The organism is Sinomicrobium endophyticum (assembly GCF_052983315.1).
The window spans coordinates 1-115343 of the sequence record NZ_JBRKIS010000006.1 but is presented as its reverse complement, the minus strand read 5'-3'; the positions used below and the strand labels follow the sequence as shown (position 1 = coordinate 115343).

At 43.3% G+C, this 115343-nt stretch carries 86 protein-coding genes (1 of these 86 running past the window's edge); 32 read left to right on the top strand and 54 right to left on the bottom strand.

Annotated elements, in window-relative coordinates; all coding sequences use genetic code 11:
• Positions 1-251: the 5' portion of a DinB family protein gene (locus ACVBDU_RS02245; RefSeq protein ID WP_447178159.1), read on the bottom strand. It extends 193 nt beyond the left edge of the window; only the first 251 of its 444 coding nucleotides appear in the window; its start codon is at positions 249-251; the stop codon falls past the left edge of the window.
• A 35-nt stretch (positions 252-286) separates the two neighbouring features.
• On the bottom strand, positions 287-3739 hold the full coding sequence (locus tag ACVBDU_RS02240; protein ID WP_447178158.1) for a methylmalonyl-CoA mutase family protein: 3453 nt from the start codon (positions 3737-3739) through the stop codon (positions 287-289).
• Between the two features lie 525 nt (positions 3740-4264).
• Between ACVBDU_RS02240 and purU the strand changes: the two genes are divergently transcribed.
• Positions 4265-5119 carry a formyltetrahydrofolate deformylase gene (gene purU, locus ACVBDU_RS02235; protein ID WP_447178157.1) on the top strand — a complete coding sequence of 285 codons (855 nt, stop codon included), beginning with the start codon at positions 4265-4267 and terminating at the stop codon, positions 5117-5119.
• A gap of 39 nt (positions 5120-5158) precedes the next feature.
• Positions 5159-5863, top strand: coding sequence for a DUF4197 domain-containing protein (locus ACVBDU_RS02230; RefSeq protein WP_447178156.1), 705 nt, complete (start codon positions 5159-5161; stop codon positions 5861-5863).
• Positions 5864-6405: 542 nt separating this feature from the next.
• On the opposite strand, the gene ACVBDU_RS02225 is transcribed toward ACVBDU_RS02230, so the two are convergent.
• From ACVBDU_RS02225 to ACVBDU_RS02205, 5 genes are all read right to left on the bottom strand, one after another.
• Positions 6406-7197, bottom strand: coding sequence for an ABC transporter substrate-binding protein (locus ACVBDU_RS02225; RefSeq protein WP_447178155.1), 792 nt, complete (start codon positions 7195-7197; stop codon positions 6406-6408).
• 21 nt (positions 7198-7218) lie between these two features.
• Positions 7219-8034 (bottom strand): orotidine-5'-phosphate decarboxylase, encoded by an 816-nt coding sequence (pyrF, locus tag ACVBDU_RS02220; protein WP_447178154.1) that lies wholly within the window; start codon positions 8032-8034, stop codon positions 7219-7221.
• Positions 8035-8143: 109 nt separating this feature from the next.
• Positions 8144-9217 carry a peptide chain release factor 1 gene (prfA, locus tag ACVBDU_RS02215; RefSeq protein WP_447178153.1) on the bottom strand — a complete coding sequence of 358 codons (1074 nt, stop codon included), beginning with the start codon at positions 9215-9217 and terminating at the stop codon, positions 8144-8146.
• A 115-nt stretch (positions 9218-9332) separates the two neighbouring features.
• Positions 9333-10511, bottom strand: a complete 1179-nt coding sequence (locus tag ACVBDU_RS02210) for an AIR synthase related protein (protein ID WP_447178152.1) — start codon at positions 10509-10511, stop codon at positions 9333-9335.
• A 144-nt stretch (positions 10512-10655) separates the two neighbouring features.
• The gene (locus ACVBDU_RS02205; protein WP_447178151.1) at positions 10656-12842 is read right to left on the bottom strand and encodes a glutamine synthetase III family protein; all 2187 of its coding nucleotides are present in this window, start codon (positions 12840-12842) and stop codon (positions 10656-10658) included.
• Between the two features lie 580 nt (positions 12843-13422).
• Here ACVBDU_RS02205 and ACVBDU_RS02200 point away from each other — a divergent pair.
• Positions 13423-14454 carry a glutamine synthetase beta-grasp domain-containing protein gene (locus ACVBDU_RS02200; RefSeq protein ID WP_447178150.1) on the top strand — a complete coding sequence of 344 codons (1032 nt, stop codon included), beginning with the start codon at positions 13423-13425 and terminating at the stop codon, positions 14452-14454.
• A gap of 226 nt (positions 14455-14680) precedes the next feature.
• On the opposite strand, the gene ACVBDU_RS02195 is transcribed toward ACVBDU_RS02200, so the two are convergent.
• Positions 14681-15619: a calcium/sodium antiporter gene (locus tag ACVBDU_RS02195; RefSeq protein ID WP_447178149.1), complete on the bottom strand. Its 939-nt coding sequence runs from the start codon at positions 15617-15619 to the stop codon at positions 14681-14683.
• A 238-nt stretch (positions 15620-15857) separates the two neighbouring features.
• Here ACVBDU_RS02195 and ACVBDU_RS02190 point away from each other — a divergent pair, with 238 nt between their 5' ends.
• Entirely contained in the window at positions 15858-16844 is a 987-nt protein-coding gene (locus tag ACVBDU_RS02190) for a bile acid:sodium symporter family protein (RefSeq protein ID WP_447178148.1), read from the top strand.
• Positions 16845-17196: 352 nt separating this feature from the next.
• The gene (locus ACVBDU_RS02185) at positions 17197-18297 is read left to right on the top strand and encodes an OmpA family protein (protein ID WP_447178147.1); all 1101 of its coding nucleotides are present in this window, start codon (positions 17197-17199) and stop codon (positions 18295-18297) included.
• Positions 18298-18564: 267 nt separating this feature from the next.
• Here the strand turns inward: ACVBDU_RS02185 and ACVBDU_RS02180 are convergent, their stop codons facing one another.
• Positions 18565-19692, bottom strand: a complete 1128-nt coding sequence (locus ACVBDU_RS02180; protein ID WP_447178146.1) for a TlpA family protein disulfide reductase — start codon at positions 19690-19692, stop codon at positions 18565-18567.
• A 254-nt stretch (positions 19693-19946) separates the two neighbouring features.
• Between ACVBDU_RS02180 and ACVBDU_RS02175 the strand changes: the two genes are divergently transcribed.
• Together ACVBDU_RS02175 and ACVBDU_RS02170 are read left to right on the top strand one after the other, a co-directional pair.
• Complete coding sequence (locus ACVBDU_RS02175) at positions 19947-21227, top strand: D-alanyl-D-alanine carboxypeptidase (protein ID WP_447178145.1); 1281 nt, start codon at positions 19947-19949, stop codon at positions 21225-21227.
• Between the two features lie 137 nt (positions 21228-21364).
• Positions 21365-22237, top strand: coding sequence for a YjiK family protein (locus ACVBDU_RS02170; protein WP_447178144.1), 873 nt, complete (start codon positions 21365-21367; stop codon positions 22235-22237).
• Here ACVBDU_RS02170 and ACVBDU_RS02165 read toward each other — a convergent pair.
• Entirely contained in the window at positions 22227-25916 is a 3690-nt protein-coding gene (locus ACVBDU_RS02165) for a metallophosphoesterase (protein ID WP_447178143.1), read from the bottom strand. The genes ACVBDU_RS02170 and ACVBDU_RS02165 overlap by 11 nt on opposite strands.
• A gap of 46 nt (positions 25917-25962) precedes the next feature.
• Between ACVBDU_RS02165 and ACVBDU_RS02160 the strand changes: the two genes are divergently transcribed.
• Positions 25963-27165: a Pycsar system effector family protein gene (locus tag ACVBDU_RS02160; protein ID WP_447178142.1), complete on the top strand. Its 1203-nt coding sequence runs from the start codon at positions 25963-25965 to the stop codon at positions 27163-27165.
• Positions 27166-27199: 34 nt separating this feature from the next.
• On the opposite strand, the gene ACVBDU_RS02155 is transcribed toward ACVBDU_RS02160, so the two are convergent.
• Entirely contained in the window at positions 27200-29569 is a 2370-nt protein-coding gene (locus tag ACVBDU_RS02155) for a GAF domain-containing protein (RefSeq protein WP_447178141.1), read from the bottom strand.
• A 210-nt stretch (positions 29570-29779) separates the two neighbouring features.
• Here ACVBDU_RS02155 and ACVBDU_RS02150 point away from each other — a divergent pair, with 210 nt between their 5' ends.
• Positions 29780-30565, top strand: a complete 786-nt coding sequence (locus tag ACVBDU_RS02150) for a DUF3050 domain-containing protein (RefSeq protein WP_447178140.1) — start codon at positions 29780-29782, stop codon at positions 30563-30565.
• Positions 30566-30628: 63 nt separating this feature from the next.
• On the opposite strand, the gene ACVBDU_RS02145 is transcribed toward ACVBDU_RS02150, so the two are convergent.
• The 3 genes from ACVBDU_RS02145 to ACVBDU_RS02135 form a co-directional block, all read right to left on the bottom strand.
• On the bottom strand, positions 30629-30949 hold the full coding sequence (locus tag ACVBDU_RS02145) for a 2Fe-2S iron-sulfur cluster-binding family protein (protein ID WP_447178139.1): 321 nt from the start codon (positions 30947-30949) through the stop codon (positions 30629-30631).
• A 200-nt stretch (positions 30950-31149) separates the two neighbouring features.
• On the bottom strand, positions 31150-32847 hold the full coding sequence (locus tag ACVBDU_RS02140) for a glycoside hydrolase family 28 protein (RefSeq protein ID WP_447178138.1): 1698 nt from the start codon (positions 32845-32847) through the stop codon (positions 31150-31152).
• 22 nt (positions 32848-32869) lie between these two features.
• Entirely contained in the window at positions 32870-33862 is a 993-nt protein-coding gene (locus ACVBDU_RS02135; RefSeq protein WP_447178137.1) for a pectinesterase family protein, read from the bottom strand.
• A 236-nt stretch (positions 33863-34098) separates the two neighbouring features.
• On the opposite strand from ACVBDU_RS02135, the gene ACVBDU_RS02130 reads away from it, so the two are divergent.
• A complete protein-coding gene (locus ACVBDU_RS02130; protein WP_447178136.1) occupies positions 34099-35121 on the top strand; it encodes a LacI family DNA-binding transcriptional regulator in 1023 nt (340 codons plus the stop codon).
• 78 nt (positions 35122-35199) lie between these two features.
• Here the strand turns inward: ACVBDU_RS02130 and ACVBDU_RS02125 are convergent, their stop codons facing one another.
• The 12 genes from ACVBDU_RS02125 to ACVBDU_RS02070 form a co-directional block, all read right to left on the bottom strand.
• Positions 35200-36816 (bottom strand): UxaA family hydrolase, encoded by a 1617-nt coding sequence (locus ACVBDU_RS02125; RefSeq protein WP_447178135.1) that lies wholly within the window; start codon positions 36814-36816, stop codon positions 35200-35202.
• 93 nt (positions 36817-36909) lie between these two features.
• On the bottom strand, positions 36910-38361 hold the full coding sequence (locus tag ACVBDU_RS02120) for a tagaturonate reductase (RefSeq protein WP_447178134.1): 1452 nt from the start codon (positions 38359-38361) through the stop codon (positions 36910-36912).
• 236 nt (positions 38362-38597) lie between these two features.
• Positions 38598-39890, bottom strand: coding sequence for a TRAP transporter large permease (locus ACVBDU_RS02115; protein WP_447178133.1), 1293 nt, complete (start codon positions 39888-39890; stop codon positions 38598-38600).
• The gene (locus ACVBDU_RS02110; RefSeq protein WP_447178132.1) at positions 39887-40354 is read right to left on the bottom strand and encodes a TRAP transporter small permease; all 468 of its coding nucleotides are present in this window, start codon (positions 40352-40354) and stop codon (positions 39887-39889) included. The genes ACVBDU_RS02115 and ACVBDU_RS02110 overlap by 4 nt, the downstream gene beginning before the upstream one ends.
• A 61-nt stretch (positions 40355-40415) precedes the next feature.
• The gene (locus ACVBDU_RS02105; protein WP_447178131.1) at positions 40416-41399 is read right to left on the bottom strand and encodes a TRAP transporter substrate-binding protein; all 984 of its coding nucleotides are present in this window, start codon (positions 41397-41399) and stop codon (positions 40416-40418) included.
• 55 nt (positions 41400-41454) lie between these two features.
• Positions 41455-42126, bottom strand: coding sequence for a bifunctional 4-hydroxy-2-oxoglutarate aldolase/2-dehydro-3-deoxy-phosphogluconate aldolase (locus tag ACVBDU_RS02100; protein WP_447178130.1), 672 nt, complete (start codon positions 42124-42126; stop codon positions 41455-41457).
• A 37-nt stretch (positions 42127-42163) separates the two neighbouring features.
• Positions 42164-43168, bottom strand: coding sequence for a sugar kinase (locus ACVBDU_RS02095; RefSeq protein WP_447178129.1), 1005 nt, complete (start codon positions 43166-43168; stop codon positions 42164-42166).
• A gap of 96 nt (positions 43169-43264) precedes the next feature.
• The gene (gene uxaC / locus ACVBDU_RS02090) at positions 43265-44662 is read right to left on the bottom strand and encodes a glucuronate isomerase (RefSeq protein ID WP_447178128.1); all 1398 of its coding nucleotides are present in this window, start codon (positions 44660-44662) and stop codon (positions 43265-43267) included.
• 75 nt (positions 44663-44737) lie between these two features.
• Positions 44738-45523, bottom strand: a complete 786-nt coding sequence (locus ACVBDU_RS02085) for a gluconate 5-dehydrogenase (protein WP_447178127.1) — start codon at positions 45521-45523, stop codon at positions 44738-44740.
• Between the two features lie 100 nt (positions 45524-45623).
• On the bottom strand, positions 45624-46460 hold the full coding sequence (gene kduI, locus ACVBDU_RS02080; protein ID WP_447178126.1) for a 5-dehydro-4-deoxy-D-glucuronate isomerase: 837 nt from the start codon (positions 46458-46460) through the stop codon (positions 45624-45626).
• 839 nt (positions 46461-47299) lie between these two features.
• Entirely contained in the window at positions 47300-48673 is a 1374-nt protein-coding gene (locus ACVBDU_RS02075) for a M20/M25/M40 family metallo-hydrolase (protein ID WP_447178125.1), read from the bottom strand.
• 134 nt (positions 48674-48807) lie between these two features.
• Positions 48808-49686 carry a PPK2 family polyphosphate kinase gene (locus tag ACVBDU_RS02070; RefSeq protein ID WP_447178124.1) on the bottom strand — a complete coding sequence of 293 codons (879 nt, stop codon included), beginning with the start codon at positions 49684-49686 and terminating at the stop codon, positions 48808-48810.
• A 132-nt stretch (positions 49687-49818) separates the two neighbouring features.
• On the opposite strand from ACVBDU_RS02070, the gene ACVBDU_RS02065 reads away from it, so the two are divergent.
• The 4 genes from ACVBDU_RS02065 to ACVBDU_RS02050 all read left to right on the top strand — a co-directional run bounded on the left by ACVBDU_RS02065 (position 49819) and on the right by ACVBDU_RS02050 (position 52525).
• The gene (locus tag ACVBDU_RS02065) at positions 49819-50247 is read left to right on the top strand and encodes a DoxX family protein (protein WP_447178123.1); all 429 of its coding nucleotides are present in this window, start codon (positions 49819-49821) and stop codon (positions 50245-50247) included.
• Positions 50248-50261: 14 nt separating this feature from the next.
• Positions 50262-50732, top strand: a complete 471-nt coding sequence (locus ACVBDU_RS02060; protein ID WP_447178122.1) for a DinB family protein — start codon at positions 50262-50264, stop codon at positions 50730-50732.
• A gap of 159 nt (positions 50733-50891) precedes the next feature.
• Positions 50892-51710 (top strand): type I methionyl aminopeptidase, encoded by an 819-nt coding sequence (gene map / locus ACVBDU_RS02055; protein WP_447178121.1) that lies wholly within the window; start codon positions 50892-50894, stop codon positions 51708-51710.
• 50 nt (positions 51711-51760) lie between these two features.
• Positions 51761-52525 (top strand): class I SAM-dependent methyltransferase, encoded by a 765-nt coding sequence (locus ACVBDU_RS02050; RefSeq protein WP_447178120.1) that lies wholly within the window; start codon positions 51761-51763, stop codon positions 52523-52525.
• An 89-nt stretch (positions 52526-52614) separates the two neighbouring features.
• Here ACVBDU_RS02050 and ACVBDU_RS02045 read toward each other — a convergent pair whose 3' ends face one another.
• Positions 52615-53652, bottom strand: a complete 1038-nt coding sequence (locus tag ACVBDU_RS02045; protein ID WP_447178119.1) for an FAD:protein FMN transferase — start codon at positions 53650-53652, stop codon at positions 52615-52617.
• Complete coding sequence (locus ACVBDU_RS02040) at positions 53627-53986, bottom strand: DUF8840 domain-containing protein (RefSeq protein ID WP_447178118.1); 360 nt, start codon at positions 53984-53986, stop codon at positions 53627-53629. Before ACVBDU_RS02040 ends, ACVBDU_RS02045 begins: the two co-directional genes overlap by 26 nt.
• An 816-nt stretch (positions 53987-54802) precedes the next feature.
• On the opposite strand from ACVBDU_RS02040, the gene ACVBDU_RS02035 reads away from it, so the two are divergent.
• Complete coding sequence (locus tag ACVBDU_RS02035; protein WP_447178117.1) at positions 54803-55360, top strand: YeeE/YedE family protein; 558 nt, start codon at positions 54803-54805, stop codon at positions 55358-55360.
• A 27-nt stretch (positions 55361-55387) separates the two neighbouring features.
• Positions 55388-55801: a DUF6691 family protein gene (locus ACVBDU_RS02030; RefSeq protein WP_447178116.1), complete on the top strand. Its 414-nt coding sequence runs from the start codon at positions 55388-55390 to the stop codon at positions 55799-55801.
• 85 nt (positions 55802-55886) lie between these two features.
• Here ACVBDU_RS02030 and ACVBDU_RS02025 read toward each other — a convergent pair whose 3' ends face one another.
• The 7 genes from ACVBDU_RS02025 to ACVBDU_RS01995 all read right to left on the bottom strand — a co-directional run bounded on the left by ACVBDU_RS02025 (position 55887) and on the right by ACVBDU_RS01995 (position 64212).
• Positions 55887-57923, bottom strand: coding sequence for a dipeptidyl-peptidase 3 family protein (locus tag ACVBDU_RS02025; RefSeq protein ID WP_447178115.1), 2037 nt, complete (start codon positions 57921-57923; stop codon positions 55887-55889).
• Positions 57924-58295: 372 nt separating this feature from the next.
• Entirely contained in the window at positions 58296-59594 is a 1299-nt protein-coding gene (gene nqrF / locus ACVBDU_RS02020; protein ID WP_447178114.1) for an NADH:ubiquinone reductase (Na(+)-transporting) subunit F, read from the bottom strand.
• Between the two features lie 19 nt (positions 59595-59613).
• Complete coding sequence (nqrE, locus tag ACVBDU_RS02015; protein WP_447178113.1) at positions 59614-60228, bottom strand: NADH:ubiquinone reductase (Na(+)-transporting) subunit E; 615 nt, start codon at positions 60226-60228, stop codon at positions 59614-59616.
• A 33-nt stretch (positions 60229-60261) separates the two neighbouring features.
• Positions 60262-60975, bottom strand: a complete 714-nt coding sequence (locus ACVBDU_RS02010; protein ID WP_447178112.1) for an NADH:ubiquinone reductase (Na(+)-transporting) subunit D — start codon at positions 60973-60975, stop codon at positions 60262-60264.
• A 9-nt stretch (positions 60976-60984) separates the two neighbouring features.
• Entirely contained in the window at positions 60985-61698 is a 714-nt protein-coding gene (gene nqrC, locus ACVBDU_RS02005; protein WP_447178111.1) for an NADH:ubiquinone reductase (Na(+)-transporting) subunit C, read from the bottom strand.
• A gap of 2 nt (positions 61699-61700) precedes the next feature.
• The gene (locus tag ACVBDU_RS02000; RefSeq protein ID WP_447178110.1) at positions 61701-62861 is read right to left on the bottom strand and encodes an NADH:ubiquinone reductase (Na(+)-transporting) subunit B; all 1161 of its coding nucleotides are present in this window, start codon (positions 62859-62861) and stop codon (positions 61701-61703) included.
• Positions 62862-62871: 10 nt separating this feature from the next.
• On the bottom strand, positions 62872-64212 hold the full coding sequence (locus ACVBDU_RS01995; RefSeq protein ID WP_447178109.1) for a Na(+)-translocating NADH-quinone reductase subunit A: 1341 nt from the start codon (positions 64210-64212) through the stop codon (positions 62872-62874).
• Between the two features lie 331 nt (positions 64213-64543).
• On the opposite strand from ACVBDU_RS01995, the gene ACVBDU_RS01990 reads away from it, so the two are divergent.
• Positions 64544-65818 (top strand): type IX secretion system plug protein, encoded by a 1275-nt coding sequence (locus ACVBDU_RS01990; protein WP_447178108.1) that lies wholly within the window; start codon positions 64544-64546, stop codon positions 65816-65818.
• A gap of 183 nt (positions 65819-66001) precedes the next feature.
• Complete coding sequence (apaG, locus tag ACVBDU_RS01985; RefSeq protein WP_123214137.1) at positions 66002-66388, top strand: Co2+/Mg2+ efflux facilitator ApaG/CorD; 387 nt, start codon at positions 66002-66004, stop codon at positions 66386-66388.
• Between the two features lie 14 nt (positions 66389-66402).
• Here the strand turns inward: apaG and ACVBDU_RS01980 are convergent, their stop codons facing one another.
• The 8 genes from ACVBDU_RS01980 to ACVBDU_RS01945 form a co-directional block, all read right to left on the bottom strand.
• Positions 66403-67593 (bottom strand): YyaL domain-containing protein, encoded by a 1191-nt coding sequence (locus ACVBDU_RS01980; RefSeq protein WP_447178107.1) that lies wholly within the window; start codon positions 67591-67593, stop codon positions 66403-66405.
• Between the two features lie 44 nt (positions 67594-67637).
• Complete coding sequence (locus ACVBDU_RS01975; protein WP_447178106.1) at positions 67638-68975, bottom strand: BNR repeat-containing protein; 1338 nt, start codon at positions 68973-68975, stop codon at positions 67638-67640.
• An 81-nt stretch (positions 68976-69056) separates the two neighbouring features.
• Positions 69057-71054 (bottom strand): DUF2264 domain-containing protein, encoded by a 1998-nt coding sequence (locus ACVBDU_RS01970; protein WP_447178105.1) that lies wholly within the window; start codon positions 71052-71054, stop codon positions 69057-69059.
• Between the two features lie 86 nt (positions 71055-71140).
• Positions 71141-72736: a RagB/SusD family nutrient uptake outer membrane protein gene (locus ACVBDU_RS01965; protein ID WP_447178104.1), complete on the bottom strand. Its 1596-nt coding sequence runs from the start codon at positions 72734-72736 to the stop codon at positions 71141-71143.
• A 16-nt stretch (positions 72737-72752) separates the two neighbouring features.
• A complete protein-coding gene (locus tag ACVBDU_RS01960) occupies positions 72753-75767 on the bottom strand; it encodes a SusC/RagA family TonB-linked outer membrane protein (protein WP_447178103.1) in 3015 nt (1004 codons plus the stop codon).
• 416 nt (positions 75768-76183) lie between these two features.
• On the bottom strand, positions 76184-77371 hold the full coding sequence (locus tag ACVBDU_RS01955; protein ID WP_447178102.1) for a BT3233 family polysaccharide utilization protein: 1188 nt from the start codon (positions 77369-77371) through the stop codon (positions 76184-76186).
• A gap of 209 nt (positions 77372-77580) precedes the next feature.
• The gene (locus tag ACVBDU_RS01950; protein ID WP_447178101.1) at positions 77581-79458 is read right to left on the bottom strand and encodes a RagB/SusD family nutrient uptake outer membrane protein; all 1878 of its coding nucleotides are present in this window, start codon (positions 79456-79458) and stop codon (positions 77581-77583) included.
• Positions 79459-79469: 11 nt separating this feature from the next.
• Positions 79470-82712 carry a SusC/RagA family TonB-linked outer membrane protein gene (locus tag ACVBDU_RS01945; RefSeq protein ID WP_447178100.1) on the bottom strand — a complete coding sequence of 1081 codons (3243 nt, stop codon included), beginning with the start codon at positions 82710-82712 and terminating at the stop codon, positions 79470-79472.
• A 462-nt stretch (positions 82713-83174) separates the two neighbouring features.
• On the opposite strand from ACVBDU_RS01945, the gene ACVBDU_RS01940 reads away from it, so the two are divergent.
• From ACVBDU_RS01940 to ACVBDU_RS01895, 10 genes are all read left to right on the top strand, one after another.
• Positions 83175-84362, top strand: a complete 1188-nt coding sequence (locus ACVBDU_RS01940; RefSeq protein WP_447178099.1) for a mechanosensitive ion channel — start codon at positions 83175-83177, stop codon at positions 84360-84362.
• 282 nt (positions 84363-84644) lie between these two features.
• Positions 84645-85223, top strand: coding sequence for an RNA polymerase sigma-70 factor (locus ACVBDU_RS01935; protein WP_447178098.1), 579 nt, complete (start codon positions 84645-84647; stop codon positions 85221-85223).
• A 69-nt stretch (positions 85224-85292) separates the two neighbouring features.
• Positions 85293-86261 carry a FecR family protein gene (locus tag ACVBDU_RS01930; RefSeq protein WP_447178097.1) on the top strand — a complete coding sequence of 323 codons (969 nt, stop codon included), beginning with the start codon at positions 85293-85295 and terminating at the stop codon, positions 86259-86261.
• A 168-nt stretch (positions 86262-86429) separates the two neighbouring features.
• A complete protein-coding gene (locus ACVBDU_RS01925) occupies positions 86430-89744 on the top strand; it encodes a TonB-dependent receptor (RefSeq protein WP_447178096.1) in 3315 nt (1104 codons plus the stop codon).
• Positions 89745-89757: 13 nt separating this feature from the next.
• Positions 89758-91173 (top strand): RagB/SusD family nutrient uptake outer membrane protein, encoded by a 1416-nt coding sequence (locus ACVBDU_RS01920; RefSeq protein WP_447178095.1) that lies wholly within the window; start codon positions 89758-89760, stop codon positions 91171-91173.
• Complete coding sequence (locus ACVBDU_RS01915) at positions 91173-92216, top strand: dipeptide epimerase (protein WP_447178094.1); 1044 nt, start codon at positions 91173-91175, stop codon at positions 92214-92216. The genes ACVBDU_RS01920 and ACVBDU_RS01915 overlap by 1 nt, the downstream gene beginning before the upstream one ends.
• A complete protein-coding gene (locus ACVBDU_RS01910; protein WP_447178093.1) occupies positions 92206-93564 on the top strand; it encodes a serine hydrolase domain-containing protein in 1359 nt (452 codons plus the stop codon). The genes ACVBDU_RS01915 and ACVBDU_RS01910 overlap by 11 nt, the downstream gene beginning before the upstream one ends.
• On the top strand, positions 93557-94813 hold the full coding sequence (locus ACVBDU_RS01905; RefSeq protein WP_447178092.1) for a DUF819 family protein: 1257 nt from the start codon (positions 93557-93559) through the stop codon (positions 94811-94813). Before ACVBDU_RS01910 ends, ACVBDU_RS01905 begins: the two co-directional genes overlap by 8 nt.
• A 228-nt stretch (positions 94814-95041) precedes the next feature.
• Positions 95042-96031, top strand: coding sequence for a hypothetical protein (locus tag ACVBDU_RS01900; protein WP_447178091.1), 990 nt, complete (start codon positions 95042-95044; stop codon positions 96029-96031).
• Positions 96032-96220: 189 nt separating this feature from the next.
• Positions 96221-98728 carry a hypothetical protein gene (locus tag ACVBDU_RS01895; RefSeq protein WP_447178090.1) on the top strand — a complete coding sequence of 836 codons (2508 nt, stop codon included), beginning with the start codon at positions 96221-96223 and terminating at the stop codon, positions 98726-98728.
• Positions 98729-99174: 446 nt separating this feature from the next.
• Here the strand turns inward: ACVBDU_RS01895 and ACVBDU_RS01890 are convergent, their stop codons facing one another.
• Positions 99175-99534, bottom strand: coding sequence for a winged helix-turn-helix transcriptional regulator (locus ACVBDU_RS01890; RefSeq protein WP_447178089.1), 360 nt, complete (start codon positions 99532-99534; stop codon positions 99175-99177).
• Between the two features lie 159 nt (positions 99535-99693).
• On the opposite strand from ACVBDU_RS01890, the gene ACVBDU_RS01885 reads away from it, so the two are divergent.
• Complete coding sequence (locus tag ACVBDU_RS01885; RefSeq protein WP_447178088.1) at positions 99694-100224, top strand: NAD(P)H-dependent oxidoreductase; 531 nt, start codon at positions 99694-99696, stop codon at positions 100222-100224.
• 59 nt (positions 100225-100283) lie between these two features.
• On the opposite strand, the gene ACVBDU_RS01880 is transcribed toward ACVBDU_RS01885, so the two are convergent.
• Both ACVBDU_RS01880 and ACVBDU_RS01875 read right to left on the bottom strand, forming a co-directional pair.
• Positions 100284-100754, bottom strand: coding sequence for a GNAT family N-acetyltransferase (locus ACVBDU_RS01880; RefSeq protein ID WP_447178087.1), 471 nt, complete (start codon positions 100752-100754; stop codon positions 100284-100286).
• Positions 100755-100949: 195 nt separating this feature from the next.
• Positions 100950-101582: a DUF2306 domain-containing protein gene (locus tag ACVBDU_RS01875; protein ID WP_447178086.1), complete on the bottom strand. Its 633-nt coding sequence runs from the start codon at positions 101580-101582 to the stop codon at positions 100950-100952.
• A 449-nt stretch (positions 101583-102031) separates the two neighbouring features.
• Between ACVBDU_RS01875 and ACVBDU_RS01870 the strand changes: the two genes are divergently transcribed.
• On the top strand, positions 102032-102901 hold the full coding sequence (locus ACVBDU_RS01870) for a sigma-70 family RNA polymerase sigma factor (protein WP_447178085.1): 870 nt from the start codon (positions 102032-102034) through the stop codon (positions 102899-102901).
• A 404-nt stretch (positions 102902-103305) separates the two neighbouring features.
• On the opposite strand, the gene ACVBDU_RS01865 is transcribed toward ACVBDU_RS01870, so the two are convergent.
• From ACVBDU_RS01865 to ACVBDU_RS01855, 3 genes are all read right to left on the bottom strand, one after another.
• Positions 103306-103638: a hypothetical protein gene (locus tag ACVBDU_RS01865; RefSeq protein WP_447178084.1), complete on the bottom strand. Its 333-nt coding sequence runs from the start codon at positions 103636-103638 to the stop codon at positions 103306-103308.
• Positions 103639-103671: 33 nt separating this feature from the next.
• Positions 103672-105381 carry a HEPN domain-containing protein gene (locus ACVBDU_RS01860; RefSeq protein ID WP_447178083.1) on the bottom strand — a complete coding sequence of 570 codons (1710 nt, stop codon included), beginning with the start codon at positions 105379-105381 and terminating at the stop codon, positions 103672-103674.
• A gap of 104 nt (positions 105382-105485) precedes the next feature.
• On the bottom strand, positions 105486-105758 hold the full coding sequence (locus tag ACVBDU_RS01855; protein WP_447178082.1) for a hypothetical protein: 273 nt from the start codon (positions 105756-105758) through the stop codon (positions 105486-105488).
• Positions 105759-106251: 493 nt separating this feature from the next.
• Here ACVBDU_RS01855 and ACVBDU_RS01850 point away from each other — a divergent pair, with 493 nt between their 5' ends.
• Positions 106252-106506, top strand: coding sequence for a helix-turn-helix domain-containing protein (locus tag ACVBDU_RS01850; RefSeq protein ID WP_447178081.1), 255 nt, complete (start codon positions 106252-106254; stop codon positions 106504-106506).
• A gap of 72 nt (positions 106507-106578) precedes the next feature.
• Entirely contained in the window at positions 106579-106839 is a 261-nt protein-coding gene (locus tag ACVBDU_RS01845) for a helix-turn-helix domain-containing protein (RefSeq protein WP_447178080.1), read from the top strand.
• Positions 106840-107063: 224 nt separating this feature from the next.
• On the opposite strand, the gene ACVBDU_RS01840 is transcribed toward ACVBDU_RS01845, so the two are convergent.
• The 5 genes from ACVBDU_RS01840 to ACVBDU_RS01820 all read right to left on the bottom strand — a co-directional run bounded on the left by ACVBDU_RS01840 (position 107064) and on the right by ACVBDU_RS01820 (position 115330).
• A complete protein-coding gene (locus tag ACVBDU_RS01840) occupies positions 107064-107954 on the bottom strand; it encodes a RelA/SpoT-related domain-containing protein (protein ID WP_447178079.1) in 891 nt (296 codons plus the stop codon).
• On the bottom strand, positions 107951-110125 hold the full coding sequence (locus ACVBDU_RS01835) for an NACHT domain-containing protein (RefSeq protein WP_447178078.1): 2175 nt from the start codon (positions 110123-110125) through the stop codon (positions 107951-107953). Before ACVBDU_RS01835 ends, ACVBDU_RS01840 begins: the two co-directional genes overlap by 4 nt.
• Positions 110126-110522: 397 nt before the next feature.
• Positions 110523-111077, bottom strand: coding sequence for a GIY-YIG nuclease family protein (locus ACVBDU_RS01830; protein ID WP_447178077.1), 555 nt, complete (start codon positions 111075-111077; stop codon positions 110523-110525).
• A gap of 49 nt (positions 111078-111126) precedes the next feature.
• A complete protein-coding gene (locus ACVBDU_RS01825) occupies positions 111127-114201 on the bottom strand; it encodes a DUF4236 domain-containing protein (RefSeq protein WP_447178076.1) in 3075 nt (1024 codons plus the stop codon).
• Positions 114202-114496: 295 nt separating this feature from the next.
• Positions 114497-115330 carry an IS5 family transposase gene (locus ACVBDU_RS01820; protein ID WP_447177729.1) on the bottom strand — a complete coding sequence of 278 codons (834 nt, stop codon included), beginning with the start codon at positions 115328-115330 and terminating at the stop codon, positions 114497-114499.
• Between the last annotated feature and the right edge of the window lie 13 nt (positions 115331-115343).

Sequence of the window (115343 nt, the reverse complement as noted above, 5' to 3'; positions counted from 1 at the left end):
ATCTTTCCGGTAAGAATATGGTTATCTTCATTTACCTTTTCCACCAGGCTCGCCGGGATAGCTTCCCACACTCCGTAATCCGGGGCTACTCCGCTCAACCGGGCATTCCACACGTGATGTGCCGTTAATATATGGTGAAATAGTTTTTTGCTTTTGTCGGGCACGTTTTCCCCGGCCGAGAGAAAAGCGGTTATCCATCTTTTGTTGCAGTCCAGGTTATACGCAAACAATTCCGAAAATAATGATTCCATGTATTTGTATTGTCGGGGTTATATACATATCAAATTTACATATTTCTCCGGTATTGTCCGCCTACTTCAAACAACGCTTCGGTAATTTTCCCAAGGGAGCACACTTTCGTAGCCTCCATCAACTGTTCGAAGATATTACCGTTTTCTACAGCCGTGTCCTGAACTTTTTCCAGTTCTGCCTTCACTCTTTTTCCTTTGGCCTTTTTCAGGTTCTCCACCGTTTGTATCTGCAACTGTTTTTCCTCTTCGGTAGCCCGTATAACTTCCCCTGGAATTACGGTGGGTGAGCCTTTGGAACTCAAAAAGGTATTCACCCCGATAATCGGAAATTCCCCGGTATGTTTCAGGTTTTCATAATACAGGCTTTCTTCCTGTATCTTACTGCGTTGGTACATGGTTTCCATGGCCCCGAGAACTCCTCCCCGTTCCGTAATACGGTCGAATTCCATAAGTACGGCTTCTTCCACCAGGTTTGTCAGTTCTTCTATGATAAATGCCCCCTGAACAGGGTTTTCGTTCTTTGTCAGTCCAAGTTCTTTATTGATTATGAGCTGTATGGCCATTGCCCGGCGTACACTTTCTTCCGTAGGTGTGGTTATCGCCTCATCGTAAGCATTGGTATGTAACGAATTACAGTTGTCGTAAATAGCGTACAATGCCTGTAACGTGGTACGGATATCGTTAAAATCGATCTCCTGTGCGTGAAGGGAACGTCCGGAGGTCTGAATGTGATATTTGAGCATCTGTGCCCTTTCGTTGGCTTCGTACTTATACTTCAGGGCTTTGGCCCATATTCTTCGTGCAACACGGCCTATAACAGCATATTCCGGATCGATACCGTTGGAAAAGAAAAACGACAGGTTAGGTCCGAATTTGTTGATGTCCATACCCCTGCTCAGGTAGTATTCCACATACGTAAAGCCATTGGCCAGCGTAAAGGCCAGCTGTGTAATGGGATTGGCCCCGGCTTCCGCAATGTGGTATCCCGAGATGGATACGGAGTAAAAATTACGCACGTTGTTTTCAATGAAATATTCCTGTACGTCTCCCATAAGACGCAAAGCGAATTCCGTGGAGAAAATACAGGTATTCTGCGCCTGGTCTTCTTTGAGTATATCGGCCTGTACGGTTCCTCTTACCTGGGATAGTGTTCGTTGTTTTATTTCATTATATACTCCTGCGGGAAGCACCTGGTCTCCCGTAATTCCCAGCAATAAAAGGCCCAGGCCGTCATTGCCTTCGGGCAGTTCTTTTTTTCCTCCGGCAGCGTTGTATTGCGGTCTTGGCAATCCTTTATCGTCATAAACTTCCCGAAGTTTTTTCTCCACTTCCGCTTCAAGACCGTTCTCCCTGATATATATCTCACATTGCTGATCTATTGCGGCATTCATAAAGAAACCGAGCAGCATGGGTGCCGGGCCGTTGATGGTCATACTTACCGAAGTTTTGGGATCGGCCAGGTTAAACCCGGAATACAGTTTTTTAGCATCGTCCAGGCAACAGATAGAAACCCCTGCATTGCCTATTTTACCGTAAATATCCGGGCGGTGCCCGGGATCATTCCCATATAGGGTCACCGAATCAAATGCCGTGGAAAGCCTCTTGGCATCCATCCCCAGGCTTACATAGTGAAAACGCCGGTTGGTACGTTCCGGCCCGCCTTCCCCGGCAAACATCCGGGTAGGGTCTTCTCCTTCTCTTTTAAACGGATACAACCCCGAAGTATATGGAAATTCCCCTGGTACGTTTTCCTGAAGCACCCAGCGAAGTATATCGCCCCACGCCCTGTATTTGGGCAGCGCTACCTTGGGTATCTGCGTATGTGACAGCGATGGTGTATGGGTCTTAATGCGTATTTCCCTGTCCCGTACTTTAAATATATATTCCGGTTTTTTATAGCGATCCGTTTTGTTTTCCCAGTTACATATGGTCTCCCAGTAATACGGGTCCAGTTCCATTTTCACCCGGTCAAATTCGGCCAGTAACAGTTTCAGGAATGACTTTCTTTCCGCTTCTCCTACCCTTTGCATCAATTCATCTTCGTCCAAACCGGATTTAGTAATCAGGGAAAACGGATCGGTTTCCTCCACAACACTGCAAACCGCCATACATATACCGTAAATCTTTTGCGCTATTGCAGCCTGTTTTTCCACAATTTGGTCGTAATTCCTGTTGTTATCTGCTATTTCAGACAGGTAACGAATACGTTTAGGTGGAATTACGAATATCTTCTCGCTCATTTCGTCGTGCCGCTCAAAGGAAGATTTCAGGTCTGCCCCGGTTTTCTCCGCTATCTTATCCATTACATTTTTGTAGAGCATGTTCATACCGGGATCGTTGAACTGTGAAGCAATAGTACCGTAAACAGGTAATGTTTCCGGATCGGCATGCCACAACTGGTGGTTCCGCTGGTATTGTTTCTTCACATCGCGAAGGGCATCCAGGGCACCGCGTTTATCGAATTTATTGATAGCCACCAGGTCGGCGAAATCGAGCATATCTATTTTTTCGAGTTGTGTCGCCGCTCCGAATTCAGGTGTCATCACATAGAGGGAAACGTCGGAATGATCGAGGATCTCCGTATCGGACTGCCCGATCCCGGAAGTTTCCAGTATCACCAGATCATACCCGGCTGCTTTGAGTACATCTGCGGCTTCGGCAATATGCCTGGACAGGGCCAGGTTGGACTGCCTAGTGGCCAGCGAACGCATGTATACCCTAGGATTATTAATGGCGTTCATGCGAATACGATCGCCCAGCAGTGCTCCTCCTGTCTTTCGTTTGGAAGGGTCAACGGAAAGTATACCGATGGTCTTGTCCGGAAAATCTGCCAGGAAACGGCGTACCAGTTCATCTACAAGACTCGATTTTCCGGCACCCCCGGTTCCGGTAATCCCCAGTACCGGCACCATCTTACTCCCTTTTCCGGGAGTAAATCTTTTTTCGAACTCTTTATGGTTATTTTCCGCAAGGGAAATAAGGCGTGCTATGGTATTTATATTTTTATCTTTCAGCGTTGGTGCCACTTCCTGCCCGTTCTGAAAAGCGGGAGAACGAAAATCGGCTTTTTCCACCAGGTCGTTGATCATTCCCTGCAGTCCCATCTCACGGCCATCATCCGGAGAATAGATACGTGTTATCCCATATTCGTGCAGTTCCCGGATCTCTTCCGGCAGGATGACACCGCCCCCGCCACCGAATATTTTTATATGACCCGCCCCTTTTTCCTGAAGAAGGTCGTACATATATTTAAAATATTCATTGTGCCCTCCCTGGTAGGAGGTCATGGCTATGGCGTTGGCATCTTCCTGTATGGCTGTATTCACCACTTCCTCCACGCTGCGATCGTGTCCGAGATGAATAACCTCTACCCCGGTTGCCTGGATAATGCGCCGCATGATATTGATAGCCGCATCATGCCCGTCAAACAGGGAAGCTGCAGTAACTATCCTTACTTTATTCTTTGGCTTGTATGTTCCTGTGTTCACTTTTCTATGATTTAAAATCCGTTAGTCCCGACGAGTAACGGAATGTTATGCACAAAACCGGTACAGGCAGGTGTATTTTTCGGCAACTTCTGTTTCATTTGCAACAAAAGCTCCCATTTAGTTGTGCAATTTACGGATTTATTAAAAAAAATACTGTTTTTAAGAAGATTTGTAATTTAAAAGCAATGTTAAAAATCCTTGTCATTTTTGACTTAATTTAGACTTCACATAAGAGCTTGTTTAGAGCATGTTTAAAAAGGATTGATTGTAGCGAGCCTGCTTGCCGGCAGGCAGGAAATGATGATTTTTGCTCCATATGAAGGCTTTTTTGCTCCCGATGATTATCGGGAGCATAGCCGTAGCTATGGGGCGAGAAAAAGACAGGACCGAACGTTAAGAAAACAGCCAGTGGCTGTTTTTAGTGGAGGGGCCAGGTGGCGCGTCGGCAACAAAAAGGGCATTTTTTTAGCCAATTGAATTCTTTTTAAACATGCTCTTAAACTGGTTCTAAAGCTCCGAAAAGGTATGAACAAAATTACATTACTTATTTCCTGCAGGGATACACAGGGTATTATAGCTGCGGTAACACGTTTTATTTATAAGAAAAACGGGAATATCATTTATATTGACCAGCATGTGGATATGGACCACGGCGTATTTTTCATGCGTCTGGAAAGCCAGTTTGACGAGTTTTCGGGTATGCTTGAGGACCTCAGAAAGGAATTCGGGCATCAGATAGCACAACAATACGGTATGGCGTGGGAAATATACACCGATGACCATAAACCTAAAATGGCCATATTTGTTTCCAAATACGATCACTGTCTGTATGACCTGCTGGGAAGGTATAATTCCGGGGAACTTTACGTGGATATTCCTTTTATTATAAGCAATCACAAAGATCTGAAACCTGTGGCAGACAGTTTTGGCATTCCCTTTTACCATATACCGGTTGGGGCGGATAATAAAGAAGAAGCGGAAAAAGAACAATTACACTTGTTGCGGGAAGCCGGTGTGGATTTTATAGTATTAGCCAGATATATGCAGATCGTGTCGGAAAAACTGCTAAATCATTATCCGTATAAGATCATCAATATCCACCATTCTTTCCTTCCGGCATTTCCGGGAGCAAAGCCTTATCATTCGGCCTTTAAACGGGGGGTTAAGATCATCGGGGCCACCAGTCACTATGTCACGGAAGAACTGGATGCCGGGCCCATCATAGAACAGGATATTGCCAGGGTAACCCATGCTCATTCTATTGAAGACATGGTAATGAAAGGCCGGGATCTGGAAAAAATAGTACTGGCTCGTGCGGTTAAGCTCCACATCTCCCGAAAAGTAATGGCTCACAATAACAAGACTATTGTTTTTTCATAGTACATTTGTTTTTATTCTCTTTTATAAAACAAATACTACATGAAAAAAGCAATCTACGTACTAGGTATTTTTTTAATTTTTTCCTGTGCGGAACTACAACAGGTGGTAAACCAATTGCCTGGGGCATCTACACTCGGAAATGAAGAAATTGCTTCCGGACTTCGGCAGGCCCTCAATTTTGGCATTGAAAAACAGGTTACCAAGCTTACAGCCCAGGACGGCTTCTTTAAAAACCAGATGGTAAAGATTCTGCTGCCCGCCGAATTACAGAAAGTAGACAAAACCCTGAGGGACGTCGGTTTGGGCAACCTTGCGGACGAAGGACTGAAAGTGCTTAACCGGGCTGCGGAAGATGCGGTTAAGGAAGCTACCCCCATATTTGTGAATGCCGTAAAAAACATCACTTTCAGCGATGCCAAAAATATTCTTCTGGGGGCAGATAATGCTGCCACCGCTTACCTTCAGAATAACACGGAAAAAGAACTTTACAGTAAATTTTCCCCGGTTATCCATACCTCACTTTCCCGGGTTGGCGCTACTGAGGTATGGGGTAACATCATTAATAAATACAACACTCTTCCCCTGACCACTAACGTAAACCCCGACCTTACGGATTACGTTACCCAGGAAGCACTTAAAGGAGTATTTACCATGATCTCCGTGGAGGAAAAAGAAATCCGAAATAAAACCACTGCCAGGACAACCGACCTATTAAAACGTGTTTTTGCTCTTCAAGATCGTTAAAAAAGACCTACCCCCTCAACAAACAAGGGGGTATTTTATTTTTTTAATATCCCGCGCACTATATCACCTATTATTTTTATTATCTACACACTAAAACCCCTTAAAAAATACACATATCACAAATACGTGTTGCAAAAAATACTTTTTCTTTGCAAAAATGTTCAAAAACCTAACAATAACTAATTTAACACCATTTAAAATGTTAATTATATATTAATTAGATACTTTACATCTATTTAATTTAATAAATTGCTAATATAAAATTAACGCGAATGGAAATTTAAATCCTGAATTTTGTAGTGTTCGTGTGAACTTTTATTAATGATTATTTGAGTTAGTTAGTTTAGAAAAAGGGGCTTATCAGTCCCTTTTTTTTATTTCATGCGGTTTTGCAGTAACCAACCGGGTGGTTTTAGTCGGTGGTTTCGATATAATTGCCTATCGGCAATCACTCAAGCAGAGGTGGCTGAGTGCCCCAGCGAAGCGGAGGGTGTATCGAAACAACCGGCATGAAACCCGCCCTTCTCCAGGAGCGAATATTGTTACAACCTCTCTCTCAGCATTTTGAAGTAATCGAAAGCTTTTACAAGACGGGACCCGTACCAGCTAAACATCTCTCCGTCTACAAAGACTGTCTTGGCATGGTGGGTAAAACGTCCGACTTCAAATGCGTGTTCTTCTTTGAAAGGGTAAGGTTCCGATGAGAGAAAAACCAGGTCCGGGTCTCCTTCCAACCGCATTTTCTTTAATTCCACCACGGGGTAACGCTCTTTATTTCCGTATATATTCTCAAAGCCGTTCAGGGTGAGCAGGTGGTCTATAAAAGTATTTGCCCCTGCGACCATCCAGGGTTCGCGCCAGATAAAATAAGCTACTTTCAGTACAGGTTTATCCGCTATGTATTCCCTGAAATCCCGGAGCCTGTATTCTATTTTATGGATTATACGGGATGCATCCGTCCGGCAGGAGAATATTTCCCCATACTGCCGGATCAGCTCCAGGGAATCTTCTATAGTGAAAATATCCGAAACGTGTACAGGGGCAATTTTTTCGAGTTCCTCCACCATCTCCCGGGTGTTTTCCTCCTTATTGCAGAGGATAATGTCCGGTTGCAGTTCCCGGATGCGGTCAAATTTTACCTTTTTGGTTCCCCCGACTATAGTTTTTACGGATTTGAAATGATACGGATGTACACAGAACTTCGTAATGCCTGCAACTTTATCTTCCAGTCCGAGATCGAACAGCAATTCCGTCTGGGAAGGCACCAGGGATACAATGCGCTCCGGCGCTTTTTCCAGAATAACTTCCCGCTGTAACTGATCTTTAACCGTCAATGAAATCCGATTTGAATTTATTTATCCAGGCATAACAGCAGCCATTACTGCCTGCATCTTCTCTGCTTCTGCTTTTGCGGCTTCGGCAAAATTCATTCCGCCAGAGGCGTATATAATACCTCTGGCCGAATTAACCAGCAAACCTATATTATCGGTCATACCGTATTTGCAAACTTCTTCCAGGCTCCCTCCTTGTGCGCCAACACCGGGCACCAGCAAAAAACTGTCCGGCACAATACGCCGGATATCTTCCAGGTATTCCGCTTTGGTAGCTCCTACCACATACATCAGGTTATGGCTGTTTTTCCACTTACCGGAAGTTTCCAGTACCCGTTTATACAACTCCTTACCCTCCACATCTTTTGTCTGAAAGTCAAAAGCTCCCTGATTGGAAGTCAGGGCCAGCAAAATGGTGTGTTTGTCTTCAAATTCCAGGTATGGTTCCACGGAATCTTTCCCCATATACGGGGCTACGGTAACCGAATCGAACCCGAGATCTTCAAAAAAAGCTTGGGCATACATGGCAGAAGTATTGCCGATATCCCCTCTTTTGGCATCGGCTATGGTAAACACCTCCGGATGGTTTTCATTCAGGTAATCTATTGTCTTCCGCAGGGCTTCCCATCCCTTAATCCCGTAGGCTTCATAAAAAGCAATGTTGGGTTTGTAGGCTACGGTTACATGACTGGTAGCATCGATAATTGCCTTATTAAATGCAAATATGGGATCTTCTTCTTCCAGCAGGTGTGCGGGAATCTTTTGCAAATCTACATCGAGTCCCACACAGAGAAAGGATCTTTTTTGACGTATCTGTTGTATCAGTTCTTGTGTTGTCATGCCGTATCGTATGATTAATAAAATGCCGCACTTCAAAATACTTGCGGTGCGGCATCACTGTTTTATATATTCTTATATTTTCGCTTGTTCAACGGAATTTATGCTTTGCTTAAAATACGTCGCCTTCTTTCAGTTTTTCGGTGTTTTCGGCGAGTTTTAATTCTTCGATGATCTTGCCGATGTCCCCGTTTATAATATTCTGAAGGTCGTAGAGTGTAAGTCCTATCCTGTGATCGGTAACCCTTCCCTGCGGATAGTTATACGTCCGTATTTTGGCGCTCCTGTCCCCACTGGAAACCATACTCTTCCGCTTCATTGCATCGGCTTCCTGTTTCTTGGCAAGTTCTCTTTCGTACAACCGGGAACGCAAAACCTTAATCGCTTTTTCGAGGTTTTTATGTTGGGATTTTTCATCCTGGCAACGCACTTCTATCCCTGTGGGAATGTGCTGTAACTGGATTGCGGAATAAGTTGTGTTTACAGATTGCCCTCCCGGTCCGGTGGATGTCGTACGGATGATCTTCACATCGCCCATATCCAGTTCCACATCAAATTCTTCTGCTTCGGGAAGCACCATCACGGTTGCCGCAGAGGTATGTACCCGTCCCTGTGTCTCGGTTTGCGGCACACGCTGTACGCGGTGTACCCCTGCTTCGAATTTCAGGTTTCCGTAAACATCCTCGCCGTTAACTTCAAATATAACCTCTTTAAATCCTCCGGAAGTCCCTTCGTTAAAGTCCACTACATTTACCTTCCATCCGCGGCTCTCGCAATACTTGGTATACATGCGGTACAGGTCGCCTGCAAAAATGGACGCTTCGTCACCACCGGTACCCGCACGGATCTCCATCATGCCGTTTTTAACATCTTCCGGATCTTTGGGGATAAGCATGTATTTTATTTCCTCCTCCATCCCGGGGAGTTGCTCCCTGGCCTCTTCGAGCTGCATTTTTGCCATTTCCACCATTTCGGCATCGCTACCGTCGGCAATGATCTCTTCGGCTTCGGCGATATTATCCAGTACGGCCTTATACTCTTCCCTTTTATCCACGATACCCTTCAGGTCCTTGTACTCCTTGTTCAGTTGCACATAACGCTTCTGGTCGGCTATGATATCGGGTTGTATGATAAGGTCCGAAACCTCATCAAAACGCTGTTTTACTATGTTTAACCTGTCTAACATTTGGATTTACGATTTTAGATTGACGGTCGGCAAACTTCCGGCATTTGGTTCCCGTGCCCATCGTCAATAAACCTGTGGTTCATTCGGTTGGCAAAATTACGATATTTTTATCAGACTAATATTCGAACGTCCCGAATTCACTTTCTATAGTAAGTTTTTTATGGTCCGCGGCTTCTACTCTTCCAACGACCTGTGCATCTACACCGAAAGACTTTGAAACGGCAATGATATCTTCTGCTATTTCCTCATCTACATAGAGTTCCATCCGGTGGCCACAATTAAACACCTGGTACATTTCTTTCCAGTCCGTCCCGGATTGCTGCTGTATAAGCCGGAACAGCGGAGGAACTTTAAAAAGGTTGTCTTTTACGATATGCAGATTTTCTACAAAATGGAGAATCTTGGTCTGCGCCCCACCACTGCAATGTACCATGCCGTGAATGTCCCGGGGAGTGTATTTTTCCAATATTTTTTTAATGACAGGCGCGTAGGTCCTTGTGGGAGACAATACCAGTTTTCCAGCATCCAACGGTGATCCTTCCACCGGGTCGGTAAGTTTTACCCCGCCGGAATATACCAGGTCGGACGGAACGGACGGATCGAAACTTTCGGGATACTTTTCCGCAAGGTACTTGGCAAACACATCATGCCTGGCCGAAGTAAGGCCATTGCTCCCCATACCACCGTTATACGCTTTCTCGTACTTTGCCTGACCGAAAGAAGCCAGTCCCACGATGACATTGCCGGCTTTTATATTTGCATTGTCTATAACATTTTTTCTCGGCATCCTGGCGGTTACCGTGGAATCCACGATAATAGTCCGCACCAGGTCGCCTACGTCGGCGGTTTCTCCTCCCGTCGCATGTATTTTAACTCCGAACCCGGCGAGTTCGGCTATGAGTTCTTCCGTACCGTTTATGATCGCAGAGATCACTTCACCTGGTACCAGGTTTTTATTCCTTCCTATAGTGGAAGACAGCAATATATTATCTGTAGCACCTACGCACAACAGATCGTCTATGTTCATAATGAGTGCGTCCTGGGCAATCCCTTTCCACACGGAAATGTCTCCGGTTTCTTTCCAGTACAGGTATGCCAGGGACGATTTGGTCCCTGCCCCGTCCGCATGCATGATCAGGCAGCTTTCTTCATCGTTGGTGAGGTAATCGGGAACTATCTTGCAAAAGGCTTTGGGAAAAAGTCCTTTATCGATATTTTTTATAGCATTGTGCACGTCTTCTTTAGAGGCCGAAACGCCCCTTTGGGAATATCTCTTACTTACCGAAGAACTCATAAATAATGTTGTTTGGCGCAAAAATACATAATTTCAGGCTGATCACGATCGATTTATTGCGGATTTCATCTGCGGATTTTCACAAAAAAACGGGGAGAACCTGCTTTCGCAAAATCTCCCCGTAAGGCAAAGTTTAAGATAAGATTATTTGATAAACAGGAGTTCCCTGTATTTGGTAAGGGTCCATAACTCGTCATCTACGAGCAGTTCCAGTTTATCGCAGTGATATCGTATTTCATCAAAGTACGGCTTCACTTTTTCGCAGTATGCTTCCGCTTTAAGTTCGGCACTGGTAATAACGTTGGCTTTTTTACGCTCTTCAGTCATGGCTGTAACCTTGGAATTGATCTCGGCAATGTGCTCGGAAATCTCTTCGATAAGATCCAATTGCTCAGACGCCACTTTCTTGAAGTCGGTACCGAAAACATCCTTGAGCCCCTTAACGTTGTCAATGAGGATGTTCTGGTAACGGATGGCTGTAGGAATAACGTGGTTTCGTGCAATATCGCCAAGTACACGGCCTTCTATCTGCACTTTCATGGTGTATTCTTCCAGTTCTATTTCGTGTCTCGCTTTTACTTCCACCTTGCTCATTACCTTCATTTCTTCGAACAGGGAAATAGCTTTTTTGGATACCATGGCTTTAAGTGCCGGCGGTGTTGTCTTATTATTACTAAGCCCGCGGCGTGCAGCTTCTTTTTCCCAGGAAGCACTATATCCGTCTCCTTCGAAACGTATTCTTCTCGATGATTTGATATACTCGCGAAGTACATTGAATATAGCCTCGTCTTTCTTCAGTTTCTTCTTGGCGATGAGGGCATCTACCTCCTTCTTGAATTCGATAAGCTGTTTCGCTACAATAGTATTGAGGACTGTCATCGGCTTACCACAGTTCGCTTTGGACCCTACGGCACGAAGCTCGAACTTATTTCCTGTGAAAGCAAAGGGAGAAGTCCTGTTACGATCGGTATTATCCAGTAATATTTCCGGAATTTTCCCTACGACATTCAGTTTAAGGTCGGTTTTTTCCTCGGGAGACAGTTTACCGGTAGACACATCTTCCAGTTCGTCCAGAACCCTGGTAAGCTGTTCTCCGATAAATACCGATATAATAGCAGGGGGCGCTTCATTTGCACCAAGCCTGTGATCGTTAGTTGCCGAAGCTACAGAGGCGCGGATCAGCTCTTCATATTCGTTTACCGCTTTTATAGTGTTGATAAAAAAGGTAAGGAATTGCAGGTTTTTCATCGGGGTACTTCCGGGCCCCAACAGGTTTACACCGGTATTGGTTGCCAGTGACCAGTTGTTGTGTTTTCCGGAACCGTTAATGCCAGAAAATGGCTTTTCATGGAAAAGTACTTTAAAGTAATGCCTGTCCGCTGTTTTGTCCATCACATCCATTAACAGGGAATTGTGGTCCACAGCCAAACTTGCTTCTTCAAAAATAGGCGCAAGTTCAAACTGGTTCGGCGCCACCTCATTGTGACGTGTTTTTACCGGAATCCCCAGTTTCATGCATTCGATCTCCAGGTCGCGCATAAAGTTCACCACCCTGTTAGGGATAGATCCGAAATAGTGGTCATCCAGCTGCTGTCCTTTTGCTGCGGAATGCCCTAACAGCATTCTTCCGGCCTGAATAAGATCCGGTCTTGTATATGCCAGAGCCTTGTCCACAAGAAAATATTCCTGCTCCCAGCCGAGGGTTGCGGTAACTTTGGTTACGCTCTTATCAAAGTATTTCGCAACGTCGGTGGCTGCGTTGTCTATGGCCTGTAATGCTCTTAAAAGCGGCGCTTTGTTATCGAGGGCCTCTCCCGTATAAGCCACGAATACCGTAGGAATGCAAAGTGTCCCTCCGTAAATGAATGCCGGAGAAGTAGGGTCCCATGCCGTATATCCCCGTGCTTCGAAAGTATTACGGATACCTCCGTTGGGAAAGCTGGATGCATCGGGTTCCTGTTGTACCAGCTGACTTCCGTCGAATTTCTCCATCGCCATTCCTCCCCCTATGGTTTCAAAGAAAGCATCGTGCTTTTCCGCAGTAGCTCCGGTAAGGGGCTGGAACCAGTGCGTGTAGTGTGTGGCATTTTTGGAAAGCGCCCAGTCTTTCATCCCCGCAGCAACCTGGTTTGCAATTTTCCGGTTTATTTTTTCTCCAAATTCAATGGCGTTCATGACGCTGACAAAAGCTTCTTTCGTCATAAATTGCCGCATCGCCGTTTCGTTGAAAACATTTTCTCCGAACAACTCCGAGCGTTTTACTGTTTCCTGCACCGGAATCGCCGTTCTGCCAAAAGTTTCCTGTATAGCCTTAAATCTGATTGTTGCCATATTACTTTGTTGGTTATTGTTTCTGTTCTGTTTCTTTTTTCGTAGCTATTATTATATTTCCCTTTTTCACAGTGTACCATCTGCATCTGTACAAAAAGGAGTTTTACTTACACCTTATTATATATACAAAATTATTCCCTCCTTACATTTTCCGGATTTTAATCTCCGAAACCACTATCTCCCACTTTTACGTAAAAATCATCCGGCGTTCATTCTCTCCATTTTTGGATTTGCACCCAAATATATAAAAATACCGCAACAAAAATGCCTTTTTTCTGAATACCCCCTGCAACAAATACCGGTTTGAACAAAAAAAACTCAATCCGTTATATTTAAACCCCTCGATACCACAATCGAACACTTTTTTGTTTTAAAATTAAACAACTTTAAAGATTAATTAAAAAGACATGTTTTAAAGTAAATTATACTCAATAACCCCCTGTAAAAAATAGGGTATAATCAAAAATTAATTGTTACAAACTCTAGACCCCCTTCTAAAATCGTATAGTATTAAAAAAATTATTAATTTTACACCACTATACCGACGTAGATTAGTGTTCAATTTAAATTATGAAATGATATGAGCAGAGCTAAACTTGAGTACATTTGGTTAGATGGTTATGTACCGACGCAGAGCTTGAGGAGCAAGACAAAAATCGTAAGTGATTTTTCCGGGAAACTGGAAGATTGTGAAATATGGTCTTTTGACGGTTCTTCAACAGAACAGGCAGAAGGTAACTCTTCTGACTGCTTGCTAAAGCCCGTTTTTATTTGCCCCGATCCACAGAGAAAAAATGCCTATCTGGTAATGTGTGAAGTGTTGAATCCTGACGGAACTCCGCACGTCTCTAACGGAAGAGCTATTATAGATGATGATGATAATGACTTCTGGTTTGGTTTTGAGCAGGAATATTTCCTGTGGAATCCCGAAACTAACAAACCTCTCGGTTTCCCAGCCAATGGTTATCCTGCACCACAAGGACAATACTATTGTTCCGTTGGCGCCAACAACGCTTATGGAAGAGAGATCGTAGAAGAGCACCTGGACGTATGCCTGGAAGCCGGACTCAATGTTGAAGGTATAAATGCAGAGGTTGCTGCCGGACAATGGGAGTTCCAAATATTTGCCAAAGGCGCTGCCGAAGCCGGTGACCAAATATGGGTAGCCCGCTATTTCCTCGAAAGAATTTGTGAAAAATACGGTATTTCAGTAAACTGGCATCCGAAACCGCTCGGTCAGCTCGACTGGAACGGAAGTGGTATGCATGCCAACTTCTCTAACTCTATATTGAGAACTTGTGGTGATAAAAGCGCTTACGAAAGCATCTGTGAAGCATTCCGCTCTGTAGTAACGGAGCACATAGAGGTTTACGGAGCTTATAACGACCAACGACTTACCGGTAAACACGAAACTGCTTCTATCACCGATTTCAGCTACGGAGTGTCTGACCGCGGTGCTTCTATCCGTATTCCTATAGGAACCGTAGAACGCGGGTGGAAAGGATGGCTGGAAGACAGGAGACCGGCATCTAATGGTGACCCCTATAAAATTGCAGCAAGAATCATTAAAACGGTAAAATCCGTTGAAGTAAATAACGCTGTTGCCGTATAAATTGCAATAGTGAATAATTCTGTTTTTTGTGTATAATTAAAAACGCCGGCTAACTTTCTTTGATTGCCGGCGTTTTTTACATTTTATCAATGCCTTCTTTTGCGGTACAACTACAAATCTGCAAATGAATTACCACAAAAAAACACATTACATTGGCATCTGCTACACTCCGGTGTAAAACCTAAAGCTAAGCCGTCCAACACCTGTTAAACTTTTTTTAGGAAGATTATAACGTCATATAAACAAAGGCTATATAAAAGCCCAGCAGGATAATTCCTTCCAGTATTCCCAATCGCATTTTCTTAGGTATAAATACCATAGGCAATATTATCAATGCATACCCAAGCATCCAGTAGAGATCGCTGTTTATCAGCCTTTCATCTTTTGCCTGTATAGGAGTTATCATCGCGGTTATACCGAGTACCGCAAGTATATTAAAAATATTAGACCCTAAAAGGTTTCCGAGCGATATGGCTTTTTCTTTTCGCAATACCGCCATTATAGAAGCTGCAAGTTCGGGAATACTGGTACCTATGGAAACCACGGTAACCGCAATTACCCGCTCACTTACCCCATAATGCCCGGCCATACCCACAGCCCCGCGAATCAATAACTCCGAACCTCCCCACAATGCCGTTCCCCCGATCAGCAGGAAAAGAAATATTCTTCCTGTTCCGGGAATTTTATCCGCCATCTCGGATACCTCATCAGACACCTCATCTTTACCTTTACTGCGGAACATCACCAGGATAAATAATATCAATAACCCAAATAATACCATCCCTTCCCATCGTTGTATGATACCATCGAAGAAGATAAAACCGTAAAGCACGAGAGACGCCAGCATCATAAAAGGCCAGTCCATTTTATAAAAACTCTTCTGAACGGTGATTGCGGAAAGTATAACCGTTATTCCGAGTACCAGCCCGAGATTGGCTATATTGGATCCCACTACATTACCCAACGCTATATCCGGAAATCCGTCGAGTGCGGACTTAACACTTACAATTAATTCAGGGGCCGAAGTAGCAAAGGATACTACAGTCATTCCTATTACCATCCGGGGAATATGAAGCCGTAGCGACATACCAACAGCAGCACGAAGCAGCCAGTCCCCACCAAATACCAGTAAAACTAACCCTATAATTATAAATGCAATATTCATATCTGCTTTTTTAACCAATTGCGAATATAAGGTTTTTGTCTCTAGGGTAAAACAGGAAGGAGGTATTTGCCAGGACAAGCGCATCTTAAAATCCGAGCATTTTCCTGGTGTTTTTTAGTTTTGGAATTGGAGGTATTATTTCTTTGTTACAAGTTGCAGGTTTGGGCATTAGGTTCCTTCTAAAGTATTTGCCCGGAACACTGTCATTTATCTATATTTACATCGTCAAAAAAATGCTATGAGATTCAAAACGGACCCTTTTGTACTTGCTCTTATATTAAGTGTTGTTACTGCTTACTTTTTTCCCGGGGCGGGAATTGAAGGAAGCGGTTTTCCTATAAAAACCATAAGCAGTATAGGTATTTCTCTCATTTTCTTTTTTTACGGATTAAAACTCAGTCCGGACAAAATAAAAAAAGGACTGAACAACTGGAAGCTTCACCTGGTAGTACAATTGTCTACCTTTGTCCTCTTCCCCCTGCTTGTTCTGCCTTTTTATGCCTTAATGCAAAATACCGAACAGCACACCTTATGGCTTGCTGTTTTCTTCCTGGCTGCACTTCCTTCCACCGTTTCTTCGTCCGTAGTTATGGTATCTATGGCCAAAGGCAATATTCCGGCGGCAATATTCAATGCCAGCCTTTCCGGGATTATCGGTATACTTATCACCCCTCTGTGGATAACCCCTTTCCTGGAACAAGCGAATACCGATATAGATTTCGGGCATATATACACGCAGCTGGCTATTGAAGTGATTATTCCGGTAATCCTGGGAATCTTACTCCAACCCCTGGGCGGGAAGATCGCTAACCGGTACAGCAAACAACTCAGTTTTTTTGATAAGAGTATAATTCTGCTTATCGTTTATAAAAGTTTTGCAGGATCTTTCCATTCCGGGATCTTCAGCCAGATACAGTGGTACGACATACTGCTCCTGATCGGCATAGCTCTGTCCCTTTTCTTTGCGGCTTACGGACTTATTTATGTTCTCTCCGGGATACTCGGTTTCAACCGTGAAGATCGTATTACGGCACTTTTTTGTGGCTCCAAAAAATCCCTTGTTCACGGTACTGTAATGTCCAAGGTCCTGTTTTCCAAATTGAGCACTGCCGGAATCATACTACTCCCTCTTATGCTCTATCACGGATTGCAAATACTCATCATAAGTATTATTGCTTCCAAACTTGCGGGAAAAGCTTTAGCCGAAGAACAAAAAGATCGATAGCAAACAGTAAAAGACCTTCCGCTAAAATCCGGAATAGAAACCTTCTTCCCTGTCTTTTCAGACCCATTGGGCACACTTTTCAGATCACAATACAATATTTACTAATTTTCTTTCATTAAAATTGCGTTATTTTCCGGTTAATTTTTTAACAATGATCTTCATGTAAAACACCTAAATGCGCCTATAAAACAGCTAAATACATTCATTATGTGTATTTAATCGCGTAAACAAAACACTTAATCGATAAAATCTCGCATTTGCGACAATCAAAAAAAAGTGTTAATTTTAACAAGTACTTTTGTGAGAAGGTGACAATTATAGGTCAAAAAACAAATCCATTAAAAGATTAAACATGAAAAAAAAATTCCTCCTGTTATCCATTTTTTTCGCAGCTACTTTTGGCGTAGCCGCACAGGGCCTGCCTGAAAACCCGGACCCAGGTAAATGCTATGTAAAGTGTATTACCAAAGATGAGTTTGAAGAAGTGGAAGAAACTGTAGAAATCCACCCTGCTTATTCCAAACTCGAAGTGGTCCCTGCCACATACAAAACCGTTGAAGAACGCGTATTAGTCAAAGAGGCCAGTAAGAAACTGGTGTATGTTCCGGCCGTATATGAAACCGTGGAGGTGCCGTATACTAAAAAAGAAGGAAGGACAGACCTGGAAATTGTACCTGCTTCCTTTGGAGATGACACCAAGACCTTTGAAGTGTATCCCAAGACTTCCGGATGGGAATACCAAACCCTTGAAGATTGCCCTTCATCCAACAAAGAAGACTGTATTACCGCATGTTTTGTGGAATATCCTTCTCAAAGCCAGGATGTAGCCATTACTACACTGGTAAAGGATGCAGGAACAAACAATATTCCTGTTTCAGAAGAAAACACCGTGTATACCAAAGAAGTGATCAAGGAACCGGCACGAATGGATGAAGTCGAAATACCTGCGGAATACACCACTATAACCAGGCAGGTTGTAGAAACACCTGCAACCACTACAAAAGTGACTGTTCCGGCGGAATATACTACGGTTACCAAAACCGTACTCAAGAAAAAAGGTGGCATTACCACCTGGGAAGAAATTGACTGTAAACTGCTTAATCCTACTATACTCCCCATATTCTACGAATATAACAGCGCCAGGCTCACCCCCGACTCCAAAACGATCATTGACGAAAGATTGCTCCCTATCCTGAAAGAAAAGAATGTGAGCATAGAATTGATGTCCCATACCGATTCCAGGGGTAATGACGATTACAATATGGCTCTGTCCCAGCAACGCGCCGAGTCCGTGGTAAACTACCTCGTTACCAAAGGTATTTCCAGAAGCAGACTTATCGCCAGGGGATATGGTGAAACAAGATTGGTTAATCGTTGTTCTAATGGTGTGGAATGTTCGGAAGCCGAACATCAGAAAAACCGAAGAACAGAATTCCGTATATTAGGTAACTAATAACAAAGAATATCCATAACATTATTATAAAGAAGACTGTCTGAAAAGGCAGTCTTTTTTAGTATTATATGGCCGGAGGAAATACGGGTAAATATCATTTCCGGGATATTTTATTCCGGTCATTTTGTAACAGGAAACAAAACCAAAGGACGAGTGGAAAATCGTCAAAGAGTGGATGAAGAACCTTCACCCGCCCTGTAATTTAGCATCTGATGAGAAGAAGGAAAGGGTCAGGCATTTAAAATACATAAAAAAAAGACCTTACCCTTACCGGAGTATAATCACTTTGTAAACCGCAGTATCTTTTATCACATTTATGCCGTAGGTATCTTTTAACTGATCTTTCATAAGATCAAAAAAGCGGTATTGCAATTTCCAGTCGCGAAGTACATTGTCTTCATAAGAACTCACCACAGGAATCCCCAAGGTACTACCGAGTTTGGTGAGAAAGGTGCCGAAAGTAACGTTATCTGCCTGGATCTGCATATCATCTACCAGGAACTTCGGTGAATCCCTTCCCCAATTCAGTTGATCCGCATCCCATAAGCCCGAAGGATCGCTTACCTCCAATCTATATACCTCCCCCTCTTTATTGAGTACATGCTCGGAAATTCCGGCTTTGTCATAAACGTGCTCCAATATTTGTCCCGGATCGTTTTTCCATATCCCGGTCAGGGCATAAACTTCAATAAAGTTATTTTTATCTTCACGGACTTCCACCTGAACAGCAGAAACCTTTTTCAGTAAAGCTACCAGTTCGTCCGTTTTCCCTTTGTAGTAGGTGTATTCCCCTTTTTCATACATCAAGTCCTGACCGGATTTTTCCGCAGAAATAAAAACTTCCACCGGATTTTCAGGACGGTACATCACCGAAGGTGTTCCTTCCTGTATCGTTTCCCCGGAAACATCCACTATATCCGAAAAACGCTTCCTCCCCTTATGACGGTTCCGTTTTATAAAAGAACGCAACCTGTTTTCGGTGAGGTCTGCCGGATGTCCTTTCCACACAATCTCTCCCCTGCCATCATATAAAACGCCGTAAGGCAATGTGGTAATACCGTGTTTCAGGAAAGTCTCACCATCCCTGTCCAGAGCGATGGCCAGACGGGAAGGATGCTTTGGCATAAAACGTGTTACCACGTCTTTGGACTCTTTAGTCAGGGAAACGGCGTAAAAATCATTCGGAAATTGTGCCTGTAATGTTTCTATATACTTACTTACGTGAATACAAGGTTTACACCAGGTAGCCCAGAAATCTATAAACACCAGTTTTCCGTCTTCGGGCTCCGCAAGCCGGGAAACCTGTATGAATTCGCTAACTTTTACCTGGCCGTACATATGACCTGCCAGGCAAAGAAAAAGGTATAAAAAAATGTACTTCGCTTTCTTTTTCATAGGAGTTTCGGATACAAATCCCGTGCCGTAAAACAAATATAAGCTTTAAGAAGGTTTATCCTTCTTAAATTATTAACTCTTTAACTTTTAAAGTTCTGCCGGTTTTATTCCATTGTGTCAAACATCTTTGCATAAAACGGTAGATCGATCAGAAATATTACAGTGTTCCGTTAAAATTAGCCCTTATGTCGCGCGGAAAAACAAAAAATTACATAACTTTCCATACAAATCATTGTTAAGATAACCTGCTGACCATGTTTCGTAAAATACTTCTGCTACTCTCTGTCTTCGCTTTCATTCTCTCCGGGTGCGGAGCCTCCAAAGGTATCCGTGTCAAAAAATATTTCAATGACAATTTTTTTGACCGGCAGTTTACGGGTTTTGCGCTTTACGATCCGGCTAAAGACAAAATGATATATACCTACCAGGCCGACAAGTATTTTACACCGGCTTCCAACACCAAAATATTTACGCTCTATACCGGCCTGCAACTCCTCCCCGATTCCATACCGGCTCTTCACTATGCTGCAATAGGTGACACCTTATATATAGAAGGTACAGGAAACCCTGTTTTCCTCCATTCGTACTTTAAAGACCGCTCGGTTCTTGATTTTCTGGAAGAACGTGAAGAACCGATGGCTTTATACTCCGGTAATTTTTACGACGACCGGTTTGGTCCCGGATGGTCCTGGGGCGATTACCCATATTACTATTCTCCGGAAAAGGGCGCATTCCCCGTTTACGGCAATGTGCTGACAGTTCACAAAAACCGGGGAGAAATTAAAGCCGTTCCGGAATATTTTCAAAATACCCTGAAAGGTCTGGCAGGTTCGCAACGTCCACGGGAATGGCGCCAAAACACCTTTCATATACCGCAAAACCTCAGGGACACCCTGGAAATACCTTTTATACTAAGCCCGGACCTCACACGCCAATTATTATCGGATACCCTGAAAAAGAAAATTTACCCTACACATACCGCACTTCCGGATATTAAAAAGACTCTTTACAGCGGTATGGCTTCCGATAGCCTTTATCAAAGAATGATGTATGTCAGCGATAATTTTCTGGCCGAACAAATACTGCTTATGTCGGCCGCTGCCGTGTCTGACAGTCTGAACAGTAAAAAGGCAATAGATCATGTCCTGGAAAGGTTTCTGCCGGATATTCCGCAAAAACCCCGATGGGTAGACGGTTCCGGATTGTCCAGGTACAACCTGTTCACTCCCGAATCCATTGTTTATGTACTGAACAGGCTATACCATGAACAACCACGTGAAAAGCTGTTCCGCCTTTTTGCGGCCGGGGGACAATCGGGGACACTGAAGGGGTTTTACAAAAGTGAAAACAACACCCCTTACCTCTATGCCAAATCCGGTACACTCAGTAACAATCACAACCTAAGCGGGTATTTACGGACCAAATCCGGAAGAGTATTGATTTTCAGCTACATGAATAATCACTATATGCAACCCACCGGAGAGGTAAAAAAACGGATGGAAATCCTGCTACGACATATACGGGACCATTATTAAAGCTCGATTTGCGACCGGATTTAACCTTACGGCACAATCCTGCACTATTCTGTTTCAAACTTCTTTTGGGTAATGGGAAGATATGGTTAAACTCAAAAATCGCGTAAATAACTACTTAAATTTAGTAATTTTATTTCATGAAAAAGCTCATCTTCCCTTTGTTATATGCCTTTATCGTAAGTTGCAATCCGAATTACGGACAGCTCACACATCTGACCAGGTTGCCGAAAGAACTGAAAGAAAACTCGGGAATAGAAATTACAGAACGGGACAGTACGGTATGGGTCATCAACGATTCCGGCAATAAAAACCGTATTTACCGGGTGGGATTTGACGGAAAAATACAAAGGGAATTAAGGGTTAAAAATGCGAAAAACAAGGATTGGGAAGATCTTACCAAAGACAAGGACAATAACCTGTATATCGGTGATTTCGGTAACAACAGCAATAAACGAAAGGACCTTACTATTTATAAAATTGCAACCCCCGGCACTGTAAAGGAAAAGAATATCAAAGCAGAAAAAATATCTTTCTATTACCCGGAACAAAAAAGTTTCCCTCCCAGGGCAAAGCACAGATATTATGACGCCGAAGCTTTCTTCTTTCTGAACGGGTATTTTTACCTGTTCACAAAAAACAGGTCCAAACCTTTTGACGGGATTTCTTTTCTTTACAAAATCCCTGCGCGAAAAGGACACCACAAAGCAGAACTTATGGGTGAATATGTATTTTGCAAGAATGAAAAACACTGCATGATAACTGCAGCAGCCATTTCCCCGGACGAAAAGACCGTAGCCCTGCTCGGGCACGACAAGGTATGGTTATTTTCCGGCTTTGCGGATGACAACTTCTTAAACCCGGACGTTAAAGAAATCGTGGAACTCGGCCATTCCTCCCAGAAAGAAGGACTGTGCTTTACGGACAACCATACCCTGCTCATCAGCGATGAGGCTAAAGGTAGCTCGGGAAGGAACCTTTATGAACTAAAACTGGACGGTATCAGAAATTAAATCCTAACCCAAAGACAAAACGGTTACTGTCTTTGGAATTAAAATACGAAAAATTAGCTGTAAACATATTAATGGCATTCAGGTACAGTCCCCCTCCTACGGAGTTATGCCATTTACCCGAATTGTCATCTGCTACCCACACTCTACCGTAATCAAAACCCCCGTAGGTACCCAAAGTCATAGGGAAAAGCCCGGTGCGGAACTGGGCCACAGTAAACCTGAGGTCGTTGTTGTTATAAAATGATGTACGCCCTATAAACCGTTGGTTACGGAACCCGCGCAGGCCGTCTATACCTCCTATACCGGCACCCTGGTAAAACTCGAATTCATCTCCTGTATTAAACTGTGCCTTGAACTTGGTAGCGTATACTATTTTACCATCCGCATCCACATTGGTTGTGAAACGTATCTGCGGAATGACGTAAAAGAAATCCCTGTTGTTGTCCAGGTTGGACTTATACCCGGCGGTAAGGTCGAATTGCATACCGAGGGTCGGTAGGGAATTACTGTCAAAATTAGAATACCCGTAGGTCATTTCGGCACCCAGGAATTTTTGCCATTCAAAGATATCGGCATTCACTGCCGTTTCATTGATATATCTTCCGGAGGTTTCCTCGATTTCAACCATTTCAAAAACAGGTCCTATTTTAAAATATCCGCCCAGGTATCCTTTCCATGCCAGTTTGGGAGATACGCCGAAGCTACTCATCCGCACGCGGTTGTAATCCATCCCGAGGTCACTTTGCGGATTCTCGCTTTCGTTTCCGTAACCGAAATAGTTGACTGCAAAAAGAGGGCTGGTAAAAAAAGCATCGGCCGCAAAGCGCCAGTTATTCGTCACATTCAGTATTTCTCCGGAATAGCCGAGATCAAACCCTTTGGTGGCAAAATAATAACCTCCTTTTATACTGTGTTTCTGGGTATAAGGGTCCTGCCGAAGCCCCTTACCTATAAAGGTGTATTTGAGGCCGAGTTTTACCCCGTCATCCGGGTTAAATCCGAAATCCGGAAAAAGTTGCCCCACACTGGTTCTCACCTTCTTCGGATCGTAAGTATTCAGATCGTAATTATCCGAAAGCCTTGTTGTAACCGGGATTTCCAGGGTGATTTTTTTGGACTTATAATCGTAAACTTTTATCTTTTTCCGGTTATTTACCCTGTATACATCATTATTTTGTCCCCCGATGATCTTTATGGGTATCCACGCATCCCCTTGTCCGTTAACTTCAAAAACATCTTTATCATCCAGGCCGTACAACCATATTTCTTTGGTTTCTTCCCGGTTAAAGGTGATGTCTATGAATTTATCTTTCTTTTCTCCCTGGATAATGCGGTATGCTTCTACCCTGGTTACCCCTTCCTTTTCCCTGGTAATAACAAAGTAGTCGTCCTTATCCGTACCGTATATTACCGGATTCTTTTTCAGTAAACGGTAATACTCTTCGGCCATCTCCGGCAAAAATTCCCTGCGTTGCAAGAGAACGGACTTCACTTTCTTTACTGTTTCCCGGTCCAGTTCCTTTGGCAGATAGGAAAAAGCTCTTTCTACCGTTCCTTCATCGATTTTCCGGCGTATATAATCGGCTTCTTCCTGCCAGTCTTTGAGAGTATGGGCGTTAAGAATAGCCATATCCAGGGGGAACGGTTCTACGTTAAACCACTTCAGATTTCGTATTTTCGGGGTGTAGTTCTGCATCAAGCGTACTCCCGGGATCATCCTGGTCACCAGCCCCAGGAACGGCCCGTCGAAGTCGGAGAAAACCTGGTCCCTGTCCCTGGGTATGGGTTTATACAGTTTTTTACCATTCTCTTCTCCTGCTTCGGCCCAGCGCCACTGATCACCATGCCTGTCCCAGTCTCCCAGGAGCATATCGAATAACCTGGAACGTATATAAAGGCGTTCATCCGTTGTATTTTTGTCTCTTCGCCTTAATTTTTTAAGTATATCCGTAGTGCTGATAATCTTATCGGAATACGCAAAACCGGCCACTTCTCCGTGACCGTCCGTTACCCGTTCCTCAATAAGATACAAGGCATCCCCATACCTGTCATTGTAACGCCCCAGGGCCTTTTGTTTCGGGATATAATACAACTCGGGGTTGGCGTGTAATACTCCTACAGCATCAGATAATTCTCCCACGGTTAGCGCGGCATACGGGAAAGCAGTAGTATAAAAATCCATGACCAGCGCTTCGGTATAGGAGTCTTCAAGGTCGTCCTGCACATACTGATCTTTAAAGGCTACGGCCTGTAAAAAGCGCAATGCTCCCTTGCGTACCTCTCGCATCATATACTGCCGTCCTTCTTTATCTTCCATACGAAGGGAATTGGTTTGATGGCCTCCGCCAGAACGTATAGGGGTTAATCCGCCGTAAAGCGTATCCAGGGATACGGTTCTGGCTTCTATAAGCTTTCCGTATTCCTTCCGGTAATGGCTTCCCCATATAGCGGAATACAAACTTCCCTTACGTACCTCCTCTTCTTCATATATACCGGCTTTTACCGTTTCCGGAAAATCCGAAGGGAGATCCCTGTGCAATGTGTCCGAAGGTATATGCATCACTTCTGTCCGGAACAGTGGATCCGCAAAATTATTTTCCTCCCCGAAGAATTCAGCAATAGCGCTTCCGTCCCCGGATATCGTCATTTTCACGTATCCTTGTCCTCCATAGGAAAATATCCCGTCTTTTTTAACACTGGCTGGCGCTATTTTAGACCCGGAACCACTCACTATCAATGGAATATTACGGCTCACCGCATATTGCAGGTTGTGTTCGTGCCCCGAGACAAACACTACATTATCGGCCTGCCGGGCCAGGGTGAACAACCTGTCCTTGAGTTCCCGGTAAGGTTTGCTCTGGATGTCCTGGGGAGAAATACCACTGGTCTTTCGGATAAAGTTGAGCAAAGAACCTAAAACCGGCAATGGCACCGAATTTCCCACAGGGTACAAGTGCTTATCTGCGGAGAACTGTCCGCCATGTCCACCGTTGCTCAACAAGGGATGGTGCATGGCTATCAGCAATATTTTTCCCTGCGATTTATTGATATAGCCTTCTACTTCTTCAAAGAACTGTTCCCTTGTCTTTATATCGCAATCGTCATTTATAGTGGGATGCCTGTTCCAGTCCTCGATAAACCATTCGGAATCTATAAGGAGCAGGTCTACATCGTCATTTATCTTTTCTCTTTTTAACGGGCAACCGTCCTCCGGAAGAAAGGAATTCTTTCCGAGAATATCTTCCACACGCTTTTCCTGACGTTTCAGTCCTTTCAACCCATCGGAATACCAGTCGTGATTACCGGGGATAAAAATGGTTTTTCCTTTGAATTTCTTTCCTATTTCCGCCTGAATATCTATCCGGTACTCTGCCAGCTGCCTGCCCTTTTCTTCCTTTTCGGGCATTCCGGAAGGATAAATATTATCTCCCAGAAAAACAACCGTACTGTTCTTTGTCGCGGTTTCCATTTCCTTTTCGAAAGCCTGTAATGCTACAGACCTTTCTCCCATAAGGGAATTTCCGGCATCTCCTATAAAATAAAATGTATGGGAAACATCTTCCGGACCGGGGAGAGATATATTTTCTGGGCCTGTTTTATATTGAGACTTATATGTGGCACAGGAGTATAAAATAACTCCGACTAGGCATAGTAAACCAATCTTTTTAATTTTTATCATAACAATAAAAACACTAATTTTAATTTTTAACTAATTTAGGTAAATTATGGATACAATTCTCCGGCAGGTTGAGGATTACGTACTGAAAATAATGAGTGAACAGTTATCCAATCATTATTTTTATCACAACTACACTCATACACAACGGGTTGTTAAACATATCAACGAACTGGTCGCTGCGGAAAATCTGGACGAAAAGGACAGTGAACCTCTTCAGATAGCCGGATGGTTTCACGATGTGGGATATATTAAGAACCTCAACAATCATGAAGCGGAGAGCGCCCGGATTGCGGAAGATTTTCTCCGGGAAAGAAATTATCCGGAGGACCGTATTGCCATTGTAAAAGAATGCATCCTTATTACCAAAAAGTACAGCAAACCTTCCGGTTTATTGCAAAAGATCATCTGCGATGCGGATTTCTCTCATTTTGCTTCTAAAAACTATATGGAGATATCCGATCTGTTACGGGAAGAGCTTCGTTTGTTACACGAAAAAAGCTTTACGGATATCGAGTGGGTGGAAACCAATATACGCATGTTCGAAGAGCATCATAAATTTTATACGGCACATGCTATTGCCACCTGGCAGCCCCAAAAGAGCAAAAACCTGCTGAAACTAAAAAAGAACCTGGCAAAACTTCAGGAAAAAAAGGACAAGGATAAACTGAAAAAGGCTGATTTCAAACGCAAAAAGAAAAAAGCGGAAACCCCGGAAAGAGGAGTGGAAACCCTGTTCCGGGTGACTTTGAGGAACCATACCAACCTGAGTAATATCGCGGACAGTAAGGCCAATATTCTGTTATCCGTAAATGCTATTATCATATCGCTGACACTGTCCACACTCATTCCAAAACTGGATAAAGCCAGTAATTCCTATTTACTTATCCCCACCATACTCTTCGTAGGGTTCAGCGTAGCTTCCATTGCGTTCTCCGTTCTGGCCACAAGACCCAACATAACCAGTGGAAAATTTTCCAAAGAAGATATAAAAAACAAGAAGGTCAACCTGTTGTTCTTTGGTAATTTCCACAAAATGAGCCTGGATGAATACGAAGACGCCATGAAGGATATCCGGGAGGACAAAGAATACCTGTACAACTCCCTTACCAAAGACCTGTATTACCTGGGTAAAGTACTGGATAAAAAGTACCGTTTGCTGCGTATTACGTATACTATATTCCTTATCGGGATCATCGTATCCGTCCTGGCATTCGGTGTTGCTACTTATTACGTCAATTACGGTTATTAAACAGGTGTGTTACCTATGAATTCCGTACCTGCCGTCAGGTAGCTATTTCTTTCATCAGGTCTTCATAGGTATACACTTTGGTATCTTTTCCTTTTTTGTAAAGGACTTCCACACGCAGCGCTTTGAGACCACTTACTCCCTGAAGTTCTTCCAATTCGAGTATTTCCACATTTTCGCTGAAGTATTTTTTAGCCTGCAGAAAACGAATATATCTCAGATACTCTTCTTCATCCTTACTGCCGGAATACACGATGGCAATTTTACCCTTTTGGGTTATCCTGTCCTCCGAATTTCGGATCAATGCCTTATCGAGACGTTTTTTGATGATCTCATAACGGGCGTTGTAGGTGCCGTCCACATCAAACTGCTTTTCATCCATACGGAAACGAATGGAGAGTGGGGAATTATACACCAGGATCAGGGAAGCCACGTCGAGTTTTATCGGGAGTTCTTTTTGTAAGGTATAATATTCGTTCTCCATTTCCCACATGATCTGCAATTGCCACAATCTGAGGTTATAAAGATATATATCATTGTAAATCCGTCTGTAGGCAATAGAAGCACCGATATACATATTGTGCTCTACGCCATCTGTTTTATAGCGTTCAAAATAATGAGGAAACATTACCTGCGCTTCTTCCTGTTTCCTGTCCAGCACGGATGCCAGCTTTTTATTGATCAGGTTTACGGATTGGTCATAATTTTTTCTATGGTCATATATGGCTTCGTGTACCGGATCGAGGCTGTTAAGATAGTCATCGATAGCCTCTGAGATATCGGTATTAAGGCTTTTGAGGTGATCGAAGAAAGGATGTATCTCTTCTTTCAGGAAATCCAGCACATTCTGTTCACTGCCCGCATTCAGCACTTTCAGGATATCCTGCAAATGCTGATTCAAACGGAAACTGATCTCCTCATAAATAGGCAAACGTTCGGTCGTTATCGCTTTCTCCAGTATTTCACTGATATGGGATAGCTGTATGATAAGATCCTTTCGTATGGCTTCATTTCTCGCACGCGACGAATCTTTTATGTCTATCTGTCCGTAGAGCGGATATACGTTGTTAAACACGATTTCGCGCAGGGAAGCCGTAATGCCACTGGCCTGCCTTTTCAGGTAATGATGTACTTCTTTTTCAAACTTCCATTTTACGCTGGGGTGAATAGAAGTATATTCCTGCTGTATAATGGCTTCTAACTGGTTGACTTCTTCTATTTTTGCCCTGGAAATTGCAGTGATAAGGTAGGGCATAATGTCTTCCAGCTTTTGCGCATTAACACTGTTCAGCTCCAGGGGCCGGGGCGACCCGAGTTCCATAATACCATAAAGGGAACTGTCATTTGCTACTATAGGGGCAAATATCACACTTCCGATGCCCTGTTTTTTCAGGTTCCGGAAAGAAGCGTCTTTTTCATTCCTTTCATAATACTTATCCACATCGGCTATGGCAAAGTACTTTTTTTCCTGCAGCAACTTTTTACACGAAGATTTGCACAGGGCAACATCTCCGGAAATCTCCGTTTCCTCTCCCATAATAAAGCTGTGCAGTTCTTTATCCGGACGGCGTTCAAACTTTTCTTCGTCCGTATTGTACGCACAAAAACCAACCGTCAGATCGGGGATACCATACAGGGAACTGAATATTTTCTGGAAATCATTGACAAAATTCGCCTCATTATCTCTATTTATACCCAGTAAAGTGGTTTTCAGGTCGGAAATAACATTATCAACGGTAGCGTCGTACATGTTGCATATTCCGAAACCTTTGAGAATCCAGCTTTCCGGAGGGAATTTTTCTTTCCACAACTTCAGGTCCTCGAAATTGTTGAGTAATTCCTCAATATCTTCTTGTGTAATTTCTTTGGCCTTTTCCGTAGGGAAGATATCCATGTAATCCGCATTGTACAAAATGCGATAGTGCTTTATAATATTGTTGGCATCGGGAATATCATAAAAAATGGGCCTTTGGAAATTGACATTTATATTATAGTAGAATTTAAGGATAACGGTACACGCCATGATGTACTTGTTCTCCTCACTCATATTTCGCAGCTTAAGGTCAAAACCTTCTCCTGCTTCCCTTACAATTTTCTTAAAGCGCTCTGTTGCGTTAAAAATCACGTTTTCAAAGGGGATGGCCGCTATCTTTATTTCATTGTTCGTAAGCGCCGGAGAGAAAGTATCGCGAAGCAATACATCTATGACATCCGCATACTTGTGCAGAAGTTTCTCGTCGGTAAAACCCTCGCGTAATTCGGGGTAAGGTTTTTGTATTTCCAGTATTTTTCTCGCCTTCATAGCAACGAATTCATCATTACTACGGGCTTGTTCCTCATAGAAATCCAATAAACTATGGAAACTGATCTGTACTGAAAAAGGTGAATCTTTAACCAGGCTTTTCATAACGCAAATTTACTAAAATTATTGTTTCAATCATCACTATCCTGATATATTCGCCAGGCCTTTGTACAGGACACATTACTCATATACAGCTTATTATTACATATCGCTTAGCTTTTTTTAAACTAATTATGTTCAGGTTAAATTATTCGTTAAATCAGTGTGTCTTAAACAGGTAAACCAATTAGTTTGTTAACTTTGTAAAAAAATCTTATGATAAAGAATATAAAAGCCGAGATTGCCCCCTTGCGAAACCAGCTTCTGCATCACTCGCTTTATAACAATATAAATCAACCGGACGATCTGACGCTTTTTTTGGAATATCATGTATTTGCCGTCTGGGATTTTATGTCCCTGTTAAAGGCCTTACAACAAAAACTGACATGTACGACAACACCCTGGATACCTGTCGGTGCCCCGGAATTGCGCTACCTCATCAATGAGATCGTACTGGCGGAAGAAACCGACATGAACAGGGAAGGAAAACACCTGAGCCATTACGAAATGTACCTGGAGGCCATGGAAGAATGTGATGCGGATACTTCTAAAATAGAAAACTTTATAGCCGACCTGTTATCCTTGAAAAACATACTGGTTGATATAAAACTGAGTGCGTTGCCCCAGGCCGTAAAGGATTTCCTTAATTTTACTTTTTTCCTTATCGAAGAGGGCAAACCTCATAAGATAGCTTCTGCTTTTACCTTCGGAAGAGAAGATCTCATACCCGAGATGTTTACGGCTATTTTACAGGAAATGCAACAAAATTTCCCGGAACTCCGGATAGACAAGCTGGTGTATTATTTTGAGCGCCATATAGAACTCGATCAGGACGAACACGGCCCCATGGCACTTCAGATGGTAGAAGAACTTTGCGAAGGCAATGAACAAAAATGGAAAGAGGCGGGAGAAGCCGCACTCATCGCCCTGCAAATGCGTATTGCCCTGTGGGACACCATTGAAGAAGAAATTATAAAAGCCAGGGAAAATTTGTTAGCTTAGAATGTGCCAATTAGCAAATTTGGTAATAAATTCATTATCAAATTTGCTAATTGGCACATGGACTCAAGATTCCGGAGCGAGCTCCAGCTCCAGTCCGTCCATATCCTCGGTAATGGGCAACTGACATCCGAGACGACTGTTATCCTTTACGTAGAATGCTTCAAACAGCATGGCTTCTTCATCCGGCCCCATTTCCGGCAGGGAATGCCCGGAAATCACGTAACACTGGCAGGAAGCACACATAGCCATTCCTCCACAAGTGCCTTCTACAGGCAATTCATATGCTTTGCACAATTCCATGATGTTCATGGCCATATCGGTAGGTGCATCCAACTCGTGTACCACACCTTCCCTGTCTTTGATCTTTATCTTTATATCGGACATTACTGCGTAATTTCAAAAGTGCAAATTTAGGGAATATGCGGTTAAGTAACGGGATATAAAAACAATGATTTTTGTTATATCCGGAAGTACTCCCCGGTTTTTATGCCGGAATATCCGTATCTAACCTACTCTCCTTGTCTTTAATTTATAAAACCTTTTATCGAACTCATTTAGTATCCTATTCGGCGGACAAAGGCATTTTATTTTTTAAACTTTATGATCTTTTCGGAATTGTTATGGTCATAAGATACCTTCTCTTCTGTGATATCCCCGGACTCAACGGAAATAGCTCCGTTTTCCTTACCGGATATTTTCAGCGAGGTTTTATGAAGTTTATTGGTTTTTACATCCTTGAGTTCTATGTTTTTCCCGTTGTACACGGTTAACGGTATCCCTTCTTTATTCGCAATGGTAACATTTTTCAGGGAAAGACCATCCGTATCGATTACCGTAATCCCCTTTTTGGTTTCCAGGTAAGCATTTTCCAGGTGAACGTTTTTCAGTTTCATTTCCGGAAGTCCCATAAAGAAAGCTGCTGTTTCCGAGTTGACCGCAGTTATGTTTTTCATGTAGATATTCCGGAAAACAGGGGTTTCCTCCGTTACCGGTTCCTTGTTTTCGTCCCTCGCTTCCGTTTCCGCATCCTGGTCTTCTTCCAGCAGCGGGGAGTTACCTCCATAGAACATATTAAACCGGATGGTTTCGGTAGGGATATCTTTCATATTAATATTCGAAATATAAATATTCTCCACAACGCCTCCCCGTCCACGAGTACTCTTGAAACGCAACCCTACGTCCGTCCCGATAAAAGTACAGTTGCTCACGTGTACGTTTCGCACTCCGCCGGACATTTCACTTCCTATGACAAAACCTCCGTGCGCGTGATATACGATATTGTTCTTCACGATCACATTCTCTGTTGCAATACCACGGTCCCTGCCGTCTTTGTCCTTTCCGGATTTAAAACAGATGGCATCATCTCCGACGTCAAAAGAATTGTTGTAGATTACCACATTTTTGCAGGATTCCAGGTCCAGACCATCCCCGTTCTGGGAATACCAGGGATTGCGTACGGTAAGGTTCCGGACCGTGAGGTCCTCACACATTAGCGGATGCAGGTTCCATGCCGGTGAATTCTGAAAGGTAGGTCCGTCCAGAAGCACCTTTTTACATCCTACCAGGCTTACCATAACAGGACGCAAATAATCTTTTACCGATTCAAATTCGGCTCTACTTTTAAAATCCGGCACGTTAAAATTATCTTTACTATCACCCCTTTTCGACTTTTCGGAAGGATACCATATTTTACCATCGTCACTGAGCACGCCACCCGATTGTATTTTTTTCTTCCATTGTGCAGCAGTCATTTTGCCGGATTTTACCGGTCTCCACGCATCTCCGTTTCCATCGAATACACCTTTCCCTGTAATCGCTATATTTTCGAGGTTTCGCCCGTTCATTGGCGACTGGCACCTGTACGTGTTCAGTCCTTCAAAACTGGTATTTACGAGCGGGTAGTCCTTAAAGTCCGCACTGAAAATCACAAGCGCTCCCTCTTCGGCATGCAGTTCTACATTATTTTTAAGGGTTATAGGCCCGGTAAGCCACATTCCCCTGGGTATAACTACTGTGCCTCCTCCTTTTTCCGACACGTGGTCAATGGCATTGGCAAATGCCTGGGTATTTTTCACCGTGCCTCCACTTTCTGCGCCGAAAAATTCGATATTTACCCTGTAGTTGGGAAAACGGGGCTCTTTAACTTTAGGCATTTTAAATTCTATGCCGGAATACACATCGGTATCTCCGGATTTCTGGGCATATGTTTTATTTTCAATGGCAAATATAAAAGTCAGCGCCATAGACAGCGTCAGTAACTTTACTCGGTTTAATCGAAACATTTTTATGTGATTTGGTTGATTTTTACAGTTCTGTCTTCTCCGGATTCCAGTCATCTTCACCTTTCAGTATATTTTCTACCGTAAAGTTTTCCACTTGTCTGTCCGATAACTGGCAGGACCACGGCACTCTTTCCTCTGTATTTGCCCCGGGCCCCATAGAATTATATTCTGCATAAAATGCTGTTAACTCCGCCTCCGGCTTGTTCCAGTTGTGCCAGCCTTCGGGTGCTACGTGTCTGCTCAGATAGCTATTGATAAAAACCGTTTTGGCATGCGGACGCCAGGGTCTCCCCAAATAAAAAGTGCTGTTTCCTCTTCCGGTAATCCTGCAATTGAGAAATACAAATCCGAATTCGGACTCTTCCGGGGTAGAAGCGGCAGTTACATAGCCTTTACCCTTACAGTTTATTACGCAACTCTCAAAAACCGCTGTGGACCAGCCAAATATAAAATCGACGGTTCCCTCTATGTAACAGTTTTTATAATATTGCCTGCTTTTTTTGCCATGCAGGTAAAGCGTATCCTGATTACCGAGAAATTTACAATTCTCAAAAATGGCCCTGTCTCCTTCTATCCGTATGGCCACAGCCTGCCCGACATGCCCGGCATTATTCTGAAATGTGATGTTTTTGGCTTTAAAATCATCTCCGAAGACAAAAAAAGAAGAAGATCCTGTGGTACCCATCTCTTCCCCGAAAATATTCTTTTTGGATGCAAAATCATCATACGTAAGTATGGTATATGTCATGCTTTCCCCTATAAAGGTAACATTGGTCTTGGAGGCCGGTAAAACCAGTTTTTCCTTGTATTTACCGTTCTTTATAAAAATTTTTGTCTCCTTCTTCCTGAAATCGGGAACGGCATTTATAGCTTCCTGTACGGTCTCAAAATCTCCGCTTCCGTTTTTATCCACTACAAAGTCAAATTCCTTGTCGTTAGAAGCTCCTGTTGCACAAAAAACACTAAACAGCAATAAAACTGTTGTGATCCTATACTTCATATTGAAAGAATTCATTATATTTATGAAATTTTTGTAATCGATTGCACTAAATTATGTCTTTTTGCAATATACACAATTTTTTTTGCTGATAATTTTAAAAAAAAGTAACCGGTACGATCCCAAACCGGCAGTATAGATACAGGAAGTCCTGACCCCCGAACAGTAAATTAACTTTTTTTATGCATCTTTGTCCTGATAATAACCTGTCAATTAGGAAAGAACGGGCATATAGATTAAGATAACAAAAACCGATGAGCAAGGTTACCATTTACGATATTTCCAAAAAATTAAACATCAGTGCTGCTACAGTTTCCAGGGCATTGAACAACAATCCGAAGATAAGTCTCAAAACACGGGAGCTGGTTATAAAGACTGCCGGGGAAATGAATTACGAGCAGAATACCCTGGCCCTGGCCCTTAAAAGCGGTAAAAGTAATACGGTGGGGATATTGGTGCCTTATATGGACCGGAGTTTCTTTTCCTCCGTAATTCGCGGTATTGAAGAAGAGCTGTACCCCCACGGATATCACGTTATCATATGTCAGACCCGGGACGATGCCAAAAGTGAGGTCCAAAATATTAATACCCTGCTCAATGCCCAGGTTGACGGCATTTTTATGTCTGTGTCTAAAACCACCAAAGATACTTCGCATATAGACCGCGTATTGCAAAAGGGGATCCCTCTGGTATTTTTTGACCGTAAAAAGAACCTCCCGGGAGTAAGTTCTGTCACTATCGATGACTTTAACGGTGCATACATGTCTGTGGAACATCTTATCCGGCAGGGGTGTAAACGCATTGCTCACTTTATGGGGAATATAAACCTGGAAATTTATAAAGACCGTTACAACGGTTACCTGAAAGCCCTGACCGACTACAACCTGCCTTATAACAAAGACTATATAATACAGGTAAACAGTAAGGTAGAATCGGGTACTGCAGCAGTAAAAAAACTGATGAAACTTCCGGAACCACCGGACGCCATATTCTCTTCCAGTGACTTTACAGCTCTCGGAGCCGTACAGGAGCTGAAAAAAACAGGTATAAGAGTCCCGGAAGATATTTGTATTTCGGGTTTCAGTAACGAATCCTTCACGAAATACACGGAACCTACAATGACCACTGTAGACCAGACTCCTATAAAAATGGGAAAGATGTCCGCACGGGTTTTTCTTGAACAGATAGATGAAGAAACATCGGTAACCATTGAAAAGAAAGTAGTGCTTTCACCTCAATTGATTGTCCGGGATTCTTCTAACCGGACGGGTTGGTAATAATAAAAAACTATCATAAACGGCGATGCCCGGACAGCTACTGTCCGGGCATCACCGTTACTTCTCTGGTTTCTTTATTTATAGAGATACTCCCCTTTTCCAGGGAATAAAATCATTTTGGTTCAGCTGCATGGCTTTAGTTTTTTCTTCGCCACTCGCCACACGAATAATAAATTCGAACATTTCCTCTCCCATTTCTTCTATAGACTTCTCTCCCCGTATCACAGCTCCTGTATCCACATCGATAATGTCGGGCATTTTGCGCACCAGTTCGGTATTGGAAGAAACTTTGACGACCGGGGTAATTGGGTTACCTGTCGGTGTTCCCAGTCCGGTAGTAAACACAATGATATTTGCTCCTGAACCCGCCAGTCCTGTTGTACTTTCCACATCATTCCCCGGGGTACACAACAAGTTAAGTCCCGGTTTTGTTACGTATTCCGTGTAATCCAGAATGGCGGTTACGGGAGAAGTCCCCCCTTTTTTAGCTGCCCCGGCCGATTTCATAGCATCGGTGATGAGACCATCCCGGATATTGCCGGGGGAAGGGTTCATATCAAAACCGGACCCCACATCTATGGCCGATTGTTCATAGGCCTTCATCAGGCTCAGGAATTTTTCCGCATCCTCATCGTTCACACAACGGTTAACAAGTTCCTGCTCTACCCCGCATAACTCGGGGAATTCCGAAAGTATCGGAGACCCTCCCAGGGCAGCAAGCAGATCGGAAGCATAGCCAAGTGCGGGATTGGCGGAAATACCGGAAAAACCATCGGAACCTCCGCATTCCAGACCGACTTTGAGCTTAGACAACGGTGCGGGTACCCGCTTTATCTTATCTGCTTCTTTGATCGCCTCAAAAGATTCCCGGATTATGGTATTCAGCATTTCTTCTATCGTTCCCATTTTCTGCTGTTCATAAATAAGAACAGGCTTTTTAAGATCGGGATTGATCTTTTTTACCGCTTCCTGAAAAATATCTATCTGCAGGTTCTGGCATCCGAGGCTAAGTACGGTTACCCCGGCCACGTTGGGGTTATTCACATAACCGGCCAAAAGCCTGGAGAGCGTTACGGAATCCTGCCGGATACCTCCGCAACCTCCCTGGTGGGTGATAAACTTAACTTCTATATTGTCAAAAATACCTTTTCCCTGTTCTTCTTCCACAACCTGGGTTTCGCTGGCATCCCCGCTTATCAGGCTACGAAGCAGGAGTCTTTGACTGTTGGTCTTGTAATAGGATAATTCTTTCTCAAAAACATCCTTCAGTAATTCTATATTCCGGTTTTCGCAAAATACCAGGGGAAAGAAAAGCCATACATTGGCTGTCCCTACCTGGCCGTCCTCTCTGGGATATCCCATAAAAGTCCTGTTTTTCCACCTGCTTACATCCGGGGCTTTCCAGGGAGTGGTTTCCGTTTTTCCGGAAACTTTTCCGCTCTGGTGTTTTACGTTTTCCGTGGTTAAAAGACCTCCTTTGGGAATGTACTCACTGGCTTTTCCCACGAGTACACCATACATCAGTATCCGATCCCCTTCTTCGAAATCCGTAAGTGCTATTTTGTGTTTTGCCTTGCTATCGGATACCACCCGGATATCACTTCCTTCGAAAGTCACTGTTTCGCCTGCCTTCAGATCTGACAAAGCTACAGCTACATTATCTTCCGGATTTACTTTAATTAGTTTCGTTTTCATCTTCAATCCATTTTTTTAGTTCTGCGCAACTGTATTCTTCACCAGAGAAATGGGTTTTACCGTGCCCTTAAACTCATTTTCCCGGACCTTTATCTATACAGTTGTTCTTCTATACTTCTCCAAGCCTTTTTCCACACCGTATTCTTCGATATTCTCCAAGGCGGTAGTTATGGCATCTTCAAGTCCGGGGATCGTTTTTGTCAGGTTTTCATCCCAGAAATACTCATTACTCAATATACGGTTTGCAGTTTCCCTGTACCCGGGCAGTGCCCATGCTTCTTTAAAGGCCTCTACTATATTGTTACTGTCCTGTACCGGAAGTTCCGTTCCGTTCCATTCCCCTTTGTAAAAGCGGATCAGGCATGCCATGGCATAAACCAGGTTTGCCGGAAGCTCTTCTTTTCTCCGGTAATATTCCGTAAGGCTGGGCAACACCCTTACCTTAAATTTGGAAACCGAGTTGAGCGCTATGCTTGCCAGTCGGTGTTTTATAAACGGATTGCGAAAACGGTCCATCACCTGCTCTGCAAAATCACGGAGTTCCTCCTGGTCCATATCCAGGGTCGGAATGATCTCATCGAACACTACGTTCTTTACAAAATCGCCGGTAAACTCCCCGTCTATTGTTTCCTTTACGGTTTCGTTGCCGTACAGGAGAGAAAACGGCACCATCGCCGTATGCGCTCCGTTAAGTATGCGCACTTTACGGGTTCGGTAGGGCTGTATGCTATCTACTATTTTTATATCCAGTCCGGCTTTATCCAACGGTATTTTTGCGGTTAATTCCTCATCGCCTTCTATTACCCAGAGTAAAAAGGTCTCGGCCGAAACCATGAGTTTATCATCATAGGACAACCCGCTCTGATATTCCGCCAATTGATCTTTCGGATACCCGGGAACAATACGGTCTACCAAGGTATTGTGGAAACTGTTATGTTCCTCTATCCAGTTTTTAAATGCACTGCCCAATTCCCATAATTCCACATATTTCAGTATTACCTCCTTCAGGGCATCGGCATTATTGTTTATCAATTCACACGGAATGATCGTAAGCCCTTTTGTCGGGTCACCCTTAAAATGCTCAAACCTGCGGTGCAACAGCACCGTAAGTTTTCCCGGGAAAGAAGAAGGCGGTTGCATATCCGGCGTATCTTTTTCATCAAAAGCTATTCCGGCTTCGGTGGTATTGGAAATGACAAACTGCAATTCTTCTTCTTTGGCCAAATCCAGGTAGGTATCAAAACCGGCATAGGGATCAATCCCCTGCTGAATGCAGGATATCAATCGCTTTTCCTGTATTTCCTTCCCTTTTTGTATCCCTTTCATAAATAAGGTATACAATCCGTCCTGGTCATTCAGAAGTTTTACCAATCCGTTTTCCAATGGCTGGACCACTGCAACTCCTCCCCGGAAATCTGCTTCTTCATTCAGTTTGTCTATAACATAATCTACAAAGGCTCTTAAAAAATTTCCTTCTCCGAATTGCACTACCTTTACCGGGAACTGTGTTTCCAGTCCCTGGCTGTTCCTATCCAGTTTTTTCATCTGTTTTAAATCCGTTTATTCTTGATCCAAAGCCCGTCCAAAAAGTCCGGTTACTCCGGGTTTTAGTTAGTTCGTTTTTGTTAAAAGATCGTTCTTTCCGGTTTTTATAATTCAACCGGTTTTATTTATGTTTAAAACACACTTATATTTATGTGTACCACTTGTGTTCTTATGCCAGTCAACGATTACAACCATTACCTAGCATTTTATACATTTTATAAGTATGGAGAGTCCCGTTAGTCCTCCATAAGTCCCGGTAACCAGGTGGATATTTCCGGAATATACGTTACGAGTAAAAGCACTATGAGCATTGCAATAAAAAGCGGTAGCAGGGGTTTTATCACTTTTTGTATAGTGGTTTTTGCTATACCGACACCGACAAAGAGGACCGAGCCTACAGGTGGTGTGCAAAGTCCCACACAAAGGTTCATTACCATCATAATGCCGAAATGTACCGGATCTACTCCCAGATCTTTTACCACCGGTAAGAATATAGGGGTGAATATCAGTACTGCAGGGGTCATGTCCATAAACATCCCCACAAACAACAATATAAGATTGATCATTAAGAGGATTACAATTTTATTATCACTAAGCCCGAGTAAAGCCGAACTTACGGATTGAGGTATATCCTCATAGGACATTACCCAGGACATGGCCATCGACGTTGCTATGAGCAGCATCACTATGGAATTGGTCCTTACGGAACGCATAAAAACCTTCTGTAACTTCTTCAGATCCATTTCCCGGTATACGAAGGAAAGCACCAGGCTGTACAATACTGCAATCCCGGATGCCTCGGTAGCTGTGAATATACCGGCAACTATTCCCCCTATAACCACAACCAGTAAAAACAAGCTGGGAAATGCATGCAGAAAAGAGGTGAGTATCTGTTTTATTGTCGACCTTTCTCCTGCCGGGTATTTCTTTCGTTTTATCCATACTGCCGCAACTGCCATCAGGGCCAGTCCCATAAGAATTCCGGGGAGATATCCCGCCAGAAACAGCGCTGCTATGGAAACACCACCACTGGCCAATGAATATACGATGAGGATATTGGAAGGAGGAATAACCAGTCCTGTTGTAGAAGAGGTCACATTCAGGGCGGCACTGAATTCCCTGGAATATCCTTCTTTTGCCATATGTGGCCCGAGTATACCGCCTATGGCAGAGGTTGCAGCCAGCGCCGAACCGGAAATAGCCCCGAAAAGCATTGCGGAAACTACATTTACATAAGACAAGCCCCCCGGCAATGATCCAATAAGTGACTTGGCAAACGAAATAAGCCTTTCTGCTATACCTCCCTGGTTCATAATCTGCCCCGCCAGTACAAAGAAAGGAATGGCAAGCAGGGCAAAACTATCCAGCCCGGTAGCCATTCGCTGGGCCACCGTAGTAAAAGCCGGAATAGAGTCTATAGTAACCAGCATGGTTAACAGGCTGGATATACCTATACTCCAGGCCACCGGAACCCCTATAGCCAACAACACAACAAACGATATCAGAAGTATTAGTATCTCGGTAATCATATGAAATATTTTTTGGGGTTTCTTATTTCTATCCACTTGTAAATCAGTATTACTATACCGCTCAACGGGATAACAGAATAAACGTAGGATAATGGCAGATGTAATGCTGCCGAACTTTGCCCCAGGATATGATTGAGATATACCAGTCTGGACCCACCTATAATAAATACCAGGACACTGAATAACATAATAAGACCGTTAATAAATATCCTGAGTATTATCCTGTTCTCTTCATTCAGTCTCGGAGGTAATATTTCAATGGCAAGGTGATCCTGTTGTCCGGAACAATAAGCTGCTCCGAGAATACCTACCCAAATAAGTAAAAACCTGGCAATTTCCTCCGTCACCGAACTCGGAGCATTCAGTATGTATCTGGAAAAAACCTGCCATAAAACAGCCACTACCAATATGGCGAGAAGTCCCACGAGAAAGCCTCCCAGTAACTTATCTATTTTTTTTTTCATAATCCGTTAAGTTGGTTTTTTAATAAAATTGATTGATTCGATTTATTCTGCCGGATCGGATTTATTGTGCCTGAATGGCTTCTATGATCTCCTTCAGGTGTTCGTCCTTCTTAAAATTCTCATACATTATGGAAACTTTCTCCCGGAAAGGTTCTTTATCCGGATATATGACTTCTACTCCTGCTTTTTTGATTTCTTCAAGTGCGTGGTTCTCCGCCTCTTCCCATATCTTTCTTTCGTACACGACAGATTCCCTTGCCGCTTCTTCAAGCCATTTCTTTTCCTGATCGCTCAGAGAATCCCAAATGGCCGTGCTTATGAGCAACATATCCGGAAGATTGGTATGCTCATCGACAATATAATACTTACACACTTCGTAGTGATGCGACAGGTAAAAGCTGGGCAGGTTATTTTCCGCTCCATCTACTATACCCTGTTGCAAAGCCGTATACAATTCCCCCCAGGAAATCGGGGTGGGTGACCCTCCGAGGTTGCGTACCATATCAATGGCAGTCTGGCTTTCCATAACCCGTAGTTTTAACCCTTTGAGATCTTCCGGTGTATGTACGGGTTTTTTCGTATAAAAACTCCTGCTTCCCGCATCGTAAAAAGCAACTCCCTTCAATCTCACCTGCACACTGGCATCCAAAAGCTGTTTTCCTATCTCTCCGTCCAGAACTTTGTGAGAATGTGCTTTATCCCGAAACAGAAACGGCAAGCCGAACAACTTATAGTCAGAGACAAAATTTTCGAGTACTCCCACCGAAACTTTGGTCATTCCCAGGCTTCCTATTTGTAACAGTTCCAAACATTCTCTTTCCGTCCCCAACTGCTGGCTGGGATATATTTTTATCTGCATACTGCCATCCGATTTCTCCGCCAGCTTTTTTGCCATAAACGTCATGGCTTCGTGAACCGGGTGTGAGGCATCCAGGCCATGTCCAAGCTTTATTACCTTTACTTTACCTGCTTCCTGGCAGGAAGAGAAAAGGGTGAAGGTCAGAACGAGAATGGTGTATTTTATTAAACTTCGTTTTCTTATCATTTTTGGCTGGGATTGATTGATTACTGTTTTTTGCGATCTCTTTACTACAGATAATTTATTTTCGGACTTTATCTATTATTCCCATAACCTTTTTTAACGTAGTAGTCACCGCTTTCAGATCATAACTGCCATCCGTATTTTTCGTAAAGAGTTTAGACCCAATTCCCACGCAATGTACCCCGGCACGGAACCAGGCGGAAAGATTTTCTTCCGTAGGTTCTACTCCGCCGGTAGGCATAATACTCGTCCACGGAAACGGACCTTTTACCGCTTTTACAAATTCCGGGCCTCCTACCTGTGTTCCCGGAAATATCTTCACTACTTCAGCCCCCAGTTCTTCGGCATAGGAAATCTCCGTAAGCGAACCACAGCCCGGAGACCACATAACCTTTCTCCGGTTGCATACTTTTGCCATTTCGGGGTTTAGTACCGGAGATACTATAAAGGCGGCACCCGATTGCAGATAAAGCGATGTGGTACCGGGATCTACTACGGACCCCACTCCGAGTATCATTTCCGGAAGTTCTTTTTCCGCGTATTTGTTGAGATCCGCGAAAACTTCATGCGCATAATCGCCCCTGTTGGTAAATTCAAAAACCCTGGCGCCGCCATCATAGCAGGCCTTTAAAATCGCTTTGCACACTTCCGTATCCTTGTGATAGAACACCGGAACAATACCGGTTTCCTTCATTTTTAACGCTACGGATATTCTTGTAAATCGGGACATAAGCTATTATTGTGTTATCAGATTATTGCAGTTATTATTATCGCTTTATCCTTCCGGATATGTTACCTTCCACCACTTCTAAAACTTCTTCTGCCGATACCAGGTTTACATCTCCTTCTACAGTGTGTTTCAGGGCACAGGCGGCATTGGCAAATTCTATGGTTTTTTGGTCGCCGAAATGTTGCAATCCGTAGATAAGCCCGGCAGCATAGGCATCTCCGGTCCCTATCCTGTCTATGACATGGGCTACCTCTAATGTTTCGGTCTCCAGGTATTCCTTTCCGTTCCAGGCCCTGGCGTTTATCTTCTGTGAGGAAGCATTACCACCGTTTCTCACTTTGTCAAAAACCTTGGTTATGGATGGAAACCTGAACAACAATTCTTTAGCAGCTTCTATGAAACCATCTTTATCTCCGGTATATGCTGTTTCCAGTATTTCGTTGATCTCATTTACACCACCGATAAAAATCGTAGAATATTCCAGCATTCCGGCCAGTATCTTCCGGGCATCTTTACCGTAATTCCACAGGTCTTTCCTGTACGTAGGGTCTGCGGTTACATTCATTCCGTTCTTCCGGGCCTGTTTCAGCCCTTCTTCGAGGGTTAACCATGCTCCTTCGGATATTGCCGGGGTTATCCCCGTCCAGTGGAACCAACCGGCGCCTTCCAGCACTTCTTTCCAGTTCACCATACCGGGTTGTATTCCGGCAAATGCGGAATGCGCCCTGTTATATGCTATGGTACTGGATCGCATCACGGCACCTACCTCGAGGAAATACAACCCCAAAGGCGCATTCCGCTTTACTACCCCGGAAGTGTTTATGCCATAACGTTGCATCGTACCTATTGCCGCCTGTCCCACAATATCGTCGGAAACACAGGTAACATGCTTCACTTCGTTACCGAAATTCGCCAGTGAGGCCCCTACATTCATTTCGGTTCCCCCGAAGTAAAACTCCAGTTTATTACTCTGGCTTATCTTTTTATATCCCTCCGGGGACAGTCGCATAAGTACTTCTCCGAAAGTAACCGTTTTATCCATAAAACTCTATTTTATTGGCAAGATAGCAATCTTTACTTTCTCTTCCGCTCCGTCTCCTTCATAAATCCCAAAATCGGTTTTGTCTGTTATTATCCTTCAGAATCCGAAATAATCTTTGGCGTTATTATAACATATATCCGAAATAATCTTTCCTATCCACTCCATATCCGCAGGCAGTTCTCCGCTTTCGATCTCTTCTCCGAATAAGTTACATACCAGTCTTCGGAAATATTCATGCCTCGGGAACGACAGAAAACTTCTCGAATCGGTAAGCATCCCTACAAAACAACTGATAAGTCCCATATTGGACAAGGCATTCATCTGCTTGGTCATTCCGTCTTTCTGATCCAGGAACCACCAGGCGGAACCAAACTGTACTTTTCCTTTAACACTACCGTCATTAAAATTCCCTATCATACTTGCCATAACCTCGTTATCCGCGGGATTAAGGTTATACAAAATAGTCTTGGTAAGCCTGTCTTTACTATCCAGTTTATTCAAAAAACGGGACAACGCTACCGATTGCGTAAAATCGCCGATAGAATCCCACCCGGTGTCGGGTCCGAGAAGATTATTCATCCTCCTGTTATTGTTCCGCAACGCTCCAAGGTGAAATTGTTGCACCCAACCGAATTCGCAGTAAGTTTCCGCAAGGAAGTACAATACAGCGCTCTGAAATTTCAAAGCTTCTTCACGGGTAATGGTTTTCCCGCTTCTTTTCTTTTCGAAAACAGCTTTTACTTCCGCTTCGGTATAGTCTTCACTGTATATTTGTTCCAGACCGTGATCGGAAACCCTGCTTCCGTTGTCGTGGAAGTACTGTATCCTTTTTTTCAGGGCATCCAGAAGATCGTTATAGTTTTCGATAGCTATTCCGGCTGCTTCCCCGAGTCTTTCCACATAATCATTAAATCCATCATCAGCAATCATAATAGCCTTATCCGGACGGAAAGAGGTGGTCATTTTCACAGCATAATCACTTCCGGCCAGTTTTTGATGATGTTTAAGGGAATCCGTGGGGTCTTCTGTAGTGCATACCACTTCCACATTCATTTTGGTCAGCAGGTTACGGCAACTGTATTCGGGTGTATTCAGTTTTTCATTGACCTGCCGGTATACTTCATCCGCCGTTTTTTCACTTAACAAGGTTTCTATATCAAAATACCTTTTGAGTTCCAGATGCGTCCAGTGATACAAGGGGTTCCGCATGGTATAAGGCACTGTTTTGGCCCATGCACGGAATTTCTCTTCATCGGTCCCGTTTCCGGTTATATACTTCTCATTGATCCCCAGGGTACGCATTCCACGCCACTTGTAATGATCACCGTATATCCATATCTGTGTAAGGTTTTCAAAAACCTTGTCTTCCGCAATCTGGTCGGGAGGCAAATGGCAATGGTAATCGATAATAGGTTGTTTATCCGCATAGTTGAAATACAATTCCCTTGCGTAATCGTTGCTTAATAAAAAGCTTTCGTCCTTAATAAAACTCATGGTAAGTTATTGTCTGAATATGTTCTACCTCTATATGTAAACAGGCTTTGACTTTACTTTTGATCTCCTGTTCTTTTATTTTTCATTCGCAGGCTTTCCTATAGTGGCGAGTATACCTCCGTCCACGTAAACGATCTGCCCGTTCACAAAATTACTTGCTTTGGATGCCAGGAAAACCACGGTCCCCGCCAGGTCTTCCGGATCGCCCCATCTGCCTGTTGGGGTACGGTTGATTATAAATTCGTTGAATGGATTACCATCTACACGTATAGGCTCGGTCTGGGAAGTGGCAAAGTATCCCGGACCAATACCGTTTACCTGGATATTATATTTAGCCCATTCCGTGGCCAGGTTACGGGTAAGCATTTTCAAACCTCCTTTGGCCGCCGCATAAGCGCTTACATTGTTCCTTCCCAGCTCACTCATCATGGAGCATATATTGATGATTTTCCCGGCTTTTCTTTCTACCATTCCCCTGGCTACCAGTCTGCTCATAATAAAGGGGCCTACGAGATCCACATCTATGACCCTCCGAAAATCTTCCACGGCCATATCCAATGCCAGTTCGCGTTTAATAATCCCGGCATTATTGATCAGAATATCAATAGGGCCGACTTCCTTTTCTATCTTTTCCACATTTTCGGCAGCGGCCTTCTCATCCGTAACATCAAAAATATACCCCGAAGCTTTATACCCTTTGGAAGTGTAATGTTCCAGAGCATTCTCCAGTTTGGAAGGAGTAGTACTGGTTATCAACAGCTCCGCCCCTGCTTCACCGAGTCCTTCTGCCATGGCCATTCCCAGACCATGCGTCCCTCCGGTGATCATTGCACGTTTGTCTTTTAAACTGAATAAATCCATACGGTTTGTATTTTAATCCGCCTACACAAACCACCACCTCCCGGAACAATCATTACCCGAAGAGATTTCCGGTCGTGCGACCTTTTATTGATTCTTTATTTTATTTCATTTCGTTAGGAGGGCAAACATCCATATCTCCGTAGTCGAGGTTCTCTCCCGCCATTCCCCAGATAAACGAATAATTGGAAGTCCCGGCACCGGAGTGGATAGACCATTCGGGGGACAATACTGCCTGGTGGTTGTGCATAAATATATGCCTGGTTTCCTGAGGCTGTCCCATAAAATGACATACGGCATGACCTTCTGCCAGGTCAAAATAGAAATAAGCTTCCATTCGTCTTTCATGCGTATGTGCCGGCATGGTATTCCATATATTGCCTTCTACGAGCTCTGTCAATCCCATCTGTAACTGGCAGGTTTCCACTATACTGTTTACGATCAACTTATTGAGTATCCTTTTGTTTGCCGATTTATCATCACCAAGTGATATGATCTCTGCTTCTCCTTTACCCACTTTTTTGGTGGGGAATTTTTTATGTGCCGGAGCGGAATTTATATAGAAGAACGGCTGCCCTTCACCGGAAGCGGAAAAGATAACTTCTTTGCTTTCTTTACCGATATACAATGCTTCTTTTTTATCCAGGGTATATTCCACCCCATCCACGATTACTTTACCCGTTGCACCTACATTGATCACGCCCATTTCCCTGCGGTCCAGAAAGTTTTCGGATTTCAGATAAGGTATGGTTTCCAGAACCAGGTCTTTTTTTACGGGCATAGCACCTCCGACAATATACCTGTCGTACATGGAATAGGTTAGTTTTATTTCATCTTCCGCGAAAACGGGATCGATTAAAAACTCATCTCTCAGTTTTTGTGTGTCATACGTTTTTGCGTCCCTCGGATTGGCCGCATATCTGAATTCTGATGTAGTCATTTGTAGAAATGTATTTTTGGTTAATGCAATCGATTACACAAATATAAAACAAAAATTTACTTGTACTTAATAATTTCTGTTTTTTTCAATAATAGAAACATTTTTTTAATAAAAAGCACAAGCTATTATAGCTAATTCACAAAACTATCAAATATTTTCTTCCTGTCCATAATCGTTTTCTAAAAGATTTGGTAAAGTTTGTGAAATGTATTACGGAGATCCTCCTTTATCGGCAAAATATACGGTTTTATAAAAAAACAGGCAAATGACGGACCTTCGGGGACAGGGCGAACGCTCCATAAATTTAGTTCGGTGAAAAGTTAAAGAGTTTTGTAGTTGAGGAGTTCTGAGTTTTAAAGTTTTACGATTTGTTTTTATTCGCGAATCAACTACTTGATTAATACTGTCGGGGCAAGCCGGCCGGCGGGTTTGTGTAATGGTTATTTCACAGAGACTCACAGAGGTTTCGCAGTGTTTCAGATTTGATAGTTGGCTTAACGTCATAACAATCTATGCGGTTACCAATCCGAACTCCAAAACTAAAAAACACCCGGAAACTGTTTTGAATCCCATTAAATTAAAAGTTGTGGGACAATTTCGGAGTTGAATGTCGTATCCGGAAACTCCCGGTTCGGCAGAAAGCATCTGCGGAACGCATCCATCAAAATCGGGGTTCGGACATAGTTCCCCGGTTCGGATCAGGGTATGGAAAAGGATCAGGTGCCATGCGGAACGGAGTCGTGGAGTGTACTTACGGAGAACTGTCGCACAACTCCGACCGGATGACATTTATAATCATCGGAATCACCCCTCTGTTATTCTAACAACGGTCTTCCGAATTACTTCAAATATTTATCCACCAAGTAAACCAGTGATGCCATGGTAGCTGCTCCCAATTGCAGCTCGCGTTTGTTTACATGCTCAAACGTATCGTTGGCTGCATGGTGATGGTCAAAATATCGTTGCGAATCCGGCATCAATCCGGCCAGAACAATGTTATCCTCTTTCAGCGGACCTATATCCGCGCCACTGTGCCCCTTTTGAAAAAGGTGGATCAGGTAGGGTTCAAATAAGGGTTTCCAGCTATTTATAAGCGCATACTGCTTGTCATTACAATCCAGGTTGAATCCGCGTGGAGAGAAACCGCCGGCGTCGCTTTCCAGGGCAAACACATGCTTTTCTTTTTTTGCTTTTGCCTCTTCGGCATATTTATTCCCTCCCCGAAGTCCGTTTTCTTCATTCATAAACAGCACTACACGGAGTGTTCGTTTCGGCTTATACCCCGTTTTCTTTAAAAGCCGCAGCACTTCCATACTTTGTACACAGCCTGCGCCATCATCATGGGCACCATCGCCGAGGTCCCAGGAATCCAGGTGTCCGCCTACAACCATTATTTCCTCCGGACGCTCACTTCCTTTTATTTCACCGATAACATTATAGGATTTCACATCTTCATACTGCCGGCAGGTTTGTTTGAGATAAAAGCGTATATCCGGATTGAGTGCCAGCATACCACTCAGCAATTCGGCTCCGTTCGTACTGATCGCCGCTGCGGGAATACGTTGTGATACCGGCGTATCGCCATAGCTCATAGCGCCGGCATGCGGATAATCGTCCAGGCGAAGGTTCATAGAACGGACAATAACGCCAACTGCACCGTATTTACCGGCTTCCATGGCTCCTGCATAACGCTGGTCCACGCATCCGCCATAGGCTTCAAAAGTTTGTATGAGGTTGGCCTGCATGGGCCGGTTGTAAAAAACGATCTTTCCTTCTATCTTTTCTCTCCCCAGTTTTTTAAGATCATCAAGTCCCTGCACTTCCACTACCTGCGCTTTGATTCCACTGGACGAAGTGGCTACGGAACCTCCGAGTGCACATACCGGGACATTCGTAGTTTTTCCGGGCGATGTTTCTATATACGCTATTTCGGGAGTTCCCCTCACCCATTTCGGAACCATTACGGGTTGCAACCATACTCTATCCAGTCCGAGGGAATCCAATTGTTTTTTGGTGTAGTTTACAGCCATTTCCGCATTCAGGGAACCGGAAAGCCTTCCTCCTATCTGGTTAGACAGGTATTCCAGCCAGTCGTATCCCTTCGCATCTAATAAAGCAGTATCATATATGGCTTTTATTTGTTTCTCATCGTTATTTTGCCCGAAAGACAGGACAAAAGATACCAAAAAGATTAAAAGAATTAATTTTCTCATGGTTCAAACAAGGTGGTTTAGGATTAAAATTGTGTCCGGAAAAGCAAGTAAGGTGAGAAAATACGGAACGGTGTTTACCTTTCCTACCCTTTATATCCTGACGATCCAAAAATAAGAACTATTGTTCCACAATCCTATTCCTCCTGCAACTGTTTTTTATAATCTTCCAGGTTAGCCATGGTCTTTTCATCCAGTTCCGGTTCCTGTACGTCCTTGTATTTTTTAAGTTCGTCATACAATATATCTGCCAGGATAAGCCTGCAGGCATTTTTATCGTCTGCGGGAAGTACATACCAGGGAGCATGTGCTGTAGAAGTGCGGTTTATTGCTTCCTCATAATATTTCTGGTATTCGTCCCAAAGTTCACGCTCTTCGAGGTCGCCGGGAGAAAACTTCCAGTTCTTGTTCTTTTTGTTCAAGCGGCGCAGCAAACGTTGCCGTTGTTCCTCTTTGGAGATATGCAGGAAAAATTTGAAGATAAGCGTACCATTATTAGCTACATGTTTTTCAAAATTATTGATCTGCTCAAACCTGTTGTTCCAGAATTCCGGCCCTATATCGTCCACATTTTCAATACCGGGGATATTTTCATTCAGGATATATTCCGGATGGACCCGTGTGACCAGGACGTTTTCGTAATGTGTACGGTTAAACACACTGAATTTTCCCCGCTCGGGTAATGCGAGATAATGCCGCCACAGATAATCGTGCCGCAATTCCAGTGTCGAGGGGGTTTTAAAGCTGTATACTACCACTCCGCGGGCATTGAGATCTTTAAAAACTTCCCGGATAAGACTGTCTTTCCCCGCAGTATCCATTCCCTGAATACAGATCAGTACCCCGTATTTCCCGTGAGCATACATCCTGTTCTGAAATTTAGCCAGTTTTTTCCTCTCTTTGGACAAGGCTTTTTCCAGCTCTTCCTCTGTTGCTTCCAGGGTATTTAAGGTAGGTATGTCTTGTAAACGAATGTTTTTTTCTATCCTGTACTCCGAAGTTTTTATCTTTTCCATATAATAACGGTTCATGGTTAAATATAAAAAGAATTTTGTTTAGTACTACGCTCTTCTTTAGTTGTATTACTATTCTTTATTAATTCTTATCTTTATGAAGTATAAACGCCCTAAACCACCCTTTAGATTTCTATGAACCGAAAGAAACGAAGAGATATTGCCCTGCTGGTGCTACGACTGGCTTTTGGTTTCCGGTTGATATACGGTGTTACGGATAACATCGTTTACTGGGACAGAATGCTGGAATTTCGTGATTTTCTCTCCGAAAATGGTTTTCCTCTTTCTTTACTATGTGCCATACTTTCCGTCTATGCCCAATTTTTTGCGGGTATTGGCTGGATTATCGGATACAAGGTAAGGATTTTAAGCTTTTTAATGCTTCTTAACTTCTTCGTTGCTATTGTATGGGTACATTTATGGCACGGAGACCCTTATTTACAAACAGCTCCTGCCATCCACATGCTTGTTGTGGCTTTCCTGATATATTTTGTACATGCTGGAAGGTATTCCGTGGATGCCTACCTGGAAATAAGAGAGAAAAAACGCCGGAAACCTGTTTAAACCTGTTGTGGTCCATGAAAAACATCATCCAAACCCAATACGAACTGGTAAAGGAATCCCGGGAGGTATTATTGGAATACTGTACCCGTATTTCCCAAAAGGACTTTACGAAAGAGAACAGCTCCTTCGGTAAAGGGAGCATCCGAAACCTACTGGTACACACAGGCAATACTTATGAATTCTGGATAGGAAAACACGCATTGCAAAAAGTGAAGGTGCCCACTCCGTACACTTCGGTATTCACCGTAGATCAACTTCAGCTTTTTTACAAGGATATCGATATGCTTATGGAAGAGTTTCTGGATCGTCATATCCCGGACTTTAACCGGAACATTTCTATTTGTATAAAGGGAAAAACCAGAAATATTTCGCCCTTGCAACTATTCATCCACGTCATTACTCATGAATTTCATCACAAAGGCCAGGTGCTTTCTTTGAGCCGACACCTGGGATATGTTCCCGTAGATACCGATATTATCCGTTAATGACATTCGGGTTTTCGGTTAGTCAGGGTTGCAGATGTTCCCGAACTTCTAACCCGCAACAGAAACCTGAAACAGCCGATGTTTCCATATTAATTCCTATTTTTGCGCCACGGTACGGTTTGCTCTTTTTTTGCAGACGAACTATAAAACAAGAAGAACATGATACAGATAAAATCACCGGAACAAATAGAACTGATGCGGGAAAGCGCCCTGATCGTGTCCAGGACACTGGGTATGCTGGCAAAGGAAGTAAAGCCCGGTGTTACGACTTTATATCTCGACAAACTGGCGGAAGAATTCATTCGCGATCACGGAGCCGAACCGGGATTCCTGGGATTGTACGACTTTCCGAACACGCTTTGTATGAGCCCTAATGCACAGGTAGTTCACGGTATTCCGAACGATACTCCTATGGAAGAAGGAGATATTATTTCTATTGACTGCGGTGCGGTAAAAAATGGTTTCTACGGAGATCATGCCTATACTTTTGAGGTCGGCGAAGTGAGTGGCGATGTGAAAAATTTACTCCGTATTACCAAAGAATCACTATATGAAGGTATCAGACAATTCCGGGCCGGAAACAGGGTTGGCGATGTGGGCTTTGCCATACAGCAATATTGCGAAAACAACGGTTACGGGGTTGTACGTGAGCTGGTAGGTCACGGATTAGGATCCAAAATGCACGAAGATCCGGAAATGCCCAATTATGGCAAACGAGGCCGGGGCAAGAAATTCGCAGAAGGCATGGTGGTTGCTATAGAGCCCATGATAAATATGGGAACACAACGCATTAAACAATTGAGGGACGGCTGGACCATCCTCACTGCCGATAACAAACCCAGTGCGCACTTCGAACACGATGTGGCTATTGTAGACGGTAAACCCGAGTTGCTTTCCACCTTTGCATATATCTATGAGGCCCTGGGAATTCAAAGCAATGAAGAAGACGAATTCAGGAAAGAAGCCCTGGTACTGTAATATGTTTTTTTTCTACACTCCTATCCCGTTTTTTCCGGAAGTTCCCTGCAATGAAGAAATTATTTAAGGCCATATTGCGTTTTATTCCCAGGCCCTGGCTCATACGGGCAAGCTACTGGGTAAGCCCCGCAATGGCCGTTGCCATGCGTGGCAATACCTATACCGACCCCATAGACGGTAAAAGCTACCGGTCTTTTCTTCCTTACGGGTATGAAAAACAACGGGGAAATGTTCTGGCCCCCGGCACACTTTCCCTGGAAAGGCACCGGCTCCTGTGGCTTTACCTCAAGAATGAAACAGATTTTTTCACCGCTCCTAAAAAGGTATTACACTTTGCCCCGGAACAGGCATTCTACAAACGTTTCCGCAAACAAAACAATCTTGAGTATACCACTACCGATCTGGAATCGCCCCTGGCTGATGTAAAAGCGGATATTTGCAACCTGCCATTTGAAGACAATAGCTTTGATATTATCCTCTGTAATCATGTACTGGAACATATTCCGGATGATACCACGGCCATGCATGAACTTTATCGTGTTCTGAAACCAGGTGGAATGGGAATTTTCCAGATACCGCAGGACCTGAATCGCAAAGACACTTTTGAAGATGATTCCATAACCGATCCCAGGGAAAGAGCGGCGATTTTCGGCCAGTACGACCATGTAAGGGTATATGGCAGGGATTATTTCGACAAACTCCGCAGCATTGGCTTTACGGTCGAGGAAGTCGACTATACTGCACAATTACCTCCGGAAGCAGTCCGCCGTTATGCCCTTGCCTTCGGGGAGGTTATTCCGGTTTGCTTCAAATAATAAATCCGGCAACACCAAAACCTTGTTTCGTCCCCATAAAAAACCGGGACCGATAAGCCCGGAAGCCCAGCAATTTCACATTTCGTTTTTTAGTCGAGAATCAGGGATTTAAACCCGTCTGTCATGTATTTCTGCATTTCATTATTTTCATCCATATACAGGATAAATGCATGTACCTCCGGTTTCTTTTCCAGGAATTCCATGGTTTTTTCTAGCCCCATTACCATAAATGTCGTAGCGTATGCGTCAGCATCCATACAGTTTTTCGCCAGGATAGTCGTACTAAGTACATTCCCCTTTTTCGTATACCCGCTTATCGGGTCAATAGTGTGCACGTATTTTTCACCGGTAATGGAGTCCGTGATAGTTTTTCGATAATTTCCGGAAGTGGCCATCCCCATGTCCCTGACGCGGATCTTAGCTACGAAAGAACGCTCTTCTTCGGCTTGTAACGGATCGTCTATCCCTACGATCCAGTCACGGTCTTTCACCGTATTTCTTCCGTATGCTGCCAATTCTCCTCCGACTTCGGCGATAAAGTTATCTATACCCCGGGCCAGGAAAAAATCTGCGATAACGTCTACGGTATATCCTTGTGCTATAGCGTTAAAGTCAAAATAAATATCCCTGTGTTTCTTACGGATCGTGTTTTCGGGGGTAAGCGACACCTTGTTAAAGCCACTGTATTGCAGTAAGCTGTCTACTTTGGTACTGTCCAGCGGTATACGACGATGATCCGGCCCGAATCCCCAGGCTCTTACCAGTTTACCAACAGTAGGATCAAAATTTCCCCCGGATTCTTTCCATATACGTTGTGAAGTCAGGAATACATTCCTGAAATTCTCATCGACCACTATAGTGCTATCCCCCTTATTGATTTTGGATATATCGGAATCCGGGCGGTATGCCGACATTGACATATCTATAGAAAGCAGTATGGAATCTACAGCAGGTTTCAGATCTTCTCCTTCACGATCCGTGATATAGCTAATGGTGTAGGTACTCCCCTGGGCTTCCCCGTGAATAACTACCGCTTCAGTTTTTTTTTCAGGCTGACAGCCTGTGAGTCCTGATCCCGCTAAAAATAAAACTATTGCTGTTTTAAACAATTTCCTGGATACCATCATAGTTTATTATGTAATTGCGGCCTTTTACAACCGGTTCTTCATAGTTTTCCGAATTAGCTATACCCACACCGGCATAGTATGTCCTTGCCTTGAACTTTAGTGCGTGCTCTCTGACAATTTCCATATACACTACATCGAATTCTTTGGGATTTTCAGGATAAAGGACGGCTTTTACTACCACAAAATGTAGTTTCTTGTTCTTCAGGCAGACAAACTGGGGATCTTTTTTGAGCTTACTGTTCACTGCAACAAACTCAAAACCCCTCTTTTCGAGGTCTTTTCCGACAACGTTCATGGCAAGATTATGCAATTCCTGTTCACTAAGAATTTCCATGCGGCAAAGATACTTATTTAAAAAGGATTCCCTGGTTAAAACCGGGGTTTGTTATCACTTTTCGCTCTTATCGCATCATAAAATTTAAGTTCAATTAATAATGTGCATTAAGGGTTGAAAATCAACTACCTCGGGGCAAGCCTGCGAGGTATTTAAATGAACAAGCCTTAGCTTATTTCGATACAGAGCATCAAGGAATAAGACCCATTTAATGGGATTCAATCTTTATAACCTTCAGGGGCATATTTTGATAAAGAATGAAATTGCACTTTAGTTATTGGTTATTAAGCTATTGAGTTATTCAGGCAATGCCTATAAACTGAATAACTCAATTACTCAGTAACCTAATAACTCGACTATTTTTTTATTGAAAAACCACAACTGATTGATCTTTAACTAAAAAAAATCTGACCCTTAATTAGCATTAATAGTTAAAGAACTGAGGAGTTTTGGAATGCTTTTTTAGTATCCTGTTAAAGGTCAAAACCTTGTCTTCTGAGACAGGCCAATTTCATTACAGCTACATTTAAGGCTCGGTAAACTTTAGTCACGGATTTACGGATAACAGGATTGGTTTTCTAAAAACTATTCGTGCCTTCGTGACGAAACAAACTTTCAGTGTGTTATAAAAAACCTATGGATTAGAAATCCATGTACCTCCCAACTCCGAACGCATCAACTCCAAAACTAAAAAAACAACCAGCAATGCTAAGAAGTTGTTTGAATTTTAAGGCGCATTTGCCCTGCCCTGTGTAACCACGGTTACACAGTTCCGGAAAGTTGTGCGTATTTTTGCAGTACAATCACACAAAGACTATGGATTTTATATTTAAACCTTTTCCCTGGTATCTCTCGGGGATACTCATAGGAGCGGTGATGCTGCTGCTGATATATATGGGTAAAAATTTTGGTATGTCTTCGAACCTGCGTACCATCTGCTCTGCCCTGGGCAGTGGTAAATACTGCGGTTTTTTCCGTTTTGACTGGAAGGCACAACGATGGAACCTCATGGTTGTTCTCGGGGCTATGATAGGCGGTTATTTAACGGTAAACTTCTTGTCGGACGGCAGTGGTGTAAACCTGAACCCGGACACGGTTACACAACTGGCGCAGATGAATATTGAAGCACCGGAAGGCAAATTGTTGCCGGATGCCATATTCGGTATGGGGAACGCTTTAACTCCTAAAGGATTGCTTATTCTACTGGGAGGTGGCTTTCTTGTAGGTTTTGGCGCCCGCTATGCCGGAGGATGTACTTCCGGGCATGCCATAAGTGGTATTAGCAACCTGCAATTGCCCTCGGTTATAGCTGTTATCGGCTTTTTCCTGGGGGGACTATTGATGGCTCATTTTATACTTCCGCTGATCTTTTAACAAGAGGATTCGCTTAAAAACAGTTTTATGAAATATATTAAATTTTTACTCACAGGTATCTTCTTCGGTATTGTGCTCACCAAATCCGAAGCGGTTTCGTGGTACAGGATATATGAAATGTTCCACTTTCAGTCCTTTCACATGTACGGCATTATCATGCTAGCCATTGGTACCGGGGTTATAGGCATTCAAATTTACAAACGGAGAAAAATAAAAAATACGGAAGGAGAGATTATACAAATCCCGGATAAAGAGAAAGGATTTACGCGTTATCTTGCCGGAGGCATTCTATTCGGGCTGGGGTGGGCGCTGGCGGGGGCATGTCCCGGACCTATGTACATTCTCTTCGGAGCGGGTTTCTGGAGTATGGGGATTGTTATCCTGGGTGCCCTGGCCGGAACTTTTGTCTACGGACTACTCAAAGATAAATTACCACACTAAATAGCAAGCAAACACCATAAAAAAAGCCTTCCGAACGAATCCGGAAGGCTTTTCTATTGATAAGTCTCTTACTTCAAGACACTGTTTAATTTTTAAGTGGTAAAAATCCGTAGTTTTCGGAATAATTCAGCATTTGTTCTTCAAAGCTTTGGGGTTGCGTTACTTTAATTGCGGTAATTTCCCCGGTATCATTGGTTTCCGGCACCAGTACCGGATTCACAAAACCGCTGTAGGGGGCAGATTTAAACACTTTGTTCCTATCCAGAACTTCTTTGTGCACCGCCTGGTCCACTTTTACTCCGTAACCTTCCACAAGCGCTTTCGCGGCTTCGTAATCGCCTTCGGATTTAATGCGCTGGGTTTCTTGCAACAATTCTCCGAACAATCCTCTTAATTTATCGTAATCGTTAATATTGTAATAGGTCTTGCCATCCCTCTTTATCTTTTCAATAACATTCTCTTTCTGACCTTTTTCGTACACCCAGGCCGATACCCATTGTCGATTACGCATATGTGCTTCTTCCACATCTTTGCCAGGCTCCAGGCGTACAAGCTGTGTGAGCAAACCGTTGCGGATATATCCGTCATACTCCGCCATAGCAACTTTGCGATAATCGTCCACCAGGCCGAGTTCCTGTATTTTCGGGTCCATAATATAGTATAACCCTACCAGGTCTGCCCTTCCTTCTTCCAGGGTGGAAGCGTAGCTTTTCAGGGTTTCCTTGGTTTCTCCCACACCGGGATTCAGTTTTCCGGAAGCGTGCCCTATAACTTCGTGAAGGGCAGTATGTAACTTCCCTCCCAGTTCCCCGTATTTTTTAGCGAGTTCCAGTTCTTCTTTATCGTGGACAAATTCTTTTAAGCGATCCCCGCTTCCGGCATTCCCGTATGCTTCTATGATATTTCCTAACGAAACGGACTTGGAACCGTGTGCTGCACGTATCCAGTTGGCATTAGGAAGGTTCACCCCAATAGGTGTGCTCGGTGAAGCATCTCCCGCTTCACCTGCCACGATAACCGTTTTGTACGACACCCCTACCACATTCTCCTTTTTGTGTTCCGGCATCAGCGGGGAATTGTCTTCGAACCACTGTGCGTTATGGGCGAGGACTTCCATTTTTTTGGACATCTCAAAATCCTTGATCTGTATGATGGACTCGTAAGATCCACGATATCCTTTAGGGTCGTTATATACTTCTATAAAACTGTTGATATAATCTATATTGCCTTCGGTTGCTTTGGTCCAGGCCACATTATAATCGTCCCAGGTCTGCAGGTCTCCCGTCCTGTAATACTCCATAAGCAATCCAAGCGCTTCTCCCTGTTTTTCATTCTCAGCCACCTCTTTTGCCTTTCCGAGCCAATAAATGATCTTATCTATCGCTTCTCCATACATTCCCCCGCTTTTCCAGACCTTTTCTACCAGCTTGCCATTCTCTTTAACCAGTTTGGAATTCAAACCGAAAGAAAGCGGTTTCGCCGGGTCGGGAGATTTCATCTTTGCATAAAAAGCATCTACTTCATCCGCACTGATTCCTTCACCATAAAAATTTATTGCGGATCCTTTTATCAAACCCTTCGATTCATCCAGGTTTACCTTTTTGGCATCGACATCATTAAAAAGTATATGCACTACAGTATCGTCGAGTTCTGTCCCGGTTTCCTTCAAAAGAGTGTCCAGGTATTCTTTACTGAAACCGGGTTTTATTTTGTCGTTGGAGTAGTGATGGTGAATGCCATTGGAAAACCATATGCGTTTCAGATATACCTCAAATGCTTTCCAGTCTGCCGAAGTTTTATCTCCCTCATAGGTTTTATAGATATCCTCAAGGGCTTTTCGTATGGCAAGATTGTGTTTGTAATTCTGATCCCACATAATATCCCTTCCGGAGAGGCCGGCCTGGGTGAGATAGTAAACCAGTTTTTGTTCTTTAAGGCTCAGGTTATCCCAGGACGGTATCTGGTAACGAAGAATACGAAGGTCGGCAAACTGCTCTACAACGTAATCAAACTTCTTTTCCGATACTTCTGTTTTTTTCTCCCGGTTTCCTTTTTTTTCATCGGCACAGGAAAATAACAATCCGCAGACCAATGAAAAGCTAAGTAATATTTTCGCATTCATATTTTTAGTGATTTTCGAATAGAATGCCACAAAAATAACAATTATATAACTCCAACTCTATTAAATGTTATTTTTATAAATAGAACTCGTTTAAACTTTTTCCAATTGGCTACAAAATAATCTTTTTGCCCCAAATTTTGTCTTTTTATTACTCCGTAGCTCTGCTATGCAATGCAAAAAAGCCAAAATTTGGAACAAAAATCTCTATTTTTCGCTTCAATCAAAAAAGTTTAAACGAGGTCATATTCAAGACCGTTGTATGGAATGGAAAGTTGCAGATTAATGGAATAAAGGAATTTGTAAAAAAACAAAAAAACCGATACAGCTATTATGCATCGGTTCCTTTGTTTGTATAATTTGGTTGTTCGTAGGTTACCCTCCGAAATCGTCGAATCTTACATTTTCCGGCGGTACACCAAAGTCATCACACATTTTTTCTACTGCTTTGTTCATCAAAGGAGGTCCGCAGAAATAGAACTCTATATCTTCAGGCGCCTCATGATGGTTCAGGTATTGATCTATCACTGCCTGGTGTACAAATCCGAGGAATCCGTCTCCTTCGGCATCATCCACGTTTTTCTTTTCTTTCCAGTTATCTTCCGGAAGTGGCTCAGATAATACTATATAGAACTTGAAGTTAGGAAATTCGTCCTGCAGTTCTTTGAAGTGATCCAGGTAGAACAACTCCCTCTTAGAACGTCCACCGTACCAGTAACTCACTTTTCTACCAGTTCTCAGGGTTTTAAAAAGGTGGTACAGGTGCGAACGCATAGGCGCCATACCTGCCCCTCCACCTACGTAAAGCATTTCTGCTTCCGAAGGGTTGATAAAGAACTCTCCGTAAGGTCCGGAAATAACTACTTTATCTCCTGGTTTTCTGGAGAAGATATAAGAGGACGCTATACCGGGGTTCACATCCATCCAGTTGTTCTTGGCACGATCCCACGGCGGAGTAGCCACCCGAACGTTCAGCATGATCTCTCTTCCTTCGGCAGGGTAAGAAGCCATGGAGTAAGCACGTTCCACTGTTTCATCGTTCTTCATTGTCAATGGCCACAGGTTAAATTTATCCCACTCCATTTTGAACTTATCAGGTTCTCCCGGGTGTTCTTTAGGGTGTGCGGTAATGTCGATATCTTTAAAATCAACAACGCATTTGGGAATTTCGATCTGGATATAACCTCCGGGCTGATAGTCCATATCTTCGGGAATCTCCACAACGAATTCCTTGATAAAAGAAGCTACGTTATAGTTTCTGACCACGACTGCATCCCATTTCTTAATTCCGAATACTTCCTCCGGAACTTCGATCACCATATCCTCTTTTACCTTCACCTGGCAACCGAGCCGCCATCCTTCGGCAATTTCTTTTCTGGTAAAGTGCGGTTCTTCGGTAGGCAGAATGTTTCCTCCGCCTTCCAGCACACGACATTTACATTGGATACAAGTACCACCGCCACCACAGGCAGACGGCAGGAATATTTTGTTATTTCCGAGTGTTGACAAAAGTGTTCCTCCGGAAGATACCTCCACATCCTTTTCGCCATTGATGTGCAGCGACACAGGGCCGGACGGTACCAATTTAGACTTAGCCCCCAAAAGAATGGCAACAAGTACCAGGATCAACAACAAAAATATAACTATACTGGCTAAGATCACTGAATAATCCATATTCTATATATAAAACAATTTATAATGAAACTCCCATAAAACTCATAAAGCCTATTGCCATAAGCCCTGTGATAATAAAAGTAATTCCCAATCCCCGTAAAGGCGCCGGCACGTTGGAATAGGTGATCTTTTCGCGGATGGCGGCAATGGCGAGGATCGCCAGAAACCAGCCTATACCGGAACCTACCCCGTAAATGGCGGACTCTCCCAAACCACCGAAATCTTTTTGCTGCATGAACAGGGATCCACCGAGGATAGCACAGTTCACCGCGATCAGGGGAAGAAATATTCCCAGGGCCCCATATAATGCCGGGGCAAATTTTTCCACAATCATCTCTACCAGCTGTACCATAGATGCAATTACCGCAATAAACATGATAAAGCTGAGAAAGCTAAGGTCTAAACTGGCATACTCCGCACCTAACCACGAAAGTGCTCCGGGTTTCAACAAGTAGTTATCCAGTAAGAAGTTTATAGGAACCGTTATAGCCAATACGAAAATAACCGCTGCTCCCAATCCCACGGCTGTTTTTACCGTTTTGGATACTGCAAGATAAGAACACATGCCCAGGAAGTAGGCAAAGATCATGTTCTCTATAAAGATACTTTTTACGAAGAGATTTACGTAATCCATTTTTTTAGTTTTTACAAGACAGTGAAGAGCCTTTTATCTTTTTTCGATTAGTTTTCTATTCCTGGAACGTTGTATCCATATCAGAATACCTACGGTTAACAGAGCCATCGGGGGAAACAACATAAATCCGTTATTTTCGTATCCTACAGCATACAATCCCGTAGATTCTGCCAGGGTTACTCCCTTATGTCCCAATACTTCTATTCCGAACAATTTCCCGGAGCCGAGCAATTCCCTGAAGAATGCCACAATAATAAGGATCAATCCGTACCCGGCCGCATTCCCTATACCGTCCAGAAAGGATTTCCAGGGACCGTTACCCAATGCAAAAGCTTCCAGGCGCCCCATTACAATACAGTTGGTAATGATAAGCCCCACGAATACGGAAAGCTGTTTACTGACATCGTATGCATACGCCTTAAGCACCTGGTCTACCAGGATTACAAGTGAAGCCACAATAACCAGTTGCACGATAATACGAATACGGTTTGGTATAAGGTTCCGGATAAGGGAAACAATAATATTACTGAATGCCATTACCGCCATTACGGCAAGTGTCATTACCACAGCAGGTTTTAACTGTACCGTAATAGCCAAGGCCGAACAGATTCCCAATACCTGTACGGTAATCGGGTTGTTATCGTTCAGCGGATCGGATAACAGCTGCCTGTTTTTCTTGGAAAACAGGGGTTCTTTTTCCTCAGACACAAAAAGAAATATAGGCGATTTTTTAGCTTTTTTACTCATGATGTCCTATTAATTTAGTGCTAATTGAGTTTTTTGTTTCTTAAAGTAAGGCAGATAGTGCAACAAACGTTCTTTTATCATTGCCGATACACCATCGCCGGTAATGGTAGCTCCGGAAATGGCATCCACCTCGTTATCGCCTTTGGTGCCGCTACTTTTAGATACTCGTACACCAACAAGTTCGTCACTGTCGTCAAATATCTTCTTACCTTCAAACTGTGCCTGGAACCAGGGCTGGGTAATTTCTGCTCCAAGACCGGGGGTTTCCCCGGCATGGTCAAAATTAACTCCTTCTATAGTGTTCAGATCATCTTTAAGAGAAACATAACCCCAGATAGCATTCCAGAGCCCCGCTCCCCTCAAAGGTACAATATAATATTTTTCTCCGTCAACATCTGCGATGTAAATAGGGAAATGCTGCTCACTCACCGGAAGTTTAAGTTCTTTGTTCAGGTCCAGATCAAAAGCTTTCGAACTTTCATCTACGGAACCGTCAGACATCAAAGATAATTCTTCTTTAATGTAGTCTTTATACTTCCCTTCTGCAGCTTCCCTCTCCACGTCAATTCCGATAGATTTAAGGATATTCTGCATTTTTTCTTTTCTCACATTCTCATCTTGCTTCGGTTTGAGGGAAGTCGCCGCGAAAGCAAGCAGGAACGCGACAATTACCACCATTGCTATAGCAAAGATAAATGTATATGTATTACTCTCTCGGTTCATCACTAAGCAGTTTTAAGTTGTTTAGACGCCAGTCTTTTCTTTCTCCTTTTTATGTTAGCTTCCACAACATAATGATCGATGGTCGGCGCAAATACATTCATCAGCAGTATTCCCAGCATTACTCCTTCCGGATATGCAGGGTTGAACACCCGGATCATAATACAGAAGAGTCCTACCAGTATACCATATATCCATTTCCCTTTGGTTGTCTGGGCTGCAGAAACGGGATCCGTAGCCATAAACACCACACCGAAAGCAAAACCACCTACCATCAGATGCTCGTACCATGGAAAGCTCATCAGGGCATTGGCACTCCAAAGGTTAAACAGAAGTCCCATAATAGTTCCTCCTATAACGGCACCGAGCATAATCCTCCAGCTTCCTACCCCGGTGAAGATGAGCAATGCTGCTCCTATCAGGATAAAAAGCGTGGATGTTTCCCCGATAGATCCGGGAATAGCTCCGCTAAACATATCAAACATACTGAAATGTACATCGTGACCGGCAGCAAGGCTTCCCAGGATAGTTTCTCCTGAAATTGCGTCTACGTTAGTAGCCTCCGAAACCCATACTTTATTTCCGGACATGTACGTGGGATATGCAAAAAATGCAAAAGCCCTGGCAACTAAAGCGGGATTCAGAATATTCATCCCCGTTCCGCCAAAGGCTTCTTTTCCGATCAATACTGCAAATGCAACAGAAAGACCTACCATCCATAAAGGAATATCCACGGGCATTATCATGGGAACCAGCAGACCTGTTACCAGGAAACCTTCGTTCACCTCGTGTCCTCTGTATATGGCAAAAACAAATTCTATTGCCAGACCTACTCCATAAGACACTACAATAATAGGTAGTACTTTCCACAAACCGTGTGTAAATGCGTCCATAAAGGCCACATCACCACCATTTAACTGGTGTAGGTATTGGTACCCGGTGTTGTAAATGCCGTAAATCAGGGCCGGTAAAAGTGCAATAACCACGGTAATCATGGTACGCTTCAGGTCTACCGCATCACGGATATGCGCACCTTTTTTAGTGGTATGGTTGGGCACGTAAAGGAATGTATCCAACGCGTTGATCGCGGGTGCGAACTTTTCCCATTTTTCCCCTTTTCCGAAGGGTTTCTTCAGTTGATCTATTTTATTTCTTAAAAACTTCATAGCTTATATATTAGCCAACTTCTTTAATCATTAAATCCAGTCCCTGCCTGATGATATCCTGCGCTTCGATCTTGGAGGTACAGGTATAGTCTATCAGCGCAAAGTCTTCGGGGGCTACTTCGTAAATCCCCAGGTTTTCCATTTTTTCGATGTCGTTTACCATACAGGCTTTCAGCAACTGCATAGGATAAACATCCATCGGCATTACCTTTTCCATCTCTCCGGTAACTACCAACGCTCTCTCCTCACCGTTCAGGTTGGTATCTACCTTATATTTCTTCTTAGGGAATAACCATGAAAAAGAAGTATGGTGCATGCTCGGTATGTTGTTGTCTTTGAAAGGCAACCATCCGAACATTCTGTAGTCGTTTCCTTCGGGGATTACGGTTAGCGTACTGGGATAAAACCCGATGAAACCGTCTCCGGATATCTTGTCCCCGGTAAGCACATCACCACTGATAATCCTTACATCGCCAGAATCGTTATTTACAAGAGCCTTTACGGAAGACCCTATTTTCACCCTGTAATACTGAGGTTTTTCCACTTCGGTACCGGCAACGGCAACCGTACGGGTAGCGTCGAACTTGCCGGTACGGAACAGTTTACCTATGATAGCCACATCTTCAGGGCTGATCACCCACACCCGTTCTCCCGCATTCAAAGGATCGATATGATGTATCTGCACGCCCACATTTCCTACCGGATGCGGCCCGGAAACCCGGTGAATTTCCACTCCTTTTACATTACCGAAAAAAGAAGAACCTTTAGCTACGGACAAATGGGTCTTACCTGCTGTTAATTTGGCTACAGCATCAATCCCTGTCTGAAAATCTTCTTCCCTGCCCTGAAGCACAAACTCAACATCGGCTGCCAGCGGAGCGCTTGCATAGGCCGAAATAAAGATAGCTTTCGGAGTGTCGTCCGGATTAGCGACTACATCATAAGGACGTTGGCGGATAAAAGGCCAGCATCCGTTCTCCAGTAAAAACTCCTTTACCTCTTCAGGAGAAAGCTGTTTCGGATCCCCGGCACCAATCTCTTTGTAAACATCCTGGCTGTCGGCTTCAATCACCACTTCCAGTATCCTACGCTTAGCGCCTCTTCTTATTTCCGCGAGTGTACCACTAACCGGAGCTACGAATTTTATTTTTTCGTTGTACTTGGAATAGAAAATAACATCACCTGCTTTTACTTTTTCTCCCTCTTTCACAACCATTTTAGGAGTAGTGTTGTGAAAATCCGTGGGCTTTAGTGCGAAGGTTTTAACTCTCGGGGCTTCTGAAACTACTTTTTCCGCCTCCCCTTTCAAATTGATGTTTAAACCTTTTCTGATACGAATGTCATTGGACATGTTACAATTGGATTGTTTTGAAAAATAGGTTATTCAAAAATTCATGCAAATTTATAAATTTATGGAATATTTATTCCCCATAGGAAAGCACTGTTTTTGTTATTTATATCCATTCTAAACAAATGCTTTGTTTTTGATTATAAAGGTAAAACAGCATCGTCAGAAAAGACCAAGGCACATTGACCGAAGTGGTGTTATAAAAAAGCTCCCCGCGCAAAAAGCACATATAGTCCGTAACACCACAATCCTCAGATATTCCTTCCGACAGCTTGGTAAAGCACAGCAATTGACATACGGATCTTCCATCTCATTTTTTGTTTATCTTTACCGCATGATGCACAGAAAAAAGTATTTCCTCCAGCTCCTGGCTATCATGCCTTTACCCCTGCTCACAGGTCTCTTTGCACAGCCTGAACTGGAGGTAGAACCACCGGAACACATAAAATCGATCATTTTTAAAAGCGACGGAGACAATCGGGACGATCAATTTCCTATCATAACACAAGGAGAAACTTTCACCCTGTCTTTTGATGATCTTCAGGCGAGGGAATCGGACTATTATTATAGTATTGTGCACTGTAACGCGGACTGGACCCCGTCGGACCTGCTCAGATCACAATTTCTGGACGGTGTAGATAACCAGAGAATACAGGACTACAGAAATTCGGTGACCACCCTGCAGCCCTACTCACACTACGATCTCACTCTGCCTAATTCCCGAACGCGCCTGAAACTTTCGGGTAACTATATACTTAAAATATTCGACAGGAACGACAGACTACTGTTCTCCAGGCGTTTTATCATCTATAAAGACATGGTATCGGTAGGTATGGTACTGAAAAGAGCCCGCGAAATGAGGGTAATCGATGAAAAGCAGGTAGTACAGTTTACCATAAACACCAATGGCCAGGCCCTGGTAAACCCACAACAGGAAGTAAAGGTGGTTATACTGCAAAACCACAACTGGAACACGGCGATCACCGGGATCAAGCCCCAGTTCTACTCCGGCAACCAGTTAATTTACAAATACGACAAAGAGACCTCTTTTGACGGGGGTAACGAATACCTCTATTTCGACAATAAAGAAATACGGGCTTCCACCAGTACGATTTCCGGCACTGAGTTACTCGATGTTTACAACACCTACCTGTTTACCAATACGGTAGAAAGCGACAAACCATATACGTATTACCCGGACATCAACGGGGATTTTGAGATCCGTACCCTGGACGGGAATGCCAGGGACAATGACACGGAAGCCGACTATGCCGATGTACATTTCAGCCTGAAGTACAGCCAGGAAATAGGTCTCAATGAAGTATACGTATACGGAAAGTTCAACAACTACCAGTTTACCGGACAAAACAAAATGGTCCTGGATGAGAGTGGCAGAAGGTTAACGGCTAAAATCCGGCTTAAACAAGGGTTCTACAACTATAAATTTGTCATGGCCGGCCCGGACGGCATGGATTACACCACCATAAACGGCAATCATTTTGAAACGGAAAACAACTATCTGGTACTGGTCTATTACCGTAATTTTGGTGACATGTACGACAGTCTTATCGGCATCGGAAGCGGCACTTCGGTAAATATATCCAACTAAAAGGTTTGTCATTTCGGGAAGATAATTCGGGAAAAACCAGGCATCTGAAGTAATGCCGGATAAAAAATTTATTCGCAAATTGAATCAGATAAAACTAAAATTTGTATTTTTGTTTGGAGGGATTCTTTATCAGTATCCTTAAACAACCCGAAATTGTGGTTATACTATTTTAAGTTTTTTTATATGATCACACAAATAACCAAAGGCATAAAAATCTCAGTAATCACCAGTTTTGAAGGCACTTTCTTCAAGAACTACAGGATGCATTTTGCTTTCGGTTACAAGATCACCATAGAGAACCAGAGCAAAGACTCGGTACAGCTAACGTCCAGACACTGGCAGATCTATGATTCCCTGAATCATCCCGAATTTGTGGATGGAGAGGGAGTTATAGGCAAAAAACCCGTATTAAAGCCCGGAGAGTCTCATTCTTACAGTTCCGGATGCCTGTTGACTTCCCCTATAGGGGCAATGCGGGGGCACTATAATATGGTGAATTTTACCTCTACCCGGAAGTTTCGGGTATATATTCCCACATTTAAACTTTGCGCCCCCTTCGCACTTAACTAAACAAGGGTTTCCTTTTAGTCCGATCCCTTTTCCTCCCCATTCTTATACCGGAGCAGTGCTTCAACAAAATAATAATCTCCATAAGTAAGCGGTACATCCACTTCAGATTTTTGAGGTATATGCCCTACTCCGTGTTTTAACAGGAATCCCCCGTTAGTCCCTTCGGAAGCCACATAAGTTTCCGTAGCCAGGGTATGAAGCATTTTGCGGGCATTTACCGCGTATTTTTCAGCTTTATCTTTTTCTACATAGTCTTTGAGTTCCAGTAAGGCGGAGGCTGTAACAGCACCTGCCGAGGAATCACGCAAAGCATCCGGAATATCCGGGGCATCGAAATCCCAGTACGGAACTTTGTCTTCGGGCAGATTGGGGTGGTTTAGTATAAATTCGGCAATCTTTACCGCCTGGTCAAGATATTTACGCTCACCCGTGGCCCTGTACATCACCGTATATCCGTAAAGCCCCCATGCCTGTCCCCTCGCCCATGCAGATGCATCGGAGAAACCCTGGGCCGTTTTCTTTTCTTTGACCTTTCCGGTATGCACATCATAATTAAGTACATGATACGAACTGTTATCCTTGCGGAAATGGTTTTTCATGGTAGTATCCGCATGCCTTACCGCTATGTCGTAATAGATTGAATCTCCGCTGTGTTCCGTCGCCCAGAAAAGGAGTTCCAGGTTCATCATATTGTCTATAATAACCAGGAAGTCGTCATTACGCGAATCCCAGGAACGTATACACCCGACAGTTTCGTCAAACCTTGAGGCGAGGGATTTGGCACTGTTCATCAATATTTCTTCATAGGCCGGCGAAGGCGCCATTCTCTCTGCATTACCGAAACTGCAGAACATCATAAAGCCAAGGTCATGGGTCCCGGTATTGAACTGTTCTTTGGCAAGTACCTCCATAATACGGTCTGCTTCTTCTTTCAATACAGTATCTCCCATGTCTTCATACAGGTACAGAAGAACACCGGGATAAAAACCACTGCACCACCAACCGGAATCACTCGTCTCGAGTTCATCTTTTTCCGCAAAATATGTTTTCGGGAATTTGTCATCCGGCAACAATGTCATCATATGCTTATATTGAACAGCTGCTCTTTTCAATACCCGATCTGCCACCGGGTACAGGTTATTTTCCTGACCGGATGCCGGAATAGCAAGCAGTATTACAAACATTAAAAGGATTATTTTTTTCATGTCTTTATATTTATTGTTTTTTAAAGGGTCTTTTACCTGTTATTTTATCGTTCTAATGGTACTTCCAGCACTCGTACGGGAGTTCCGGGCCTTTCTGTCAATCCTTCCCCATCTGCCTGCTCCACTTCCTGTACAAAAAGGTGCAGTTGTTTTGCCTTTTTCCATAATTGCGTGTCATAGGAAGGCTCCCACTGCCCTACGGACGACGAAGTAAGGTCGTACACCTGCCATTCGGAACTATCCTTAACACCTGTACTTGCCAGGGAAACTTTATTTTCTCTCTCTTCGTCTCGGAACAACAAATGGAGTAACACCTTCCCGGCTTCTTTCGTAACCAGTAATTGGGGTCTGGACAAAGGTATTCTTTTCGTTCCGCCACCGCCCAGCTCAAAAGGTGTTTGCCGAAATCGGGTAGTACGTCTTTTCCAGTTTTCACCTTCTTTATACACTACCTGGTATTGCGGTATTTCGTCCTGCTTCCAGTAGGTGGCTATATAAGGTACTCCACGGTCATCGGCTGCCATAGACGTCTGGTTTATAAGGCCGCTACCTTCGGGAACTTTCCAGGCGTATTCCGCTGTTGACCTGGTAATGGGTAATTCATACTTTTGGCCTGTAGACTTTTCCCAGCTTATTCCACCGTCACGGGACCTGGCATAGCATAAATCGTGATTGGATGCCACGTCCCAGGTCTCCCGCCACACCCAGGAAAGATGTATGGTTCCCTGATGATCCACACAAGCCTGCCAGTAAGCGCTTCTTTGTCCTTCCCCGTCTATAAGGTTGTCATGTAATTGTTTCCATTCTCTCTTCTCTGTATCATATGTATTTACCACCATATTTCCCCGGCCCGAGCTTCCGGACCTGTAAAAAAACAGGATTTCTCCATCCGGAAGGGCGTAAAACTCCGGGTAAGTGACCTTATTCTCTTCTTTTCCGGTCATGGATATTTCTTCCCCAAGGTCCAGCGCAAAGGGTTCCTCACTCCTGGCATACCGCAACGGGGTATCGTGATGGTCCCAGGATACGTGCAGATAGCCTTCCCCATCTACAGCGATACTAATGGTATTGTGGGCATCGGCAGTATTTCCCCGATAAGGACTTTGTTTTACTTTCCAATCCGTATCGCCAAGCTTCCGCATTCCGAGGGTAAGAAAACCGTCGGTATCGTAATAGGCGATAAACTGTCTTTCTCCGTGGGTAGTCAGGGCATTTTTACGGAATATCACCGCATTTACCGAGTTGTTGGCCCAGCCATCACCCACTACGGTCTCCCTCGTCTTTTCCTGTGCGGAGATCGCAGGAGATAAAAACAGGGATAAGATTAAGATCATTCCCAATCTTTGCCTGGCTAAACCTGATATGGAACCTGTTAATTTCACTGTTTTATGCTGATATGTTTTTGATGGCGGGATGAGACAATATATCTTTTTACAGAGGATATCCCACAATATTATATATCTCTATCCTTCTTCTTTTGATCTTTTTACCGTCACATTCCTGGCATAATAGAAGGTCTCCGCTTCGGGTCCAGGAGAACCGGACGATCCTTCCATTTGCAGGTTGATAATCAGCCAGAGCGGTTTTCCTGTAAAATTTGCCCGATGACTCCCTGTTCTTTTTCCGTCTATAAAATACTCTATGGTGATCATCTTATCATCAATACGCTTCAATACGGCTGTGTATTCATGCCATGCCTCCATCGCATCCGGAATGTTTTTCTTAACAGTAGACACTTCTTCCGGGGTAATAAAGGTGTTTTGCCAGTTGTAGGTATCGCCTTTGAACTCCAGGATATCGCTTTCCGGAGGCCACCCGTCTACCGCAGTCAGCCAGAAAGCGGGCCATGTTCCTTTGGCTATCGGGGCACGAAACTCTCCGGACACCTTATATACCGGGTATTCCCTGCTTATCTCAATATGGTGTTTGGCGTGTATTGCCCCGGAATGATATTTAATCTGCTGATGGGGCGGGCTACTGCTCTTCCCCTCGTCCTTGTTTACCGGGGTGGCTTTTATCCGCAGTACTCCATCGTTTAACGCAAGCTGTTCCCGATTTTCCGGGCCGGCATACATCCGGGCCGAACCGTTGTGGTCGCTTCCCCAGGGATAGAGATAGTTCCAGTGTTTTGCAAAAACATCATAACCGGCAAAGGAAGTACCGTCTATCACGGTTTCCCAGTCGGGTTCCTTGTCTTTTTTTGGGTAGTATGCGTGATCCCTGGATACCTTTTTTCCACTCCATATCTTTTTCTGTGTCCAATCGGCCGGCGGATCGGTCCAGAAGGGGGTTTCGGGGGATAACCCGAGTATCAGAAACACCTCTGTACACAGGTACAGGCTCCCGGTGGAAAGATAACCTTCGGCTATCTCCGGGTCACGACCGTAAAATCCAAGGGTAAGCCAGCCTTTTTCATCGAACATATCGGGTGCGCTATGGTGTTTCTTCACTACCGAATACAAGGCAGAACGTACCTGGGCAGCGCTGATCTCTTTTGGCAATTTCCGTAGTAAAGCCATTTGGGACAATGCCTGGAAAGCACCGTACCGGTATGGGATGGAACGTCCTATGGGAGGATAGGTACCATCCGGTGCTATCAGCCTTTCCTGTATGGCTGCGTAGCGCTGTGCCCTTTCCGTAAACAGGCGATAATCTTTCAGAAAAGCCTGGTAGCGCCATCCTTCCAACGCTCCCTTCTTTTCCTTCAGAACATTCCCGATATCGAGCAACATGGGCTGTATGACATAACTGTTGTAGTAATCCCAATGAAAGTCTGGGCCGTCGCCATACATGCCGTCTCCGAGATACCATTCCTTGTGTTTGTTCAGGGCATATTCTATACGGACCATATCCGCTTTTCCTTCAAATTTCAAAAGGGCAGCTTCTACCATCGCGGTAAACAACAGCCAATTGCTGTATGCGGGGGAAATGTCACGGGTAGATTTAAGGGCCGTTAATACATTGCCCTGTGTTTGTTTGTCCAGCCTTTCCCATAACTGTGTCGGGGCACGTAGCAGGCCCTGTGCAAAAAAGGCGGCATCTACCAGGGGTTGTCCCCCTTTCGTAAAGTTCATAAAATCGGCAGAATCCGGGTCCGTGGCATTCTGTATACCTCTCAACGTCAAACGGATATATTTTTCCCGGAGTTTCCCTTCCGTAGTATTGTCCGGACCGAGTTCGAGCCACGGGGCCATTCCCGAAAGGGTCCTGCCAAACGCTTCCAGATAGGTCACTTGTTTGCGGTCTCCCCAGGGATTGGCAGTGGTTTCTACAGGCATCGTTTTTTTTAACTCATTTTTGCCCAGGGCTTCCAGTACCGGGGATGCTATTTTTACCAGGCTGGTTACAAAATATTCCCGGGCTTCCTTACCGTCCGGGACATCTTTTCCCCCTTGTTGTGCCAATCCCGAAGAGATCGGGATAAAAAATAACAAAAACAGGGCAATACAATGTTTGTACATGTTTTTACTTTTTATACTTTTATAAAGGGGCGGAATATTCTCCGCCCCCTTTTCTTTTCCGAATATAAAGATTATGGGTGAAATTTTTAATACCCGGGGTTCTGTTCTAGGGTAGCGTCTTTATTGAGTTGAATTTCGGAAAGAGGAATCGGAAATAAAAGATTAGCCTCCCTGATACCCTCAACCCCCATACCTGAAGGAGCTCCGTAATTTAAATGTACCCTATCCAATAAAGTTTTAGTCCGCATCAATTCCATCCTTCTATTTTCTTCTCCAACCAGTTCTCTTACGCGTTCATCCAAAATAAAATCCAAATCTATATCCGAGGCTGACACCAGAGGTGCATTTGCCCTTTCCCTCAGCATATTAATTGATGTAGCTGCACCATTCAAATCATCTTGTCCAAGTTGCGCTTCGGCCTTCAATAAATAGGTTTCACCCAATCGCATTAAGATAAAATCTTTCCACATACCAAAACCAAAGGTATCCCTCGGATCAAAATGTCTCCATTTCAAGGTATACGGGTTAATAATGAACAATGTATCCGGCCCTTCATACGGAACAGGCTGCCCAAACAATTCATGATTAGGGTCGTTGTAAGTAAGGTTTCTTTTGATATTATACTCAGAATTCCGCATATCCCCATCATCATACAAATCGTATAGCACCCAATTATTGAGACGTATCCTTGTAAGGCCACGTCCTCCCAAATCGGTTGCAGGTATCATACCATTCCTGTTATGGTATGCACCGCCCCACACCCTGCGTTGTTGCGGGTTTCCTGTACTTCCACCGCGTACATCTGCAGGGTTTTCGGCTTCGAGCACCCAAATGGCCTCTGAATTCCCTTGTGATCGGCGTATGTTTCCCTTAAAAAACATATCTGAAAAAGGGTCGCCGGGTTCATCGGCATTTACCCCATAACGCTGTCTAACCAAATCGACTCCGGGAGCAGCGATTACCAAATCACACTGATCCTCTGCTTCCGAGTACCTGCCCATTCTTAAATAAGCCTTTGCCAGCAATTGGCTGGCTGCTGTACTGCTCACCCTTTGTTCATATTCGGTTTTGCCAAGTTCAGGCAAATTGGCCACCGCATACAAAAGATCTTCCTCTATAAGGGCATTTACTTCTTCCAAACCTGCTCGGGTAAAATCCGTTTTAGGCGAAGTAATTGGCTCTGTAACTATCGGCACACCTCCAAATAGTGTTGCAAGTTCTTCATAGCACTTGGCGCGGAAAAAACGGGCTTCTGCATTGTATTCCCTCAATTTTTCCTCGGTCATCCCGGCTATGTTCTCCCCATTGTTTTCAATATTATTGATAATATTATTAGCATTTTCAATAATATCGTATTCCCAACCCCACATCCAGGATGCAGCGTCGTTATCCGCCATTAAGATATTATACCTATAAAAAGGATTTTCAACCCCTTCAGGTTGGGTTGGCCAGACAATGTCTGTCCCTACATTCCAGACACTTACCCAACCTTGCCTGTCTGATCTTGTATAAAAATTGCTGGTTGCTTCATACATTAGTACAAGAGCAGCTCTTAATCCAAGATCATCAACAATATCTGTAGAGTATCGGTGTTCCACCTTCTCATCCAAAAAGTCATCACCACATGAAACAGCAGTGATTAGGGCTATAGAAAGTGTTATTGATTTTATATACTTTTTCATCTGTCTGTTTTTTAGATTATAAGGAAATGTTCAATCCCAAAGAAATAGTACGTGTCAAGGGGTAATTATTGGCCCAATCATCCGACCCTCTAGGATCCTGAGTACTTTCAGGATCCCACCCTATCCAATTGGTAAAGGTATACAGGTTACGCCCGGCAAGATACAATTGAAGGCTTTGTATGTTATACCTTTCCAAGAAGGACTGTGGCACATTATAGCTTAAACGCACATCCTTAATCCTTACATAACTGGCATCCCTGGGGAACCAATACCCCCTATTATTCTGGTATGCAACCAGTGAAGGCCACTCATTGCTCTGGTTTTCGGCAGTCCAATAACCAAATTCAGCCGGAACGTTCCTACGTCCTGCCTCGTCTCCATATCCTATATCCTGATTGCCTTTTACAACACCTTGCACGGTTTGAATAAAGAAACTTAAGCTAAGGTTTTTATAGGTTAACGTATTGGTAATCCCCCCACTCCAGTCAGGAAGGGAATTACCTTGTAACACACGATCATCCGCATCTATCTGTCCGTCTTCATTTACATCTTCAAACTTAATATCCCCAGGACGTGCAACAGGGTCCGTATCGAGATGATCTCCATTGGCAATTTCGCTTTCCTGCCATATTCCCAACATCTTGAGTGAAAAAGCAGAGTTCAGAGACTCCCCAAGAAACCATCCGTTATTTATGTCATCTTCATCCGTGCCGTATAGTTTCAGTAATTTATTCCTATAGGTCGTAAAATTGATGCCGGTTTCCCATTTAAAATCCCCGGTATTTATATTTACGGAATTCAAGGTAAGTTCCAGTCCCTTATTTTCCATTTCTCCTATATTATCCCATATTTGTGAAGAACCGGTAATTCTCGGAATACTTTTACGTAATAAGATATCTTCGGTTTTACTTTTATATACCTCTACACTTCCACTAAGTCTACTGTTCAGAACGGCAAAATCTACACCCAGGTTAGCCGTATTCGTGGTTTCCCATTGTAGGTTTGCATTCCCAAGCCCGTCAATAAAAGTACCAACCTGAGCAGAACCACCAAACGGGTATAATACTGTTCCCGCAGTACTTTGTGTTCCGTACGGATCTAGACCGCGGTTACCGGTAACACCATAGGAAAACCTTAATTTCAACTGATTAACACCGGTTGCGTTTTCCATAAACTTTTCGTTACCAATATTCCAGCCAATAGCCATAGACGGGAAAAATCCATACTTACTGGTATTACCACCAAAAGCCGAATAACCATCCCTACGGGCAGTCAAGGTTAGTAGATACCGGCTATCATAGTTGTAGTTTACCCTACCCATCTGTGACAAAATCCCATATCTTCTTTTTGTGGAGCCAGATGAAATGTTTTCTGCGGATCCTATATTGTGATAGGAGGTAGCATCACTAACAAAGCCTACACCGGTAGTCGAAGAATTTTGATAATTGTTTTCCTCTGCACTATACAGCAAGGTTACATCTGCGTGGTGTTTACCAAAATCCCTGGAATAAGTAAGGATGTTTTCCACTACCCAGGTTTTGTTTTCCGAATTATAGATATATGCCGTACCATTATTATCGTTTTGTGCACGCCCCCTGTAGGTAGCATTGTACCTCGGGTTATACCAATAGGAAGCATTTACCCTATACTGCAACCCTTCGATCCCCGGCTTTAATACGGCATAAGCCGTACCGGAAAGGTTTTTAATATGGTCTACCCTATCCATAGAAAGGTCTAATAACGGGTTTTCAAAAAGCTGTTCGGGAGACATTGGAAAAATATCATAGTCACCGTTTTCGTCATAAGGGTATGCATAAGGGCTCATAGCTGTACCAAACAAGAAGTTTGCCCTGCCCCCATCGTAATTGTTGTTTGCAAAGTAGGCATTCATACCGGCAGAAAGCCAATCGGTAATTTCCACATCCAGATTGGTCCTGAAGTTAACACGGTTGTACTGATAACCTTTAATAACCCCTTTCTGATCCAAATATCCACCAGATAAAAAATATTTTGCTTTTTCGGTACCGCCGGACATACTTATATTGTGCTCACTGATTGTTCCTGTCTGTGTTACCTCTTTCAACCAATCGGTAACTCTTCCCCTATTGTAATTATCAATTTCAGATTGGTTCAGCAAAATATCTGTCTGTTCAAGCCCTCTCTGTTCATAATAATCTGCAAACTTTTGCACATAAGCTTCCGGCCCCATGGGTTCCAACTTATTTGACATACCTTCCAATCCGGTATATACACTGTAATTAATAGTTGGTTTTCCTATTTTTCCCCGTTTGGTAGTAATCAGGATCACCCCGTTGGAACCCCGGGTACCGTAAATGGCTACGGCCGAAGCATCCTTTAGTATTTCTATGGAAGCAACATCCCTAGAATTGATATCATTGAGTGACCCGTAAAACGGTGCTCCGTCAACTACAATAAAGGGATCGTTACCAGCATTTATGGAATTTAATCCTCTAATCTGCATACCACCCTGTGCACCGGGCACTGAAGAACCCGTGGTGATATCAAAACCGGCGGTTGTTCCTTGCATTGCCTGGGTGAGGTTTGTAACAGGCAGGTTCTCCAACCGGTCTTTTGGAACAGAGGCGACAGCACCGGTAATATCCGATCTCTTCTGCGTACCATACCCTATCACTACGACCTCATCTAACTCGGCCAGGTCTTCTTCTAATGACACGTTGACAACCTCCTTTCCGTTTATCGCTATTTCCTGACTTTTAAAGCCTACATAAGAAAATACCAATACGGCATCCGGACTACCGGTCTCCAGTTCGTAGTTACCGTCAAAATCGGTTATCACCCCTTTTGTAGTACCTTTGATTATCACCGAAGCTCCTGGAAGGGGCTGGCCATCCGAGGCAGAGGTTACCTGTCCGGTTATTCCCTGAAACACATTGTATTCGGGAATTTTTTCGTTGTGTGAAGCCTCATAGGCATACAATGTCACGGTCGAAATAGCATTTACGAGCAGTAAACACCACATGCCATGTAATAGCTTTTTGGTTCGTTTCATACTTTGAAGTTTTAGTTAGTTTGTTTATTTCCTTCCTGCGTATAGGCAGGGTTAATACCGGTTTTATACTAACCGGAAATAAGATCTCAGAAAGTACAATCGATTGTATTTCTAATAAGACCAACTTCCGGCAGACACAAAAACCGTGGTGTAACACGGGATAAATGTAGAAGAATTTAGGATTAAAACAAAATTAAATGTTAGTAATACACTAAAACAAAAGGTTAAACAACCGCCACAAACACAAAAAAAACATGACACAATTAAACATCAATACTTTTTTTATGCTGTAAATTACTTTATTCGTAATTACCAAAATCTCAGCAAAGCAGCGTTCTTCATTTTAATTATTACAGACTTCTGTCCTCTGCGATCTAATACATTCCTGAGCAAGCAGCCGGAAGGGCGCAGAAAGTTTAAAACCGTACTTCTACGGGACTGGCTAATCTGGTGGCAAAATCTCCCAGGTAAGCATCCCATTCCTCTGCATTGGTAATCTGCTTACTTTTATCCCAACCGAAACCTGCATAGTAGGTTATTTTTTTATCCTTGGCATCGGTCATTATCAATAACTGACTCCCGTCCTTATAATCCACAAGGTGATCTTTGTAATCGAGTACCAATACCGGATCGATAACCACGCCTACGCCCAGTTCCGAACCATCCATGGGTTCCCAGTAACGGAACCACCCGTGTTCCTTATCAGCCCGTACTTCGCCCTCCTTTTCGTGGAGCATGAGCCCTATGGTAATGTTGGGCAGTGGCTCGTTGCTTTTGAAGGAAGACTCGAAACGGCTAAGGTTAGAGCCCAGGTCCAGGCTTATACGTTTGGTTTCCTTTACCTGTATACTATCTGCGTTCCATGCGGCGTATTGCAGTTCGAATACGGTGCGTATAGGGCCTGTTGCTATAGTCTTATAATCCGTAAAGTTTTTAGAGGTATACAGAGAATCCTTAATCCATATTCCGGTTCCTCCCACACCCCGGCTGGAACCCACATGATACGGATCGTATCCTTCCCCGGAATCTATGTGATAGGCACCTTCTTTTTCATCGTTGTTCTTATACCATTTATCAATAATGGGATATTCCACTCTTTTCAACCAGGCGTCCATACCGCTGGACAAGGTTCCCCCGGGCTCGTTCTCTTCTACTCTTCGCTGGGCATCCGGCCCGTAGGTGCGAAAAGCAACCCTGTCATTTTCCCATGCATAGTCATCTGTTCTTTCCGGAACAAAACGGGAAAAGGTGGATAATTCACTTTGCGGCCCGCTAAAACCCTTTTCGGCTATACCCGCTGTCAGCTCCTTATTTTCCCCACCCTTGAGATCTACCTGAAAAAGAAGTTCGTCCGGGGTGCCGTCCAAATCACTGTCCAGCCATTGGGTCACCAGGGTATCACCGGTAGCTTTATCTACAATAAAAACATTTTCCAAACCGGCAGTAGTGGTTAATACGGCAAATTTTTCAGGGGCAATACTTACCGTTTCTGAAAAACGGTCCGTATCCAGTGGGTTTTTAACGGAGAATTCCAATACCGGGGAAGGCTGCTCGCAACTCGTCAAAGCTCCCAGCAACAAAGCTCCCATAGTTATTTTTTTCATGAATTGATTTTTTTAGTTAAACGTGATTGATCCGTTCTTTCAAAGATAAACAAATAGATAAAAAGCCTTGTCCGTCCAGGGGGCGTAAAATACAATTATGGTACCTGTTTGTTAAAAATCATCGTATTTTTCACAAAATCATACGAGCCCTCACCGTAAAATAATACCATGAGGGCCCGTATTACCGGAATCAGATCCGCTTTTTTTTCCTAGTAACCGGGATTCTGAACCAGCTTGTCATTCCGGTTCATCTCATCACGGTGAATAGATATAAAATACATTTTATCCAGCCAAGTTCTGTTTTCAACTCCGGGATCAAGGGTTTGAGGAGAATAGGTATAATCATAACTATCCGGATCATAGTGGTATACACGTACATTAGCATCCGGTTTTAAAGCGCCGAATATACTGATGGTACGCACCTGCTCTCCTACGGTTTCGGCAGCTATCATCCATCTCCTGACATCATGAAAACGATGTTCTTCATAGGCCAGTTCCACCCGGCGTTCGTTCCTGTACCTTTCCATCAGGGCATCACCGGAGTCAGTTATTTCCGGCATTCCCACGCGATAACGTATTTTATTGAGCCAGTTCCGCGCTTCATCGTCTTCTCCGAGTTCTATACAGGCTTCCACATAATTCAGTACCGCTTCGGTATATTTCAGTACCGGCCACGGGATCTGTTGCCTGGTGTTCTGGTCTACAATGGCCGGGTTGGGATCAACAAATTTACGCATGGTATAGCCGGTATAACTACCGTTCCAGTCTTCAATAGGACTGTTCCTGGTATCCAGACCATAAAATACTTCTTTCTCTCCATCATTATTAATAACTTCATACCGCCCTGTCTGTATCTGGTTTACCGTATCTCTCTCAGTGACGTCATCCGTCCTGGGTTTCCAGTCCGCACCATCGTGCAGGATACTGGCATACAAACGGGGATCACGGTTATCATACGGAGCTGCGGCATGTGCCGGATTCTCCCAGTCAAAACGACTGCCATCAATCATTTCATAATCGTCCACCAGGTTCTGGGTGGGGGTATTACCGGACCAGTTGTGATAACCGTTGGGCCCGTTGTTTCGGCCCACATAGGCTCCTCCTTCGTCTTTTTCATCCACAAAATACCTGCCGAGAAGCAGTTCTATTCCTGCGGATGGATCGGCCACGGAGCTTCCACCTCCTAGAGAAAGGGCTACATAGTTTTCTTTTCCTTCGTCGGGAGTTACAGGGTCAGACAAGTTCAGCATATATCCCATATTCTTATCCACAACTGCTTTGGCGGCGGCTTTGGCCTTTTCCCATCGTTCGGCCCTGCTTCCGGAAGTATAACCTAGATATTCGGGATTCGAGTATCCTGCAATTACGGAAGAATTGGAAGAAGCGGTAGGAATGTCGTGCAGGTCGCTTGCTGCATACAATAACACGCGAGCCTTCAGGGCCATTGCCGAAATATTTGTCGCTCTTCCGACCGCAGTAGGTTGCCCGTCCAGCAATTCTATTGCAGCATCACAATCTGCGACAATAAAATTGATGCATTCTTCATAGGTATTCCTCGGAACGGTATAATCATCTTCTCTCAGTTCATATACCTTCTCTATTAAGGGTACCGCCCCGTAATACCGTAACAACTGCTGATAAAAGAACGCACGCAGAAAATGTGCTTCTCCTTTGAGCCTTTCCACGAGTTCCGGATTGTCAAACATCGGTTCTTCCAGGTTTTTAAAGGCAATATTAGTGGCCCGTATACGCTTGTACATGTTTTCCCACTCATAATTACCACTTATCCACCCCTGGCTAGCTGGATTCGAATTAGCACCATTAAACTCTTTATATCCCCGGCCGGAATGGGTGAATAGTGCTTCGTCCGAGGCGGAAGCCAGCATTTCCTCGTCAAAGCCACCCTGTCCGAAACCGTTGTATATATCAATGACGAACGCCTCGGACAAGCCCTCATCCGCCCATACTTCGGAATCCTCAACTTCATTCAGTGGTTTGGTATCTACAAAATCATCGCTACACGATGCTGTCGCAAAAAACGCGACAAATACGTACATATATATTTGTTTTATTCTTGAAGTGTTCATTGCAAAAGATTTTAAAAGGTTACGGATACTCCCATGTTTACAATACGGGACTGCGGATAGTAATGTCCTATGGAGTTCACGGATTCCGGATCCAGTACTTTTATTTTGCTCCACGTAGCCAGGTTGAGTCCGCTCAGATATATCCGAAGGTTACTCACCCCTATTTTATCTCCTACTTCTGCAGGAAGGTTATAGCCCAATTCCACGTTTTTAAGGCGGATATAGTTCGTACTCCTCAACCAGTACGTATTGTCGAACGAATAGTACTGATCGCTGCGATCGGTAATCCTGGGGTGTACACTGCTGGGATTGTCGACCGTCCAGCGATTTTCATAGAAATCATGCAGATAATTTCCTATGGCCCCGGATTCGTCCGTCCCTACCCGAAGTTCACCCCCGGCTGCTCCCTGGAAGAGAATGGAAAGGTCAAAATCTTTATACTGTGCACCGAGGTTAAGACCTCCCTGAAATGTCGGTTGATTATTCCTGTCACGGCGTACCCGGTCATCGGGGGTTATCCTTCCGTCCCCGTCGTAATCCTTATACTTCATATCCCCGGGTCTCAGGGTATTGGTAATATCACTATAATCCAGTGTATTGTTGGCTATCTCTTCCTCATCAAGGAATACACCGTCGTAGAGATAGTACAGCCCTGCATCTATGGCACTTCCGGTAGACCGTTGCCATTCAGGGGCGCCGGGGGCTTCGTCCCAGAACTTGATCTTGTTCTTGGCATATCCTCCGTTTACACTAACGTTATACTGCACTTCTCCCGCGGTACCGTTATACCCGATATTAAATTCCCATCCGCGGTTCTCTAACTTACCGATGTTCTCCGCCGGAAGTGTCATCCCCGTCGTTTGCGGCACCGAAGCATTTCTCCTCCAGAGGATACTGCTCCGCTTATTCAGGAACATATCCAGTTCGAAATTTACCCTTCCGTTAAACAATTGTCCGTCCAACCCTATGTTATAGTTATTTGCCTCTTCCCAAGTGATCATCGTATTAGGCACACGGCTTTCCAACAGGCTACTTGTCACATTTCCATCTACTATATAAGAACCGAAACCATAGGTAGAATAATACTGGTATTCCTGTAGTGTTTGTTCGCCATCTCCATTGGCATCAAAATAGATATTATCATTTCCCATTTGTCCCCAGGAAGCCCGGAGTTTCAGGTAGTTTACAAATTCCACATTGTCTTTCCAGAAATTCTCTTCGGAAATACGCCATCCGAGCATAACTCCCGGAAAAAAACCGTATCGGCTGTCTTGGGGGAACATGTAGGAGCCATCGTATCGCCATAAGAACTCGGCAAGGTATTTTTCCTTATAGTTATAGCCTACTCTTCCGAAGTAGTTAAGACGTGCCCGTTCCCAGGCATCTCCCCCATTATTTCTTTCCGCCGCGCCACCCGCGAACATCTGGTCAATAACGGTGGAAATGAAGTAACGCCGGAAAGCGAAGAAATTGTCATTTCTTATGGTCTCTCGGTTTACCCCGGCGAGAAAGTTGAGTTCGTGATCTCCGAACTTACGATCGTAAGTCAGTACGCCTCCCAGCAATATGTTCAGCTGATCCTGGTTTTCCTGCCTGAGATTGGGCTCGGCAGGCCCGCGCTTACCGGCCACCAGTTTCGGAGTCTCCCCGTCTTCTTCATATTCTCCCTGCCAGGTATAAAGATACCAGGGGGTCTCCCAGCGCTTTTTCTGCTGAATATATTTATCTATAGCAGCAGTTCCCGTGAATTTCAGTCCTTCTACCCACGGAATTTTTATCTCTACCTTTCCGTTGGTCTGGAAGTAATACCTCCTGTCCCGGTCGTACCCGGTCTGGTTTGTAGTAATGACCACCGGGTTTTCCCCGTATTCGATATCCGGTCCCGGCATTCCATTGGGCCAGAAAGCCGGTTGAGTAGGGTTACCCCGCATCAGCATACGAAATATGGCACTTGCCGCTTTCGTCGGGTAATTCCTGTCTTCCTGCCTTCCCAATACTCCTATCTGAGTAGTAATGTATTCATTTATCTTTGCATCCAGGTTTATACGTATATCATACTGCTCGTAGTTGGTCGCGGAATTCTTGTAGTATGCATCCTGCTTCTGGTATCCCAGAGAAGTAAGAAACTTCATATTTTCATTTCCCCCGGTAAGTTGAATGTTGTGCCTTTCCTGTTTGGACCAGTCTTTAAAAGTAGCGTCGAACCAGTCGGTATCCGGATGCCCCCAGGGATCGGAACCATCACGGAACTTTTGAAAATCATCAGGCATGAAAGGCGCTGTAACCGTATTTCCGTTGGGACGGGTATAAGTCCCGCTCTGTTGAAAAGCAGTAGTCGCACTCTGCCATTCGGATACCGGCAATTTGTATACTTCCAGATCGTTTCGCATCTCGGCATACTGTGTTGCGTTGGCTACATCGGGAATAACGGTAGGCTGTGAAAACCCGAGGTTATAATTATAACTTAGCCGGGGCTTGCCATCGCTCCCTCTTTTTGTAGTTACGAGAATCACCCCGTTGGCAGCACGTGCTCCGTAAATAGCTGCAGATGCATCTTTCAGAACTGAGATATTTTCTATATCGGCAGGATTCAGCCTTGAAAAACCTCCTTCCCTTGCAGGGATTCCGTCTATTACTACCAGGGGACTACTATCGCCGAAAGAATTACTACCGCGGATACGGATGTTAGAATCATCTGCCCCGGGTTCTCCGCTATCCTGTGTAGCGATCACTCCCGGCATACGTCCCGCAATGGCATTGGAAACATTTACCGTAGGCGACTTTGCCAGGTCTTTACTCTGAATAGTAGCAACAGAACCTGTAATAGTCTCTCTTTTTTGTTCTCCATATCCAACCACCACTACCTCATCGAGCTGTGCCAGGTCTTCCTGAAGCACAATATTTATAACCTCCTGTCCGTCTACGGTAACTTCTGTAGTTTTAAAACCAACATAAGACACCACAAGAACAGCATCCGGACCGGAAACTTCTATAGAATAATTTCCGTCAAAATCAGCTACAACCCCATTGGTTGTACCTTTCTCCATAACACTTGCCCCCGCAAGAGGCATTCCATCGGTTTGGGCGGTTATCTGTCCGGTTACCGAAAGAAAAAGCGGGACACTTTCCGCTCCGGCTTCTACCGGAGAAGAGACATCCCTGGCATACAGCAATACAGTCATACTGCTCATTAGCAAAATACAAATCGTATTCCGCCATAATGCCTTCAAGGCACTAAATCCAGTTTTCTTCATAAAATTAAATTTTGATTGGTTTAAAAAATAATTCTTTCAACACAGTTGTAAATACTCACATATTAAGAAAAAAATAAATCGAATATTTCAGGAAAAGACGTTCTTTATTAACAAAATAGAACGGCATAGGTGTTAATTGGACACTAATGTGCAAATTAATATTTAAAAATAAAAATCAAAAATTATTGACACATACATAAAATACAGGATTATAAGAATATTTTATAATAATGTTTACGTTAACACAAAGATATGAAGCATCCTACAACATAAGAGAAAGAATATTTCCTTTCCATATTTTATGGAAAGAATCCGGATTCAAATGTAGCCCCTTCAAATAGAGAAGAAATAATTTGTTTACTAATGCAATATTTCTTATCTTTTTAACCAGTATATCATATACTTAAGTAAGTAAATTACATATTATAAAACGGAATTATAACTTCTTCAAACATTTTTAATATGGAAAATCATTTACAAAATTTCGCCAACAGAATTTCCGATTTTCTGCCTAACCTTTTAGGGGCACTGTTACTGCTTCTTATAGGATGGCTTATTGCCAAAGGGGTCAAAGCGTTAATCATTAAATTACTGCGAAAGACATCCTGGGATGAGAAACTTCTTGGTCAAAGCGTTAAGGACACCAATGTTTTCTTAGGTAACATTTTCTATTATATCATAATGATCACGGTGCTCCTTGTAGTGCTGGAGTTACTTGGGGTTAGCCAGGTCCTGGTCCCGATAGAAAACATGATTGATGGGTTCCTCTCCTATATTCCACATATAATAGGAGCTGTTCTTATTGCTTTTGTAGGATATCTGCTGGCCAGATTTATAGCCAACCTCATTAATCTCGGTGGTAACCTGCTGGATAAACTGATAGAAAAAACCGGGTTCAAGGATACGGATAAGCTGATCAACATCCTTAAAAAAGTTGTTTTCATCCTTATTTTTATTCCCTTTCTTATACAGGCATTTAATGCGCTGGAACTCGAAGCTATTTCCAGACCGGCCAACAATATTCTATACGGTTTTACCGAAATGATCGGGGAAATAATCATAGCTGTTGCGGTATTGCTCCTGTTTATATGGGGAGGAAAATACCTTACCAATTTCCTCAAGGACCTGATGCAAAGTCTGAGACTGGACAAAGCCTCCGATAAGATCGCTTTACAGAATATCATAGGCCCCGGACAATCCCTCTCCGCCATCATTGCCGGGATACTCTATTTTTTCCTGGTATTTTTCGGTGTTATTACGGCAGTAGACCTTCTATCGCTTACCAAATTGTCCGATATACTTCATCAGTTACTGGAAGTAACGGGACAGATTGCTTTCGGTTTGCTGATCCTTGTCATCGGAAATTTTATTTCATCCGTGATCTACAGAATGGTATCCAGGTCCGACGCCAACAAGTTTGTTGCCAATATCATACGTTGGGCATCTCTCGCACTGTTTATTGCCATAGCCCTTCGTACCATGGGCATAGCCAACGAAATAGTAGACCTGGCCTTCGGTCTTACCCTTGGTGCCATAGCAGTAGTTATAGCACTCAGCTACGGACTTGGTGGGCGTGAAGCCGCCGGGGAACATTTCAAGGAAATCATTCGCAAACTCAAAGACAAGAAAAATAAGGATCAGAATACCTGATTTTACGTTAAAATAACATTTAATATAATTTTTTAAAGCATAATTTACATAAAGTGTAAGAAATTATTTATATATTTGTATTGTGTTACAAGGTTAGTTTTGGTTTTATTTAGCACGGCCCCCGTAAGGGGGTTTTTGCTTTTGTAGATATAATCTTTCATTTCCATACAAATCTTTCCCCTTTCGTACTAAACAGACTTTTCTTTCATGAGCAGATAACCACATACAGAGAATTATTTCGTTAAAATTGTTTACCTTGTCCTCCTTTAACCCTCCACGGATTTGAGTGCAAACGGCGTAAATAATTCTTTTTTTATACATCAGTTGAAAAAAGGAGAAGAAACAGCGTTTGAAGCGTTATTTCATCTCTATTTCGAAAAGCTACACCATTTTGCCACTGCCTATATAGATAATTCCGAGGATGCCAGGGAAATTGTCCAGAACACATTTTACAAACTCTGGAAAAAGAGAAACACTCTCCCTGCCGATCTTAACCTGAATGCCTATCTCTTTTCCATGGTCAAAAACGACTGCCTGGATTACTTTAAACATCTCAAGGTAAGATACAGGTACAGGGAAGAAATAGAAAAAGACCGGGACCGGATTTATGAAAGTTCGTTGCAGGACGATCCCAGCCTGCAACTCATAGAGAACGAATTGCTTCGCAAAGTGAACCGTCTTATAGACAATCTTCCCCCGGGATGCAAAGAAATTTTTATTAAAAGCAGGTTTGAAGGTCTCCGGCACAAGGAGATAGCAGAAGAACTCAACATCTCTCCAAAAACCGTTGAAAACCAGATATCCAAAGCGCTCCGGTACCTCAGAAATGAACTCGGAGAATACCTCACCTTACTCCTTTAACATTTTTCCTGAAAAAAAATCACCTATTTAACATAGGGGTAACTGTAATGTAAATCGTTCTTAACTTATATGGACAGAAAAGAACTTTTACAATTTATCGCCAAAGAGGGCGATGCCGAATTTCAGAAAAGGGTAATTTCCTGGATAAAGGCTTCTCCGGAAAACCGGGAATATTTTAACCGTCTCAAGGCCGAGCAGGTAGCTGCATTCCGTTTCGGCCAAAAAAACGATATCCCGCGAGAATTCCGGAAGTTTTCCGACCGTATCCGCCGCGGAAAAAGAAATTATTACCGTACATTTTCTACTGTCGCTGTTGCGGCCATTGCTATTTTCGTTGCACTTTTCTTTGTGCTTGGACCCGGAGATACCGAAGACACTATTCGTTTTTCGGCCATGCCATCAGAACAAAAGCAATTTAACCTTGCAGACGGTAGTTCTATATTTCTGAATTCCGGAAGTACCCTGGAAGTTGTACCCGGATTTAACAAGGAAGCCCGGACCGTAAGACTCAACGGCGAAGCTTTTTTTGACGTGACCCCAAACGAACAGATCCCCTTTATCGTAGAAACCCGGAGCGGGGTAAAAATAAAAGTACTGGGAACAAGCTTCAATATAAGATCCTATACAGACAACAAAACCGTAGAAACCACCCTGCTCAGTGGTAAGGTGGAAATATACGAAGAGGACAACCCTACCCCTTCTGCTGTTCTTGCCCCCAGGCAAAAAGCTATTTTCCGGAAAGAACAAAAAGATATCCGTATAGAGCAACAGGTCGCTACCGAAGCTGTCATTTCCTGGAAAGAGGGTGTGCTGACCTTTGACAATACCCCGCTGAACAGTGTGACAAAAGATATAGAAAGATGGTATGGCGTATCCGTAGAGATCGAAGACAAAGCTATTGAGGCATACACGTTTTCCGGGAAATTCAGAAAACACTATGACATTACCCAGGTCCTGAACATATTAAGAACCTCATCACCAATACATTATAATTATGATAAAGTAAACAACCGGGTCACGTTAAAACAACGTGATTAATCCCGTAAAAAAAGGGAAGTGTTGCAGCACCTCCCTTCTGTTTGGGATTCGAAATTGCTAAAAGGGCATTTTAACAATCAAAAACCGTTTAAAGTTATGAAAAAAAAGCAACAAGTTGCCCGGCAGGCATCCTACAGATGTTTATGCCCGGGTAAACTATTCCGCATTATGAAGATCTACTCTCTACTCCTTTGCCTCTCCATCGTTAAAATATCTGCGTGGAGCACTTCCGGTTACGGCCAGAACGTGGAACTCAACTACCGGAACACAGAACTCAGGGAAATTCTGCAGACCATAGAAAAACAAACCGATTATATTTTCTTCTACAATACAAAAATAGTTGACGAAAAAATGAAAGTCAACATTAACCTTACCAGTGATAATATCGGAGAAGTACTCAACACACTTCTTTCCGAAACGGGTATCCGGTTTCAGATACTAAGCCAGAGTATTGTATTGTATAAAGAAGGGAACACGGATCGGGAACCTCCTAAAAAAGAAGAAGATATACCAGGTTTTGTAAATGCGGTTCCCATTGGTCCCGTACTCCAGGATACAATGAATATCAGCGGAACCGTTCTGGATGATACCGGAGTTCCGTTACCAGGAGTAAACATCATTGTCCGGGGAACCACTTCCGGGACACAGACCGATTTCGACGGTAATTTCACTATACGGGCTAAAGAAGGAAATGTATTGGAAATGAGCTATATAGGTTTCAAAAAAGAAACGATCACCTTAGATGGCAGTAAAACGCACTTTACCATAACTCTCCAGGCCGCAGCGGACCAGCTGAACGAAGTAATTGTCGTGGCTTATGACAAACAGAGTAAAGCCTCTTATACCGGTGCTGCGGTAAATGTAGATGTCGGGAAAATTGAGGAATCTCCCATGCCCTCTTTCCAGGAGAGCCTGCAGGGAAATGTTGCCGGAGTTCAAATGTCCACCCAAAGCGGGCAGCCCGGAGCCGCACCAAATATCAGGATACGCGGAATCGGCTCCATTAACGCCGGTTCAGATCCGCTTTACGTAATAGATGGAATTCCCATAGTTTCCGGTAATATATCCCAGATTGCCACAAGTTCTAATACCATAGCAGGAATTAACCCTAAAGACATCGCTTCCGTAACCGTACTTAAAGATGCATCTGCCACTGCCATATACGGCTCCCGCGGAGCCAACGGAGTTATTCTCATTACCACCAAAAAAGGAAAATCCGGAAAAACCAGGTTCGACTTCAGTACACAATACGGGGTCAGCAGCATGATACTCCCGGATCGGTTAAAGCCGTTAAATACCGGCCAGCTTTCCGAACTCCTGGTAGAAGGACGTGTAAATACGGGAGAAACACGCGAACAGGCCGAAGATTATGTCTTTAGCCGGATAAACAGAAATGTAGACACCGACTGGGTAGACATAATTACCCGTAACGGTCAGTACCAACAGTATAATCTCAGTGCCAGCGGAGGAAGTGAAAAGACCAGTTTTTACGCTTCCCTCGGACTGTTCGATCAGCAAGGGGTTATCATAGGTATCGATTACAAGAAACTGAATGCCAAACTCAACGTAAGCCATAAAGCAACCGATAAACTCACTATTGATTTCGGAGTTTCCGCCAGCAACCAGAAACTGCACACCAACAGCGATGCCGGAAATGCCGCCAACCCGGTAAGAGCACTGTTCAGGGTTGTACCCTGGGAACCTGTATACCATGACGATGGCTCCTATAACACGGACATACTTTTGACGTATAACCCCGTAGGGCTGGTAAATGAAAACATACGGGAAACCAAGCTTTACGGCATTCTCGGAAACCTCGGCCTTACCTACGATTTTACGGAAAACCTCAGCTTTGAGACCAAGGGGAACGTAGACTTTAACCTTGCGGACGAGTTCCGTTATGATAATCCTTATTTCGGTGAAGGGAGAAATGACGGTGGCCTGGGACGGGCATACGATAATAAAATACTGAACTACAATATCACCAACCTTCTCAAATACAAGTGGAATATTAACGAAAACCACAAGCTGAACTTCATACTCGGACAGGAAGCACAGAAGATTACCCGTAGTTCCGTCTACGCCTTTGCCAGCAATTACGGTGCTCCGGGACTAAAAACCCTGGAAAACGCATCTGTGTACCGCGAAGCATCCAGCAGCAAGACAGCATCTTCCATTGCTTCGTATTTTTTTAACGTAAATTACACTTACAAAAACAAGTATGTTTTTAATGTTACCGCCCGAAGAGACGGTTCCTCCAGGTTCGGTTCCGACGTACGATATGCCAATTTCGGATCTGTAGGTTTTGCCTGGAATATCAGTTCGGAAGATTTTATGGAGAACGTAAGCTTTATAAATCGTCTGAAACTTCGAAGCAGTTACGGTATAAACGGCAACCAGGAAATTGGTGATTTTGCTTCCAGGGGGCTGTACGGTACCGGAGAGGACTATGACGAACAGCCCGGATATGCCTACAGTCAGCAATCCAATCCGCTGCTCACCTGGGAAAAGAACAAACCTTTTAACATCGGGGTGGATTTCAGTCTGTTTAACAAAATAGACGGTACTGTCGAATATTACACCCGTACCACTACCGACCTGCTGTTTCAGGTTCCGATATCGGCAACCAACGGGCTCACCAGTTACCTGGCCAACATAGGAGAAATGAAAAACTCCGGATGGGAAATATCCCTGAACTCCGTTAACATTGAAAATCCTGAAGGTTTCGGCTGGACTACCGGGATTAATTTCACTTCCAATGCCAATGAGATCACCAAACTACAGGATGACGCTCCTATTGTAGACGGCCAGTATATACGGGAAATCGGTGATGATTTTTATACGTTCTATATGCCCGGCTACGCGGGTGTAGACCCCGCTAACGGCGATGCTCTCTGGTTTACCGATGGCACAAAAACAGAAACTACCAACCAATATGCAAATGCCCAGCCTTTCAAACAGGGAAGCGCTCTTCCCAAATTTTACACCGGTCTCACCAATAGCCTGAATTACAAAAATTTCGGTCTTTCGTTCCTGTTATATCTGAACTACGGCAACAAGGTTTACGACTACTGGGGGCGGTATACCAACAGTGACGGAAGTGCCGGCCTCAACGACCGCGGCAACATGACACAGAATATCTACGATAACAGGTGGCAACAACCGGGAGACATCACCGATGTACCGAAAGTAGTTTGGGGAAATACCCAATCCGGAAGGTCTACACAACACTCTTCCCGCTTCCTGTACGACGGCACTTACCTGAGATTAAGAGACGTTACGTTCTCTTATTCTTTACCTAAAAACGTAACGGAGACCCTTTCCATAAACAATCTCCGGTTTTATATAAAAACCACCAATATACTTACCTGGGTGAAAGACGATAAAATAGAAATTGACCCCGAAGTAGGTATTGACGGACAGTCTAACCTCAGAATCCCCATTTCCAAACAATTTCTTTTTGGTCTCGATCTCTCATTCTAAAAATATCAAGCAAATGATTCGAAATATAAAACATACCGTAGCTTCACTGCTCTTTTTTACCGTCCTGGTTTCCTGCAGCAGTGATTTTCTCGACATAGATCCGGAACAAAACGTTTCTGCGGAAAAAGCGATAACCGATGTCAATACCCTGCAAACCGCGATCAACGGGGTATACAGCAAATTACAAAGTTCCGATTATTACGGGCGAAGCATGTACGTCATCCCGGAACTCATGGCCGACAACCTGGCCCTGAGTACCCGGAATACCGGGAGGTACCTGGATTATGACGGCTTTGTGGTAAGTAAAGAAGATACTTTTGCCGATGGGCTGTGGAATAAACTATATGAAGTTATAGTCAATGCTTCCAAAGCTATCGACGGCGGGGAAAAACTGGAGACCGTTTCGGCAGAGCAACGGGAACAGATAGATCAGCTCGTGGGAGAGGCCCATGCATTAAGGGCACTGGCTCATTTTGACCTTGTACGCCTTTTTGCTCAACCTTATAATTATACCGCCAATGCCGATCATCCGGGTGTTCCCGTCATCAGTCGTTCCGAAGACAATGAAATATCTCCGGCACGGCATACGGTAAAGGAGGTATATGACCAGGTGAACCTTGATCTTGCTGTCGCCATGGAGAAAATAACCGCTCTCAGAAAGAACGGTCGGTTTACCTCCTATGCCGTTAAGGCACTTGCCGCCAGGGCATACCTGTACCAGGACGATTATGCCAATGCCATAAAATACAGTACTGAAGTTATAGGCGACGGCGATTACAGCCTGATCAGCAATACAAACTATGCCGATATATGGGCCGAAGAATTCAATTCCGAATCTATTTTCGAGATCGTTAATACGATTGCAGATAACGCCGGAACCAACGGGCTGGGACATTATTTCGATCCCGGGGGCTATGCAGATGCCCTGGTAACCCCCGATCTTTTCCATCTATATGACAGTAATGATGTCCGGTTAGAAACTATTAAGGAAGGTGCCAAAACAGGAGCGGAAGAAGAGGCTCTTTTCGTCTACAAATTCCCCCGGGGAACATCCCGGGACGATAATATCCGTATCCTACGCCTTGCGGAACAATTCCTGATACGGGCCGAAGCCTACGCCAAAACCGGGAAAGACACCGAGGCACGTGCAGACCTTATGAAAATTCTGGACAGGGCTGCCCCCGGCGTCACCGCCGTAAACGAAAGCGGGGATGCCCTGGTAGATCGTATTATCCTGGAAAGAAGAAAAGAACTGGCATTTGAAGGTCATCGCCTGTTTGACCTGAACCGCAACAAAAAAGATGTGAGGATCATTCAAAGTGAAAATAGTATAGAAGCTTCTTATCCCAACGATAAGTTTATCCTCCCCATACCTTTGAACGAACTCAACGCCAACCCCGATATAGCACCTCAAAATCCCGGCTATTAATGATTTCATTAGACTATAAACCCTATACTTTATACAAAAAGCACGTCTTCCGGATAGCCGGGGGCGCCAGGACAAGTACTCCCGTTGTCCTGGTACGCCTCCGCTTCGATGGCGTAGACGGTTTCGGGGAAGCTTCCATGCCACCCTTGTACGGAGAAAGTATAACCACAGCAACCGATTTTCTGTCCCGCGTAGACCTTACTCCATTTAAAGACCCTTTTAATACGGAAGAAATACTGGATTATGTAGACCGTATCGCACCTGGGAATCCTGCGGTTAAGGCTTCTCTGGACATTGCTCTGCACGATCTTATCGGCAAGCTGCTCCACCTGCCCCTGCATTCGTATTTCGGGCTACCGGAAAAGGCACTGGCTACAAGCAAAACCATAGGAATAGACACTACCGATATTATCCGTAAAAGGGTAAGAGAAGCGCGTGACTTCAAATTTCTGAAAGTAAAGCTCGGCGGAGAGAACGACAGGGAAATTATAGATACCGTCCGCGAAGAAACCGATAAACCGTTATATATAGATGCCAACCAGGGATGGAGAAAAAAGGAAGAAGCCCTGGAAAAAATAGAATGGCTGAAAGACCGGAATGTAATCTTCATAGAACAGCCCATGCCCAAAACTTCCCCGGGGGATATGGAATGGCTGGTAGCCCGCTCTCCCCTGCCACTGGTCGGGGACGAAAGCATTCAAAGATTTCCGGATGTCATAACGGCAGGCAATTACTTCCATGCCATCAATATAAAACTTATGAAATCCACCGGGCTCCGGGAAGCTTTTAAAATGGCTGTTACCGCCAGAAAAACAGGGCTGAAGGTCATGCTCGGATGTATGTCCGAAACCTCCTGCGCTATAGCCGCGGCATCGCAATTAGGAGCCCTGGCCGACTGGATTGACCTGGATGGAAATCTCGGGGTAAAAAACGATCCCTTTACCGCGCATACCGTAGAAAACGGAATCATTAAACCCAGTGGCCTGTCCGGATCGGGACTGGTAAAACCGGAATGGAATAAAATCAAAGCCGATGAACAATAAACTACGTAGCCTTTTCGGAACAACTGTCTTGCTGCTTCTCTCTTTTGTGGCATGTGCTCCGGGGAAGCAAGAACAAAAAATCACTAACGATACGGCACTGGACAACTTCTTTCGTACACTGCACGAGAAGAAAATGTTCCATGGAGCCGTAGCCGTAAAAAAAGACGGGGTACTCATTTTCAAAAAAGCATATGGCAATGCCAATATGGAAAAAAATACGCCGTTCACCACTCATACGGCTATGGAAATAGCATCTGTTTCCAAACAATTTACGGCCGCTGCCATTCAGATCCTTCAACAACAGGGAAAACTCCATGCAGACCTTCCGGCATATACCTATCTCGGAGCGGATTTTCCTTATAGAGATATCACGGTCAAAAATTTACTGACCCATACTTCCGGACTGCCGGATTACGAGGATTACTTCCGTAAGGAATGGGACACTACCCGGATTGCTTATAATGCAGATATACTCGCATATTTTAAGGAGAAAAAACCCGCCTTAATGAGCAAGCCCGGCGAAAAGTACCACTATTCCAATTCCGGGTTTGTACTTCTGGCAGAAATAGTTCATACCGTAAGTGGCAAAACCCTGGATGTATTCCTGCGGGAAAATATTTTTGACAAGGCGGGTATGGTAAACAGCGGTTTTTACGAACGCGACAGCATCTGGTCTATGGAAAATTATGCCCCTGCTTATCGGATCGATCCCGCCACATGTACCTACGTCCGGCCGGAAACCCTCCCCGGGAAATACTATTATCGTTTTCTCAGTGGCAGGCTTGGCCCCGGACGGCTTTCCTCCAGCGTGGACGATCTCATTCGTTGGGACAGCATACTGTACACCGATAAGGTTCTGAATACCGAAAGCAAAGAAATAATCTTTCGCGCCTATCCCCCTTCCGCAGAAACGTCCGATTACGGTTTCGGGTGGCATATCCGGCAGGATGACAGTCTCGGAAAAATTGTGTACCATACCGGGAGTTGGGCAGGGAACCTCTCTTACATCAAAAGGTTTACAAAAACCGGGAGCCTGGTAATTATACTCAACAATACTTTTGCGTCTGCCTATATGAAAGATATACGGACCGCTGTAGATGCATATGTAAAAGGAAAACCTCTCCGGCTTCCCAAAGTTAAGGCCCACGACCTCTTGCAAAAGGAAATATGTGACCTGACTGCCGAAACCATAACAAACTGGCAAACAAAAAACAAGAATGCCGAATGGGATGAGAAAACCCTTGAAAAACTGGCAAAAACTTATTTAAAAGCCGGGGAAAAAGAGAAGGCCCACCTTGTTTCCGTCCTATTGCGTAATCTGAATTTTAATCCTGCCTCCAATGAGTGAAACACCAACTACATGGATAACCAACGACGCCGTAGTATTCGGAATACTCACCATTACACTGGGAGTTATTTTTGCTACGTCATCCAGTGAAAATCGCCACCTGAAACGTTTTTACAGGATTGTCCCTTCGGTACTCCTGTGTTATTTTATTCCGGCTCTGCTCAACACTTTCCATATCATAGACGGTGAAAAATCGAGCCTGTATTTCGTAGCTTCCCGCTATCTTCTGCCCGCCAGCCTCGTTTTGCTGACCATCAGTATAAATTTCCGGGAGCTCAGAAAACTGGGAAGCAAGGCCATAATCATGTTTCTTGCCGGTACGGCAGGCATTATCCTGGGGGCTCCCATAGCACTTTATGTCGTGGGCTCCGTTTTTCCGGATGTATTGCACCCAGGCGGTGAAGAAGTATGGCGGGGGCTCACTACCATTGCAGGCAGCTGGATTGGCGGAGGAGCTAACCAGACCGCCATGTACGAGGTATTCGGTGCCAGTCCGGGCCTGTTTGCACAAATGATCGCAGTAGATGTTCTTGTAGCCAATTTATGGATGGGATTTCTCTTGTACTGGTCCCAGCGTCCGCAGGTTATCGACAAATGGCTGAAAGCAGACAGCATGCCCATATACGAACTCCAGAGCCGGCTGGAAAAGCAGCAGGCAGGCCAGTGGCTCCCGGTCACTGCCAACAGGCTGATGGTTTTAATAGCCATAGGTTTTGGAATTACCGGTCTCTCACATTTTCTGGCCGATACTATCGCTCCCTTTTTCCAGGACAATTATCCGCAGTTCGAAAAATACTCTCTTACCAGCAGTTTTTTCTGGCTTATAGTTCTGGCCACTACCTTCGGGCTTGCTTTATCCTTTACAAAGGCAGGAAAGGTAGAAACTTACGGCGCCTCCAAAGCAGGAAGTGTATTCCTGTATATCCTCGTTGCAACCATAGGAATGCACATGGATCTCGGCGCCCTGCTCGACAATCCGAAATTCTTTCTTATAGGTATCCTGTGGATACTGGTTCATATACTGGTCATGCTCATCGTTGCCCGCATCATAAAGGCCCCCTTCTTTTTTATTGCCGTGGGGAGCCAGGCTAATATAGGCGGGGCAGCTTCGGCGCCCATTGTTGCAGCTTCCTTCAGCCCGTACCTCGCACCCGTTGGTGTGCTTCTCGCCGTACTGGGATATGCCGTAGGAACATACGGCGCTTATATATGCGGGATCATATTGTATAATATTTTTGGTTATTTATAAGTCAACTACCTCGGGGCAAGCCCGATAATCCCGAATTATCGGGATCGGGGCGCGAGGCATGAGGCGGAAACCATAGATTACTTTTCGACACAAGCCTGCCTACCGGCAGGCATCGGAGCATTTAAATCTCACTTAGTGAGTAAAACAAATCTATATTCTTCCGCAAAAGAATCTCTTCCGTATCGTACTTTTTCGTATTATTGAGCCAAATATTCACAAAGTGTTGACATGCGTCTTGTTCCCCTATTAGCTCTTATCGGTATCTTCTTCCTTCAGTCGTGCCAGGAAAAAACGGTTCATCCGGTCCAGTTTTATTACTGGAAAAGCAAAACCCATATCGGGGAAACGGAAAAGCAGTTTTTCGAGCAACTCGGAGCCACCCGGTTATACCTTCGGCTTTTTGATGTGGATATACAGAAGGGAACACCCCAACCCCAGGCAGCCATCCGCTCTTTTGATGCAAAAGCACTGCATGCGGACTATATTCCCGTAGTCTTTATAACTAACCGTACTTTCACCCACATATCGGCCACAGATACCGATAAACTGGCAAAAGACGTCCTTGCCCTGATCCGGAAAATAATGTCGGATAATCCATTGGGTGATCCCGAAGAAATACAAATAGACTGTGACTGGACGGCCAGCACCAGGGACCGTTTTTTCCGTTTTCTGACAACGCTGCAAAACATCTCCGGTAAAAAGGTTAGCTGCACCCTCCGGCTCCACCAGGTAAAATACCGGGACGAAACCGGGGTGCCCCCGGCAGACAAGGTATACCTTATGGCCTATGCTACATCCAGTCCGGTTGAAAATGACGGCAGGAATTCTATTCTTGATCTCGTCCTGCTAAAAGATTATCTCGGGAACATCGGAGATTATCCCCTGGATTTCGACATAGCCCTTCCCCTCTATTCCTGGGCCGTGGTAACCAACCACCTGGGCAAGGCAAAACTCATCAATGGTGTCACGGAAGAGGAACTCCCGGAAGAAACCTACCAAAAGACCGGCGAACACTCCTATGAAGTACGGGAAGATACTTTTTTGCGGGGTATCTATCTCAACCGGGGATTCCGGGTTCGTGTAGAGTATATATCTCCCGAATTGCTGCAGGAAGCTAAAAATTTTCTCAACGGAAAGGTCAACAGGCCTTACAGCTATGTCTATTATCACCTGGACAGCCTTTTCCTGCCCAGATTTACCATAGAAGACCTGCGATAAAAAATACCGGAATCTCAGTATTTCCCGTTTGCCGTTTATGAAGTACTTTTAGCTTCGGATACAAACTGTGGGTTGGACTCGTTTAGTTCATGACTACATTTGCTTTTTGGTCCTTTCAGGGCTCCCCTCTTCAGTGGACCGCTTTGCAGGACGGAGAGTTTTTTGGTTTTTAATAAGATTATAGAACATATGAAACAAATAGTATTATCTGCTGCATTCTTACTGGCCTCCTTCGTCCATGCCCTACCGGCACATACTCCCGGCAACAATACCGTTTCCTATTGTGCAGGCGACTTCGGGGAAGATTATACGTACTATAATCTCTTCGCACAGGAAAATATAGAGGAACCTCAATACCAGGCTTTTTTGCTCACATACGACAGTAGCTTTTACACCCCGGACAAAACGGACGGTGCGAAATACAACGAAAATATCGAAGACTGGCAGAAGTACCTCGGTATAACTTACGAACAGGCCCTTTACCTGGTATTTCAATCTAAAAGAGAAGATCTCCGGGCATTGGCACAGGAAAATACGACAGCCGACAAAAAGCTGGGCTTCATCGATAAGAACTTTATAAAAAAACACAAACAGGCACTATTGTACCTGGCCTACGCCAAATACCTGGAACCCTATATGGCCGTTAAAGGAGACCGCAGGTATTACTGGGGCAATGCCCCGGAGCACACCGTAGAGGAACTGGATTATGACAAGGTGATAAATGTCCTGGAAAAAAGCTGGCAGGCGGAAACCGATAAGGACCTCAAACTCCGTTACGGCTACCAGCTGGTCCGTTTTGCCCATTATTATCAGAAATACCGGGAAGCCATAGATTATTTTCACACTCATGTGGAAAGCCTGGATTACAAACCGATCATGTATTATTACGCCCTGGACCAGAAAGGAGGTGCAGAAAGAGGGCTGGGAAACTACATGCAGGCGCATTACGATTTCTTCCGGTTCTTCACCCACACCAAAAACCGCAAGGAACAGGCTTACACTTCCATGCGGGTAACCAACGAGCTGGACTTTGAGGTACTGTTGTCCGAAGCTAAAAATACGACGGAGAAAAACGATCTGTACATGCTTCTCGGGTACCGCGATTTTAACAATCCGCTGTCTTCTTTTAACAAGATCATACAAAACGATCCGAATGCCCCGCAAGCCAAAGTGCTCATGGCCAGAACGGTTAACCAGCTCGAAAGGAACTTTTTCCCCACGCATTATTACTGCGCATACAATAATCCGGATTGCATGGAAGGACTAAAAGATCACCGTCTTCCCCTGAGTATAGATAGTAGCGCCGAACCTTTTCTGAAAGAAGCCCTTGAAAGTGCATTACAGCAGTCTCAAAACAACAAAGTCCGCGAACAGGAATTCTGGCAACTGACCACTGCGTGGCTGTACTTTATCCGGGGAGATTACCAGGCAGCCGGGAGTCACCTGGAAAAAGTCAGGACCAAAAACGTAAAACTCCTCGGTCAGAAAGACAAGTTGGCCATGCTGATCGCTATAACGCAAGAACCGGAGATCACGGAAAGTTTCGAAGAAACTTTAATGAAAAAATACGGGGATATACTGGATACGAAAACACCGGTTAACGCCTACTATTCACCCGATTCCTACGGTACACGCGGTTTTATAACCGATGTGCTGGCCAACCGTTATTTTTTACAGAAAGACTACGCCAAAGCATTTTTACTTCAAAACCCCATTACCGCCCTGGAATATAACCCGGATACTGAGATCCTCTCTTCGATAGAAAAACTCTATCACAAGCAGAACAAAAATGCATTTGAACAGATGCTCGTTAACAATATTCCCCCGGTGGAATACGATTACCAGGCCAAGAAATACATACAGAAAGTAGGGTTTGACCTGGACAGTTATGCTGCCAACATGAAAGGTAATGTATACCTGTGGCAGGGAGAACCGGAAAAAGCCCTGTCGGAATTCAAAAAAACAGCAAACGGGGACAATACTTCCTATAAAAACTTTTCCAACATTCCGCGCAGCATATTTGGTTATAACCGCATCGAGTGCTTCGAATGCCCGGAAGACCAGGTGATGCAGACCGATTATGCGGATGATTTTACCTTTATTCCTCCTTCCATGAATAAAAAGCAGCTTGCGGAAATACTTATCCGGCTGAAAAAAGAAGGAGAGAAAAATGATGAGAAAGCGGCAAAGGCAAACTACCTGCTGGGAAATTTCTTTTTCAACACATCGCTTTTAGGTTATTACCGCAATATGCTAACGTTCAGCGATTCCAACGCCAACAACTCCAGGTTTCATAATTATCCCGACTGGAACGGGCACTTTAAGGAAAAGACACCCAAATACATCTTATATTTCAAAAGCTATGAATGGAACCCCTGGTTTAAAGACAACTTTGACCGCCCTCTCACTTACCTAAAGTTGGCGCTTGATAAAGCTGTTGATGACGAACTCAAAGCCAGAATTCTCTTTGCCGCTTCCAAATGTGAGCAGGGTATCTTTTACAGTACACAAAACGATCCGGAACTGAACAACCTGAAGAACCTGGATTACAAAGCTAGGCAGACACGACGAATGGAAATAAAAACATCCGGATACCGCAGTTATTTTCAATTACTCAAAGGATATAGCCATACCTCTTTTTATGACGAAGTAAAAACCAACTGTAAGTATTTTGACTATTACAGTACAAACTATTAGAACCTAAGGAGTGCAGGAATAAGAAATCAGGGACAAGAGATCAAAGCATCAGAAGGTGCTTATTTCCAGAATGGGTTGGTATCAGGTTGTTAAGTTAATGGGTTATTAGGTTATTGAGTTATACACATAGATACTATATGTATTAACCTCATAAACAAATAGTTAAATATTTGTATACGTATAAAATGAATAGGTGTTTCAAAAGAACCTGACTTTGTGGGCTTTGTGAAAAACTTTGAGTCCTTTGTGGTTTTCCCTGTCACGGGTCTTATGTTATCACAGAGATTCACAAAGCAGGCACAGACCTGCCTGGCCGGCATAGGCAGGGTTGCACAAAGTATTGTAGAGAAATTAAATGTATAGCTCAATTAGGTTATTTAGTGAACACTCCATAACTATGGCAATTTCATTGTCCTTTAGTCTCCGGACTTGCAGTCCGGAGGGGCTTATTTTACCGTTTCTTTGTGCTTAGCCCCCCATTTTTTCAGCATGTCCAATATGGGTACCAATTGTTCCCCGATCTGCGTAAGCTCGTACTCTACCCGTGGCGGCACTTCGGCATATACCGTTCGTTTTACCAGGCAGTTGTCTTCCATTTTCCGCAAATGCAGGGTGAGCATGCGTTCCGTAATATTCGGCATTCGCCTGCGCAACTCACTGAAACGCAGTTTTCCCCCGGCCAGGTAACAGCATATGGCTATGGTCCATCGTCCGCTTATGAGATTGGCAGCGTAGACCTCTTCACATTCCGTATCCAGTATCTGCCTATTCTCGTAATTCGTGGAAGTCTTCTTTATTTTACCCATACTTACATTTTTGTTCGTACCACACAATAGGTTGCTAATATACGTAATACATAGTTCAATTTGTAATTTTACTGCCGTAGAAAACCTGGTTTGACATGCAGGTATTCTGTCTCTTATTATGGAACTAAAAGTATAATTTAAAAACCGAAAGTAAACAACATGAAAACACTGGTTATAATCATTCACCCCGATCCGGAAAGTTCTGCAGTTAACAAACGCTGGAAAAACGAACTGGAAAAATACCCGGACACCTATACCCTACATGATCTCTATGCCCGCTACCCGGACGGGAAGATCGACGTGGAAAGCGAACAGCGGTTATTGGAAAAATTTGACACCATTGTATTCCAGTTTCCCTTTTACTGGTTCAGTTCCCCTCCCCTTTTCAAACAGTGGCAGGACGATGTGCTTTCCCACGGATGGGCCTACGGCAAGGGCAGTCCGTACAAGCTGGCCGGTAAAAAGATGGCCCTGGCTATATCTGCCGGTATTAACGAGGAAGATTATAAGTCTTCGGGAAGGTACAAATATACCCTGGCACAACTTACCGCCCCGCTCGAGCTCACTTTTGCCTATATCCGTGCAGATTACCGTCCGCTCTTCGCTTTTTACGGCACAGAACACAACGGTACACCGGAAAGAATAGAAGAAAGCACGCTGGAGTATATGAACTTTCTCCAAAATTTATAGTGTGATATGAATGGCCGTAGCTTCTCCCGGGAAGCTACGGCACCTATAATGCAGAATAACTACCCTAGCAGGATTTCCATATACACAGCTCCTTCCATCGGGTTATAACGATAGGGTGCTATTTCGTAGAATCCCGCCTTCCTGTAGAGTGCTATGCCCGCTTTCATACCTGCCAGGGTGTCCAGGCGCATCTTTTCATATCCTAATTTTCTCCCCGTCCGCAGGGCTGTGTTCATTAATTCGAGACCCAATCCTTGTCCTCTGGTTTCGGGCTTCAGGTACATTCGTTTAAGTTCGCATATGTTATCTTCCAGTTTCCGGATGGCCACGCATCCCAGGGCGGCACCTCCCGCACCGAATACGATCAAAAGAGCGCCTTCCGGAGCAGAATATTGGCTTCGAAGGTCTTCCACTTCTCCGGCAAAATTCTGAAACTCCAGGTCTATACCAATGGAAGCGGCGTATTCTTTAAACAATTCCGCCCCGGTATTATAATCCCTGTCAGATTCTGCCTTTTTTATTTCCATCATAAAACACAGGGTTTAAGTACAGGCAATTTAAGCAGGTTCCTGTAATTATCCCGGGAAAAATTATAAAAAACAGGTCCCGGAGTTCTAATACATAATCCTCGGGGAAAGCCCACGAGATATGCAACGGAAGAAAGTTTATTTTTAGTTCGATAAAACTTAGACAGTTCCCTAATCTCTCTCAAAAACCCCACATTTTCATCTTTCCTTCCACCTGAGATCATTCTTTACGGTACTTTTACTCTTCACCATAAAATAAGCCACGATAAGGTTCGGTACCCAGGCGAGCCAGGCTACAATACGGTAAGCATCCACGAAATTGCCCAACAGTATTTCCAATAACGGCAGCCATACTCTCAGCGTTACCGCCGCAAAACAGCATGCGTAACTATATATCATAAACTTTCCGTGCCTATCTATCTGTCTTTTCCTCGCCGCATCAAAGCCCAACACTGTAGTGGTTAACCAGACCACGCTCAGCGAAATAAACCCGGATGCCGGGATAATACCTCCCGTAGCATAAAAACCGATAAAAAATCCGCATAGACCACTGATCAGTACCGAAAGCACATAGACCTTCCCTATTTTCCTGTGCAATCCTATATTTCTTTGTCTCCATTTCGCACCAAATTGTAGCCATCCCACAAGGAGAGCCAGTCCGCCAAAAGCAATATGGCCATAGAAACCGAGGTTATACAACCCGGAACTCAAAAGTTCCTCTGCCTTTGACCCCAACAATCCGAAATGGTTATCATTCATAAAATAAAGAGCGGGATACAACCCTATGAGAACAGATAATATACCCAATATAATCCAGACAGCTTTTTTCATTTTTGGCCGGTGTTTGCTGCATTAGTCCAAAAATAGCCGGAAATGTTACATTTTAAGCCTCTAAAATACTATGTATGAGACATCCGGAAATTAAACCTGTTTGCCACGGATACAGGTTAAACTTCTGTGTATCCGCACCTGAAATAGGTAAATACATTAAGAGACTGTCTAAGACCATTCTTTGCTTAAATCAAAATGTTTTTAAGGTAATTTGGAAATAAACAGGTTTATACGGAATTTAAGGAGTACCTTTAAAGGATATAAAAAATTCATTTAGAAACCTTTTCTATCGCCACTTAAAAGCAACACTACCTCTTAAGAAGAAAAGTATTTTAAAGACCATTACCTGCAATGCTAAACGCCCGGAACACCTGAAAGCAGTAGTGGCCCCCTGAAAAACTCCGAATGATAACCGGTAATAATATTTTACCTATTTCGAGAAGACATCTATGAGACAATTAAAAATATCCCGCCAGATCACGAACAGAAAGGATTCTACGCTGGACAAGTACCTGCAAGATATTGGCAAAATAGCATTGATAACCAGTGAACAGGAAGTGGAACTGGCCATAAAAGTAAGGCAAGGGGACCAGCAGGCCCTAAATACCCTGGTCCGGTCGAACTTGAGATTTGTGGTTTCGGTGGCCAAACAGTATCAATTCCAGGGATTACCGCTTTCCGACCTCATTAACGAGGGAAACCTGGGGCTCATTAAAGCCGCCATGCGATTTGACGAAACCCGGGGATTCAAATTCATTTCCTACGCAGTTTGGTGGATCCGACAGGGCATGATACAGGCCATTAACGAGAATGCGCGAATTGTAAGGCTCCCGTTAAATAAGATAGGGGTTATCGGCAAGATCAACCAGGCTACCGTATTCCTGGAACAGGCTTTTGAACGGAAACCTTCTTCCGAAGAAATATCCGAATTCCTGGAAATTTCCGTTTCCGAAATTGAAACCTGCCTGGAAAACTCCGGAAGAAGCCTCTCCCTGGATTCTCCTTTCGACGAAGGAGAAAATGATAGCGGTAACTTATATGCCGTTATAATATCCCCGGATTCTCCCGATCCTGACGGAGGCCTGATGGACGCATCGCTGCGATCGGATATCGGTAACTTACTCAAAACACTCTCCGCAAGGGAAAGGGAAGTTATGGTACAGTTTTACGGACTCCAGGGAAAGGCACCCGAGCGGTTAGAGGAAATCGGCAACCGGATGAACCTGACGAGAGAACGGGTACGGCAGATAAAAAATCACGCTATCCGGCAATTAAAAGCTTCGGATATCTCCATGTCTTTGTTAAAGTACCTGGGGTGATAAGCCGGGGGTTTCGATACAGCGGCCTGAAGGCCGCCACTCTACCACCTCCGTGAAGTTCTAGTACCTTGAAAAGGGGCTAAAAATCCAAAACAACTACAAAAAGCCTAAGCGAAGGCTCGGTAATATGAAAGGGATGTAAAAGATATCATTCATAGTCCAGTATTACCTTATAACAAAAACCTCCCGGTTTAGCGGGAGGTCGGGTGGCAGGGCTTTGATGCGGAAAGATTAAAATATGAAGATAATGGCCAGGACGGTCATTATCAAGGCCCCGGCTATAATGCCTAGCAAAAAACAGGTGACAGGCAGCCGCAGCCAATTGGTAGCCCTGAGGTTTTTGGTATGGTTATTATGATCTGTTGAAGTCGACACCACTAATCTTTATCTTCGTCTTCTCCCTGTTACTTCGTCTTCTCATTCCTATAAATTAACATACAATGTGCTTCGTTTAAAAACTGGCTTTCCGGAACAGGCAACATCCGCATGGCCAGCCGTAAAATATTGTTAATGCTGTTCTTCATATCTACCTCCAAAAGTTCGCCGGAAGTAGCTTCTTTCTCCGTAGCAATAATGCATAAGTTAAGAAGGTCGGCTATGAGCAACATATGTTCGGTATAGCCGGATACTTCTATTTTCATTTCAAAATTGTCTGTTTCCGTATTGTATTTTAAGGTTTCGAAATGCTTATATGCTTTCTCCCGCAGGAGGTTAAATAACCTGGTTTTCTGTTCCATATGTATTGGTTTTTATTATTATTAGTTCTACTCCTACTCCCCTGATATTATATTTAACGGGGTGTACCCCGGTAGTTCCGGCATTTCTACAGGTTCTTCGCGTACGTAATGCAGTTTTTTTAAACGTTCCAGTTCCTGTTCGGCTATTTCCCTGGCGTTGCTCATAAAGCCGTCAACCACACCATAGGCTTTCTCCACGTCTTTCCTACTGATACCGGCGTTTGTCCGGGAGCGTATGATGCGGTGACCGTAGCACAGCAGGTGAAACAGGTAATGCTCCCGGTAGGAGGTTTTCGGGAAAAAGCGGTCCGGGAGTTCCGTAAAGTGGCTGCACAGGTGCAGCAGGTAATCCAGCGCGTAATGCCTGGGCTTAAACTCCCAGAATACAAACAATAGTCCCAGGCATACCTGTTCTAGGGCATAGCCGAGTACGGCCACCCTTGCGGCGGCATCTTCCGGGTATTCATCCTGTTCTATAGTGCTATGTATATAGGTGGCATGGCGCCAATGGCTTTTCCACTTTTTGTATATCTGTTTCCACATTTTGGGGTGCCTTGCCGGGCTGAAATGAAAGTTTTCAGGATTCTCTCCCTTGTAATACGCCAGCGGTGTGCCCATAATGGTACGGGACAGGAAGTTATGCCCGCGGTCTACCTTATCCCATGCTTTTCCGACATCATACACTATAGGATATACACAGCAGGGTTGCGACAGGCCCTCTCCTGCTTCTTCCAGCAAGGTATACATGGAGGGCGTCCAATGATCCTCTACGAGTATCAGCAAAGTGTAGGCCGTTAGCTCCACGGGAGCGTAGTGTGCGGGTTGCATAAATACCTGCTGTGTGTGCACCTCTTTTCGCTTGCCCATCACATAGATGGCATAGGGGGTTATGTATTGCTCTAGCTGTGCTATAAGTTCCTGCAAGAGTGTATCTTCCTCCAAAGGGTATTCTGCTACACCGTTGTACCGTGTGGCCTGTTGCGGGGATTTCAGCCCCTTCAAACGGTAGTTGTACCGTTTTTTCAGCAGGGTTTCTATCTGCTCTGCCTGTTGGTGGATATGGGTAAGCTGGTGGTCCGTAATATGGTAGTCGTTGCGGTAGCGGCTGGCTATGTAGGCTTCGTCCAGTAGTTTCAGCAGCAGGGCCTCTTCTTCGGTTTCCGTATTAAAAATACGGCCCAGTTTGGGGGCGTAGGGCCTCAGGTTGTTTTGTAGTTCTTTTATGCTATGGCTTTTGCGTTCCTTGCCCATGATAAAGAGCGTGGCAAAACGCAGGCTGATCTCTACATACTGGTGCAGCATCAGGGCGGCGTGCGGGCGGTACTGGTCTCGCTTGTAATACTGTGCCCCTTCCAGGAAAGCACGGGCTTTTACCGTTTCGTTGGTATAGCGGACCTTTAGATGGTTTTTTACCACCTCGTCTACCGTATAGGGCAACAGCCCGGGGGCATCTTCCGTAGCCTTATAAACCAGTTTATGCGGCAGGCAGCCGTGTATAAAAAACAGGTTTTTATCTTTTAGCTGCTCCTCGGCATAGTCCATATCAAAAATGCGGTAACGGTAGGCGGTTTCCTCCTGGAAGATACGGCCTACGGTGGTAGCCAGTTCTGTAGTAAGTGCAGAGCAACGGCCCCGCAGCAGGATGATAAGCAAACTCCCCTCCTCTATATCTGTTTGGTAGATGTACTGCACCTCTAGGAGTTGTACCAGCTTTTGCGTAATGTCTCGTATGGGTAAAGCCATAATTTTCGTTTTAAAAGGTTAACAAAAAAGTATACGGAGGTAGCGGGTATATCATGTAGTGTAAGCGTGTTTCCAGGTTTGGGGTTTTCTGAACAGGCCGGGTATCAGGGAGCATCTTCGCCAACGCAGAGCAGCTTTCCGATAAGCATCAATACCTTATGTATCTGCAACTTACATCGTTCCTCTCCCGAATCCAGTAGGGTATCACACAGCCCTATCAATGCACCGACCGATTCTATATAGTCCGTAAAGCTGTCCATATAGAAATATGGTAACTGCAACTTGTCTTTAAACTCCGGGTGTGGTCTTAAGGCTGGTATGTGGTCTGTGACGTCCTCTTTGAGGTGGTGCAATAGTTTCTTTGGGTTGGTATTCATGGCGTTTTGTTTTTTAGTGATTTGTGTAGCGGTAGCGGGTATACGGACGTAGCGGTAAAAGAAAGGAAAAGGCGTCCCTCTTCCTTTCGTACTACCCCAAAATAACAGGACATACCGCCCTGTTAAGCCTTGTTTGGCGAAAACTCCAAAAAGATCTTACAGAAAGCATTGCTTATAGTGCAGAAGAGTTACCGGAAATAAAATAGGCGTGGAACTCGACTTATCAAACAGAGGTACTGGCATACCGTGCAACGATAAGTGAGCCCACGCCCGGGTCGTGAGCTATTATCACTTATAGTCTCGTTGCAATGAAAAGTGCCAGTTTTCTGTTTGAGACACAAAGCGAATAGCTTCTAATATTTTTTTGCTTTTAGAAGTATCGCAAATGTATGTATTTGCACCAAATATAATAAAAAAATCTTTATGCAGGCGAATTCACTCACGATATTTTATTTAAAACTTTAGAGATTGTTCCGTAAATGAAAAAATTACTATGGATTCCGAATATCAAAAAGAAGAGTTTTTACACTTATTTGGCCAGCAGATTGATAAAATACGTGAGATAAAAGGATATAGCTATAGAGATATTGCTACGAGAAGCAAGTTAAGTGCAAGCGATATAAGCAAATTTGCAAAAGGCAGGGTTAATATAACTTTATCTTCCATTATGGAACTTGCCAAAGGCTTAAATGTACATCCAAAAGAGTTATTTGATTTTGATGTACCAATGGAGACAGAAAGAGGTTAAACACTTCTAAACTGGTGCTCATTTGCAACCAGTACAAGACAGCTTTAGGCATTTTGCCATAAATACACGGTTATGCTAGATGATAAGAAGAAAAAAGAGTTCATTGTTAAGTTCGCCCAAAAGTTAGGAGAAATAAAAAAATCCAAAAACTTAAGTTTCCGAAAAATTGCTGCAAACTGTGATCTAGATGCCAGTTTTATTAGTAAAATAGAGAAGGGTACTGAGAATATTACTTTGGAGACTATCCTTAATCTTTTGTATGGTTTAGATGTGCAACCCAAAGAATTATTCGATTTTCATGTGGATTTGAAGAAAGATGATGTTAGAAGGTAGAGAGATTAATAAATGAAGGTGTGCCTTACCTAATTTGTAGCCTTCTCTAAAATTGGTAAGGCTACAATCAAATCTCCTTCCCTACTACCATTCATCAAATTTATTAAACTCCAAATTTAGGATTTTTTAATTTTCAGGATAGGTAGAGAAAATAGCCTGAACGGGCACAACTCACCAATGATCGGTTCTCTTTACATAAATTATTCTCCCCCCATGAGTACTTATTAACTATATGTAGTTCTTATTAATTCTGGCGTAACTTCTAAGAGCTTCTCATTTTTTAATTCAATGACATTTAATAAATATAATAAGTTGTTGAAGTTCATAGGTAATGACAAATCCAAATTGGACATTTTTAGTAAAAATGTCGTTCTATCAATTTTAAGAATTTGTTTACCAATATAGTTATTCTTATTTAGAGTGTCAATTAAATCACTATTTAAACTGGACAATTGAAACTGTAATCTAAATTTGTTTCTTAATAATGCCTCCCAATTTTTACTTTTAAAATGTTGATATGATAATTCATTAAATAGATTTTTTAGAGCTATATCATTAGTTTCTAAACTAGCATATATTCCATTTAGAAGTCTTTCGCTTTCCTTATGCTTTGACCAATCATTTTTGCATTTATACCGTAAACTATGATCTATTTCGTGCCATCCTTCTGATAGCATAGTTCTTAACTGAAGTTCGAAAGTATTATCTATCAAATTGAAATGAGTGTTCCTAGAAGTTGAATTGACTTCGTTGAAAATTTTGATTTGTCCCTCATCAAATTGACAAATTATATTGGTTCTTTTAGGTTTAAAAACAGTTAATTCAGGTTCGTCAATTTCTTCATCAACGAACTCAAATTTATGATTTAAAATTTCTTTTACAACCTCAATATCATCCTTGAAATAGGTTACTATTCTAACACCAATAATATCTTGAATCTTTTTACCATTTTCTTGATATGGTTTTCCTTCGCCTCGCTTTCTTTCAATTTTCTCAAATATAGATTTCTCATCTTTAGTTCGAACAAAAATCCTATACAACAACCCAATTTTGTCCAATTCATCAACTATTTTTTGATGAATTTGCTTTTCTATCATTTGAAAACCTGCAATCATTTATTGTTAGTGTGTTTTAAGTGATAAATTGCCTCTCGTGTAATGAATCCAACATCATCCTTAAAATTCAAGTAGTTTTTACTTTTTAAAGAATCAATAACTTTATTAATTTCTTTATCTGGATAATCACTAAGTAATTTTTTAATATGAGAAAATTTACGCGCTCGTGTTTTTATTCCATCTACTTGAAAAAAATGTTTCAAAACTGTTTCTTCAGAAAGAGCTTGCTTTAAAATTTCTTCATCGGAATTATCATCTTGACTTTCAAAGAGGTTAAGAACATTCGTAACAAAATCATCATTTGAGTTACAAGCAAATAATGCAAAATCACTATAAGGTTTGTTAATATTAGTGTCAATAATTGAGCAATCATAAAATGAGCAATTTTGAAAGGACGTATCAAAAAAAACTTTCACATCAAACACACAACTATTAAATATAACAGAAGAAAAGGCCGATGATTCGAATCTACAATTCTCACTAAAAATTAGTTCTGTTAATTCTCTATCAAAAACAAAAAGATTTTTGTACAATCGATTTGGTCGCCTCGAAAAAATATAATCTAAATAAAAATAAAAATCAATACTGTAATTAAAATTTTCATCATTATAAATTGACCATAAAGTATTTTTTTTTTCTATACTTTGAATTTTAAATGAATCAATTGATTTAGTTGCAAAATCTTGAGGGATTATTTTTTCAAAATCTTCATAATGTTCTTGATATTTTTCAAGAATTAAATTTTCGCCCACGAGATGTCCAAAAATAAAATCATTTATAATTCCAACATCCCCATTAGGTTTTCTATCAAGGAAGACATGGTTTGATAGAGTTTCTATTAAATCCTCTATTGAAGGTTTTTCTTCAGGTATATAAAGTTGAAGACTACTCTGCAATAGCTTTTGATTATAGTCCTTTATAAAATCTTTAATCGTTTCTTTAGATTCAGCAGTAATATTGTACTCAGTCATAAACCGTACTAATTTCCTAAAAATCCTTAACTGGTCTTCATTGTTTAATTTTAAATTTTGCCTTTGTTGTTCCCTTTTTAGTAAGTAATCAAGATATTTATCTATTAAAGCTCCTTCATCAGTTTTGTATACATAACTTTTTAAAATATCTAAAGAAATGTTTCTTAAATACGATAAAAGCACCGGGTTTGCTATTTGTATTACTGGAAAATTAGCATTATTTATAATTTCGATTCTTTCATTGCTTAACCAATTATCAATTTTGGGTTCTTTTATTTCAAATCGTGCAAGTGAAAATTCATTTTTAGAATCATAAATTGAGTTTAGGAATTCATCACTATTAAAAATGGCAGTTTTCCTTGATGTAATAATAATTTTCGCATCACCCTTTAACAATTCAATAATAGTCGTAAGCATACTTTCAACCTCTTCCTTATTACTGTCTTTAGAAATTAATTCGTCAAAGCCATCAATAATTAGAGGAATTCTTCCCTTAGTAATTTGCTCAATAACTATATTTTGCTTAATCCCGTTGGGAAATTGTTCATCAATTTCATTTAATAGTATATGCTTAAAAACTCTTGCTTCTCTATTTCTTGAAAGCTCAGTAAAAAAAGGAAGTTGCTTACATTCGCTAGGGGAAAAAGTATTAAGTATTTCATTAGCAGTACAAGTTTTACCAAATCCTGCAGGTGCTTCAATTATTATAAAAATAGCCCCATTAATCTTACTTAATAAACTATTTATTTTGTCAATCAAATTTATTTCTAACTCTAAATCATATGATTTGTTTTCTATGATATTTTTTGATTCATCTTGAAGTAGCAAATCAAATGAACTATTTATATATTTATATGTACTTCCTTCAGGTAAATTTTGAAGTTGTTTATTTACAAAGTGCTTATATCTATTTTTTAATTCATTTCCTAATGGAGTCTTAATAAAAAAACCTTCAAACAAGTATTCTTCTATTTCTTCAATATTTAAAAGTATTTTAACATCTGTTGCAAAGCCTAAATCAGAATACTCTTTTTTGATTTTGGAAATATCATAATCTTCATCAAATAATATAAACTCAGCAGCATGGTACATTCCATATCTTAAAGTATAAACTCTAACTTTATTATTCGATTGACTTGCTAATTGATAATTATAAGACAAAAAAAGCTTGTCTATATATTCTATTTTGTTTGATGTCATTCTTTTTTCTAAATTACACACAATACCCCATATACGCACAACTTACTATATTTAATACAATTTATTAGCATATATCATTATATATGGGTTAATACATATTGTCGAGATAGTTTCTCTCCTTTTTTAATAAATGCCTAATTTTAGAGAAATATACCAAATAATTTTACGGTTTTCCACATCTTGCAGAAAAAAACATGGATTTCTTTGGTTTTGTAAGGGAAAGATTAAGTAGGTTGTGTGATAAGCCGGGGCTTCGATACATTCCGGCGGAGCCGGAACACTCAGCCACCTTTGCTTTGGCTGTAAAAGTTTGTACATATTACATTGAAAAAAAACAAACGGAGGTGGCTGAGTGGTAGCCGCAGGTTGGTGTATCGAAGCCCCTGCCTTTTTCTACTTACAATTTTCCAGAAAGAGGAGAAATATTTTTTCTAATTGTTTTTTCTAAATAAGCTGCTATAAGATCGTAGTTTATGACATCTATTTTAAAATATTTGATCCGAAAAAGTTCTTCATTCAAGTTTCCCCTCCCTATTAGTTTTAATGCAAACGGAGGCCTGCCAAGTTCCGAAAAAATATGTGTTTCTAAACGTTTTCCCAGGTTCTTTGCTTTCCCTACATAAAGCGGAACCCATTCCTCGTTTTTCTTTCTTATATTTTCAAGTCTGTTTTCAACAATATTCGGAGTCCATTGGTGCAAATACCTTTTATCCTTTCCACCCCTAAATTTATTTTTAAATTCAGTTATCCATTCATCAAAACCCAATGAATTATCTCTTTTTATTTCAAAAATATAAATACCCTTTTTATTATTTAGTTTTTTACATAAACTTTTTAATTCTTCCTCCTTATCTCCTAAAGAAAATTGACCTAATAATTCTAATTCTTGTTGATTTATTATCTCATCCAGTTTTTTTAATTGTTCTGAAATCTCGTGATCTATGTTTTTCATAAAGTAATTTTAAGTAAGACTACAATTCTGCTTGGTTTTATAAGAGAAATTATCCCCTAATATCTGTATCTGTTATTGTTGTCAATATCTCTTTGGTTAAGTTGGGTTCCCTGGCAATTCTGTTAGCTTGCTGTTCTAAAGTTTTTTCAAAAACATTGCGAACAAATCGTCCATTGCCAAAAGATTTATCTCGTGCAACATAGGCAGTTTCTAATACCATTTTTAGTTTGGTTGTGGCTTCTTCTGTCAAATAATAGTCCAGTTTTTGACACTTGCTCATAAAAATATCGTAGAGCTCGCCCGGAGTATAATCGGGGAAATGGATATAACGGTTAAACCTGGATTTAAACCCGGGGTTGGTTTCTATAAAATTGGCCATCTCCCCGGGGTAACCTGCCAGGACCACCACCAGTTTATCGCGTTCGTCCTCCATACGTTTTATAAGGGTGGCCACAGCTTCTTTGCCAAAATCGTCCTTGTTTTCGCCTACCAGAGCATAGGCTTCATCGATAAACAGAATACCGCTTAATGCCGAGTTTACAGTATTATTTACTTTTACAGCGGTTTGCCCCGTGTATCCGGCCACCAGACCGGAGCGGTCGGTCTCTACCAGATGTCCCCCTGTTAAAATACCAAGGTGTTTATATATCCGTGCCACGATACGAGCTACGGTGGTTTTTCCGGTCCCCGGATTTCCGGTAAACACAATGTGGCAGGAAATGGAGGAGGATTGTAACCCGGACCGCTCCCTAGCCTTCTGTACCTTGATAAAGTTGATTAGGGTATTAATTTCAGCCTTTACCTCGTGCAGGCCAATAAGATCGTTGAGTTCCTGAAGCACTTCATCGAGGGTTTCGTTGTCATTACTTTTGGTAATATGCAAAGCCTTACTTTGTTTCTCGACGGGGTTGTGGGTGAGTTTATAGATATTCTTCAGTAGTTTTTCTTCCTTTTTGGTCACTACATTATCGGCCTTGGAAATAATGATGGCATAGCGGTAAAGAACGGTTGCATATTCTTCGAACAACTGGTTTTCCGTGAGTTTAAGGAAAGACGGGAAGCACAGGTTGTTTTGTATTTTGGTGGATGAAGTCACTTTATCATCCTCTGTTTCCCGGATAGCAATGCGTATCGGATTCTCCGTAGTGGCCATGTTTACTAGCTCGCGAGCCACTTTTTCATAAAGTCCTTTTTGATGGGCTAATGCTATGATGTTAAATTCCTGACCCAACATATCTCCTTCATTATCAGACAATAATTGACCCGTTGCCAATACCAGGCCTGTTGCTTCCAAACTCCGAGTAGCCAGTTTGCCCTCTGCCAGAATATTGGACGCCTGTATCATATCGTAAACAACACAATTGGCAATAAATTTTCTTATTTTGGTTTGTGAATGTGTTGTACCTATGCGTTGCAAAATAACTTCGTCGGTTTGAAGTTTCTGAATGAGTGAAAGCAGGGAACCTGAAAAATCTTTCAACAAGGTATAGTACGAATAGGAAAAATCATAGTGCCCCATTCCATTGAAATCGGTTGTGTTTTCCAGATCGGACCCCCTTATGGGACTTAGCAAAGAAAGATATGCGCGGAACTCGTTAGCAAATTTTTCGGCCAACTGTATATTGCTGATATAGTACACTTCTTTTAACCCACTGTTTGTCGAAAATTCAAACGCCCCGTATTCGACCACAGGTATTTGATAATTACCAACAAACCTCCTGTCGGGACTCCCGTCTTTGTTTACTTTGGCCCAGGTATAATCTATAATATGGCTATCAGACGGAATGGTCGACTCTTCTTCGAGAAAACGTTGCCGGTGAAAACGAAAACGTAATTCGCGTAAATCTATTAGCGTAATTTCACCCGTATAATGAACTTGTAGTAAAAAGGCAGGATAGATATACAAATTGTCTCCATCGGCATTTTCCAGGTGAAATGCCGGATGCTCACAGAGGATAAAATCGATATTGTCCAAGGTATAACTGACTTCTTTCCTGTCTATGGAAGTTTTTGCTGCTGATTTTGTTTCGGTAGTTGCCCTTTCTGAAACTATATCCCAGATTTTGTCAGCTTTGGACAGTTCCATATAGGTTTCTTTTACTACCTGATATTGTTCCCGGAATTCCTTGTCACTTTCAATATTAATATCTGCCTGGCTTTCTTCGTACTGGCCGTATAGATCCGTGAGATATTCATTACCTTCTTTAACTTCTGTTTGTAGTTTTTTTATAGTTTCCGGCTTGATAAAAAATTTTGAGATACCACTTTGTTTGCTTTTAAGCTTTTGTTCTAACTGTTTTGTTGTGGATTGTTGTTGCATGATCTCTCTTTTCAGCTCCTGCCTTTCCTGCCTGGCTTCCTGAATATGCGTTTTGAGTTCATCCAGGCTCGGACTGCTAGCGATAGACGTATTTCCTGAAATGGCATTCAAAGCCACAAAAGATAAAGCGGATACCGATTTTCCGGACAAAAATTGCCGAACCAGGTTGGTATCGTATTTATGGGAGGAGTGCATGCCGAAGCCTTTGTCGATGTTAGCTATTTTACCAAAACAATCACGACAGACCTGTCCGCCATCTTTAAGTTTTCCACCACCAAAATTGGGAGTTGTTGTAAAAGTTAAAGGAGTACCACAACCGGAACAATGCTTAACGATAGGGGCTGTAGTGATACCGTTATACTTTTGATCAAACCTGGTTTTGGGCATTGCCACAAAGATGATGATGTCAATAAACGAGGTGAATGTAGGAAAGAGTGTCCAGAAAAATAAAAGCGAGAGCACCCCTCTCCAGTACTGGCGAAGATAAAAATGATGTGCTCCGAAGGTTCCCAGCAATAAAGCAAGTACTATGGTGGTTGTCTTTGTCTTATACGACTTTGTGACATAATGGTTTTTTGGGATACCATCACCAACAGTAATACCGGGGTTACTCCCGTTTGTGCCTCCTATTTTTCGTCGGGAATAGATTCCTGTTCCGGGTATCCCGGTATTGAGATAGGCTCCGTTTTTGCCAAGATTTACATTGGCTCCCCTGGGACCCAACGTAGTACTGATACCATTTTTACTAAAGTTCAGATAAATACCAGGTAGTATTTTCTTTCGTTTCCTAAAGTTTATTGCCATTATATTACGCTTCTTCCTGCTGGAATAGTTATATAAAATAATTTTTTAGCTGATGTTTACTAATAATCTGCTACAATAACAACAAATTTTGGAATAATCAGAAAACCCGTATTACGGGTTCCCTCATGTGACAGCAAAAAAGAGTAATTTGTATGTTTTTCTATAGAAAAATTAAGTTGTTAATGACCAAAATTTCAGCTTACCCGGATCAAAGAATGAGAACACTTTTTGTTATAAAAATATCTTTAGATTCATTACAAATTTTTTAAAGCTTCTGCTTTTATAGTGAATTCGTTTAAACTTTTTTCTTTTTGATGGGTTTGAACTTTTTCAAAGCTAACACAATAAAAGCAAGATAGTTAAACCCTGTCCAGCTTGCCACGGTGGTGTCAAACCTGTTTAGTAATGACCGGAAACTGTCCATCCAGGCATTGGTTCGCTCGATGGCATATCGCTGGTCATAAAGTTCTTTGTCAAAATAGTCATCTCTGTCCTTGTCACTGTTACGCCTGTTGAAACAGATATTGGCATTGATTTCCTTTTGGGCACAAGCCTGTCGGAAATCCTTGGAATCAAAGCCCGCATCAGCATTGAGGAACAACCCATCCACACGGAGGTCAGCATCTTCCAGAGTACCAGTGACTACTTCGAACTGCACCTCAATGTTATACAGGTCGTTATGATTGCCGGCAACAGGTTCAGACATAGCTAAAGGTAGTCCCTGCCTTTCGCTAAGGTATAGGGCATTGGTGGTTTTGCGCTTCTTACGGCCTTGGTATTCCACTTGTTCCCCGCCCCTGATGGCCGAGGTGTGACTGCCATCCAGGTCCACACTGGAAAGGTCAAGTTTTGATTTATGGCGGTTGAGGAAGCTCACCCAACAGTCTTTCCAAAAACCGCACAAGCACCATTTCCGGTAATGGTAGTAAACCGATTGCCAACTTAGCACTTTACTGTCAAAAAGGGCTTTTACAGGCACTTGATGCCACTGCACACCGGTCTTGAGCTTGTAGAGGATGGCGTTAACAATCTCAACCAATGGAACGGTCGGGGCAAATCCTCGATGAGTTTTAGGTATGTAAGGAACTATTTCCAATTCTATCGTATCTTTGTCAAGTACAGAGTACATAAAGGGTTGGTTT

Bases quoted from the DNA above. Each gene is read 5' to 3' on its own strand.
- ACVBDU_RS01885 (WP_447178088.1), top strand. From the start codon at position 99,694: ATGAAAACACTGGTTATAATCATTCACCCCGATCCGGAAAGTTCTGCA.
- ACVBDU_RS02050 (WP_447178120.1), top strand. From the start codon at position 51,761: ATGAAGAAATTATTTAAGGCCATATTGCGTTTTATTCCCAGGCCCTGG.
- ACVBDU_RS01875 (WP_447178086.1), bottom strand. From the start codon at position 101,582: ATGAAAAAAGCTGTCTGGATTATATTGGGTATATTATCTGTTCTCATA.
- ACVBDU_RS02035 (WP_447178117.1), top strand. From the start codon at position 54,803: ATGGATTTTATATTTAAACCTTTTCCCTGGTATCTCTCGGGGATACTC.
- ACVBDU_RS02030 (WP_447178116.1), top strand. From the start codon at position 55,388: ATGAAATATATTAAATTTTTACTCACAGGTATCTTCTTCGGTATTGTG.
- ACVBDU_RS01945 (WP_447178100.1), bottom strand. From the start codon at position 82,712: ATGAAGAAAACTGGATTTAGTGCCTTGAAGGCATTATGGCGGAATACG.
- ACVBDU_RS02095 (WP_447178129.1), bottom strand. From the start codon at position 43,168: ATGGATAAAACGGTTACTTTCGGAGAAGTACTTATGCGACTGTCCCCG.
- ACVBDU_RS02110 (WP_447178132.1), bottom strand. From the start codon at position 40,354: ATGAAAAAAAAAATAGATAAGTTACTGGGAGGCTTTCTCGTGGGACTT.
- ACVBDU_RS01925 (WP_447178096.1), top strand. From the start codon at position 86,430: ATGAAGATCTACTCTCTACTCCTTTGCCTCTCCATCGTTAAAATATCT.
- ACVBDU_RS01970 (WP_447178105.1), bottom strand. From the start codon at position 71,054: ATGTACAAACATTGTATTGCCCTGTTTTTGTTATTTTTTATCCCGATC.
- ACVBDU_RS02105 (WP_447178131.1), bottom strand. From the start codon at position 41,399: ATGATAAGAAAACGAAGTTTAATAAAATACACCATTCTCGTTCTGACC.
- ACVBDU_RS02125 (WP_447178135.1), bottom strand. From the start codon at position 36,816: ATGAAAACGAAACTAATTAAAGTAAATCCGGAAGATAATGTAGCTGTA.
- ACVBDU_RS01990 (WP_447178108.1), top strand. From the start codon at position 64,544: ATGATGCACAGAAAAAAGTATTTCCTCCAGCTCCTGGCTATCATGCCT.
- ACVBDU_RS01980 (WP_447178107.1), bottom strand. From the start codon at position 67,593: ATGAAAAAAATAATCCTTTTAATGTTTGTAATACTGCTTGCTATTCCG.
- ACVBDU_RS01920 (WP_447178095.1), top strand. From the start codon at position 89,758: ATGATTCGAAATATAAAACATACCGTAGCTTCACTGCTCTTTTTTACC.
- ACVBDU_RS02190 (WP_447178148.1), top strand. From the start codon at position 15,858: ATGAGATTCAAAACGGACCCTTTTGTACTTGCTCTTATATTAAGTGTT.
- ACVBDU_RS02160 (WP_447178142.1), top strand. From the start codon at position 25,963: ATGGATACAATTCTCCGGCAGGTTGAGGATTACGTACTGAAAATAATG.
- ACVBDU_RS02115 (WP_447178133.1), bottom strand. From the start codon at position 39,890: ATGATTACCGAGATACTAATACTTCTGATATCGTTTGTTGTGTTGTTG.
- ACVBDU_RS02140 (WP_447178138.1), bottom strand. From the start codon at position 32,847: ATGTTTCGATTAAACCGAGTAAAGTTACTGACGCTGTCTATGGCGCTG.
- ACVBDU_RS02145 (WP_447178139.1), bottom strand. From the start codon at position 30,949: ATGTCCGATATAAAGATAAAGATCAAAGACAGGGAAGGTGTGGTACAC.
- uxaC (WP_447178128.1), bottom strand. From the start codon at position 44,662: ATGAGTTTTATTAAGGACGAAAGCTTTTTATTAAGCAACGATTACGCA.
- apaG (WP_123214137.1), top strand. From the start codon at position 66,002: ATGATCACACAAATAACCAAAGGCATAAAAATCTCAGTAATCACCAGT.
- ACVBDU_RS01870 (WP_447178085.1), top strand. From the start codon at position 102,032: ATGAGACAATTAAAAATATCCCGCCAGATCACGAACAGAAAGGATTCT.
- ACVBDU_RS02210 (WP_447178152.1), bottom strand. From the start codon at position 10,511: ATGAGTTCTTCGGTAAGTAAGAGATATTCCCAAAGGGGCGTTTCGGCC.
- prfA (WP_447178153.1), bottom strand. From the start codon at position 9,217: ATGTTAGACAGGTTAAACATAGTAAAACAGCGTTTTGATGAGGTTTCG.
- ACVBDU_RS02195 (WP_447178149.1), bottom strand. From the start codon at position 15,619: ATGAATATTGCATTTATAATTATAGGGTTAGTTTTACTGGTATTTGGT.
- ACVBDU_RS02085 (WP_447178127.1), bottom strand. From the start codon at position 45,523: ATGGATTTATTCAGTTTAAAAGACAAACGTGCAATGATCACCGGAGGG.
- ACVBDU_RS01890 (WP_447178089.1), bottom strand. From the start codon at position 99,534: ATGGGTAAAATAAAGAAGACTTCCACGAATTACGAGAATAGGCAGATA.
- ACVBDU_RS02025 (WP_447178115.1), bottom strand. From the start codon at position 57,923: ATGAATGCGAAAATATTACTTAGCTTTTCATTGGTCTGCGGATTGTTA.
- ACVBDU_RS01820 (WP_447177729.1), bottom strand. From the start codon at position 115,330: ATGTACTCTGTACTTGACAAAGATACGATAGAATTGGAAATAGTTCCT.
- nqrF (WP_447178114.1), bottom strand. From the start codon at position 59,594: ATGGATTATTCAGTGATCTTAGCCAGTATAGTTATATTTTTGTTGTTG.
- nqrE (WP_447178113.1), bottom strand. From the start codon at position 60,228: ATGGATTACGTAAATCTCTTCGTAAAAAGTATCTTTATAGAGAACATG.
- ACVBDU_RS02010 (WP_447178112.1), bottom strand. From the start codon at position 60,975: ATGAGTAAAAAAGCTAAAAAATCGCCTATATTTCTTTTTGTGTCTGAG.
- ACVBDU_RS01960 (WP_447178103.1), bottom strand. From the start codon at position 75,767: ATGAAACGAACCAAAAAGCTATTACATGGCATGTGGTGTTTACTGCTC.
- ACVBDU_RS01930 (WP_447178097.1), top strand. From the start codon at position 85,293: ATGGACAGAAAAGAACTTTTACAATTTATCGCCAAAGAGGGCGATGCC.
- ACVBDU_RS01825 (WP_447178076.1), bottom strand. From the start codon at position 114,201: ATGGCAATAAACTTTAGGAAACGAAAGAAAATACTACCTGGTATTTAT.
- ACVBDU_RS02065 (WP_447178123.1), top strand. From the start codon at position 49,819: ATGAACCGAAAGAAACGAAGAGATATTGCCCTGCTGGTGCTACGACTG.
- ACVBDU_RS02170 (WP_447178144.1), top strand. From the start codon at position 21,365: ATGAAAAAGCTCATCTTCCCTTTGTTATATGCCTTTATCGTAAGTTGC.
- ACVBDU_RS02200 (WP_447178150.1), top strand. From the start codon at position 13,423: ATGAGCAGAGCTAAACTTGAGTACATTTGGTTAGATGGTTATGTACCG.
- ACVBDU_RS01850 (WP_447178081.1), top strand. From the start codon at position 106,252: ATGGATTCCGAATATCAAAAAGAAGAGTTTTTACACTTATTTGGCCAG.
- ACVBDU_RS01910 (WP_447178093.1), top strand. From the start codon at position 92,206: ATGAACAATAAACTACGTAGCCTTTTCGGAACAACTGTCTTGCTGCTT.
- ACVBDU_RS01845 (WP_447178080.1), top strand. From the start codon at position 106,579: ATGCTAGATGATAAGAAGAAAAAAGAGTTCATTGTTAAGTTCGCCCAA.
- ACVBDU_RS01835 (WP_447178078.1), bottom strand. From the start codon at position 110,125: ATGACATCAAACAAAATAGAATATATAGACAAGCTTTTTTTGTCTTAT.
- ACVBDU_RS01895 (WP_447178090.1), top strand. From the start codon at position 96,221: ATGAAACAAATAGTATTATCTGCTGCATTCTTACTGGCCTCCTTCGTC.
- ACVBDU_RS01940 (WP_447178099.1), top strand. From the start codon at position 83,175: ATGGAAAATCATTTACAAAATTTCGCCAACAGAATTTCCGATTTTCTG.
- map (WP_447178121.1), top strand. From the start codon at position 50,892: ATGATACAGATAAAATCACCGGAACAAATAGAACTGATGCGGGAAAGC.
- ACVBDU_RS01965 (WP_447178104.1), bottom strand. From the start codon at position 72,736: ATGAAAAAGTATATAAAATCAATAACACTTTCTATAGCCCTAATCACT.
- purU (WP_447178157.1), top strand. From the start codon at position 4,265: ATGAACAAAATTACATTACTTATTTCCTGCAGGGATACACAGGGTATT.
- ACVBDU_RS02120 (WP_447178134.1), bottom strand. From the start codon at position 38,361: ATGAAAAAACTGGATAGGAACAGCCAGGGACTGGAAACACAGTTCCCG.
- ACVBDU_RS02155 (WP_447178141.1), bottom strand. From the start codon at position 29,569: ATGAAAAGCCTGGTTAAAGATTCACCTTTTTCAGTACAGATCAGTTTC.
- ACVBDU_RS01905 (WP_447178092.1), top strand. From the start codon at position 93,557: ATGAGTGAAACACCAACTACATGGATAACCAACGACGCCGTAGTATTC.
- ACVBDU_RS02040 (WP_447178118.1), bottom strand. From the start codon at position 53,986: ATGGAAATTCTTAGTGAACAGGAATTGCATAATCTTGCCATGAACGTT.
- ACVBDU_RS02045 (WP_447178119.1), bottom strand. From the start codon at position 53,652: ATGATGGTATCCAGGAAATTGTTTAAAACAGCAATAGTTTTATTTTTA.
- ACVBDU_RS01855 (WP_447178082.1), bottom strand. From the start codon at position 105,758: ATGAATACCAACCCAAAGAAACTATTGCACCACCTCAAAGAGGACGTC.
- ACVBDU_RS01840 (WP_447178079.1), bottom strand. From the start codon at position 107,954: ATGATTGCAGGTTTTCAAATGATAGAAAAGCAAATTCATCAAAAAATA.
- ACVBDU_RS01915 (WP_447178094.1), top strand. From the start codon at position 91,173: ATGATTTCATTAGACTATAAACCCTATACTTTATACAAAAAGCACGTC.
- ACVBDU_RS02100 (WP_447178130.1), bottom strand. From the start codon at position 42,126: ATGTCCCGATTTACAAGAATATCCGTAGCGTTAAAAATGAAGGAAACC.
- nqrC (WP_447178111.1), bottom strand. From the start codon at position 61,698: ATGAACCGAGAGAGTAATACATATACATTTATCTTTGCTATAGCAATG.
- ACVBDU_RS02175 (WP_447178145.1), top strand. From the start codon at position 19,947: ATGTTTCGTAAAATACTTCTGCTACTCTCTGTCTTCGCTTTCATTCTC.
- ACVBDU_RS02180 (WP_447178146.1), bottom strand. From the start codon at position 19,692: ATGAAAAAGAAAGCGAAGTACATTTTTTTATACCTTTTTCTTTGCCTG.
- ACVBDU_RS01880 (WP_447178087.1), bottom strand. From the start codon at position 100,754: ATGATGGAAATAAAAAAGGCAGAATCTGACAGGGATTATAATACCGGG.
- ACVBDU_RS02135 (WP_447178137.1), bottom strand. From the start codon at position 33,862: ATGAATTCTTTCAATATGAAGTATAGGATCACAACAGTTTTATTGCTG.
- ACVBDU_RS01995 (WP_447178109.1), bottom strand. From the start codon at position 64,212: ATGTCCAATGACATTCGTATCAGAAAAGGTTTAAACATCAATTTGAAA.
- ACVBDU_RS02185 (WP_447178147.1), top strand. From the start codon at position 17,197: ATGAAAAAAAAATTCCTCCTGTTATCCATTTTTTTCGCAGCTACTTTT.
- ACVBDU_RS02230 (WP_447178156.1), top strand. From the start codon at position 5,159: ATGAAAAAAGCAATCTACGTACTAGGTATTTTTTTAATTTTTTCCTGT.
- ACVBDU_RS02000 (WP_447178110.1), bottom strand. From the start codon at position 62,861: ATGAAGTTTTTAAGAAATAAAATAGATCAACTGAAGAAACCCTTCGGA.
- ACVBDU_RS02060 (WP_447178122.1), top strand. From the start codon at position 50,262: ATGAAAAACATCATCCAAACCCAATACGAACTGGTAAAGGAATCCCGG.
- kduI (WP_447178126.1), bottom strand. From the start codon at position 46,460: ATGACTACATCAGAATTCAGATATGCGGCCAATCCGAGGGACGCAAAA.
- ACVBDU_RS02165 (WP_447178143.1), bottom strand. From the start codon at position 25,916: ATGATAAAAATTAAAAAGATTGGTTTACTATGCCTAGTCGGAGTTATT.
- ACVBDU_RS01865 (WP_447178084.1), bottom strand. From the start codon at position 103,638: ATGGAACAGAAAACCAGGTTATTTAACCTCCTGCGGGAGAAAGCATAT.
- ACVBDU_RS01950 (WP_447178101.1), bottom strand. From the start codon at position 79,458: ATGAACACTTCAAGAATAAAACAAATATATATGTACGTATTTGTCGCG.
- ACVBDU_RS01860 (WP_447178083.1), bottom strand. From the start codon at position 105,381: ATGGCTTTACCCATACGAGACATTACGCAAAAGCTGGTACAACTCCTA.
- ACVBDU_RS02075 (WP_447178125.1), bottom strand. From the start codon at position 48,673: ATGAGAAAATTAATTCTTTTAATCTTTTTGGTATCTTTTGTCCTGTCT.
- ACVBDU_RS01830 (WP_447178077.1), bottom strand. From the start codon at position 111,077: ATGAAAAACATAGATCACGAGATTTCAGAACAATTAAAAAAACTGGAT.
- ACVBDU_RS02130 (WP_447178136.1), top strand. From the start codon at position 34,099: ATGAGCAAGGTTACCATTTACGATATTTCCAAAAAATTAAACATCAGT.
- ACVBDU_RS01955 (WP_447178102.1), bottom strand. From the start codon at position 77,371: ATGAAAAAAATAACTATGGGAGCTTTGTTGCTGGGAGCTTTGACGAGT.
- ACVBDU_RS01900 (WP_447178091.1), top strand. From the start codon at position 95,042: ATGCGTCTTGTTCCCCTATTAGCTCTTATCGGTATCTTCTTCCTTCAG.
- ACVBDU_RS02150 (WP_447178140.1), top strand. From the start codon at position 29,780: ATGATAAAGAATATAAAAGCCGAGATTGCCCCCTTGCGAAACCAGCTT.
- pyrF (WP_447178154.1), bottom strand. From the start codon at position 8,034: ATGACAACACAAGAACTGATACAACAGATACGTCAAAAAAGATCCTTT.
- ACVBDU_RS02205 (WP_447178151.1), bottom strand. From the start codon at position 12,842: ATGGCAACAATCAGATTTAAGGCTATACAGGAAACTTTTGGCAGAACG.
- ACVBDU_RS02070 (WP_447178124.1), bottom strand. From the start codon at position 49,686: ATGGAAAAGATAAAAACTTCGGAGTACAGGATAGAAAAAAACATTCGT.